We start from the raw sequence: 114,804 nt of genomic DNA on the forward strand, positions 1-114,804 counted from the left end.
GTCGACTTCGCCATCGTCGCCGAGCGCGAGGAGGGGCTCACCCCCGAGGCCGCGATCCGGAAGGCCGCGCTGCTGCGCTTCCGGCCGATCCTGATGACCACGATGGCGGCGCTCCTCGGCGGCATCCCGCTGATGCTCGCCACCGGCACCGGTTCGGAGATCCGGCAGCCCCTGGGCTACGCCATGGTGGGCGGCCTCGCGGTGAGCCAGGTGCTGACGCTGTTCACGACGCCGGTGATCTACATCTATCTCGACCGGCTGGCCCACCGCCTGTCCTTCCGCGACCGGCCGGAAACGACGCAGGTCGCCCGCGCCGACGCGGAGCCGGTGGAGGAGGTCCGCGGACCGCCCACGCTGCACGCAGCCGAGTAGGCTCGACCGCCGGCCTCGCCGGCACCGTGTGAAAGCCCGGCCGGAGGCCCACGACCGGGCAGCCCTGTCACCGCCGCCCGCTTGGCGGAGCCTCCGGCCGTTCCACTTGTTCCAGCTCCGGCCTCGCGGGGCGGCGCAAAGACGAAGGGTGCGGATGAGCCAGAACCTGCCGTTGCGAGGGCTCACCGTGCTCGCCCTGGAGCAGGCCGTCGCCGCCCCCTATTGCACCTCACGGCTCGCCGATGCCGGCGCCCGGGTCATCAAGATCGAGCGGCCGGAAGGCGATTTCGCCCGCGGCTATGACGCGGCGGTCGACGGCCTGGCGAGCTACTTCGTCTGGCTCAACCGCGGTAAGGAGAGCCTCGTCGCCGACATCAAGGACCCGGCCGATGCCCGGCTCCTGCACGCGATCCTCGCGCGGGCCGACGTGTTCGTGCAGAACCTCGCCCCCGGCGCCGCGGCGCGCGCGGGCTTCGGATCGGCGGAGCTGCGTGCACGCTATCCCCGGCTGATCACCGTCGACATCTCGGGCTACGGTGCCGGCAACCCCTACAGCGACATGAAGGCCTACGACCTGCTGGTCCAGGCGGAGAGCGGGCTCGCGGGCATCACCGGCCATCCGGCGGGACCCGGCCGGGTCGGCGTGTCCGTCTGCGACGTCGCCTGCGGCATGGATGCCCATGCGGCCGTGCTGGAGGCTCTGATCGCCCGGGGCATCTCTGGGCAGGGCTGCGCCCTGGAGGTCAGCCTGTTCAGCGCCGCCGCCGACTGGATGAACGTGCCGCTGCTCTATTTCGAGGGAACCGGGCAGGCGCCGCAGCGGGTCGGCCTCGCCCATCCCTCGATCTGTCCCTATGGCGCCTTCCCCACGGCCGACGGCAACCTCGTGCTGATCTCGATCCAGAACGAGCGCGAATGGGCGCGCTTCTGCGCTGGCGTGCTCGGCGAGCCGGATCTCGCCCGCGCCGAAGGCTTCGCGTCCAACAACGCCCGGGTCGCCAACCGCGCCGCCGTCGACCTGCGCATCGGCGCCGAGCTGGTGCGGTTGAGCCGCGACGCCGCCGCCGCCCGGCTGAAGGCCGCCGGCACCGCCTACGGTTTCGTCAACACGCTTGCGGACCTCGCCACCCACCCGGCACTGATCCGCACGGAGGTCGGGACACCCGCCGGATCCGCCCGCATCGTCGCGCCGCCGGTGCTGGTCGACGGGCAGATCCGCGCCCTCGGCCCCGTCCCGGCGATCGACGCGCACGGCGCGCGTATCCGGGCCGAGTTCGCTCCCGGCACCTGAGGACCTAGAGATCGACACCGAACGACACGCGGGGAGGACACGATGAGGCTCGACGGCAAGATCGCGCTTGTGACGGGCGCCGGCAGCGGCTTTGGAGCGGGGATCGCCCAGCGTTTCGTCGCCGAGGGCGCGAAGGTCGCCTGCATCGACATCGACGGCGCGGCCGCCGCGCGGGTCGCGGCGGATCTGGGCGACAACGCCATCGCCATCGCCGCAGATGTCGGCCTCGCCGCCGATGTCATCGCCAGCGTCGACGAGACACGGCAGCGCTTCGGTCTGCCGAACATCCTGGTCAACAACGCCGGCACCACACACCGCAACAAGCCGCTGATGGAGGTCACCGAAGAAGACTTCGACCGGGTCTTCCGGGTCAACGTGAAGTCGATCTTTCACTATGTCCGGGAGGTCGCCCCGCTCATGCGCGATGCGGGCGGCGGCGTTATCCTGAACGTCAGTTCGACGGCGGCTCTGCGGCCGCGGCCGGGGCTGACGTGGTACAACGCCTCCAAGGGCGCGGCGAGCCTCGCCTCGAAGTCCCTGGCGCTCGAACTGGCGCCCTGGAAGATCCGGGTGAACGCCCTCTGCCCGGTCATGGGCGCCACCGGGCTCCTCGAGCATTTCATGGGCGTGCCCGATACCCCCGAGAACCGCGACCGGTTCATCGCCACGATCCCGCTCGGCCGCCTGTCCCAGGCGAGCGACATCGCGTCGGCCGCCCTGTTCCTCGCCTCCGACGAGGCGGCCTTCATCACCGGCGTCGATCTGCCGGTCGACGGCGGCCGCACGGCCTGAGGAGATGTCGATGGAAGCCTACACCGAGATCCGCGAGGCGGTCGCCAAGCTCTGCGCCGGCTTCCCGGGCGCGTACTGGCGGGCCCTCGACCGGGAGATGACCTACCCGACCGCGTTCGTGAACGCGCTCACCGAGAGCGGCTACCTGTCGGTTCTGATCCCCGAGGCGTATGGCGGCTCCGGCCTGCCGCTCTCGGCCGCGGCCGCGATCCTGGAGGAGGTCCAGCGGGCCGGCTGCAACGGGGGCGCATGCCACGCGCAGATGTACACGATGGGCACGCTCCTCCGGCACGGCTCCGAGGCGCAGAAGGCCGAATATCTCCCGGCCCTCGCGGAAGGACGCCTGCGGCTCCAGGCCTTCGGCGTGACCGAGCCCACCTCCGGCACCGACACCGGCAGCCTCAAGACCACGGCGCGCCTGGAGGGCGACCACTACGTCGTCAACGGCCAGAAGATCTGGACCAGCCGTGCCGAACATTCGGACCTGATGCTGCTGCTGGCGCGCACGTCGCCCAGGACCGAGACCATGAAACGCACCGACGGCCTGTCGGTGCTCCTCGTCGACATGCGGGAGGCCAGGGGCAACGGCCTCACCATCCGGCCGATCCGCACGATGATGAACCATGCCACCACGGAGGTGTTCTTCGACAACCTCCGGGTGCCGGCCCAGAATCTCATCGGCGCGGAGGGCAAGGGATTCCGCTACATCCTGTCGGGCATGAACGCCGAGCGGATCCTGATCGCCGCCGAATGCATCGGCGACGCCAAGTGGTTCATCGAGAAGGCACGGATCTATGCCGGCGAGCGCTCGGTCTTCGGCCGTCCGATCGGTGCCAATCAGGGCGTGCAGTTCCCGATCGCCAAGGCCTACGCCAACATGCGCGCGGCCGAGCTGATGGTCCGGGAGGCGCTGGCCCTCTACGAGGGCGGCGCGAATCCGGGAGCCGAAGCCAATATGGCCAAGATGCTCGCGGCCGACGCCTCGTTCGAGGCCGCCAACGCCTGCATCCAAACCCATGGCGGCTTCGGCTTCGCCGAGGAATACGACATCGAGCGGAAGTTCCGCGAGACCCGCCTCTACCAGGTGGCGCCGATCTCCACGAACCTGATCCTCGCCTACCTGTCCGAGCATGTGCTCGGCCTGCCGCGTTCGTACTGACATGACCGATTTCGCCGCCTGGATCGGCCGGACACGCGAGGCCTCCGACCTCGTCACCCCACGCCTGATGGCCGAGTTCCGCGCGACCCTCGGGCCGCATCTCGCCCCGGTCGCCGACGGCATCGCGTGGCCGGCGCTGCACTGGTGTCTCGCCCCGGAGACGCCGGCCGCCGACGCCCTCGGTCCGGACGGCCACGTCGCGAAGGGCGGGTTCCTCCCGCCCGTGCCGCTGCCCCGGCGGATGTGGGCGGGCGGACAGATCGAGACCCTTTCGGATCTGCGCGCGGGAGACGCGGTCACCCGCACCGAGACGGTACGGGACGTCGTCTTCAAGGACGGGCGAAGCGGAAGCCTGTGCTTCGTCACCGTCGAGCACGCCGTCGCCACGGGACGGGGCGTCGCGATCCGTGAACGGCAGGACATCGTCTATCGCGAGGCGGCCGGGGCGCAGACCGGAACCGATGCCGCGCCCGAACGCGACGATCCCGATGACTACGCGGCAATCTGGGCAGTGCCCGCGACGCCGACGCTGCTGTTCCGCTATTCGGCGATGACCTTCAACGGCCACCGCTTCCACTACGACCAGCCCTACGCGACGCAGGTGGAGGGTTATGCCGATCTCGTCGTCCACGGCCCAATGCAGGCCACGCTGCTGATGAACCTCGCCGCGACGCTCCTGGGACACGTGCCGCGGATTTTCACCTATCGCGGCGTCTCGCCGATGACGGCCAACCAGACCTTTCGCGTCTGCGGCCGAACCCGCGGGTCCGGGTTCGAGGGTGTGACCCTCGATGCAGCCGGGAAGGTCTGCATGCGGGCCCGCGCCGACGTGTGAGATCCGGCGCGCGAGGTCAGTCGGAGGGCGGCCTCGTCCGGCACGGATTGCGGGCCGGCGCCATCATCGTACGCGTCGCGGCGCCACGACGGCACGGCATCGACCCGCGGATCGAGCCCGCGGGTGGTGCGACGGCGGGCCTCGCGGACGCGAAACCCGCCGGACACCGTCTTAGGCCAGCTTCAGACCGACATTGACGTTGCCGCGGGTCGCGTTGGAGTACGGGCAGACCTGGTGAGCGGCGTCCACAAGCTTCTGCGCGTCCGCGCGGTCGAGGCCCGGCAGGCTGATCGTGAGATCGGCGGTGATGCCGAAACCGCCCTCGGAGCGCGGACCGATGCCGACGTCAGCCGTGACGCTGGTATCGGCCGGGACCTTGAGCTGCAGCGACGGGGCCACGGCCTTCATGGCGCCGAGGAAGCAGGCCGAGTAGCCGGAGGCGAAGAGCTGCTCCGGGTTCGCGCCCGGGCCACCCGCGCCACCGAGCTCCTTCGGCGTCGACAGCTTGACCTCGAAGCTGCCGTCGGCCGTGCGGGCGGCGCCGTCGCGGCCACCGGTGGCGGTGGCGGTGGTGCGGTACTTCACATCTACGGACATAGCGATCTCCGGTTGGAGGAAGAAAGTCGGCATGTAGGCGCCGGCGGGCCTTCGCACAGCCCCATTTAAATTGCGCACAATCGAAATCAAGGGTCGATCAGGGCGAAACGGTCGACATCCACAAGGCCCCGGTCGGTGATCTTCAGATGGGGGATGACCGGGAGCGGCAGGAACGCCACCTGCAGGAAGGGCTCCGGCAGCACGACTCCGAGGCCTCTGGCGGCCGACCGCAGAGTCACGAGCGACCGGCGGATGTCGTCGAACGGCATCAGGCTCATCAGGCCGGCGACGGGCAGCGCGATCTCGGCGCGCACCTCGCCACCCTCGACCACGACGAAGCCGCCCTCGATCTCGCCCAGACGGTTCACAGCCACGGCCATGTCGGAATCATCCGCCCCGACGACCGTGATGTTGTGACTGTCATGCCCGACCGACGAGGCGATGGCCCCCCGCTTCAGGCCGAAGCCTTTCACGAACGCGACCCCGATGCCGCGCACCCCCGGCGCGGAGCGGCCGTGCCGTTCGACCACCGCGACCTTGATGACGTCCTGGTCCAGGTCGATCCGGCGCTCCCCGCCGGAATAGGGCAGGGCGAGGTCGTGACGCAGGGTGATGATCTGGCCCGGGATCACCCCGATCACCGGCGTCGAAGGCCCGGAGCCCGGCGCGGCGAAATCCGCGGCGCTGACCCGCCGCGCCCGCACGCTGCCGCGGCCGATCGGCTCCACGGCGGATCGCGTGGCGAACAGCGCCTCGTTCACCGGGCGTCCGGCACTGAGAACCTGGGACACGGCGCAGGTGTCGAGATCGTCAAGCACCACGAGATCGGCGCGCTGGCCGGGGGCGACGAGCCCCCGGTCGTGAAGCCCGAACGCCCGGGCCGCCGACCATGAGGCCGCACGGTAGGCGGCGAGGGGTGGGACGCCGAGGGCGATGGCGGTCCGGATGACGAAGTCGAGATGCCCCTCCTCGGCGATGTCGAGGGGGTTCCGGTCATCGGTGCAGAAGGCCAGGAACGGCGCCGTCCGCTCGGTCAGGATCGGCGCCAGCGCGTGCAGATCCTTGCAGACCGAGCCCTCTCGGATCAGCACCGTCATCCCCTTGGACAGTTTCTCCAGGGCTTCTTCCGGCGTGGTGGCCTCGTGTTCGGTGCGGATGCCGGCCGCGATGTAGGCGTTCAGTCCGAGGCCGCGCAGGAGCGGGGCGTGACCGTCGATATGCCGGCCCTGGAACGCGGCGAGCTTGTCGAGCACGCCGGGATCGGCCGCCAGCACGCCGGGGAAGTTCATGAATTCGGCGAGCCCGATGACCTTCGGGTGGCCGACGAAGGACAGCAGGTCCTGCGCGTCGATCCGCGCCCCCGAAGTCTCCAGATGGTCGGTGGCCGGGACGCAGGACGAGAGCTGCACGCGCAGGTCCATCGCCAGCGTTTCGGACGAAGCAAGGAACCATCGGAAGGCGTCCGTTCCGAGAACGTTGGCCATCTCGTGCGGGTCGCAGATCCCCGTGGTGACGCCGTGGGGGAGAACGCAGCGCTCGAATTCCTGCGGGGGCATCAGCGAGGATTCCACGTGGAAATGCGTGTCGATGAAGCCCGGAACAACGACCTTGCCGGAGATGTCGATCTCCCGCGTGCCGCGATAGTGGCCGAAGGTGCCGACGATGCGGTCGCGGCAGATCGCGATATCGGAGGCGACAAGCGCCCCGGTGACGAGGTCGAGGAAACGGCCGCCCTTCAGGACGAGGTCAGCTTCCGTGCGACCCTGGCCCTGCGCGATGGCCCGCCGGAGCGATTCCACCTGTGTCATCACGATATGATCCCTCCGTCCTGCCATCTGCCAGGAGCATGCCACGGGGACGGCCCCTTCCGCGACGCTTGCAGAGGCGCGAGCACCGGCGCAGAAGCCTTTCACCTTTGAACCAGTCGAAGCTCTCGATGCCCGCCTATCGTTCCCGCACCACCACCCACGGCCGCAACATGGCCGGCGCCCGCGGCCTCTGGCGCGCCACCGGCATGAAGGATGCCGATTTCGGCAAGCCGATCATCGCCGTGGTGAACTCGTTCACCCAGTTCGTGCCCGGCCATGTCCACCTCAAGGATCTCGGCCAGCTGGTCGCCCGCGAGATCGAGGCCGCCGGCGGCGTCGCCAAGGAGTTCAACACCATCGCGGTGGATGACGGCATCGCCATGGGCCATGACGGGATGCTGTACTCGCTGCCGTCCCGGGAGCTGATCGCCGATTCCGTCGAGTACATGGTCAACGCGCATTGCGCCGACGCGATGGTGTGCATCTCGAACTGCGACAAGATCACACCCGGCATGCTGATGGCCAGCTTACGCCTCAACATCCCGACGGTGTTCGTCTCGGGCGGCCCGATGGAGGCCGGCAAGGTCCAGCTGCCGGGCATCGCCAGGAAGGTCGATCTCGTCGACGCGATGATCGCCGCAGCCGACGACCGCATCTCCGACGAGGATGTCGCGGTGATCGAGCGCTCGGCCTGCCCGACCTGCGGATCGTGTTCGGGCATGTTCACGGCGAATTCCATGAACTGTCTCACCGAGGCGCTGGGCCTGGCGCTGCCGGGCAACGGCTCGGTGCTCGCCACCCATGCCGACCGCAAGCGCCTGTTCGTGGAGGCCGGTCACCTCATCGTGGATCTCGCCCGCCGCCACTACGAGCAGGACGACGCGGGCGTGCTGCCGCGCGCCGTGGCGAGCTTCAAGGCGTTCGAGAACGCCATGACCCTCGACATCGCCATGGGCGGCTCGACCAACACGGTCCTCCACCTGCTGGCGGCGGCGCACGAGGGCGAGGTGCCCTTCACCATGGCCGATATCGACCGGCTGTCCCGGCGGGTGCCGGTGCTGTGCAAGGTCGCCCCGGCGGTGGCCAACGTCCATATGGAGGACGTGCACCGGGCCGGCGGCATCATGGGGATTCTCGGTGAGCTCGACCGGGCCGGTCTGATCGACACCGAGGTCGGCAACGTCTCGGCCGGCACGCTGGGCAACGCCCTTGCCCGCTGGGACGTGCGCGCCGCGCCGAGCGCGTCGGTCCAGACCTTCTACCGGGCGGCCCCGGGCGGCGTGCCGACCCAGGTGGCCTTCAGCCAGGAATCCCGCTTCGACGAGCTCGACCTCGACCGGGAAGGCGGCGTCATCCGCGATGCCGCACACGCCTATTCGCAGGATGGCGGGCTCGCGGTCCTCTACGGCAACCTCGCCGAGCAGGGCTGCATCGTGAAGACCGCAGGCGTCGATGCCTCGATCCTGACCTTCACCGGGACGGCGCGGGTGTTCGAGAGCCAAGACGCGGCCGTCGACGGCATCCTCAACGGCAAGGTCACGGCTGGCGAGGTGGTGCTGATCCGCTACGAGGGGCCCCGCGGCGGCCCCGGCATGCAGGAGATGCTTTATCCGACGAGCTACCTGAAATCGAAGGGGCTCGGAAAGGCCTGCGCCCTCGTCACCGACGGGCGGTTCTCCGGCGGCTCCTCGGGCCTGTCCATCGGCCACGTCTCGCCGGAGGCCGCCGAGGGTGGCCTGATCGGCCTCGTGCGCGACGGCGATCGGATCGCCATCGATATCCCGAACCGGCGCATTCATCTGGACGTGGATCAGGCGGAGCTGGATCGGCGGCGGATCGCGCAGGACGCGGCGGGCTGGCAGCCTGCGACCCCGCGCAAGCGCAAGGTGAGTACGGCATTGCGTGCCTATGCCATGCTGACGACCAGCGCGGCCCACGGGGCGGTGCGCCGGCTCTGATCAGCGGGCGCCGAGAACCAGAACGGCGGCAGCACCGAGGAGCGCTGCCGCCGCCACCGCAAGACCGATCCACCGTCGGCGGACCTTGGCTGCGCCCCGCCCCACCCCTCCGGGCGTCGGCGGCGGGATGCGCCCGAGGGCGGCGAGCATCAGCGGCTCGATGGCGGCGTAGCCGGCCGGGCTCAGATGAAGCCCGTCGGTGCCGTATTCGGGCCGGAGTCCGCCTGTCTCGGTCGCCAGCACCGCATGGTAGTCGATGAATGTCGCGCCGTGCTCATGCGCATGGTCTCGCAACCATGCATTGACCGCCGCGATCATTGCCGGCGCGTCGCGCACCTCCGGATTCCAGGGGATGCTGGCGGCGGGCATGATCGAGCCGATCCAGGCCTGCACGCCCATGGCACGGGCCTCGTCGAGCATGCCGGCGAGCGTTCGGGCGATCTCGTCGGCCGGGACGAAGAAGCCCTCGTTGCGGCCGATATCGTTCACACCGCACAGAAGATGCACGCCCCGGGCTCGCGTTTCCTCGAGGTCGCGCCGAAACCGCATGGTGATCCAGCGGGCCGTCTGACCGGACCCGCCGCGGGGGATCAGGTTGTAGGCCTCGAAGGTGCCGGCCCGGTGGAAGCCCCACAATTCGGTGATCGAATCCCCGATGAAGACGATCGGTTCGCGCACGGTTCAGGCCGGCGTCGCGGTCTCGAGGGTCTCGGCCACCTCCGCCTGGAGGCGGTCCGCCATCATCTGGCGGCCCTCTGAGGTCACGTGAACGATGTCCGTGAAAAGGTTTCGGGCGTCGCCTTCGAACAGGCGGCTGAGGTCCCGGGCCGCAAAGGCTGAATCCTGCGTATCCAGCCGGCCGAGAACACCCTCGAAACGTGCATACTGGCGATCGAGATAGGCCAGGAACGCGTCGGAGGCCGTGCCCGCCTCCGTGCCGACGGGCGCGCCCTTGCGGACGATCGTGGGCTGCAGGAGGAACCGAACCGGGGCACCGATGCCGGGAGCGAGCCGCGCGAGCCGCCTGAGCGCCAGCTCGAACTGCCGCACGACCTCCCATTCCCAGATCTCGGACTGCCAGTTCGTCAGCGCCCGCAGATTCTCGAGACGGTTGAAGATCATCGCCTGCAGGCCGTCATAGGACAGTGCTACCGTGTCCTCTGCGCTCTTCCTCGGGTCGAAGAAGTAATCGTAGAGACTTTCATTGGCGAAGTGATTGTATGGAACGCCGGCCCGCGGATCGAAGCTCCAGGGCTGAAAGATGTCGGTCGCTCCGCCGACGATCAGGATGACGTCGGGCTGAAGATCCATCAGCCGCGTCGTGACCAGGGCGATCATCTGATTCAGGCAGGCCGAGACGGCACCGAAATTGTAGACGCGCGCCCCCGCCCCATGGGCCTGCTTCAGCCCGGTCTCCAGCCGCCCCGGCACGGTATCGGCGAAGACCTGTCCGTCGATCAGGGTGCTGTCGCCGACGACGAAGACCCGCAGCGTCTCAGATGAGGGCCGCGTATCCGCATGCACGTCGTTGCGATACCCGAGGGCGTCGTAGCGCCAGTCCTGGCCGCCCGCGACCGTCAGCGGCTTGCCGGCGAACTGGACGTACGGTGCGGGAAACCGGCTGTTCGCGTCGAAGTTCTGGAAGCTCTGCAGGAACTTCCGGCGTCGCGCATCGGCGCTGTCATCGGGTGGCCGATGGGCCATGAACCGTCTCCTCCCCGAGCGGCTGGTCGGTGGCGATGGAGTGAAAGGATGAGGCGGCCGCGCCGGCGCGGCCGTTCAGCTCCGAAGCGAGGCGTGGTTCTCGAGGAACCATCCATAGGTCTGGCGCAGCCCGTCCTCCAGGCCGATCTCCGGCCGCCAGCCCATGGCCCTGAGGCGCGACACGTCCATCAGCTTGCGCGGCGTCCCGTCGGGCTTGGTGGCGTCGAAGTCGAGCCGGCCTGCGTAGCCGATTACCTGGGCCAGCGCCTCGGCCAACTCCCGGATGGTGCAATCCTCGCCGGTGCCGACATTGATGTGCGACAGGTCCGGCCGCGTGTTGGCCGCATAGACCCCGTCGTCCATCTCCATCACGAAGACGCTGGCGCGGGCCATGTCGTCCACGTGCAGGAACTCGCGCATCGCCCGGCCGGTGCCCCAGACCGTGACCGACGGGCGGCCTTCGACCTTCGCCTCGTGCAGGCGGCGCATCAGCGCCGGCAGGACGTGGGCGTTCTCGGAGTGGAAGTTGTCGTTCGGCCCGTACAGGTTCGTCGGCATGACGCTGCGGTAGCGCCGCCCGTATTGGCGGTTGTAGCTCTCGCACATCTTGATCCCGGCGATCTTGGCGATGGCGTAGGGCTCGTTGGTCGGCTCCAGAAGCCCGGTCAGGAGCGCGTCCTCGCGCATCGGCTGCGGGGCCAGCTTCGGGTAGATGCACGACGAGCCGAGGAACAGCAGCCGGTCGACATCGTGCGTGTGCGCGGCGTCGATCAGGTTCGACTGGATCAGCAGGTTCTCGTGGATGAATTCGGCGGGATAGGTGTTGTTGGCGTGGATGCCGCCGACCTTGGCGGCCGCAAGGTAGACCTGATCGATGCGGTTGTCGGCGAAGAAGCGACGGACCGCCGCCTGATCGAGAAGGTCGAGACTCTGGCGGTCGGCCGTGAGGATGCGCTCGTGGCCCAGCTCACGCAGCCGACGCACGATCGCCGAGCCCACCATGCCCCGATGGCCCGCCACGAAAATGGTCTGACCTCGACCGTTCATCACGCGTCCGTTCCCTGCCGAAAGCTCGGATTTCCAAGCCCCTATAGCCCCTTTCCGTCGGGATATCGCCGCGCAAACACGCGTTTTCTGAGGCGGCTGCCGGTGCCCCCTCGGCCGCCGGGAGAACACCTATCTGTGCGGGCACTTCCGATATCAATACAACCGAAAGTTAGCGTTAATCATTCCACTAGAAGATGCATTCTGTTCCCGCTCGCTGATCGCTGAGTTGCATGGCCGGTTCGGGACCCCGTCCCGCTGCGCAGCAATGGAGTTCCAGATGCGTCCCTCGACCCTCGTGCCGGCTCGCGCCCGGGCTGCCTGGCTCGCCGTCCCCCGCTGGTGGATCACGCCGACCATCCCGTTCACCGCCGGCCTCCTGATCTGCACGGCGCAGACGACACCGGTCCAGGCGCAGCTTCTTCGCGGTACCCTGGACACAACCACGGGTAGCATTCTGGGCACCGGCGTGACGCTCGGCACCACCGCTCCCGGGACCGGCATACTCGGGACCGGCCTCAACGTCGGGACCACGAGCGGAGGCGTCCTCGGAACCGGTCTGGTCGTCGGCACGACTGGCCCAGGCGACGGACTGCTCGGCACCGGACTCAACCTCGGGACGGCGAGCGGAACCGGAACTGGCGGAACTGGAACCACCGGCGGAACCGGCGGAAGTGTGACCGGCGGCGGGACCGGCGGAACAGCGGGAAGCGGAGCAGCCGCCAGCGCCAATCAGGGTCTCTACATCGTCACAGGGACCACCACGCAGTCCCAGGGCCAGACCGTAATCACCGACCTGAGGCTCTCACAGCTGTCCAGCATCACCGGCGTCGCCGCCAACAACACCAGCGGCTTGGCAGCCCCGATCGCTGTCGGCGCCGACGCCCTCGCGGTGGGCGCCGGTTCAAGTGCGGCCGGTTCTGCATCGACCGCCGTGGGCACCGGCGCGAGCGCGGCGAATACCGGCAGCGTCGCCCTCGGCTTTGCGGCGAACGCTCAGGGCCTCGGCGGAACGGCCATCGGTACGGCGTCTGCGGCGTCGGGGGCCGGGAGCACCGCGCTCGGGTTCGTCGCCGGGGCGACCGGGACAGGTTCCACCGCCATCGGCGCGGCCGCTTCGGCCGCCGGAAACAACAGCGTCGCGCTCGGCAACGGGGCTGCCGCCAACCAAGCCAACACGATCGCCATCGGCGCCAACGTGAAGACCACGCAGGCCAACCAAGTGGCGATCGGCAATTCCGCCAACACCTACCGGCTGGCCGGCGTCGCATCTCAGGCGAGCGCTGCCGCTCAGAGCGGAGCGACGGCCTTCGTGACCACCGATGCCAGCGGCAACCTTGCGGCCTCGGCCTACGGGCCGTCGACGATCGCAGGTCTCGGGAACCGAATCGATTCGGTCCAGGGACAGGTCAACGCTTTGGAGGCCAAGACCGATTCCGTGCAGCGCTACGCCATCCAGACCCGCAAGGAGGCCCGGCAGGGCGTGGCGATGGCCATCGCGATGGCGACCGCGCCGATGCCGTCCGCGCCGGGCAAGACCACCTGGGCAACGAATGGCGCGACCTATCGGGGCGAGTGGGCGGGCGGCCTTGCGGTGGCGCACCGCTTGCCGACCTGCTGCGTCCCGATCGCGGTCACGGCCGGCATGGCCTATGGCGGCGACAACGCCGTCGGCGTCCGCGCCGGACTGGCCGGCGAGTTCTGAACGACTGGGACCCGGCACGGCGGACGGCACTTCGACCTTGCGCGTCGGTGAAAGGCCGCAGTAGTGTCAACCAATGCTGACACTCGCGGTCGACCACAGGATTGCGCATTCGATCGATGGGCGTCCGCACGCCGTCGTCGTCGGCTCAGGCTTCGGGGGTCTCGCCGCCGCGATCCGTTTGGGTGCGCGGGGCTACCGCGTCACCGTCCTCGAACGCCTGGCCCAGGCCGGGGGCCGTGCCCGGGTCCACCGGCAGGACGGCTTCACCTTCGATGCCGGTCCGACGATCGTCACGGCCCCGCAGCTTTTCGAGGAACTCTGGCAGCTCGCCGGCCGCCAGCTCGCGGACGATGTGACGCTGGTGCCGATGGATCCGTTCTACCGGATCCGCTTCGCCGACGGGACATCCTTCGCCTACAGCGGCGACGTGGATCGCATGCGCGCCGAGGTCGCGCGCTTCGCACCGGACGACGTCGCGGGCTACGAGCGCTTCATGGCTCACAGCCGGGCCGTTTGCCGAATCGGCTTCGAGCAGCTCGGTCATGTGCCTTTCGGCAGTGTCGGATCGATGCTCAAGATCGCACCCGACCTGTTGCGCCTGTCCGGACACCGTTCCGTTTACGAGGTGGTGGCGCGGTTCATCCGCGACGAGCGGCTGCGCACGGTGTTCAGCTTTCACCCGCTGCTGATCGGCGGCAACCCGTTCCGAGCCAGCGCCATCTACTGCCTGATCGCCGATCTTGAGCGGCGTTGGGGCGTCCACTTCGCCATGGGCGGGACCGGGCAGCTGGTCGACGGCTTGGTGCGTCTGATCCGGACACAGGGCGGCCGCCTCCGCCTCGGCGTCGACGTCGCGCGCATCCAGGTGGAGGAGGGCGCTGCCACGGGTGTCGTACTGACCAGCGGCGAGGTGATCGGCGCCGACCTCGTGGTCTCCAACGCCGACTCGGCCGTGACGCATGCGAGTCTGCTGCCGGAAGCGCAGCGCTGGAGCCGCACCCGGTTTCGGCGGGCCCGCTCGTCCATGGGGCTCTTCGTCTGGTATTTCGGCACCAATCGGCAGTATCCGGGGGTAGATCATCATACGATCCTGCTCGGACCGCGGTACCGCGGCCTGCTGGCCGACATCTTTGACCGGAAGGTCTTGGCCGAGGACGCGAGCCTCTACCTGCACCGGCCGACCGCCACCGACCCGAGCCTCGCCCCCCCGGGATGCGACGCCTTCTACGTCCTGGCCCCGGTGCCGAATCTCGCGGGTGGCCAGGATTGGCAGGCCCTTGCCGAACCGTATCGGCGCCGGATCGCCGCCATGCTGGAGGCGAGTGTGATGCCCGGCCTGTCGGAGTCCATCGTCACGTCCAAGGTGACGACCCCTCTGGATTTTCAGGACGATTTCCTGAGCTACCGGGGCTCGGGCTTCGGTCTGGAGCCGGTGCTGACCCAATCGGCGTGGTTCAGGCCGCACAATCGGTCGAACACCGTCCGCAACCTTTACTTGGTCGGCGCCGGCACACACCCGGGTGCGGGCCTGCCCGGCGTGCTCTCCTCTGCCCGTATTCTCGACAGCGTGGTCCCCGATGCCCGCGTTACCGCCTGAATTCGCCGCCGCGGCCGACCGCACCGCCTGCCGGGTCGCGATCCGGGCCGGTTCGAAGAGCTTCTTCGCCGCCGGCCAATTGCTGCCGGCCGAAGTCCGCGAGGCGGCCTACGGCCTCTACGCCTTCTGCCGACTCTCGGACGACCTCGTCGACGACGCGGCCGATCCGGCCGGACGACGCGACGCCGTGGCCCGCCTCGAGGCACGCATCGGCCGTGCCTATGCCGGGCGACCCGCCGACGCTCCCGCCGACCGGGCCTTCTCGGAGATCGTCGCCACGTACGCGATCCCGGAGGCCCTGCCGCGTGCCCTGATCGAAGGCTTTGCCTGGGACGCCGAAGGCCGGCGCTACGCCGATCTAGGGGCGCTCCATGCCTACGCCGCCCGTGTCGCCGGCTCCGTCGGTGCCATGATGGCGCTGATCATGGGCACCCGCGAACCGGACGCCCTGGCCCGCGCCTGCGACCTCGGCGCCGCGATGCAATTCACCAACATCGCCCGCGACGTCGGCGAGGATGCCCGGATGGGCCGTCTCTATTTGCCGCTGGACTGGATGGATGCGGCCGGGCTCGATCCGGAGGCATTCCTCGCAGATCCGCGGCCGAGCCCGGCGCTGGCCAAGGTGGTGGCCCGCCTCCTCGCCGAAGCGGACGTCCTCTATACCCGCGCGGAGGCCGGAATCGCAGCGCTGCCGCGCGGCTGCCGGTCGTCGATCCGGGCGGCCGGATTGATCTATTCCGAGATCGGCCGCGTGGTGGCGGCGCACGACTACGATTCGGTCCAGCACCGCGCCCGGGTCGGAACGGCACGGAAGCTGGTTCTGATCGCCCGCGCAGCCCGCACGCCCGCAGTCGCGGCCGGCCTCGGCGGCCCTTCCCTGCCGGAAGCCGCCTTCCTGATCGAGGCCGTCGCGCGCGAACCGCTCGTGCCGACGCGTCGGCGCCCGGCGCTGCGGCCGTGGTGGGATGTCGGCGGCCGGGTCGTGCACGTCCTCGATCTGATCGAGCGGATGCGTGAGCGCGAGACGTTCGGCCGCTCGGCGCCGTCCTGACCTGCGGCCTGGAGGACATCGGTGAGCGACGGGCTGTTCGCGGCTTTCGATATCGGCCTCGTCTTCGCCCTGGCTTTCGGAGTGGGGATTTGGCAGCTCATCGTGGTCCGCCGCAGCATCCGGCGTGATCGCGATCGCAAGCCGGACTGAGGCGATCCGCCCCGGACAGGTCCCGGCCGACTGACCAGGCGCTGAGAGCGCCCGTCGGCGGATCCAGGCTCTGTCAGCGGCGCGCGACGTCAGGCCCCAAATTCGCCCTCCAGCACGTCACGCTCCCCGCCACAGGGCGGCGGCCGGTCGCCAGCCGCACCGGCCTGCGTGAAGGCGATCGAGAGCGTGGGTCCTGCGGCCCGTCTTCTACTGCAGGTGACGGGTATAGGTGTCGCCGGCAGCCGCCTTGAGGGCGGCTCCCGCCTCCTGGCCGATCCGCTCCGCATCCGTCACGGGCCCCTGTCGGGACACGGACCAGTGGCGGCTGCCGTCGGGCAGGAACAGCAAGCCGTCGATCCGCAGGACATCCCCGTCGATCTGCGCCAGGGCGGCGATCGGCGTCCGGCAGGATCCATCGAGTTCCGCGAGCAGCGATCGCTCGGCCGACACCGCGATGGTGGTCCGGGCGCAGGCGATGGGCGCCAGGAGGTCGCGGATGACCGCGTCGTCCGTACGGCACTCGATGCCCAGTGCCCCCTGTGCCACGGCCGGCAGCATCTCCTCGACCGACAGGACGCTGCGGGCCATGTCTTCCAGCCCGAGGCGCTGGAGGCCCGCCAGGGCGAGCAGCGTCGCGTCGCATTCCCCGGCCTCAAGCTTGCGCATCCGGGTGTTGGCGTTGCCCCGCAGCGGCACGACCCGGAGATCGGGCCGCCGCATCAGAACCTGCGCGCCGCGGCGCAGCGACGAGGTCCCGATCCGCGCGCCCGCCGGCAGCCCGGCCAGACCGTCCGCGTGCGGCGACAGGAATGCGTCCCGCGGATCGTCACGTTCGAGGATGCAGGCGATGGTGAGCCCGTCGGGAAGCCAGGTCTCCACGTCCTTCATCGAGTGCACGGCGACGTCGACCTCGCCGGAGAACAGCGCCTGCTCGAGTTCCTTGGTGAACAACCCTTTGCCGCCGATCTCGGAGAGCGGCCGGTCCAGGATCTTGTCTGCCACGGTGGTCACGACCACCAACTCGGTCTCCAGGCCCGGATTGGCGGCGACGATTTGGTCCCGCACCATGCCGGTCTGCGCGAGCGCCATCGGAGAGCCGCGGGTGCCGATGCGCAGGGGGCGGTTCAACATCTGGTTCCGGATCACTTCGCTGGACGAGACACTGCCTTATAAACCGAGCGGGGCGGCAGGCCATGGTCCGTCTCGCGGTTTCGAAGCGGCAAAGCGCGATCGTGAAATCCAGTCTTGCCCCGCTTTCGCCGGACTGCGCTCCTAGCGGGACACCGGCGTAGTTCGGAGCCAACGGGTGTTGTCGCGATGCTGATCATGCCGAGCCGACGGCAAGTCCTGACGGGGCTCGCTGCAGGCGCGGGCATCACCGCCGCCACCGGCGTCTATGCCCTCGACATCGAGCCGCTGCATCGGCTGGTGGTGACATCCTATGCGCCGACCCTGCCGCGGTGGGATCCGTCGCTGCAACTACGGGTGGCGGTCCTGGCGGATTTCCACATCTGCGAGCCGTTCATGCCGTTCGACCGGGTGGCGCAGATCGTCGAAGCGACCAACGCGCTCGAACCGGATCTGGTGCTTCTGCTCGGCGATTATCCGGCCGGGCGGATCGCGTGGCGCAAGCTGCCGCTCGATCAGTTCGCCCGGATGATGACCGAACTCAAGGCGCCCCTCGGCACGCACGCGATCCTCGGCAATCACGATTGGTGGGACGACCATACGGTCCAGAGGAACGGTCGCGGCGTGCCCGCGGTCAGGCGCCTGCTGGAGGCACAGGGTATCCCGGTTCTCGAGAATCGTGCGGTGCGCCTGGTGAAGGACGGCCGGCCGTTCTGGCTCGCCGGTCTCGGCGACCAACAGCCCTTCTTCGACGCGTGGAACACGTTCAGCTTGGCCGACCTGCCGCGAACGCTCGATCCGATCACCGATTCGGCACCCGTGATCCTGATGGCGCACGAGCCCGACATCTTCGTCGCCGTGCCCGACCGCGTCTCCCTGACCCTCGCCGGGCACACCCATGGCGGCCAGATTCGCCTGTTCGGCCACGCCCCCGCGATCCGCAAGGTGCAGGGACACGACTATTCCTACGGCCATGTCATCCAGGACGGCCGCCACATGATCGTCTCGGGCGGGTTCGGGATGAGCCGCATCCCGGTGCGGATGGGCGTCCCTCCCGAGATCGTCCTCCTCGAACTCGGCAAGACGGACGCGGTAACTGCCGCCAGCTGAACGCGGGGCATTCGCGGGACCGCCGCTCGACTGTCAGACGATCGATGGATCGTCGAAGCACAATCCAGCCGCGCGCAAGTCATGCGATCGGAATTCTTTAGATCAGATGATGAATTCCGGTGCCCGGAGGCTTTCGGCGGCAATTTGACACATCGAGATGTGCATGGGACCGTCCCGCATCGATTCGATCTGGGGACGTTCATGCCGATCCTGCTCGGCCTCATCGGTCTCATCGTTGCGGGACTGTTCTGGATCTTGCGGACGCACGGGACCGTCAAGGGTCTGCAGGAGGTCAACCGGGACACGAAGGGGCTCCAGCGCCGCGCCGTGTCCACCTTCGAGAACCTCGTCGGAACGCCGCTGCAGCGTGTGCGCGATCCCCGCTTGGCCGCGATCATCCTGATGATTCAGCTGGTCCGTACGGGCAGCCCCCTCACCGCCAGCGAGAAGACGCGGATCCTCGAATACATGGAGACGCCCCTGGAGGTGGAGCGGATCTCGGCGACCTTCGAGCGGGCCTGGGGCTACACGCAGGCGCGGCTTCCCTTCTCGCACGTCGCCGACGCGCTGGCTCCGCTGCTGCGCGACGCGCTGACACCGGCCGAGCGGGAGCAGTTGATCGCGATGCTGACCCAGGTGGCTGGCGCGCATTCTCCGCCGAGTGAGTTGCAGCGCGAGGGCATCGCCCGCCTGAAGCGACGGCTTCTCGCCGGCGCGGGGGCCGCTCTCGACACGCGGCGGGGCGAATCCGCCTGATCCGGACCATGGCGGGTCGGAGGCGCCGAAGCGCCGGTTGGCTCGCCTTTGCGCGCCGTCGCGCTACCTCGCGGGTATGCGCGCACTCTTCCCCCTGATCGTCTTCACACTTCTCGCGGCCGGCTCGGGAACGGCCCGGGCGCAATCCTGCGACACCTTGATCGACAAGGTGACCGGCGAGACTGCGGCCAAGACTACGGATCGCCGGAGCGACTATGCCAGCTTCACGGCCGGTGAGGACATGACCCTGACCCTCGCCTGCGGCGGACCGGACCACTCGTCGGTCGGCGCCCAATATCGGGGCGCCACTCCGCCGGATCGCTATTTCGACGTGTTCGGCAAGGCCGGCCACGCGGTGACGGGCATCGATGCCTCCGTCATCACGGAGGCCGCGCACCGGGCCCAGGCCACCGCGACCAAGCTGCGCCACAGCAATGTCGATCTCGGCGGCGCTCGGGTGACCTGTTCGGCCATGGTGTCGCCCGACAAGGGTCCGCTGACCCTGTGCGCGGTGATCGAGAACAGCGACCGCAGTTGAGAGGCCGGCGGAGCGTGCCGCCGGCCACCGCGCCCGTGTCAGAGCGGGATGTTGTCGTGCTTCTTCCAGGGCTGCTCCATCTTCTTGGTGCGGAGCATGCCGAGGGCCTTGGCGATCCGGCGGCGGGTCGAGTGCGGCATGATCACCTCGTCGATGTAGCCGCGCTCGGCCGCCACGAACGGTGACAGGAAGCGGTCCTCGTACTCGCCGGTGCGGGCCGCGATCTTCTCTGGGTCGCCGATCTCGCTGCGGAAGATGATCTCCACCGCGCCCTTCGCGCCCATTACGGCGATCTGGGCGGTCGGCCAAGCGTAGTTGACGTCCGCACCGACGTGCTTGGAGGCCATGACGTCGTAGGCGCCGCCGAAGGCCTTCCGGGTAATGATCGTCACCAGCGGCACGGTCGCCTGCGAATAGGCGAAGAGCAGCTTCGCGCCGTGCTTGATCAGGCCGCCGTATTCCTGGGCCGTGCCGGGCAGGAAGCCCGGCACGTCCACGAAGGTCACGATCGGGATATCGAAGGCGTCGCAGTAGCGCACGAACCGCGCGGCCTTCCGCGAGGCGTCCGAATCGAGGACGCCCGCAAGCACGAGCGGCTGGTTCGCCACGAAGCCGACGGTGCGCCCCTCGATCCGGCCAAAGCCGGTGATGATGTTTCGGGCGTAGGCGGACTGGATCTCGAAGAAGTCGCCCTCATCCACGACGCGGCGGATCAACTCGCCCATATCGTAGGGCTTGTTCGGATTGTCGGGGATCAGCGTATCGAGGGATGCATCGATGCGGCTGACGTCGTCGAAGCTCGTGATCTCCGGCACGCCGTCGGTGTTGTTGGCCGGCAGGAAGTCGAGGAGGCGGCGGATCTGCAGGATCGCCTCGACGTCGTTCTCGAACGAGCCGTCGGCGATGGACGACTTGGTGGTGTGGACCTTGGCGCCGCCGAGCTCCTCGGCCGTGACGACCTCATTGGTGACGGTCTTCACCACGTCGGGGCCGGTCACGAACATGTAGCTCGTGTCGCGGACCATGAAGATGAAGTCGGTCATGGCCGGCGAATAGACGTCGCCGCCCGCACAGGGGCCCATGATCACCGAGATCTGCGGGATCACGCCCGAAGCCATGACGTTGCGGCGGAACACCTCCCCGTAGCCGCCGAGCGCCGCGACGCCCTCCTGGATGCGGGCGCCGCCGGCGTCGAAGATGCCGATGATCGGGGCGCGCATCTTCAGCGCCATGTCCTGGACCTTCACGATCTTCTGGGCGTGCGCCTCCGACAGGGAGCCGCCGAACACCGTGAAGTCCTTGGAGAACAGGAAGACCGTGCGGCCGTTGATCGTGCCCCATCCGGTGACGACACCGTCGCCCGGGATTTTCTGCTTCTCCATGCCGAAATCGGTGGAGCGGTGCTGCACGAACATGTCGAATTCCTCGAACGACCCGTGGTCGAGGAGGAGTTCGATCCGCTCGCGCGCCGTGAGCTTGCCGCGCTTGTGCTGCGCCTCGACGCGCTTCTCACCGCCGCCGAGCCGGGCCTGCGCCCGCCGCTCTTCGAGCTTGTCGAGGATATCCTTCATGGCTGTTTCCGCCCTTCCCCTGCCCGTAACCTGCGACCCGGATCGGGCCGGGTCCAAGCTTATGCGTTCACCGATCGAGCGCCCTTAGCACGCGCATTTCGGGTGGCAAACCGACACGGTGGTCCGCGGGATCAGACCGTCTGGGGATGGGAGCGGGATGGTGGACGGTGCAGGGATCGAACCTGCGACCTTTCCCGTGTGAAGGGAACGCACTACCGCTGTGCTAACCGTCCGTACCGGCGTGCCGTTTCAACGCACGCGATCGAGCCGCTCGCCCCCGAGGGCGCCGCAACCCGGTGGCCGGCGTTCTAGAGCGCGGCGGCCCGGGACGTCAAGCGCGGCCGACGATCTTTGCCGCACGGAGACGGGCCGGCGAAGCGCCTCCGCATCCCGGATTGCCGAGTCCGGGTTCGGCCGTCGCCGGCGGCAGGCGCGCCGCTACGGGCTTCGGCGAGGTTGACAAGGCCCGCGGCCCGGTGCGCTGTGGGGTCATGCACGATGGGCCAGCGGGCGCGAGACAGGGCAGCGACGTGACGGCGGCCTGCGCGACGGGGCCTGATCGGCCGCGCGTGGCGATCACCTACTGCACCCAGTGCAACTGGCTGCTGCGCGCAGCCTGGATGGCGCAGGAGCTCCTCTCAACCTTTCGCGACGATCTCGGCGAGGTCGCCCTCGTCCCAGCCTCGGGGGGCCTGTTCCGCATCACGCTGGGCGATGCGCTCCTCTGGGAACGGGTGCGGGACGGCGGCTTCCCGGACGTGAAGACCCTGAAGCAACGCGTGCGCGACCACCTCGACCCGGCGCGCGATCTCGGCCATATCGACCGATCATGAGGCGAGGGAACGGCAAGGCGCCTGCGGGGCACTGCGGGCCGGGGACGGACCCCGCTTGAGTCCGGATCACCAAGCCGAGGGGGCGGGCGTCCCGGCGATCATCCCCGCGCGCCGGTCGTGGCTGTCGCGGCGGCTGCATCGCTTCGGGCGGAACGGCTTCTCGACGCAGGTCTACCTGATCGCGCTGGTGATCGCGCTGATCGGCCCGGGCCTGCTGTTCACCAGCATCCTGCTGATGCGCTACGCCTCTGCCGAGCGGGCGCGCTTCGAGCAGGACGCCCGCGAGAACGTGCGCGGCATCGGCCTATCCCTCGACCGCGACACCGCCGGTCTGGTCTCGGTGCTCCAGACGCTGGCCACCTCGCCGCGGATCCGGCAGGGCGATTTCGAGGCGTTCGACGCCCAAGCGCGTCTCGTGCGCGAATCGATCGATCTGGACGTCCTACTGCGCCGGCCCAACGGTCAGGAGGTGGTGAACACCGGCGTTCCTCGTGGGGCGCCGATGCCGATCGTCGCGTTCCCCTTCGATCAGGACCTCGCCCGGGGCACGCAACGGGCGATGGTAAGCGGCTACGTGCCGGGTCCGATGCCGGGCGAGGCGACCTACGCGGTGGGCGTGCCGGTGATGATCGACGGCGAGGTCGGCTACATCCTGAGCTTCACGGTGCCCCTGTCGCGCCTCCAAGGCATCCTGTCCCGTGAGGTCGTCCCGGGCTGGACCACCGGCATCAGCGACCGGGCCGGCATCGTTCTCGCCCGGCTGCCGGATCCCGAGGCGGTGGTCGGCAAGCCGCGCCTTGCCAGCCTTCGACAGGTGCAGTCGGCGACGCCCGGCGTCTGGGACGGCCAGGACCGCCAGCACAAGCCGGTGGTGGTGATCGAAGCGCGCTCGCGGCTCACGGGCTGGATGGTCGCCACCAGCATCCCGCAGACTGTCGTCGATGCGCGGGTGCGGCGCTGGATCTGGGCGTTCGCCGGTTTCGGCCTGCTGGTCCTCGCCACGTCGTCGCTCCTGGCGGTGAATCTCTGGTCGCGGGTCTCGCGCCCCCTCCGGTTGCTGGCCGCCTCCGGGCCAGCCCTCGCCCGGGGCGAGGCGATCCCGCGGGTGTCCTCACCGGTGCACGAGATCCAGCGACTCGCCGTCGTGCTGTCCGAGGCCTCGCTCCGGCTGCGGACCCGGGAAGAGGAGCGCGACCGGGCGCTGGCGGAGACCAAGCGCGGCCTGAGCGCCCTGAGCGAGAGCGAGGCGCGCTTCCGGCACATGGCCGATTCGGCGCCGGCCCTGATCTGGATGACCGACGAGACCGGGGCGGTCAGCTTCGCCAATCTTCATTTCGAGCACCTGTTCGGGCTGCCGGCCAACCAGTTCAACGACGATGGCTGGCACCAGATCGTCCATCCCGATGATCTGGACGGCTTCCGGACCGCCTTCGCGGAGGCCTTCGAGGCCCGGATCCCGTTCCGCACGGAGGCCCGGGTGATCGACCGGACGGGGGCGGTGCGCTGGCTCCAGTGCGAGGGTGTCCCGCGGCTGGACGACGGACAGAATTTCCTGGGCTACACCGGCTGCAACATCGACATCACCGACACGAAGAATGCCGAGGAGCACCTGCTGCTCCTGATCCACGAGTTGAACCACCGGGTGAAGAACACCCTGGCGACGGTCCAGTCGATCGCCGCCCAGTCGCTGCGCGGGCTGGAGGGCGCGGAGGCCGATGCGGCACGCGCCGCCTTTGAGGCGCGCCTCCTGGCCCTGGCGCGGGTCCACGATGTCCTCACGCGGGAGAGCTGGGAGGGCGCGGAACTCTCCGCGGTCGTGGCGGACGCGATCCGGCCTCTGGAGGCCGGCGCCGGCCGGGACTCGCGGTTCCAGGTCGTGGGACCGGCCCTGCGTCTGCCGCCACGGCTCGCGCTGTCCATCGCCATGGCCCTGCACGAACTCGGTACGAACGCCGTGAAGTACGGCGCGCTCTCCGCGGAGGGCGGCGTGGTCGAGATCTCGTGGACCGTCCGGCGCGCGGAGGACATGCAGCTGTCGCTGCGGTGGTCCGAGCGCGGCGGCCCGCCGGTGAAGAAGCCGACGCGGACCGGCTTCGGCTCGCGTCTGATCGAGCGCAGCCTCGCCCGGGAACTCGCCGGCGAGGTCGTCCTCAGCTACGAGCCGACCGGCGTGGTCTGCACCATCGACGCCCCGGTGCCGCCGCCGGGCCTGCTCGAGCGCAAGGGCGTCGCTGCACCGACACGGATCGCACCGTTGCCGCTCGCGGGTTAGGGGTTTCGAGACGCCCGCCCGTGGGCGCGGGGACGGCCGCCTCCGTCAGTGATACGGATCGGCCGCGTCGCGCAGGCCGTCGCCCATGAAATTGAAGGCCAACACCGTCACCAGCACGGGCAGGACCGGCAGGAGCAGCCAAGGGTAGAGCTGCACCGCCGCAAGATTCTGCGCCTCGTTGAGCAGCACGCCCCAGCTGGTCACCGGCGGTCTCAGGCCCAGGCCGAGGAACGACAGGGCGGTCTCGCCGAGGATCATGGTCGGGATCGACAGGGTCGCCGAGGCGATCAGGTGGCTCATGAAGTTCGGGATCAGGTGCCGGCCGATCACCCGGGCAGGCGAGGCGCCCATGAGTTCGGCGGCCTGGACGAAATCCTCCTCGCGCAGCGCCAGCAGCTTGCCGCGCACCGCCCGGGCGAGCCCGGGCCAGTCGAGCAGCCCGAGAATCACCGTGATCCCGAAGAAGATCAGCAGCGGGCTCCAGTTCGGCGGCAGGGCCGCCGACAGGGCGAGCCAGAGCGGCAGCTCGGGCAGGGACCGGACCACCTCGATCAGCCGCTGCACCCCGGCATCGACCACGCCGCCGAAATAGCCCGCGATACCGCCGAAGAAGAGCCCGAGGGTGAAGGAGATCGCCACGCCGACAAGGCCGATGGTGAGGGAGATCCGGGCCCCGTAGACCATGCGGGAGAACAGGTCGCGCCCGAGCTTGTCGGTTCCGAGGAGGAACAGCGTCCCGTTCTCCGGCGGGCAGACGAGGTGCCAGTCGGTGTGGACGAGCCCGAGCCAGTCGTAGCCGTCGCCCCGGCAGAAGAACCGCAACGGCTGCGGCGCGGACGCGTCGACCTTGTAGTCGCGGCGGAACGTGTCGAGGTCGAGATGGGCCCGGTAGGGATAGACGAAAGGGCCGACGAAGCGGTCCGCATGGAACAGGTGAACGCCCTGGGGCGGCGCATAGAGGTAGTCGCCGTTGCGGCGGGCCTGGCCGTAGGGTGCCAGCTGCTCGACGAAGGGCACGATCGCGTAGAGGGCGAGCAGGATCAGGGCCGAGGCCACGGCCAGACGATGGCGCAGGAACTTACGCAGGATCAGCCGCCAGGCGGACGCCGTCGCGACCGGGCTCTCGGCCCTGGCCTCAGGCTCGAAGGGGGCCGGATCGACGAAATGTCCCGATGCGGGGAGCGCGTCGTTCATGGCGGGCCGGTTCATCGCAGGCCCATGCGGATGCGCGGATCGAGCCAGACCAGGATCAGGTCCGAGATCAGCATGCCGACGAGGGTCAAGGCCGCGACGAACATCAGGATGAAGCCGGCCATGAACTGATCCTGACTGCGCAAGGCTTCGAGGAGCAGCGGCCCGACGGTCGGCAGGCTGAGCACCAGAGAGACCAGAACCGAACCCGAGACGAGGTGCGGCAGCAGGTTGCCGATATCCGCCACGAACGGGTTCAGCGACATCCGGAACGGATACTTCAGCAACGCCTGCAGGGGCGGCAGGCCCTTGGCACGGGCCGTGACCGTGTAGGGCTTGGCCAGTTCGTCCAGCAGGTTGGCACGCATCCGCCGGATCATGGCCGCCGTACCGCCGAGTCCGATCACCAGGGTCGGCACGATGAGATGCGCCAGGAGCGAGCGGACCTTCTCCCAGGTCCAGGGCTGGTTGGTGAGGGCCGAATCGTAGAGGCCGCCGATCGACAGCCCGAACCAGCGGTTGGCGTAGAAGAGCAGGATCAGCGCCAGCAGGAAGCCCGGGACCGCGAGGCCGACATAGCCCAGCAGGGTCACGACGGCGTCGCCGACCGTGTTCCGGTGTGTCGCCGAATAGATCGCCGCCGGGATCGCGACGAGGTGGACGAACACCACGGCCGTCAGATTGATCAGCAGGGTCAACCACAGGGCGTCGCCGACGACATCCGCCACCGGCTTGTCGTACTCGAACGACCAGCCCCAATCGCCCTGGAGCAGGCCCGAGAACCCAACCGAGCCGGGCATCACCCCGATCCACATCAGGTATTGCTGCCAGACCGGGCGGTCGAGCCCGTATTGCTGGATCAGCAACTCCGCCTTCGCCACGGAGCTGGCATCGCCGGTGGCGCGCAGCTCCATGATCCGGTTGGACAGGTAGTCGCCGGGCGGCAGCTTGATGATGATGAAGACGAGCGCCGAAATGACCAGCAGCGTCACCGCCATGGTGACGATCCGGCGAAGGATCTGACGGATCACCGGACCTCCGCGCGGGTGTCGGCGCCGGTCTCCCAGAACAGCTCGTCGAGGCGCTGCACGCCGATCATCGCAGTGGGTTCCCAGGAATAGAGGGCGCGCTTCGGAAGGTTGATCAGGCGATCCGCGCCGACAACGGGCTGGAGCGCCCCCGCCACCGTGCCGATCACCCAGGTGTTGCGCGCGTGATTCGTCAGCATCTCGCGCCAGATCGCGGCCTGCTTGGCGGCGTCGTCGGTGTCGCGCCACTGGCGGTCGAGGTCGAGCAGCCGCTGGACCTCCGGAACGTCGCAGGGCTCGCCGCTCTTGCCGCGGCTCTCGACGTTCATGCTCCAAAGGGGCCAGGAATAGTGCTCCGGCTGGGCAGGGCTCAGCTCGGTCGGCGGCATGATCGCGGTCGGCACCGCGAGGTCGAGCCCCTGGGCGGCTACCATGATGGTCATGCCGCCGATGGAGCGCCGATGCAGGTTGGTGCGCTCCTGCGGCTTTGTGATCAGCCGGATGCCGACCTCGCGCCAGAACTCCGTGATGAGGAGCAGCGCGTCCAGCACCATCTCGGCCTCGCCGTCGCTCTCCACCACGATCTCCAGCGGCCGCCCACCGGGCAGCAGCCGCGTGCCCGCGCCGTCGCGTCCGGTCAGACCGAGTTCATCGAGGAGCTTCGCCGCCTGCGCCGGATCGTAGGCGGCGTTCAGCGTCCGCATCTCCGGCTCGAAGAGGGCGCTGTCCGAGAGGATCGTATCGTTCCCCTCGGTGCCCAGTCCGAACAGCAGCGTGTTGTTCAGGGTCCGGCGATCGATGGCGAGCGACAGGGCGTGCCGGTAGCGCACGTCGCGGTTGAGCTGCCGCCAAGCCGGATCCGTCGTGGTGAGATTCGGGTAGAGGGCGATCTCCGATCCCCGGGCCACGGGCCACAGGTTGGTGCGGTACCGATGGGCCGCCTCACCCTCCTTGAGGCTCGGGATATCGGGCATCGTCAGGCCGCGAAACATCAGGTCGGCCTCGCCGGCGTTGGTCTTGGCGACCAGGAGGCCCTGCGAAGCCACGTCCATCACGATGGTGTCGACATAGGGCAGTTGCGTGCCGGCCGTGTCGACCCGGTGGTAGCTGCGGTTGCGCTCGAAGCGGAACCGGGTGGCCGGCGAGCGGGTCCGCGGCACCCAGCCCTGCAGGGTCGGACACTCCGGATTGTTGAGCTCGTAATTGTCGTCGAGGCGGTTGTGCAGCGCCGCCCAGCTGCGGAGCTTGAGCGCCTTGGCCTTCGCGTCGGCCGCCTCCTTGCCGATATAGCGGGCATGATACGGTTTCAGGTAGTGCGCCGGCCGGTAGATCAGCGGGTCCCGCGGCGCCGCCAGGGCGGGCAGGAACATCGGGTTCGGCCGGTCCCAGCTGTAGCGGACCGTGACCGGGTCGAGGAATTCCACCTGCGGCAGCTTGCCGTCGACCCGGAAGAAGGCCGGCGGCCCATCGGGATTCAGCGCCTTCTCGTTGGCGACGTCCTCCCAGTAATAGCGGAAATCCTCCGTGGTGAACGGATGGCCGTCCGACCAGCGGTGGCCCTGGCGGAGCGTGAAGGTGAAGCGCCCGCCCTCGACATCGACACGCTCCAGCACGTCGGGCCGCAGGTTCAGCGCGGCATCGTAGCCGACCAAGCGGGTATAGCCGTAGACCGACAGGTAGCGGACATCCCGGGCCTTCGCGATGAGGGTCCGGATCGTGCCGCCTGCCGTCCCGAGACGGCGGCCATGGGCAGCGAGGTCGGCGACGGCGGGCTTGGTCGGCGGCCCGGGCGCATCCGTCGGCGGCGTCTCTGCGAAGGCCCATGACGGCGCGCGCGACCAGCTCAATGTGGCGCCCAAGCCGACGAGGAGGGCGCGGCGGGAGACCGTGCCGTCCCGCCTGCCGCGGCGAGGGAGGGAGGCGGAAGAATCGTCCCGGAAGTCCCCGGCGCTCATGGGCTGCCCCGAAGCGTCACCGAGGTCAGCCGCGCCGGCGAGTAGCCCGTGGCCCGGTGCAGGTCATCGAAGGCATGCGACCGCACGATCAGGTCTGCAGCCTGCCGGAGAAGAGAATCGTCGGCCGGCTGCTCGAAGTGGCGGCCGTTCCGGGTCCAGCGGATCGGCTCCGGGCTGCGTTCGGGGCCGGTGATCATCGCGATGGTCGGATGCGCAGGTCCGCCATGGGCGTGGATCCGGTGTCCGGCCGCATCGTCGTCGAAGAGCAGACGGGTCAGGCCCCGGGCCTGCGCCTCGACGACCCGCCGCCCCTGGGCGACGTGGTCGTCGAAGAACGCCACCGTCCGCGCCGGGTCCAGCATGGACCAGTCGGCTTTCGACCAGTCGGCGGTGCTGTAGCGCGCCTGCCGGTCGCGGTACTGGAGGCCCGACAGGTCGGGATCGTGGCAGAAGATCTGTGCCTGCGGGCGGGCCTGCCGGATGACCCAGGTGGTGAGGCCGCGGAACACGCCGGATTCGACCACGAAATCCGGCTTCAGCGCCCGCATCGCGATGTAGAGCTGCAGCGCGCCGTTGAAGCCGCTGCCGCCCCGGCGCTGGCGGACGGGCGCGGTGGGGATCAGCGCCCAGAACGCCTGGACCTGTTCGAGGACGTCGCCATCCGGAACCAGGCCGGCGGCGGCGAGATCCCGTTCCAGGATGGCGGCGGCCGATTCGAGCAGCGTCGCCACCTCGCGCGGTGACGTCGGCCGGTGGCTCCAGTCGGGGGCCGCCGGGACGAGGTCGTAGCCCAGGCGGTCGAAGAGCGGCGACAGCACCTTGCGGCGCAGGCGCTCCAGCATCACGGGTGGCCGGGCCTGCATCACGCGGCCTCGACCGCGTGGGCGGCGCCGAAGCGCACCCGGTGGCCGATCTCGACCGCGCGCATCGCCCCGGCCTCGTCGGGGGCCAGGCGAAAAGGCTCCTCCCAGCGCATCGGATCGTTCTGGTCGCCCGCGACCGCCGCGAAATCGAGCGGATGGTCGAGGCTCGGATCCGGCACGGCCGCGAGCAGCGCCTGCGTATAGGGATGGACCGGCCGGCGGAACAGGGCGGCGCGGGGCGCCTCTTCGACGATGCGCCCCCGGCACATCACGCTGATGGTATCAGCCATGTAGTCGATCACTGCCAGATTGTGGGAGACGATGAGGTAGGAGAGACCCAGCGCCGCCTGGAGATCCTTGAGCAGGTTCAGGATCTGGGCCTGGACCGAGACGTCGAGGGCCGAGACCGGCTCGTCGAGCACCAGCAGCCGCGGCTTCGGGGCGAGGGCCCGGGCGATGCCGATGCGCTGCCGCTGGCCGCCCGAGAAGGCGTGCGGGTAGCGGCCGAGACCGCTCGACTCCAGACCGACCATCGCCATCAGGGCACGACAGCGCTCCCGTCGCTCTCCTGCCGGGACGCCGTGGATCTCCATCGGCTCGGACAGGATCTGGCGCACGGTCATGCGCGGATCCAGGGACGCGTAGGGGTCCTGGAACACGAACTGGACCGTGCGGCGATAGGCGAACAACGCATCGCCGCTCAAGGCGTGGACGTCCCGGGGGCCGCTACCGTCGTCGAACAGGATCCGCCCGGCATCCGGCCGCAGCGCCCGCATGATCATCTTCGAGACGGTGGTTTTGCCCGATCCGGACTCGCCGACGAGCCCGAGCGTCTGGCCGCCCGCGAGGCTGAGCGAGACGTCCGAGACCGCATGGACGGTCCGCGGCTTCTGCCACATCCGTCCCGCGCGCAGGGTGAAGCTCTTGCTGACGCCCTCGACCTGGAGGAGCGGCCCCGGCAGCGGCGCGGGCTTCTGCCCGGGCGGTATCTCGGCCCGCGCGGGGCGGATCGGCGTCAGGCGCTCGCCGGGTTGCATGTCGAAGCGGGGCACCGCGTGAAGGAGCGCGCGGAGATAGGCATGGCCCGGCGTCCGCATCACCGTGTCGCGCGGGCCCGCCTCCACGAGGCGGCCGCGATACAGGACCGCCACGTCGTGGGCGATGTTGGCCACCACGCCGAGATCGTGCGTGATCAGCAGGATCGCCATCCCGGTCTCCTCCTGGAGCCGGGCGAGCAGGGCGAGGATCTGAGCCTGCGTTGTGACGTCGAGCGCGGTGGTCGGCTCGTCGGCCACCAGCAGGGCGGGCTTCAGGATGAGCGCCATGGCGATCATGGCCCGCTGGCGTAGGCCCCCGGACAGCTCGAACGGATAGGTCCGCAGGGCGCGGTGCGGATCGGGGAAGCCGACCCGGGCCAGCGCCTCCTCGGTTCGGGCATCCGCCTCCTTGCGGTCGGCACCGGTATGGATCCGCAGGGCCTCGCCAATCTGATCGCCCACCGTGTGGAGCGGAGACAGGCAGGTCATCGGCTCCTGGAAGATCATCGCGATCCGCTGGCCGCGGATCGCCCGCATCGCCTCGCTGTCGGCGGGGAGGCGCGCGATGTCGGTCTCCGTTTCGCCATCCCGAAACAGGATCCGGCCGCGGGTGATGGCGGCGGCCGGGGGCAGAATCCGGAGGATCGCCTGGGCGGTCACCGATTTGCCCGAGCCGGACTCCCCGACGAGAGCAAGGGTCCGGCCGCGGTGAACGTCGAGGGACAGGCCGTGCAGCGCCTCGAACGGGCCGCTCTCCGTGCGGAACGCGACCGCGAGGTCGCGGATGGACAATAGCGGGCTCAACCCGTCCTCGCGATCTGTGAGACCCGAGACTTAGACGCCTTGAGGCCCATGTCCATCGCGGCGACGCCGAAGTGCTCGCGAAGATCCAGCAGCTGTATCGCCGGGTGCCGGACGAGGTGCGCGATCAGCGCCGCGACGAAGCTCCAGAGGGCGTCGTCATGGACGCGATGGTGGGTCAGCAGACCGACCGGCTGCTCCGGCGCACGGACGATGGCGTCGGCGACGCCGGTCAGCAGCGCCTCCGGATCGCGCAGGGACCGGGTGCCCCGCCAGTCGATCGGGTCAAGCGTGGCGTCGAGCCGGCGCAGACCCGGAACCGGTGGGCCGGGTACGGCCGAGAGGCCGCAATAGCCGAGATCAGGCAGGGCGGCGGCGAGATCCGGCGCGAGGCGGTTCCAGGGTGGGACGAAGACCGGCAGCACCGTGGCCTCCGCCAGCCGCGCGCGGGCGATCCTCAAGCCGGCCGCGGCCTCCGCGATCCGGATATCGAGGGGCCGGTGCGCACCGAACTCCGCCGGCTTCTCGCCGGGGGGCGCGTGGTTGCTGTGGGCGAGGCCATGAATGGCGACCCTCACGCCCGGAGCCGTTTCGAGGCGCCGTTTGAGCGACGGCTCGATCCCGGACGGAATCGCCGCGAGGAGCAGCGGGATGCCGTGCGCCTCCGCAAGCCCCACGAGCCGATCGAGCTCCGGGCTCGCCGCGATCGCATCGTCGTCGCGCCAGAACAGCGGAACACGCCCGCCGCGGGCGGCCACGGAATCCAGGGCGCGATCGATGACCGCGAAGGCCGGATCCGTCGGGGGAACGGATCCGCGCCGCGCCGGACCGACGCCGTGCAGGCTCTCGACCAGTTCCACCGTGCGCCGGGCGCCGGCGATGTCGATGCCGTGCGGACCGGGGACGGGTGCAGCCGCCTGGGCCTCGACGGCCTGGACCAGGGTTTGGGCCGTCAACTCCGATTCCGGCAGCACACGGGCGAGACCGCGGGCGGCGAGGCACGCGGCGCGCAGGCGTTGCTCGGTCTCGACGCCGGCCTCGAACGGCACCAGCACGGCGGGCGTGCCCGTGGCGAGGAGATCGATGGCCGTGTTGTAGCCGCACTGGCTCACAGAGACGGCGGCCCCGGCCAGGAGGGCGCGGTAGTCGGGCCGGGCACGGCCGAGGACGCCTGGAGGAAGATCGCGGCCGATCCCGGCCAGCGCCGCCACGGGCACGCCATGACCGGCGAGGATCCGCCAGCCGAGATCCGGCCGTTGCCGGGCCGCCTCGGCGGCAGCGCCGAGCAGAACCAGCCCGGCCGGCCCGGATCCGGCGGCGACCAGCACGCCGGCGCGACGGATTGCCGGCGGAGCGACCGTGCCCTCGTCCACGTAGCCGGTGTACCGGACTTTCGCGGCGGTGGCCGCATCGACGGGCCAGGAGGTATCGAGGGGCACGAGAGCCGGATCGCCGTGTACCAGAACGGCGTCGTAGAGGTCCGCCACGCGTGCGTGCGCCTCGGCGATGCGCGCGGGCTTCGTCGAGGCGACGAGAATGTCGCGAACGGATGCGAGGACGAGCGGGCGCGGCCGACCTGCACGAGCGGCATCCACCAGAGCCAGGAACTCGTGTGCCAGGGCGCGCCGGCCGAAGGGGAACAGCTCGGTGATGACGGCATCCGGTCCGAAGGCCGTCACGGTCTCGATCATCAGGGCGCTTCGGCGTGCCAGCAGCGCCGGCTCGGCCGGACGGCCGTCGGGCTCCAGCAGCGTCGAGAACTCCGTGCCGGCGATCCGGAGCGGCGGCAGCTGAACGAGGCGCAGGCCGTCGCGGCGGACCATAGGCGCCGGAACGCCCCCTGAGACCAGCAGCGTCTCGTGACCGGCCGCCGCGAAGGCGCGGGCGAGGGCGGCGGCGCGGGTGAGATGCCCCGCGCCCAAGAGATGCGTCACCGCGATCAGGACGCGCACGCGGGCAGCTCCGATTCGTGTGCGGCCACGTCCGACGACAGACCCGCGGAGGCACGCAGCCGGCCGGCGATCAGCGCGATCGCGGCCTCCTCGGAGAAGTCTCGCACAAGCCGCGCCCGGGCGGCCTCGCCCAGCCTCCGGCGGAGGCCCGGATCGTCGGCGAGACGGATCAGCGCCGCCGCCAGCACCGCCGGGTCGCCCGGCGGGACCAGGACCCCGTGCGTGCCATCGGTGATGAATTCCGGCGTGCCGGCGAATGCGGTCGCCAGAATCGGCAACGCTTGGCTTGCCGCCTCCATCAGCACGTTCGGCAATCCGTCGCGGTCGCCGCCCGGGGCCGGCTTCGTCGGCAGGACGAACAGATCGGCCGCGCGCATGGCCTCGATCACCGCAGGCTGCGCCAGGGCGCCCCGGAAGCGGATCCGCTCAGCGAGGCCACAGGTGCCAACCCGCGCCTCCAGGGCAGCGCGCAACTCTCCGCCGCCGATCAGGTCGAGCTGCCAATGCAGGCCTGGGGGCAGGGTGGCCAGGGCGTCGATGAGATCGTCGTGTCCCTTCTTGGCGACGAGCCGGCCGACGCAGAGGAGCCGGAGCGGCTGGGCTGGATCCGTGCCGTCGCGCGTTTCATGCGGCGGCGGGATCGGAAAGCGGCTGAGGTCGAGCCCGTGGTAGGCGAGCAGCGTCCGGCCGGGCGCGAGCGCGTCCAGACGTGCAAGCCCGTCGCGGGTACAGGTCACACCCCAAGCGGCGTCGCGCAGCTTCTCGGTCAGCTCCCAGTCCGGCGTCGTCCAGATATCCTTGGCATGCGCCGAGAAGCTCCACCGGCGCGCGGTGAGCAGCGCGGCGTAGCGGGCGACGCTGGCCGGCGTATGCAGAAAATGCACATGGATATGGGCGACGTCGGCCGGCAGTTCCCGGGCCAGGACCAGGGCCTGCCCGAGGCGGCGCAGCCGCGACGCCGTCGGGTCGCGCCGGAAGTCGCGGGCGAACAGCGCGAGAAGCGCCGGGAGATTCCGCCGCCGGAGCGCCGCACCGAGTCCGCGGAGCACACGCAGCGGCGCATCGCGCAGATATTCGGGCAGGTAGGCGGCCTCGGCTCGGATCTGCCCGTGCATCGGATGGCGCGCCCGGTCGGTCGGGCGGCGCAGGGACCAGATCTCCAGGGACAGACCGCGCCGCTCCAAGGCGAGCAGCTCCTGCGCGATGAAGGTCTCGGAGAGCCGCGGATAGCCCTTCAGCACCACGGCGACCCGTTTGGCGCTCACGAATAGGCCTGCAGGCACGGGCGGGTCTCTTCGTCCGCGCTGCCGCGCGCCGTCAGCGCCCGCACGCGGCGGGCCACCGCGTCGAGGCCGTCGAGCAGACCCGGCACCAGCACCCGCGACGGCGGATCCTGCTCCGGCAGGTCGCGGAGCGCGGCCGCCATGCGCCCGGGCGTCCGGCCCTCGGCCTCCATCAGGACCCGCGCGAGGCCAAGCCGCTCGGCCGCGAGCGCCCGGATCGCCTGCTCCCGCCGCGGCTCGGTCCGGGGCACGAGGATTGCGCGACGGTCGAAGGACAGAATCTCGCAGAAGGTGTTGTAGCCCCCCATGGCGACGATGCCGGCGGCCTTGCGCAACAGGAACTCGATCTCGCTGTCGAAGGTGATCGCGGCGATCTTTCCGCCGAGCGCGCGGATGCGCGCCGCGAAACCGTCGCGGGTGGCGGTATCGAGGAAGGGACCGAAGGCAATCAGGGCGGGCAAAGGGATCGCCGGATCGGCCTCGTAGGCGGCGATCACCCAGTCGATCAGGGCGGCACCATCGCCGCCGCCGCCCGGCGTGACCAGAATGAACGGGCCGTCGGCGATGGCCGGCTCCTCGCGGCCGGCGCGGCGCTCCGGGAGGTCCCGGCGCAGATAGCCGGTATAGATCAGGCGCGCGTCGATGCGCGCGGCGATCTCGGGATCCATCGGCAGCGCCGCGAGGGGCTGATGGATGCGGCTCAGCCCATAGACCCAGATCTCGTCGTAGAACTGCACCATCGTCTCGATCGCCCCCTTGCGCTCCCATTCGGGCACGAGACGATCGGCGTCGTCGAGGACGTCGCGCAGTCCGAGGACCAGGCGGATGTCGCGGTCGGCGGCGCCTTCCAGCACCGGCAGCAACTCGCCGTGGAAGCCAGCCGGTTCCTTGTCGACGATGATCAGGTCGGGGCGGAAGGTTCCGCAGGCCTGGGCGATGATCGCCGACCGCTGCTCGACCGTGCGGGCGAGGGGGGTCGCCGCGTCGAGGCTGGCATAATTGCCATCCGCGAACTTGGTCACCGGCGGCAGCCGGACGGTCCGGACGCCCGGCGCAAAGGCGAAGCGATCAACCACCGGCGAGCCCGAGACGATCATCGCTTGAGCGCCGCGGTTGCACGCCACGATCGCGTTGGCGATCGCCCGCGAGCGGCGCAGATGCCCCAGCCCGAAGGTGTCGTGGCTGTAAATCAGGACGCGCGGGGCCGAAGACGCCTCGTCCAGTCGCATCAAGGTGACCGCCCCGGTTGACGGCGCAAGGATCGCAGCCGCCGCCCTCTCGCACAAGCCGGGCCGGGCCGCAAACAGCGCTGTTAACGGGCTTCAAACCGCGGGAACCTAAGCTTCCGCCAAGTCCGGATACCGAAATCGCCCGATGCCTGCGCCTCCCCAGTCCCGCGCGCCGGGCCCCGCGACCGCACGTTTGCCTGCCTTATGGGCCGACCTCGCGGATCTCGTGAGCAGCGACGCCCGACTGTCCGCCTTTGCCATGCGCGCGGCCCGTGTGCTGGTCCCGTTCGGCCTCGCCCTGGTCCTGCTGGTCTACGGGACCGGCCCGGAGCCGCGGCGGAACTGGTACGGCGATCCGCTCGGAAACGATTTCGCTCAGGTCTGGACGGCGGGCCGTTCCGCTCTGGAGGGCCGGGGCGGCGAGCCCTACGATCTGCCGGTGCATCTGGCGAACATGAAGGCCGCCTTCGGGCAGGATTGCCGCTTCGCCTGGCACTACCCGCCGGTGTTCCTCCTGCCGGCGGCCGCCATGGCGCTCATGGAACCGCAGCCGGCCTATCTGCTCTGGATTGCACTCTCGGTCGCCCTGTTCGCGCTGACGATGCGCGTGGCAGCCGGCCGGATGGATGTGGCTTTCGTCGCGCTCGCGCATCCCTTGGTCCTGAGCAACCTCGCCTACGGCCAGAACGCTCTGTTCACGGCGTCGCTTCTGACCCTCGGCGCGGTGCTCGTGGACCGGCGCCCCTGGCTGGCCGGGCTCTGCTTCGGCCTGCTGGCCTACAAGCCGCATTTCGCGGCGCTGGCGCCCGTGCTCCTGCTGGCGACCGGGCGGCGGGATTGTCTGGCGGCCTGCCTCGCCACGGTGCTGGTCCTCTGCCTCGCATCGCTGGCCCTCTTCGGCACGGCGCCCTGGAGCGGCTTCTTCGGCACGCTCGGAGACACGAATCGGATCATCCTGCAGAACGCCGCCGCGGGCCTCGACCTCAATGCCAGCGCGTTCGGGGCCGTGCGCTTGGTCGGCGGCGCGATGGCCACAGCCTGGATCGCGCAGGTGCTCGTCGCCGCACTGGCCCTCGGGGTGGCCTGCCGCGCCTGGTGCCGCCCCACCGACGCGGCGCTGCGCGCGGCGGCGCTCGTCGCCGCAGCGCCGATGCTGTCGCCGTATCTGCCGGTCTACGATCTGGCGCCCGTCGTCCCGGCCACGCTCCTGCTGGCCCTCGCCGCGCACCGGGCGGGCGGATTGCGACCGCACGAACGCGTCCTGATCTGCTGTGCGCCGCTCTTCGCGGTCACGCGGGAGGTGGCGGGGCTGACCGGCTTTCCCCTCGGATTCGTGCTGAGCGTCGCAACGCTCGCCTGCATTGCCCACCGCATCCGGCCCTGGACGGTCTTCGAAGGTCGGCACCGAACCGGGAGGGGCGGCGTCGACATCCAGGCCCTCACGGGGCCAGCGGCCGGGGAATCCGGAAGGGCAGCATGAGCCGCACCAGCGGGTTGCGGAACCGGTCGAGCGACAGGCTCTCGTGCATGGCCCGCACCGGCTCGCCGCCCAGCGTCGAGGCGAGGAGCGAGCGGGCGTAGAACGGCGTGTCCTCGTAGGTCGCGAGCACCCGCGACCGCCCGTCATCGCTGCGGGTCTCGCGCGGCATCCGCCAGAACCCGGTCGCCGGTAGCGACGCCGCGGGCGGCGGCCGTATCTCGCGCCGGCTGCCGTCGGCTGAGAACCGGAGCGACAGATTCTGTCCGCCGCCGTCTCGGTGGTGGACGTCGTACAGAATCGCGGCGCCGTCCGGCAGGTCCGCCCGGCACCACGTCCATCGGGAGAAGGCAGCCTCCAGCGGTTCGTCGCCGTCATTCGTGTCGAAATAGCCTCCGCCGCTCCAGCGCAGATCCGGCTGGTCGAAATCCACCTCGACCCGGGAGGACGGCGCCATCGGCCACCAGCGGTGGCGGCCCGCCCTGTCGAGATGGAACGGGCCCGCCGTGAAACCGCGCGGCTCGAGACGGACGGTGCCGCGGAGTCGATGGGGCAGCGGCGCCCCGCGCTCGTCGATGCGAACGGTCAGCGCCGTGCCATCCCAGTGCATCGCGCTCGGGCCGATGGCGATGTGGTCGGGGCCGCGCGACAGGCTGGCGGCGCGCCGCTCGGTCATCGCGAAGCGGCCGCGATCGCCATAGAGGACCACATTCATGGCGCAATGGGCGAAGGGGTCCTTCTCGGCGCTCCACGCGTAGTAGGGCGAGAACACGCTTCCGATGAACGCGATGATCGTGAGGCCGTGACGGCCATCGTCGCTCACCGCATCGACGTACCACCACGCGTAGCCGCCCCGCGCGACCGGGCCATCGAATCGCGGTCCTCCAGGATCGCCGCCGCTGCCAGCCGACCCGATTGCGCGGCCATCGGCACGCCCGGGCCGGGATGGACCGAGCCCCCCGCCAGATAGAGGCCCGGCAGCGCCGTCCGGGCGCCCGCGCGCTTGAAGGTCGTCGCCCATCCCTGCGCCGCCCGCCCGTAGAGCGCTCCGCCCGTCCCGGGAAAGAGGGCGTCGAAATCCCGTGGCGTCGTGGTCACCGCCGACGACGCGAAGGTCAGGGTGAGCCCGCAGGCCTCCAACCGGCGGATCAGGGTCGTCTCGCATCTCTGGGTCTCCGACGGCGTGAGCGGTCGCTCCCGGCCATCCGCCGGTGCGTTGACGAGCATGAGCAGGCGCTCGGGCCCCTGCGGCGCGGTCCCCGCCGCGTCCCGGTCCTGGGCACAGACGTAGACCGTGGGATCGTCGGGCAGGCGACGGTCGCGCAGGATCGTGTCGAACTCGGCCCGATAATCGCGGGAGAAGAAGACCGTGTGGTGCGCCAGCGGGAAGCCGGCAGGCACCGCCTCCGCGCAGAATGTGACGGCGGACAGCGAGCGCTCGCCGGGCGCGAGCCGCTCGCCGGCGACGACGGCGTCCGGTCCGAACAGGCCCGCGCCGAGGGCGGCGCAATCGGCATTGCAGACGACGCGGTCGGCCGGAACCGTCGTGCCGTCGGCCAGGCGCACGCCGACGACCCGGCCGCCCGCGGTGAGGATCCGCTCGGCCTCCGCAGCGTAGCGGAAGGCCGCGCCGCGCTCCGCGGCGAGATCGGCCACGGCCCGCGCGAGGCCGCTGAGGCCGCCCGAAACGGTCCAGATTCCGGCCTGCTCGACATGGGCGACGAGCATCAGCGTCGCCGGCGCGGTGTAGGGCGAGGCGCCGCAATAGGTGGCGTAGCGTCCGAACAGCTGGAGCAGCCGGGGATCGCGGAAGTAGCTGCCCAGCGCAGACTGGAGCGTGGTGAAGGGCTGGATCCGCCAGAGATCGCCGAGGCCCGACAGGCCGACCCTTTGCGCGAGGCCGGCGGGGCCGGTCCGGCCCTCGCGGATGAACGGCCCTTCGAGAGTGCGGTAGACCTCCGCCGAGCGAGCGCAGAAGCGCCGATAGCCGTCCGCCTCACGCCGTCCCGCGAAGGCCGCGACGGCGTCGGCGGACGCCTCGATGTCGGCGAACAGGTCGAGGCGCTCGTCCCGGCTCCAGGCATGCCGGGCGAGGAGCCGAGCCGGCGCCAGGGAGACCCGATCCCCGAGCTCTGCACCGCATTCCGCGAACAGCTCCTCGAAGACCCAGCGCATCGTGAAGACGGTCGGGCCGGCCTCGATGGCGCGGTCTCCGACGGGGATGGCGCGCATCTTTCCGCCGGGCTGCTGCGCCCGTTCGAGGACCGTGGTGTGGAATCCGGCATGAGCGAGCCGCACGGCCGCGGCGAGACCACCGATCCCCGCTCCGATCACGACGACGCGCTCCTGCGCCACGGTCGCTCCACCTTCTCCCCCGGAAACGGGATTGATCTGATGGCGCCAAAGTGTCAATAAGAAATGACACTTGTTGCTGACAACCGCACACAACACGGGAGGCAACGCGATGGAGTCCGGTCGGCGGATCGAGATGGCGCTGGATCGCGCCGTTGCTCACGCGGAGGCGCCGGGCGCGCCGCCCCTTCTGGCGGAGGCGCTCCGTTACGCGGTGTTCCCGGGCGGGCATCGGATCCGGCCGCGGCTATGCCTGTCGGTCGCCCGCGCCTGCGGTGATGACGACCCGGCCGGCTCAGAAGCGGCGGCCGCAGCCATCGAGCTTCTGCACTGCGCCTCCCTGGTCCATGACGACCTGCCGTGCTTCGACGATGCGCCGATGCGGCGGCAGAAGCCCTCCGTCCATGTCGCTTTCGGCGAGCCCATCGCCGTCCTGACCGGCGACGCCCTGATCGTCCTTGCCTTCGAGACACTGGCCCGGTCCGCCGGCTCCCATCCCGCCCGCCTGGGACGGCTCGTGGGCCTCCTCGGTCGCGCCGCCGGGTCGCCGTCGGGCATCGCCGCAGGGCAAGCCTGGGAATCGGAGGCCCATATCAGCCTCAGCGACTACCAGCAGGCGAAGACCGGGGCCCTGTTCGCCGCCGCCACCGTCGCCGGCGCCGCCGCGGCGGGAGCGGATTCGGAGCCCTGGCGCCGCCTCGGCGAGTGCCTCGGCGAGGCCTATCAGGTCGCCGACGACCTGCGTGACGTCGCCTGCCGCCAGGAGGAGATCGGCAAGCCTGCCGGGCGCGACGCAACTCTGGGGCGGCCCAACGCTGCGGCGCTTCTGGGCACCGGCGGCGCGCTGGATCGGCTGTCGAGACTGACGCGCGAGGCCGTGGCGGCGATTCCGGCCTGCCCGGGCATGGCCGCGCTGACCGCCGAGATCGAGGCGCAGGCGCGGCTGTTCCTGCCCGCGAGCCTGCGGGCGGTGACGGCCTGACCGGCCGATCGCTCTCCGGCATCGGTGCGGCGGCGTCCGTCCCGTCCGCCTGGACGGATCGATGGAACGCCTGGCGCAGCCGCCTGGTCGCGAGCCCCCGCTTCCAGCGCTGGGCGGCGGGCTTCCCCCTCACGCGGGGCATCGCCCGCCGGAACACGCGCGCCCTCTTCGATCTCTGCGCGGGCTTCGTCTACGCGCAGGTTCTGACTGCCTGCGTCCGCCTCGACCTGTTCGCGATCCTGGCCGAAGGCCCCCTGACGATCGAAGCCCTCGCTCGCCGGCTCGACCTGCCGCCGGACAACACCCAGCGCCTTCTTCGGGCCGCGGAATCCCTCGGGCTTGTCCGCGCCCTGTCGGGTGAGCGGTTCGGGCTGGCCGATCTCGGCGCCGCTCTCGTCGGCAATCCTGGGATCGCCGCGATGATCGAGCATCACGCGCTGCTCTACGCAGACCTTGCAGATCCGGTGGCCCTGCTTCGCGGCCAGGCCCCGCCGACCGGACTCGCGCGCTACTGGCCCTATGCCTCCGGCCTCTCGGGCGATGCGCAGACGGTGGCCCCCTACAGCGGCCTGATGGGCGCCTCGCAGGCGCTGATCGCGGAGGACGTGCTCGATGCCTGCGACCTGTCAGGGGTCCGGCACCTGATGGATGTCGGAGGCGGGGAGGGCGCCTTCCTGCAAGCGGTGGCAGGACGGCACGCGACGCCGCGCCTGACCCTGTTCGATCTCCCCGCCGTGGCCGAGCGCGCCGCCAGCCGCTTGGCCCAGGCCGGCCTCGAAGGCCGGATCGCCTGCCGCGGCGGCGATTTCCACGGGGGCCTGCCGACCGGCGCCGACACGATCTCCCTCGTTCGGATCGTCCACGACCACGACGACGAGCCCGCCCTGGCGTTGCTCCGAGCGGCCCACGCGGCTCTGCCGCCGGGCGGAACGCTTCTGCTCGCGGAACCCATGGCCGGAACGCCGGGCGCGGAACCGGTCGGGGACGCCTATTTCGGCTTCTATCTCCTGGCGATGGGATCCGGGCGCCCGCGCCGTGCGGAGGAGCTCCGCGCGATGCTCCGGACGGCAGGATTCGCCGTGACGCATGAACATCCGACCCGACGCCCGCTGCTCACCCGAGTTCTGAAAGCCCAAAAAACAGGCCGTCTCAAGTAAGTGTCACTTGACGCTGGCCTGTGTCTATCTAGGATGACACTTAGCGGCTTCGCATCAGAGAGAGTCGCAAGGCAAAGGGTGGACGATTCCAGCCATGGACGCTCTGGCCGTCATTCTGGAAAACCCGGAGCACCTTTCGGTTCAGCGCTTGGCTCTGACGCCGCCCGGCGATGCCGATGCCGTGGTGGCCATTTCCTGGAGCGGGATCAGCACCGGCACCGAGCGCCTGCTCTGGTCGGGCCGCATGCCGCCCTTTCCCGGGATGGGATATCCGCTCGTACCCGGCTACGAATCCGTCGGGACCGTCATTGAGGCCGGCGCCGATACCTCGGTTCGGGTCGGCCAGACCGTCTACGTTCCGGGGGCACGCTGCTTCGGTTCCGTCCGCGGCCTGTTCGGCGGCGCGGCCTCTCATTTGGTGGCGCCGGCCGCCCGGCTCGTGCCGGTGGACGCGTCGCTGGGCGACCGGGCCTGCCTCCTGGCCCTGGCGGCGACGGCCTATCGCGCCCTCGGCGGGATCCGGCCCGGGGCGACCCCGCTCATCGTCGGGCACGGCGTCCTCGGACGGCTGCTCGCCCGCCTGACCCTGGCGGCCGGCGCGGAGCCGACGGTCTGGGAGACGGATCCGGCCCGGGCCACGGGAGACCATGGCTACGCGGTCATGGCGCCCGGCGCCGACCCGCGCCGCGACTACGCGACGATCACCGACGTCAGCGGCAACGCCGCCGGCCTCGACGACCTGATTGCCCGGCTGGCGCCCGGCGGCGAGATCGTCCTGGCCGGGTTCTACGAGGCTCCCCTGAGCTTCGCCTTCCCGCCCGCCTTCATGCGCGAGGCGCGCATCCGGATCTCCGCCGAGTTCCGTCCGGAGGACACGGCGGCGGTGACGACGCTGATCGAACGCGGACGCCTGTCCCTCGACGGACTGATCACCCACCGTCTTCCCGCGGGTCGAGCCCAGGACGCCTACCGCACCGCATTCGCGGATCCGGCCTGCCTGAAGATGATCCTCGATTGGAGGGACGCCGCGTGAACGTTCAGCTCAACAAGGCCGCCCTGTCCCAAGCCGCGCAGCTCCGCGCCGAGGCCGCGGTCGAACCGGATCCCGTCGCGACGAGCCCGGCCAAGAAAGAGACCCAGATCATCGCGATCTACGGCAAGGGCGGCATCGGCAAGTCGTTCACCCTCGCCAATCTCAGTTACATGATGGCCCAGCAGGGCAAGAAGGTCCTGCTCATCGGTTGCGATCCGAAGAGCGATACCACCTCGCTGCTGTTCGGCGGCAAGGCCTGCCCGACCATCATCGAGACCTCGACCAAGAAGAAGCTGGCCGGCGAGGCGGTCGCCATCGGCGACGTCTGCTTCAAGCGCGACGGCGTCTACGCCATGGAACTCGGCGGCCCGGAGGTCGGGCGCGGCTGCGGCGGCCGCGGCATCATCCACGGCTTCGAGCTCCTCGAGAAGCTCGGCTTCCACGAATGGGGCTTCGACTTCGTCCTGCTCGACTTCCTGGGCGACGTGGTCTGCGGCGGCTTCGGCCTGCCGATCGCCCGGGACATGTGCCAGAAGGTCATCGTCGTCGGCTCGAACGACCTGCAATCGCTCTACGTCGCCAACAACGTCTGCTCGGCGGTGGAGTATTTCCGCAAGCTCGGCGGCAATGTCGGCGTCGGCGGCCTCGTGATCAACAAGGATGACGGCACCGGCGAGGCGCAGGCCTTCGCGGATGCCGCCGGCATCCCGGTCCTCGCCTCGATCCCGGCCGACGACGATATCCGCCGCAAGAGCGCGAATTACGAGATCATCGGCCGGCCGGAGAGCCGCTGGGGCAGCCTGTTCTCGGATCTGGCCGCCAATGTCGCCGACGCCGCGCCGCACCGGCCGACCCCGCTGACGCAGGATGGGCTGCTCGGCCTGTTCTCCAGCGACGTCACCGGCCGCGACGTGGTGCTGGTGCCTGCGACCCACGAGGACATGTGCGGCGTCGCCCACGTGTCCAAGCCGTCCCTCGAAGTCGTCTACGACGAGGTCTGAGCGATGGCCGTCTCCCTCGACATCGCCGATCTGCGGGCCCGCCAGGCGGCGCCCACCATCGATCGCGCCGCCACCGAGGGCGACGGGCTCGGCTGCCACGCCGGCAAGGACGCGATGCGGGCGGCCGCCGAGGCCGCCGGCCTGTCGGACACCCTGGCACAACTCCGCAGCGACTATCCGCAGGGTCCGCACGACCAGCCCCAGAGCATGTGCCCCGCCTTCGGCTCGCTCCGGGTCGGGCTGCGCATGCGCCGGACCGCCACGATCCTCTCCGGGTCGGCCTGCTGCGTCTACGGCCTGACCTTCACCTCGCACTTCTACGGGGCCCGGCGCAGCGTCGGCTACGTGCCGTTCAATTCCGAGACCCTGGTCACCGGCAAGCTGTTCGAGGATATCCGCGAGGCGGTCTACGCCACGGCGAAGCCCGAGGATTACGACGCCGTCGTCGTCATCAATCTCTGCGTGCCCACGGCCTCCGGCGTCCCGCTACGCCTTCTGCCGAAGGAGATCGACGGCGTCCGGGTGATCGGCATCGACGTGCCGGGCTTCGGCGTCCCGACCCATGCCGAGGCGAAGGACGTGCTCGCCGGCGCCATGCTGAAGGTCGCCCGCGCGGAAGCCGAGCAGGGACCGGTGGCGGCGCCCCGGGGCGGCCGTTCGGAGCGCCCGAGCGTGGCGCTCCTCGGCGAGGTCTTCCCGGCCGATCCGGTGGTGATCGCGTCGCTCCTGGAGCCGCTCGGACTCGCGGCCGGCCCGGTGGTGCCGACCCGCGAGTGGCGCGAGCTCTACGCCGCCCTCGACTGCGCCGCCGTGGCGGCGATCCACCCGTTCTACACCGCCTCCATCCGCGAATTCGAGGCGGCGGGCCGCCCGATCGTCGGTTCGGCCCCGGTGGGCGTCGACGGAACCGCCGACTGGCTCGACCGGATCGGCGAGGCCTGCGCGGTGCCCCGCGCCACCGTCGAGGCGGCCAAGAACCGGATCCTGCCCGGCATCCGCGGGGCGCTCGCCGCCATGCCGATCAAGGGCCGGATCACCCTCTCGGGCTACGAGGGCTCGGAGCTGCTGGTGGCCCGGCTGCTGGTCGAGAGCGGCGCCGAGGTCCCCTATGTCGGCACCGCCTGCCCGCGCACGCCCTGGTCCGAGTCCGACCGCGCATGGCTGGAAGCGCGGGGCACGCAGGTTCAGTACCGCGCCTCCCTGGAGGACGATCTCTACGCCCTGGATTCGCTCAAGCCCGACCTCGCCATCGGCACGACGCCGGTGGTGCAGCGGGCCAAGGAGCGCGGCACGCCCGCCCTCTACTTCACCAACCTGATCTCGGCCCGCCCGCTGATGGGCGCGGCCGGCGCCGGGTCGCTCGCCACGGTGATCAACGCCGCGCTCGGCAACAAGGCGCGGTTCGATGCCATGCGCGACTTCTTCGAGGGCGTCGGCACCGGCTACGCCGCGGGGGTCTGGCAGGAGGTGCCGCAGCGGCGGCAGGGCCCGAAGATCGAGGGCCCGAAGAAGCCGATCGGGGAGATGGCATAATGCTGATCCTCGATCACGACAGGGCCGGCGGATACTGGGGCGCGGTCTACGTCTTCACGGCGATCAAGGGCCTGCAGGTCGTCATCGACGGCCCCGTGGGCTGCGAGAACCTGCCGGTGACGTCGGTGCTGCACTACACCGATGCGCTGCCACCCCATGAATTGCCGATCGTGGTCACGGGCCTCGCCGAGGAAGAGCTCGGACGGCACGGCACCGAGGGCGCCATGAAGCGCGCCCACGCGACCCTCGATCCCGGCCAGCCCAGCGTGGTCGTCACCGGCTCCATCGCCGAGATGATCGGCGGCGGCGTCACCCCCGAGGGCACCGGCCTCCAGCGCTTCCTGCCCCGGACCATCGACGAGGACCAGTGGCAGGCCGCCGACCGGGCGATGCGCTGGCTGTGGCAGGAATACGGGGCGAAGAAGTTCGCCAAGAAGGGCATCCCGGCCCGGCCGGAGCGCAAGCCCGGCGAGCGGCCGCGGGTCAACCTCATCGGTCCGGCCTACGGCACCTTCAACATGCCCTCCGACCTCGCCGAGATCCGGCGGCTGGTGGAGGGGATCGGCGCCGAGGTGAACCTGACCTTCCCGCTGGGCTCGCACCTCGCGGACGTGCCCAAGCTGGTCAACGCCGACGCCAACATCTGTCTGTACCGGGAATTCGGCCGCCTGCTCTGCGAAGACTTGGAGCGGCCCTACCTGCAGGCGCCGATCGGCATCCTCTCGACGACGAAGTTCCTGCGCTCGCTGGGTGCCATTCTGGGCCTCGACCCGGAGCCGTTCATCGAGCGGGAGCGGCATACGACCATCAAGCCGGTCTGGGATCTCTGGCGGTCGGTGACCCAGGATTTCTTCGGTACCGCGAGCTTCGGCATCGTCGCCACCGAGACCTACGCCCGGGGCGTGCGCCATTTCCTCGAGGACGAGATGGGCCTGCCCTGCCATTTCGCCTTCGGCCGCTCCGCCGGGCTGAAGCCCGACAACGACGCCGTGCGGGCCGCCATCGCGGCCAAGCCGCCCCTGGTTCTCTTCGGGTCGTTCAACGAGCGGATGTACCTCGCGGAGTGCGGCGCCCGGGCGACCTATGTTCCGGCCTCGTTCCCCGGCGCCATCATCCGGCGGCATACCGGGACGCCGTTCATGGGCTACGCGGGCGCCACCTACCTGGTCCAGGAAGTCTGCAACGCCCTGTTCGACACCCTCTTCCACATCCTGCCGCTCGCCCGCGACATGGACAAGGTCGAGGCCACACCGGCCCGCCTCCACCGCGAGCTGCCCTGGGACGAGGCCGCCCGTCAGGCCCTCGACAGCCTCGTAGAGGCCCAGCCGGTCCTGGCGCGGATCTCCGCCGCCAAGCGCCTGCGCGACGCCGCCGAGCGCGCCGCACGCGACACAGAATCCGCCGCCGTGGCGCCCGCCCATGTGGCGCGGGCCCGGGCCGATCTCGCCGGGGGGATCCCCGCGTGAGCCGCCTTTCCGTTTCACCCAGAGGAGACCTGACGATGAGAACGATGGTCCCGACCGGCCGCCAGCATCAGGAAGCCATTCAGTTCCGGCTGATCCTGACGGCGACCTACCCGTTCTTCCTCGCCGCGGCCGCGCTGAACCGGTTCCGGCCGGCGCGCGAGGCGGCCCGTCCTGGCCTGGCACCGGCGCGGCGCTCGGTCTTCGGCGAGGCCCGCGCCATGGCGGTTCAGGCGATCCCCTTCGCCTTCATGGGCTGACACGCCCTTGAGCGAGACACTTCCGTCCGGTCACGCGGGGGAAGTCGAGCCGCGACCGCTGCAAGGCATCGTGGCTGAACCCGTCGCGCCTCGTCAGAGGCGCGGCCAACACACGGAGGTCTGAACGATGGCGAGTGGACCCGTCACAACAGAAAGACCGAGCAGCCTGTCCGGGCTGACGGAACCGGAAGCCAAGGAGTTCCATGCGATCTTCCTGACGAGCTTCCTCATCTTCACGGCGATTGCCGTGGTCGCTCACATCCTCGTCTGGTTGTGGCGCCCCTGGCTTCCCGGACCGCAGGGCTACGCCTCTCTCGACGGCGTCCGCGATGCGGCCCACGCCCTCGTCACGATGATCGGCTGAGGAGGATCGAATGCACAAGGTTTGGTTGCTCTTCGATCCGCGGCGCACGCTGGTGGCTCTGTTCACCTTCCTCTTCATCCTGGCGCTGCTGATCCACTTCATCCTGCTCTCGACCGACCGGTTCAACTGGCTTGACGGTCCGAGAAACAACAAGGCGGCCGAGAACACCATCACGCTCGCGCTGCCGCAGATGCCGGCCTGACCGCCGGTCCGGACCGCGGCGCGCGAGGGCCGCGGTCACCCCAAACCTTCCCTTTCTCCGGCCTGACTGAGGAGCAGCCGCCATGGCGATGCTGAGCTTCGAGCGCAAATACAGGGTCCGCGGCGGCACCTTGCTCGGCGGCGACCTGTTCGACTTCTGGGTCGGGCCGTTCTTCGTCGGCTTCTTCGGGGTCGTCGGTTTGTTCTTCACGGTGCTGGGCACCGCCCTCGTCATCTACGGCGCGGCGATCGGGCCGACCTGGAACGTCTGGCAGATCAACATCGCGCCGCCGGATATCAGCTACGGCCTGCGGCTCGCCCCGCTGAAGGAGGGCGGTCTCTGGCAGATCATCACGTTCTGCGCGCTCGGGTCCTTCGTGTCCTGGGCGCTGCGCGAGGTCGAGATCTGCCGCAAGCTCGGTATCGGCTACCACGTGCCCGCGGCCTTCGGGATGGCGATCTTCGCGTATTTCACGCTGGTGGTGGTCCGGCCGTTCCTGATGGGCGCCTGGGGATACGGCTTTCCCTACGGTATCCTCAGTCACCTCGATTGGGTTTCCAACACCGGCTATCAGTATCTGCACTTCCACTACAATCCAGCGCACATGCTGGCCGTGACGTTCTTCTTCACCACGACGCTCGCCCTGGCGATGCACGGCGGCCTGATCCTGTCGGCGACCAACCCGAAGAAGGGCGAGGTCGTGAAGACGCCGGAGCACGAGGACACCTTCTTCCGCGACACGATCGGCTACTCGATCGGCACGCTCGGCGTTCACCGCCTCGGCCTGTTCCTGGCCCTGTCGGCGGGGTTCTGGAGTGCGGTCTGCATCGTGATCAGCGGGCCGTTCTGGACGCAGGGTTGGCCGCAATGGTGGGGCTGGTGGCTCAATCTGCCGGTGTGGCGATGACAAGCCGGACGCGATCGGAACGAAGGACATAACGCGGGTCGCCGCCGTCGAGCGCGCGGCACTCCGGGGGAGGGCAGGCCATGGCCTATTACCAGAACATCTTCACGCAGGTTCAGGTGCGCCCGCTGGTACCGGAGCACGGCGTTCCGGTGGCGGTCGATGACCGGATCGGCAAGCCGTTCAACAGCTACCTGTTCGGGCTCATCGGCAACAGCCAAGTCGGTCCGATCTATATCGGCTATATCGCGGCGCTCTCGATCGTCTGCGGCTTGATCGCCTTCGAGATCATCGGGCTCAACATGTGGGCCTCGGTGAATTGGGATCCGGTCCAGTTCGTCCGGCAATTGCCGTGGCTCGCCCTGGAACCGCCGCTCCCGAAGTACGGGCTGAAGGTCCTTCCACCCCTCAACGAGGGTGGCTGGTGGCTGATCGCCGGCTTCTTCCTGACGGCCTCGATCCTCCTCTGGTGGGTCCACCTCTATCGGCGGGCGCGGGCGCTCGGGCTCGGCACCCACGTGCCGTGGGCCTTCGCGTCGGCGATCTGGCTCTACCTCGTCCTCGGCTTCATCCGGCCGGTGCTGATGGGATCGTGGTCGGAAGCCGTGCCCTTCGGCATCTTCCCCCACCTCGATTGGACCGCGGCCTTCTCGCTCCGCTACGGGAACCTGTTCTACAACCCGTTCCACATGCTCTCGATCACGTTCCTCTACGGATCGACGCTGCTGTTCGCGATGCATGGCGGCACGATCCTGGCCTGCTCGCGCTACGGCGCCGAACGTGAGATCGATCAGATCGTCGACCGCGGCACGGCCACCGAACGCGCAGCCCTGTTCTGGCGCTGGACCATGGGCTTCAACGCCACGATGGAGTCGATCCACCGCTGGGCCTGGTGGTTCGCGGTCCTGACAACGCTCACGGGCGGCATCGGCATCCTGCTCACCGGGACCGTGGTGGACAACTGGTACCTCTGGGCGGTCAAGCACGGCGTCGCGCCCTCCTATCCGCAGGTCTACGGCCCGATCGTGGATCCCGCTCATCTCGCACCCGGCATGAAGCCGTGAGGAGGCCGTCATGAAGACGATTCTGGCGGTCATCGGCGGGGCTCTGGCCCTGTTCCTCACCATCGCGATGTTCGGCGGCGCGGGCTGGACCCATCCGCCGATGGCGAACAAGCAGACCGGCTTTCGCGGAACGGGCATGGACCTGATCCGCACCCGGGCCGGGAACGCGGCGCTGTCGGCGACCAACGTCGCGCCGGCCCCGGCCGACCCGGCTGAGGCAGGGGGCGACAAGGCTTCGGCGGTCTACCAGAATGTGCAAGTTCTGGGAGATCTCTCGGCTGAGCAGTTCAACCGCTTGATGGTGTCGATCACCGAGTGGGTCGCACCCCAGCAGGGCTGCACGTACTGCCACAGCACCGAGAACATGGCTTCGGACGAGCTCTACCAGAAGCGCGTCGCCCGGCGCATGCTTCAGATGACCCAGTACATCAATTCCACCTGGAAGGAGAAGCACGTCCACGAGGCGGGTGTGACCTGCTACACGTGTCACCGCGGCAATCCGGTGCCGGCGAATATCTGGTTCGACCACCCGGTTCAGGGGGCGGGGCGTTTCATCCCGCGCAACAACAGCCAGAATCTCGCGTCCGCGGAGGTCGGCAACACGTCGCTGCCCTACGACGTCTATCAGGCCTTCTACCAGCACAAGGACACGCCCGAGGATGCGGTGCGGGTCAACGCCACCACGGCGCTGCCTGAGACGAAGGGCAAGCCGATCCAGGACGCGGAGAAGACCTTCGCAATCATGATCAGCATGTCGCAGTCACTGGGCGTGAACTGCACCTTCTGCCACAACACCCGCTCGGTGGCGCAGTGGGATACGAGCACGCCGAACCGCGTCCATGCCTGGTACGGCATCCGCATGGTCCGCGATCTGAACCAGGACTACATGACGCCGCTGACCTCGGTCTTCCCGCGGAATCGCCTCGGCGTTCTGGGCGACGTGCCGAAGATCAACTGCGCCACCTGTCACAACGGCGCCAACAAGCCGCTCAACGGCGCCAACGTGATCGAGCCCTATCCGGAACTGTCGCACCCGACGATTTCGGCGAACCTGCCCACGGGCGAGGCGAAGGACCCGATCCCCGGCACCGAGACGCCGAAGCCGTGATCGGACCGGAGCGGCCGGACCGTCCGGCCGCTCCGCTCAAGCTCCGGGGAACCTCTGTTGGGTAAAGGCGTCGATACCGGCGGCCAAGCTCGGCCTCAGGAGGCGCCCGTGACCATCACCATCTCGAACCTCCAACCGCTCATCGCGATCCTTGCCGGGATCCTGATCCTGGTGATGCCGCGGCTGCTCAACTACATCGTCGCGATCTACCTGATCATCGTCGGCGTGATCGGGCTCGGAATCCTCCATTGAGGGGCAGCGCCCGCACCGCGACGCGGGGGGCCTGACAGACCGTCGAACCCGTCATCCACGCACGCACAGGGCCATCGCGCGTTCATCTTGCGTTGCGCTGCGGGATGGTCCAACCCCGCCCATCAGCTCGGCCAGCGCCGGGCACCAGATACGGACGGGATCGACATGGCGACCGGAAGCGCGAAGTGGGTCTACGCCTTCGGCGACGGCAAGGCGGAGGGCAAGTCGCAGATGCGCGACCTGCTCGGTGGCAAGGGCGCCAACCTCGCCGAGATGTGCAATCTCGGCCTGCCGGTTCCGCCCGGCTTCACCATCACCACCGAAGTCTGCACCTACTACTACGATCACGGGAAGTCCTACCCGCCGGAGTTGAAGGATCAGATCGCCGCTGCGCTCGCCCAGATCGGCACGCTCACCGGCCGCAAGTTCGGCGATGCCACGAATCCCCTCCTCGTCTCGGTCCGCTCGGGCGCCCGGGCGTCGATGCCCGGCATGATGGACACGGTCCTGAACCTCGGGCTCAACGATGAGACCGTGCTGGCGCTGGCCAAGGAGGCCGAAGACGAGCGCTTCGCCTTCGATTCCTACCGTCGCTTCATCACCATGTATTCGAACGTGGTGCTGGGCGTTGAGCACCACGCCTTCGAGGAGGCGCTGGAGCAGTACAAGGAAGCCAAGGGCTTCGAGCTGGACACCGAGCTCAGCGCCGCGGACTGGAAGACGCTCATCCAGACCTACAAGAAGATCGTGCGCGACGAGCACGGATCCGACTTCCCGCAGGTCGCGGACGACCAGCTCTGGGGCGCGATCAGCGCCGTATTCAATTCCTGGATGATTCCCCGGGCCAAGAAGTACCGGGAGCTGAACAACATTCCGGAGAGCTGGGGCACGGCCGTCAATGTGCAGGCCATGGTGTTCGGCAACATGGGCGACACGTCGGCCACCGGCGTCGCATTCACCCGCAATCCGTCCACCGGCGAGAAGGCGCTCTACGGCGAGTTCCTGATCAACGCGCAGGGCGAGGACGTGGTCGCGGGTATCCGCACGCCGCAGAACATCACCGAGAAAGCCCGGATCGAGGCCGAGAGCGACAAGCCTTCCATGGAGAAGGCCATGCCCGAGAGCTTCGCGGAACTGACCCGGATCTACGGGATCCTGGAGTCGCACTACCGCGACATGCAGGACATGGAATTCACCATCGAGAAGGGGAAGCTCTGGATGCTCCAGACCCGCAACGGCAAGCGCACGGCCAAGGCCGCCCTGCGCATTGCCGTGGATCTGGCGGGCGAGGGGCTGATCTCCCGTGAAGAGGCGATCGGCCGGGTCGAGCCCGGGGCGCTCGACCAGCTCCTGCATCCGACCATCGACCCGAAGGCGGACCGCAAGGTCATCGCCTCGGGCCTGCCGGCCTCGCCCGGCGCGGCGACCGGCGAGATCGTGTTCAGCTCCGAGGACGCGGAGGCGCACCGCAAGGCCGAGCGCAAGTGCATCCTGGTGCGGATCGAAACCTCGCCCGAGGACATCCACGGCATGCACGCCGCCGAGGGCATCCTGACCACCCGGGGCGGCATGACGAGCCACGCGGCCGTGGTCGCCCGCGGCATGGGCAAGCCCTGCGTCTCCGGCGTCGGCTCCATCCGGATCGACTACAAGGCGCAGACCCTGACGGTCGGCGGCAACACGCTCAAGGCCGGCGACAAGATCACCATCGACGGGTCCACCGGACAGGTGATCCAGGGCGAGGTGAAGATGCTGGAGCCCGAGCTGTCGGGTGACTTCGCCACCCTGATGGAATGGGCCGACGCCTTCCGCGGCATGAAGGTGCGGGCGAACGCCGATACGCCGACGGATGCCCGCACGGCGCGCAACTTCGGCGCGGAGGGCATCGGCCTCTGCCGTACGGAGCACATGTTCTTCGAGGGCGACCGCATCATCGCGGTGCGCGAAATGATCCTGGCAGACGACGCCGAGGGCCGCCGTGCGGCACTCGCGAAGATCCTGCCCTATCAGCGCCAGGACTTCCTCGAGCTGTTCACGATCATGTCCGGGCTGCCGGTCACGATCCGTCTGCTCGACCCGCCGCTCCACGAGTTCCTGCCGCATACCGATGCCGAGGTCGCCGAGGTCGTGAAGGCGACCGGGGTCGCCGAGGAGAAGATCCGGCACCGGATGCGGGAGCTGTCCGAGCACAACCCGATGCTCGGCTTCCGCGGCTGCCGGCTCGCCATCGCCTTCCCGGAGATCGCCGAGATGCAGGCCCGGGCGATCTTCGAGGCGGCCGTCCAGGCCGCCGCCGATACCGGTAGCCCGGTCACGCCCGAGGTGATGGTGCCGCTGGTGTTCACGCGCGCCGAGTTCGACATCGTGAAGGCGCGCATCGACGCGATGGCGAAGGCTGTCGCCGAGGAGAAGGGCGCGACCCTCGACTATCAGGTCGGCACGATGATCGAGCTGCCGCGCGCAGCGCTCAAGGCCGGCGAGATCGCCGAGACGGCCGAGTTCTTCTCCTTCGGGACGAACGACCTGACGCAGACGGCCTTGGGCATCTCCCGCGACGACGCGGCAACCTTCCTGGGCCCGTACACCCAGAAGGGCATCCTGCCGGCCGATCCGTTCATCACCATCGACCAGGAAGGCGTGGGCGAACTGGTGCGCATCGGCGTCGAGCGCGGCCGCAAGACCCGGCCGAACATCAAGCTCGGCATCTGCGGCGAGCACGGCGGCGATCCGGCCTCGATCGGCTTCTGCCAGGAGGTCGGCCTCGATTACGTGTCCTGCTCGCCCTATCGGGTGCCGATCGCCCGGCTCGCGGCCGCCCAGGCGGCGCTGGGCAAGGTCTCGGGCAAGGAAGGCTGAACGCGCGCCGGAGGCCGCTGCGCGGCGGCCTCCGGACGGCGATCAACCATCCGAATGAAGACCAGTGGAAAAACCTCGCCTTTCGGTTGAACTCGACTCTTTGTGAGGCGTTCTTTCGTTGAACGAGGCGGTCTGGCGTGCGCCTATTCGGCCTGCGTCGGGTCAACGTCGCCCGTCAGAATCGGCCGTCAAGATGTCTCACAGCCCATCGCCGCTGTGCCTCACCGGGACCGATGCGGCCGCGTCAGTGCCGCGCGCGGCCGTCCGTGCGTATCTCGCCCTGGTCGGCGGTCTGGGCGGCTTGGTGACCGCCGTGATGCTGATGATGTCGGTCGCGGCCAACAGCGGTGGCGAAGCCGAACGCATCGCCGGGACGCAGGACGACAGCTACGCGGCAACGCTGGTCGGCGCCTTGGCGGTCAACCTGTCCAAGCCTCTGCGCTGAATCGAACGGGTGCGCTGGCCGCCCTGCACGAGCCGTCCGACGCGGACGGGCAGGCGAAGCGCACCTCCCCGTCAGACCGACGCCTCGATCAGCGTGCTCCGGGCAAGGCGCGCGCGGCGGAGCCGGTAAACCGGGTTGTCAGGTCATCGCCCGGACTGCGCGTGCTGAACCGCGTCGTGACGCGGTCCGGAACCGCAGCGACGACCGAGTCGGGCGCTGCACTGCGGAGACGCGTGGCAGCCACATGCACGGGGACAGCGCGGCTCGCCGGCGTCGCAACGGGACCGGCCGACACGGAATCGAACAGGGCGCGCAGCTGGGCCTTGGCGTCCGCGTCCGGAGCCACGAGCGAACGCGGACGAACCGGGTCCGGCGCCGTGGGCTTGCCGAGGGCGCGAATCTCGCTCGCGGACGGAAGATTGGCCATCCCCCGTTCGAGCGCGGCGAATTGCACCGGGCGCGGTGGCGGAAGCGGCATGTTCAGGCTCGCGACCGCGGCTGCGAGGTCCGAGGGACGCCGCGGCGGCAGCGGCGTCGTGACCGCCGGCATGGCGTCGTCGGCGGGCGCGGTTTGATCGGCCGTCAGAAGCGACTTGGCATCGGACGGCTTGATCTCCGCGCTCTTCGCCTGAGCCCGCGCCGCCAGCGAACCGCGCAGCGCGTCGTCGGTGGCGGGGGCCGCATAGGCGAGGGCCGTCCGTGCGCCCACCGGATCCTGCGGATCGGCGCTCGCCACGGCGACGACGGGGGCGCGCCGTCCCTTCTTCTCGACCGCCACCGGCGGCGGTGCCGGAGCGGGCTCGGGGCTGGATCGACCGCCGCCGAACAGACTCGCCAGGAAGCCGAACAGGCCGGGACCGTCTTCTTCCTCGCCGCCGGCCATCTGGGTCGTGATCCCCGCGACGGTACCGCCGCGGGCCAGGATCTCGGCCTTGGCCTCCTCATAGCGCGGGAAGGGTCGATTGTCGCTCGGGAGCAGCACGGTCTTGCCGTCGGGGAAGAGCCGGGCGAGCTGATCGTGGGTCATCCGCGGCCACATCCGCACGGAACCGACATCGAGATGCACGAAGGGCGTTCCGGCATGCGGATACCAGCCGACGCCACCCCGTTGCATCTGGAGCCCGACCTCGCGGATCCGGTCGATCGAGACGTCCGGCACGAAGAAGTCCATCGCCTTGCCGAGCATGTGCTGGCTGTACTCGGCCACCATCTTGGAGCGGCGGCGAAGCATCGCGTTGGTGCCGGGAGACCGATAGGCCGAGACGATGTGGATCGGTTGCGACGAGCCGACCTGGCGATAGGCCTCCCAGACCGTATCGAACAGCCGCGGATCCATCTTGGTGGGCTCGTTGATCCGCCAGTCGCGGAGCAGCCAGTTCAGCTGATCGAGGGCCGCGCGGTCGTAGCGGCCATCGCGCTTGAACGTGATGGTCGCGCTTTCCTGCGTGTGCGTGTGGTAGATGGTCAGCGAGCGGGTGTCGCCGTTGGCCACCGCGTCCTCGGTTTCGGCCGTCCCGACCAGCACTCCGAGCACGAGGCCGGACAAGCCGAGGGCGAGATGACGGAGGGGACGCGGGAGACTGGGCACGACGGTCCTGATCCTCTCCCGAACCCTCGCCCGACGCATCTCAGCCCGGGCTGTCGGTCGAAACGGCTAAGGCTCGACCGTGGCGAAATCGTGCCCGGCTGTGCGTCTGCGCACGCGAAAGTTGCGGGTTCCGCGGGTGGCCTACCACCACCCGCGCGGCGCCGATTGCTGCGGCGCAGGCGTCCAGAGCCCGGGCTCGCCGTATTCCGGCGCGCTGTCGGCCCGGGCGGCGCGGCGCAGGGACCGGCGCCGCGTGTCCGCGTCCTCGTAGCGCCCTTCGGGCCACGCCTCGGCATTGGCCACCGGGCGCTCGGGCGCGCGGCGATGGACCGTCCGCGCCACGGTAGGCTTCGGGGCGGGCTCGGCCTTGCGCCGCGGCGGCTCGTCCGGCAGCCGGGCGATCGCCGGTCCGCCGCCGCCGGGCAGCCCGAGGGCCGCGCGCATCGGCGCGTCGTAGCCGTAAAGGTCCGGCAAGGTACGGTAGGTGCCGCCATCGTCCACGAAGGCGGTGAAGTAGGCGAGATGGACCGGCAGCTTCTCCGGCAGCCGGATCGTCCGCTCGCCCTTGCCGATCAGCTTCTTCAACCTGTCCTGAGACCAGTCCGGCAGCACCGCGTCGGCAAGGCGGAACGGGTCGTCGACGCGCACGCAGCCGTGGCTGAAATCCCGCTTCGAGGCTGAGAACAGCGAGCGGTTGGGCGTATCGTGCAGGTAGACCGCGTGCTGGTTCGGGAACATGAACTTGATGAAGCCGAGCGCATTGCGCTCGCCGGGGGGCTGGCGGAGCGAGATGTGCCCCCCGCGGCGGACGACCTCGTAGCCCCCCCAGGTCTTGCCACCGTAGCCGGCGAGCTTCGGCGCCATCGTCTTCAGGATCGAGGGCGGCACGTACCAGGACGGGTTGACGACCGCGTATTCCATCAGCCCCGAGAACAGGGGCGTCCGCGATTCCGGCTTGCCGACGATGACCCGCGCCTCATCGCGCAGGACGCCGCCCCGGTAGGCGCGCAGGCGGTATTCCGGGACGTTGACCAGGATGTAGTCGGATCCCAGATCGCCGGGAAGCCACCGCCACCGCTCCATGTTGACGATGAGTTCGGCCTCGCCCCCCGTCGGGCGTGCGGCGCGACCGGCATCGGCCAGGGCCAGGACCGTCTGGACGTTCAGGACCCCGTTGCCCGGCAGCCCGCGGCCGCGCTGGAACTTCGCGACCGCGTCGGCGACGACGGTATCGTACTCGTCCGGCTCGCCGGGGGGCTTGTCGAACGTTCCGGCCGGGCGGCTCTCGAGATTGAAATGCGTCCGGAGCAGCGGCACGCGGGCATCGCGCATGCCGACGCGCAAGGCCGGCCCGGCCGGAAGACGCAGCGGCTTCACGGCGGTCGCCACGGGACCGCGCAGGGCGGCGAGACGCGCCTTGAGGGCGAGATAGCCGGGCGTCGCCGGATTGTAGCCCTGGAGCGCCTCGCCCGCCTTCGCGCCGGCTTCATCGAGCTTCGCCAGCACCGCGTCCCCAGCGGGAAGATCGAGATGCGGCGTGATCAGCCGCGAGATCGAGGCCAGGTTGACGCGGCCGCCACGGGCGTCCCGGGCATAAAGCACGGCCGCCGCGGACAGGCGGAGATCGGCATCGGCGAGCGCCTTCTCGTCCGGCTTATCGGGCAGCGACGGGACTGTGTAGGCACGCGAGTCGAGACCGTCCTCGGCGGCAGCCGCCAGCCGGGCCGACACCGCCTTTGCGGCCTCGGTCCACGCCCCGCCGGAGATCCAGAGGGGCTTGTAGGTGCGGGCTTCATAGAAGCTCCGGATCGCATCGCGATCCTTGCCGGTCAGACGGAGCAGAAGGGGGGCGGGATCCGCGAAGCGGGCGAAGACCGCAGCACCGAGCGGATCCGTCGGGGCGACCGGCGCCGTGGCGGCGGGGGCCGGTGCCGGCTCGGCCGCCGGTGCCTCAGGCTTGTAGTCGGGTAGAGCCGTCGTGGCCGGAGCCGAGGGAGCCGCCTGCGCAGGCGGCGCGGTGGCTGGCGATGCCGGGACATCGGCGGTGGGCTGGTCCAGCGAGACGGTCTCCGCACGAAGCGAGGCGGCCGGGGCCAGCGTACCGCAGAGAAGGGCGGCCAGCGCCATGAGGCTGGAGCGCGGGACGCGCATCGTGATCTCCCGGGGTGCGGCGGCAGGACCGCACGCTCAGAGTGTGATTATCCGCGCAAGCGTGGCTTTCAGCAACCGCAGTCGTCGCGAATAGAACCTCTGTCGCGCAGATGAATGTGTCATTTCTAATGCTGCTCAGCTTATGATCTACCTAATCGTCGGTCGATTGCGTGCAGCATCAGGTGAATTTCCCGCACCACCGCGCCGACCGAATGCGGTCGGTGCGTTAGCGCACGCGGCGCTCGATCAGGCCGCGTCCTCGGTCTTCGCGTCGTCCTCCAAGCCCAGATCCTTGAGCTTGCGGTAGAGGGTGGAGCGACCGATGCCGAGGCGGCGCGACACCTCCGACATCCGCTGCCGATAGAACTGGAGCGCGAAGCGGATGATCTCCGCCTCCAGGACGTCCATCGGCTTCATCTCGCCGGTCTCCTCGGTCACGAGGGACATGGCGTGAGGGTCGCGCACCTCCACACGGACGATCTCGCGCACGGGCTCGGGGGCGTAGGCCGGCATCTGCGTCTGAACCGGCAGGGCCGGGATGCGGACGTCGAAGCCTTCCACCTGCGCGGCGATCTGGGGGAATTCGGCCACGGTCAGCTCGTCGCCGTCCGCGAGCACGACAGCGCGGAACAGGGCATTCTCCAGTTGCCGGACATTCCCCGGCCAGGGATAGCGCGTCAGCAGTGCCATCGCCTCCGGCGTGATGGCCCGCACGCGCTTGCCTTCCTCGGCCGAGAACCGCGCGCAGAACGAGCGAACGAGGTCGGGTATGTCCTCGCGGCGCGCCCGCAACGGCGGCAGCGTCATCGGGAAGACGTTCAGGCGATAATAGAGATCCTCGCGAAACTTGCCCTGCTTGACGAGGTCGAGCAGCGATCGGTTGGTGGCGGAGACGAGGCGGATGTCCACCCGCACGGAGCGTTTGCCGCCGACGGGATCCACCTCGCCCTCCTGCAGGGCCCGGAGCAGCTTGACCTGCGCGTCGAGGGGAAGCTCGCCGATCTCGTCGAGGAAGAGCGTACCGCCCGAGGCCTCGACGAACTTGCCGGCATGCTTTTCGGTCGCACCGGTGAACGCGCCCTTCTCGTGACCGAACAGCGTGGATTCCACGAGATTCTCGGGGATCGCCCCGCAATTGACCGTCACGAACGGCTTGCCGCGCCTGTCGCCGGATCCCTGGATCGCCCGGGCCAGCACCTCCTTGCCGACGCCGGACTCGCCCTCGATCAGGACCGGGATATTCGATTTCGCCGCCCGCTCGGCGAGGCGGATCAGCCGCTCCATGTCGGGGCTTTTGGACGTGAGATCCTTGAAGGTCAGCGCCCCGGAGGCCCGGCGGCGCATGCGACGCACCTCCTCCTCCAGCGTATCGACCCGCAGGGCGTTCTTGATCGAGACCTGCAGCCGCTCGGCACCCGCCGGCTTGACCACGAAGTCCACGGCGCCGGCCCGCATGGCGCCGACCACCGTGTCGATGGAGCCGTTGGAGGTCTGGACGATCACCGGGGTGGCAAGGCCGCTCTTGCGCATCTCGGCCAGCACGCCAAGCCCATCGAGACCGGGCATGACGAGGTCGAGGAGCACGACGTCCGCGCCTTCGGACCGGAGCAGGGCCAGTGCGTCCGCGCCCGTTTCGGCGACCCGGGGCTCGAAGCCGAAGCGGCGCACCGCCGCCTCGGCGAGACGCCGCTGGACCGGATCGTCGTCCACAATGAGCACGGTGGCGGACATGGCGGCTCCCTGAACGGCGCGCGAAGGCCGGACTCGCGACATGGGCTCAACCCCGTCACGGGCTCCGATTCGGCGACTGTTTCGTTTCGAGCCGTAGGGTGACCCACAGACGTAAAGTGGCGCTTAACGACGTTTGCATCGTGTCGTCGACGATCGCGCGGGGCTTCGAACCGACACGCCGCGTTGAACGCGTGGCGGCACGCTCGATATCAGGGTACGGGGCCGCTGCCCTTAGAGAGGATTGCACGACATGATGCCGAGCCACGCCGCATCGCCGGTGACTGTCCGCCTGCCGGAGGGCGTGAGCGCCGCGCGCGCCGCCGCGAAGGCTGCCGACCTCGGCCATCTTCCGGAATGGGATTTGTCGGACCTCTATTCCGGCCTCGATGACCCCAAATTCTCCGGCGACATGACCCGGGCCGAGGAGGAGTGCCGCCGGTTCTCCGAACTCTATGCCGGCCGCATAGCCGAGCTCGCCGCGGGACCGGAGGCGTCCGCCCGACTGGCGGAGGCCGTGCGCACCTACGAGGGGATCGAGGACCTGCTGGGCAAGCTGATGTCCTTCGCGGGTCTCGTCTATTCCGGCGATACCACCGACGAGGCACGGGCCAAGTTCTACGGCGACACGCGCGAGCGCCTGACCAGCGCCTCAGCGGATCTCCTGTTCTTCGCCCTGGAGCTGAACCGCGTCGACGACGCGGCGATGAATGCCGCGATGGCGGAGGGGCCGCTCGCCCACTACGCGCCGTGGATCGAGGACCTGCGCAAGGAGAAGCCGCACCAGCTCGACGACCGGACCGAGAAGCTCTTCCTCGAGAAGTCGGTCACGTCGAACGCCGCCTGGGACCGTCTGTTCAACGAGACGATCGCCTCGCTGCGCTTCACCGTGCAGGGCGAGGAGATGCCGCTGGAGCCGACGCTCAACAAGCTCCAGGATCCGGACGGAGCCGTCCGCAAGGAGGCGGCCGGTGCGATCAGTGAGGTTCTGCGCGGGCAGTTGCGCGTCTTCACGCTGATCACCAACACGCTGGCGAAGGACAAGGAGATCTCCGACCGCTGGCGCGGCTTCAAGGACGTGGCGGACGCGCGCCACCTGTCGAACCGGGTCGAGCCCGAGGTGGTGGAAGCCCTCGTCGACGCCGTACGGGCGGCCTATCCGCGGCTCTCACACCGCTACTACAAGCTGAAGGCGAAGTGGTTCGGGCAGGAGACGCTGCCCTATTGGGACCGGAACGCGCCTCTCCCGCGGGTCGAGCAGCGGACGATCCCCTGGACGGAGGCCCGCGACACGGTTCTCTCCGCCTACGATGCCTTCTCGCCGGAGATGGCGGGGATCGCGAAGCGCTTCTTCGATGAGCGTTGGATCGACGCGCCGACCCGTCCCGGCAAGGCGCCGGGCGCCTTCGCGCATCCGACCGTGCCGTCGGTTCACCCCTATGTCCTGGTAAACTACCAGGGCAAGCCGCGGGACGTGATGACGCTGGCGCACGAGCTCGGCCACGGCGTCCACCAGGTTCTCGCCGGCCCGAACGGCGCCCTGATGGCGCCGACCCCCCTGACGCTCGCGGAGACCGCCAGCGTGTTCGGGGAGATGCTGACCTTCCGCAGGCTCCTCGCCGCCACCACCGACACGACCCAGCGCCGGGCCATGCTCGCCGCCAAGGTCGAGGACATGATCAACACGGTGGTGCGCCAGATCGCCTTCTACTCTTTCGAGCGGAAGGTGCATCTCGCCCGCGCGAAGGGCGAGCTGACCACCGATCAGATCAATGCCCTGTGGCTGTCCGTGCAGGCCGAGTCGCTCGGTCCGGCCATCACGCTGGATTCCGGCTACGAGCCGTTCTGGGCGTATATCCCCCACTTCATCCATTCGCCGTTCTACGTCTACGCCTACGCGTTCGGCGATTGCCTGGTGAACTCGCTCTATGGCGTCTACGCCCAGGCGGAGGAGGGCTTCGTGGAGCGCTACTTCGCGCTGCTCTCGGCTGGCGGCTCCAAGCCCTACGGCACGTTGCTTGCGCCGTTCGGGCTCGACGCGAAGGATCCGGGCTTCTGGCAGATCGGGCTCGGCATGATCGAAGGGATGATCGCCGAACTGGAAGGCATGGAAGGACAGCCCTGACCGCGACGCCGCGGGGTGCCACCCCCGCGGCGCAGGGCCCCACGCCCCTGGTTCACGCGGGGGCGCGGCTTATCTCCGGACCATCACACGACAAGCAGATCGAGAGATGGCCGAGACCGACCGCGAAGCCAACCGCTTCTCCGCCCGTGCCGGGCGCTACGCCAGCGTGGGCGCCAATGTCGGCGGCGTGGCCGCTCGCATGGCCATGGCACGGCTGTTCGGGAAGGAGGGCACGACCAATGCGGCCGCCCTCGCGCAGGCGCTGGGCGGGCTGAAAGGTCCGATCATGAAGGTGGCGCAGTTGCTGGCCACCGTCCCCGACCTCCTGCCCCCGGAATACGCCACCGAGTTGCAGAAGCTCCAGGCTGACGCGCCGCCGATGGGCGCGGCCTTCGTCCGGCGCCGGATGCAATCGGAACTCGGAGCCGGGTGGCAGAGCCGCTTCGGCAGCTTCGACCTCAAACCCGCAGCCGCCGCCTCGTTGGGCCAAGTGCACCGTGCGACCGCTCAGGATGGTGAACGGCTCGCCTGCAAGCTTCAGTATCCGGACATGCAATCGGCCGTGGAGGCCGACCTGAAGCAGCTGGAAGTCGCCTTCGCGCTGCATCGCCGGATGAACACGTGGCTCGACACCCGCGAGATCGCCAAGGAGATTGGCGCCCGGGTCCGCGAGGAACTCGACTACGAACGTGAAGCCAAGCACGCGGCACTCTACGGGGCCGTTCTGAAGGACATCGCGGCGGTGCGCGTGCCCCGGGTCTTTCCGGATCTGTCCACCAAGCGCCTCCTGACGCTCGGCTGGCTCGACGGAGACAAGATCCTGGGCTTCGCCGACGAGCCGGTGGAGGTGCGCAACCGGATCGCCCAGGCGATGTTCAAGGCGTGGTGGCACCCGTTCAGCCGCGCGGCCGTGATCCACGGCGATCCGCATCTCGGCAATTACACCGTCTTTTCAGAAGGCGGCGAGGCCGCGGGCATCAACCTGCTCGATTACGGCTGCGTCCGCATCTTCCATCCGCGATTCGTGGGCGGTGTCGTGGATCTGTATCGCGGCCTCTTGGAGAACGACGAGGCCCGCATCGTCCACGCCTACGAGGTGTGGGGCTTCAAGGACCTCGACAAGGAGAAGATCGAGATCCTGAACATCTGGGCCCGGTTCATCTACGGCCCCCTGCTGGAGGATCGTACCCGCACGGTCGCGGACGGGGTGAAGCCCGGAGAATATGGCCGGCGGCAGGCCTTCCAGGTCCACCAGGCGCTGAAGGAGCGCGGACCCGTGACCGTTCCGCAGGAATTCGTCTTCATGGACCGCGCCGCCGTCGGCCTCGGCGCGGTGTTTCTCCACCTCAGGTCGGAACTCAACTACCACCGGTTGTTCGAGGCCGAGATCGAGCATTTCTCGCTGGACGAATTGTCGGATCGCCAGGGCCGGGCCCTCGCCGAGGCGGGATTGCCGGAACCGGTCTGATCGGGATCGAAGATCCACCGAGAGAGCGATCAACTTGCGTGCGTCCGATTGCGGCAGATAAACGCTTGAGCTACATCCGACCCTGACCGCAAGAAGTCGCGTCTTAGGGAAACGAGCGCACGATGGCCGAGAGTGACACGGTGGCCGGGCACACCTACAGCCCGGCGATGGACGCGAGGACTCACGAACAGACCTATCGCGGGTTCGTCCGGTTCGTTGAAATTGCCACCGGCGTCGTGATCTGCTGGGTCTTGGCCCTTGCGATCGGCGGAATCCGCGAGGCGTGGCTGCTGGCCATCGTCGGCGTGATCGTGGCCGGAGCGGCAGGAGCCGTCGGTGCCCTGGCGCCGGCCGTGGGCTGGCGTGCGCCGCTGGTCGTGGGCATCCTCCTCGTCCTCTACCTGTTTTTCGCCTGAGGCGAGGCCCGAGCGGCCGGTTCGCTGGTTGCCTCGGACGAGGTGCTCGCTCGCATTCGCCGAGCGGGCCGCTGACGCATTGTTGGCAATTAAATTGAGCACAAGTTACATTCCGGCCGCTTCCAACGCGGTATCGTAGATCCGCCTCTCGAAAAGCGTCGCCGGTTCGCGCATTCGAAGGCCGAGCTTTTCCAGGGGAACCCTCGCATGCGCATTGCTGTGCTGTCCGAGACGGACTCCGCGGAGCCGCGCGTCGCCGCTGTTCCTGAGACCGTCAAGAAGTTCATTTCGCTCGGTGCCGACGTCGTGGTGCAGTCCGGTGCGGGCAAGAGAGCCGGCATCCTCGACAGCGAGTACGAAGCGGCCGGCGCCAGCATCGCTGGCAGCGCGGCCGACGCCGCCGGTGACGCCGATCTCGTGCTCAAGGTCCGCCGACCGAGCGCCGAGGAGCTGCCGCAGCTGAAGCGCGGCGCGACCGTGATCGCGATCATGGACCCCTACGGCAACGAGGCGGCCCTGAAGGCGATGGCCGAGGCCGGCGTCGACGGTTTCGCCATGGAGCTGATGCCCCGCATCACCCGGGCCCAGGTGATGGACGTGCTGTCCTCGCAGGCGAACCTCGCCGGCTACCGCGCGGTCGTCGATGGTGCCGCCGAGTACGGGCGAGCGATGCCCATGATGATGACCGCCGCCGGCACGGTGCCGGCCGCCCGCGTCTTCGTGATGGGCGTCGGCGTGGCCGGTCTTCAGGCCATCGCGACCGCCCGCCGCCTCGGCGCGGTGGTCACGGCCACCGACGTCCGGCCCGCCACCAAGGAACAGGTCGAATCACTCGGCGCCAAGTTCGTGGCCGTCGAGGACGACGAGTTCAAGCAGGCCGAGACCGCGGGCGGCTACGCCAAGGAGATGTCGGCCGAATACCAGAAGAAGCAGGCGGAGCTGGTCAAGGGCCACATCGCCAAGCAGGACATCGTCATCACCACGGCGCTGATCCCCGGACGCCCGGCTCCCAAGCTGGTGTCCGAGGAGATGGTGGCCTCGATGAAGCCGGGTTCGGTCCTGGTGGATCTCGCGGTGGAGCGTGGCGGCAACGTCGCCGGCGCCAAGGCCGGTGAGGTCGTCACCAACGACCGCGGTGTGAAGATCGTCGGCCACGTCAACGTTCCGGGGCGCCTCGCCGCGACAGCCTCGAGCCTCTATGCGCGCAATCTCTACGCCTTCGTCGAGACCCTGATCGACAAGGACTCGAAAGCGCTCGCCATCAACTGGGACGACGAGCTGGTGAAGGCCACGAACCTCACCCGCGGCGGTTCGGTCGTCCACGCATCCTTCCAGCCCAAGACCGAGGGAGCGACCTCGGAAGCCGCGTCCGTGGGGCTCGCCAAGCCGGAGACCGGCACGGCCGCTCCGGCCGGCGCACAGTGAAGCCCGGCCGAGAGGAGTAGCAGAATGGCAACCGTCATCGTCCCTCCCGATCAGGCGGCCGATCAGGCCCGCGTGCTGGCCGACGCCGCGCGCGCGGCGGCCGCGGTGGCCCGCAACGCCGCCGACCAGGCACAGGTCATCGCCGACGGCATGGGCCACGGGCTCAGTGCCGCGACCGGCGGCGCCGTGGATCCCACGGTGTTCCGGCTCGCGATCTTCGTGCTGGCGATCTTCGTCGGCTACTACGTGGTCTGGTCGGTGACGCCGGCGCTCCACACGCCGCTCATGTCGGTCACCAACGCGATCTCGTCGGTGATCATCGTCGGCGCGATCCTGGCGGTCGGCGTTCCCCTGATCGAAAAGGGCACCGGACTGGCCCGGTTCTTCGGCTTCATCGGCATCGTGCTCGCCAGCGTGAACATCTTCGGGGGCTTCCTCGTCACGCAGCGCATGCTCGGCATGTACAAGAAGAAGGGCTGAGCCGGTGTCTGAGAACGTCTCCTCCCTTCTCTATATCGTCGCCGGCGTCCTGTTCATCATGGCGCTGCGGGGGCTCTCGCACCCCACCACCTCCCGGCAGGGCAACCTGTACGGCATGGTCGGCATGGGTCTCGCGATCCTCACCACGCTGGTCGGCCACCCGCCGGCCGGGTTCGGCGCCTGGATCCTCGTGCTCCTCGGCCTCGGCATCGGCGGCGGCGCCGGCGCGGTGATCGCCAAGCGCGTGCCGATGACCGCGATGCCGCAGCTCGTGGCCGCCTTCCACTCGCTGGTCGGTCTCGCCGCGGTCTTCGTGGCGGCCGGCGCGCTCTACGCGCCGCAGGCCTTCGGCATCATCGAGAACGGCCACTTCCACAAGCAGTCGCTGTTCGAGATGGGCCTGGGCGTCGCCATCGGTGCCATCACGTTCACCGGCTCGGTGATCGCCTTCGCCAAGCTCGACGGACGCATGTCCGGCAAGCCGATCATGCTGCCCCAGCGTCACCTCATCAACGCGCTGCTGGCCGCCGGCCTCGTCCTGCTCATCGCCCTGTTCATCGGCACCGAGTCCAAGGCGATCTTCTGGCTGATCGTCATCGCCGCGCTGGTGCTCGGCGGCCTGATCATCATCCCGATCGGCGGCGCCGACATGCCGGTGGTCGTGTCGATGCTGAACTCCTACTCGGGCTGGGCGGCAGCCGGCATCGGCTTCACCCTGGGCAACCTCGCGCTGATCATCACCGGCTCGCTGGTGGGCTCCTCGGGTGCGATCCTGTCCTACATCATGTGCCATGCGATGAACCGGTCGTTCATCTCGGTCATCCTGGGCGGCTTCGGCGGCGATACCGCGGCGGCCGGCACGGGCCAGGTCGAGACGCGCCCCGTGAAGCAGGGCTCCGCCGACGACGCCGCCTACATCATGAAGAATGCTGAGCGGGTCATCATCGTCCCGGGCTACGGCATGGCGGTCGCCCAGGCGCAGCACTCGCTCCGCGAGATGGCCGACATGCTCAAGAAGGAGGGCGTCGACGTGAAGTACGCCATCCACCCGGTGGCGGGGCGCATGCCGGGCCACATGAACGTGCTGCTCGCCGAGGCGAACGTGCCCTACGACGAGGTCTTCGAGCTGGAGGACATCAACGGCGAGTTCCCGCAGGCGGACGTCGCCTTCGTGATCGGCGCCAACGACGTCACCAATCCGGCGGCCAAGACCGACAAGGCTTCGCCGATCTACGGAATGCCGATCCTCGATGTGGAGAAGGCCAAGACCGTGCTGTTCATCAAGCGCGGCATGGGTTCCGGCTATGCGGGCGTCGAGAACGAGGTGTTCTTCCGGGACAACACCATGATGCTGTTCGGCGATGCCAAGAAGGTCGTCGACAGCATCCTGAAGTCGCTCTGAGGCCCGGGTCTCGGGCGGATTTCCGGGGCGGGCAGCGATGCCCGCCCTTTTTCGTTGCGACGGCGCGCGTTCGCCGACGCTGTTGCGGCGGTGCGCAAGATTCCACGGCCCACCCGGTGTAGGGTGGCATCCGTGTCATCCGCCCCGCTCTCCGTCGATCCGCCGCCCTTCCTGGGGGTCGCCGCCTCCATCACCGGCCGGCGCTGGCAGGAGCGCTGTGGCGGCGCGGCAGTCCAGAATCACATCGCCAAGATGGTTCAGGCCCACGGCCTGCCGGAATTGCTCGCCCGTGTGCTGGCAGGGCGCGGGATCGGTCCGGAGGCCGCGCCGCGCCACCTTGCGCCGCGTCTGCGCGACCTGATGCCGGACCCGAATACGCTGCTCGATATGGACGCCGCCGTCCGCCGGCTCGTCCGGGCCGTGCGCCGCGGCGAGACCGTGGCGGTCTTCGGCGACTACGACGTAGACGGCGCCGCGAGCGCGGCCCTGCTCGCCGGCTACCTGCGCGGTGTGGGCCTGAGGGCTCCGATCCACATCCCCGATCGGATCACCGAGGGCTACGGCCCCAACATCGCTGCGATCACCGCATTGGCGGCGGACGGCGCGACGCTTCTGGTCTGCGTCGATTGCGGCACGAGCGGCCACGCGCCTTTGGAAGAAGCCGAGAAATCGGGCCTCGACGTGATCGTCCTCGACCATCATGCGGCCTCCGAGGTGCTGCCGCCGGCCCGCGCCGTGGTCAATCCCAACCGCCTCGACGACCTGTCGGGCCTCGGCCATCTCTGTGCCGCCGGGATCGTGTTCCTCACCCTGGTGGCACTGAACCGTGCCCTGCGGCTGGAGGGCTTCTTCGGGCCGGACCGCCCCGAACCGCAGCTCACCGATGCCCTCGACCTCGTAGCGCTGGCGACCGTGGCCGACGTCGTGCCCCTCACCGGTCTCAACCGGGCCTTCGTGACGCAGGGCCTGACGGTGATGCGCCATCGCGGCCGCATCGGCCTGGCGGCCCTGCTGGACGCGGCCTCGCTGAGCGAACCGCCGGAATCGTGGCATCTCGGCTTCGTCCTCGGGCCGCGCATCAATGCCGGTGGCCGCATCGGCGATTCGGCCCTCGGTGCCCGGCTTCTGACGACGGCGGACCCGAACGAAGCGGCCCGGATCGCCGCCGACCTCGATCGCCTCAATCGCGAGCGTCAGGCGATCGAGGCGCAGGCCGTCTCCGAGGCCGAGGCCGAGATGGACCGTGCCCTGACGCTCGACCCAACCCGCACCGTGCTGGTCACGGCCAGTCCTGAGTGGCATCCCGGCATCGTCGGACTCATCGCGTCGCGCCTGAAGGAACGGTTCAACCGCCCGGCCTTCGCCTTCGCGATCCGACCCGACGGCAGCGCCACCGGCTCGGGTCGCTCGATCCCGGGGTCGGATCTCGGGCTTGCGGTGCGCGCCTGCGTCGAGGCCGGGATCGCCCTCAAGGGGGGCGGACACGCCATGGCGGCCGGCGTCACCGTACGGACCGACGACATCCCCCGCTTCGAGGCGCATCTCGTCATGCTGCTGGGGGCGAGCGTGACCGTGGCGCGGGCGGCCGACGCCCTGCTGATCGACGGCGGACTCAGCGCCGGGGGCGCTACCGCGGAAACGGTCCGGCTGCTCCAGCAGGCCGGACCGTTCGGACAGGGCGCGCCGGAGCCGATCTTCGCCCTCGGGCGCCATCGCCTGGTCGATGCCGGCGTGGTCGGGTCGAGCCATGTCAGGGCTCGCCTGCGCAGCCGCGACGGACAGGCGGTGGGCGCCATCTGCTTCCGTGCCGCCGAGCGCCCCCTCGGCCTCGCGCTGCTGAACGGGATCGGTCGGGAACTGCACGTAGCCGGAACGCTGTCCTGCGACCGCTGGCGCGGGGCCGAGCGGGCCCAGCTCCGGATCGTCGATCTGGCGCCGGCGGACCCCTGAGAGCCGATGCGTCAGGTTCCTGCCATGACAAGGGCCCAGAACCGCTTGTAGCGCGTGGTCGGCGCATCCACGCGGGCGATCCCGATCCTGCGGATCTGCGGCAGCAGCATATTCTTGTTGTGCTCGGGGCTCGCCTTCCAGCGGGCGAGCACCTGCTCAAGTGTCTCGGAGCCGGCACTGAGATTCTCCGCCGCCCAGGCTTTCGCCAGACCGACGGAGGCCATGCGCGACGTGAAGCTGCCGCCGATCTCGTGGCTGAGCTGGCCGTGGCGCGCGTTGTTGCCGGCCTGGAAGGCCGCCGCCTTCACGAGAACCGGATCGACCACGACGGGGCTCAGGCCGTTCTGAACCCGGTAGGCCGAAATCGCGGCCGCGGCCGCGACCTCGTCGAGCACGGCTGTGTGCGTCGCATTCTCAACGGACGCATCCGGCATGACGGAGACGCCGCCGCATGCGGTGAGGCTCATCAGAAGGGCGGCGGCGAGGGCGAACTTGAATTTCGGCACGGTCCGGACGGCGATCGGTGACAGACACCCGCCTCCCTCCAGGGCGGTTGCGGCGAAAGCGCGGCACGCGGCGCGCCCGCACGATGCCGCACTCGCGCGTGGCACGCGCGCCACGTACCCGGCGTGATCACGCCGCCAGGGACATGCCGGCCAGCATCGAGGGTGCGAAGGCGCGGAGGAGATCCAGATCCAGATGACCGGTGCCGCCGACCATCGTCGCCAGGGCGTCGGCGGGGGTCGCCGATTGCCGATACGTGCGCCGCTCGGTCAGGGCCGAGAACACGTCGCAGATCGTCACGATGCGCACGAGGTCCGAAATGGCCGAGCCGGCCAGGCCGTCGGGGTAACCTTTGCCGTCCAGGCGCTCGTGGTGATGACGGACCACATCGATGATTGCCGCCTCGAACTCACCCTGAGCGACCAGCAGGTCGGCGCCGATATCGGGATGGCGCTGCATGAGCCGCATCTCCTCAGGATTGAGCGGCCCCGGCTTGTTGAGGATCTCGACCGGAATGCGCGACTTGCCGATGTCGTGCAGCAGCGCAGATCGAACCAGTCGCGCGAGGTCGGTCCGATTGAGGCCGATCTGCGCGCCGAAGGTCGCAGCGTGTCCGGCTACGCCGAGCGTGTGCTGATAGACGCCGATCTCGTGGCGCCAGACTTCGGCGAGCCACGCCCCGATGCCGACCTCGGAAACGGCAGCGAGGACCAGCTCGGTTCCCCGCTCCACGTCGGCACGGCGGAGTCGGGCGCCGAGGGCGGCGCTGTCGAACAGGTCCGCGACGATTGCGGTGGCATCCGTGACGCGCTCCGCGAGCTGTCGCCGACGCGCCTCGGCCGACCGCGTCGCCTCTTCGATCATGGCGAAGACATTCGCCAGGACGATCTGGCGCGGTGCCGCGGCGGGGAGCTGGCGGAGGTTGGACGCACCCGCCATGGGCTCGCCGCGTACGAGAACCAGGAGCGGGAGTGACGGCCTGTACCGGTCGAGAGTGGTCCGCAACGTTGCGGCTTGGACCGGTGGAAGATCCAGAATTACGAGGTGGGGCCGCTCGGCCGGGATCGGCGCGCCCGGCGAGAGCGCCCGGCAATCCATCACCAGCGCGATCGCGCGCTCAAGGGCTCTCTGCTCGGATGGGCGATCCGAAATCAGAAGGACGTAGGGGCCGTCCGAGAATCGCGATGCGGCGCCGAGGGCCAACGCGGTCGCTCCTCGCCCGCAGGGTCAACGATCCATTTACCCTACGCGCAAGTTTTGAGGAAAGCGTTAACCGTGCTCGGCGCCCTCACCGAAACATCGACGGATCGCGTCAGGCCAGCTTGGCGGAGGCGACGTCGCCGGTCGGTGCGACGGTCGAACGACCGGACGTGCGCTCGGAGCTCAGAAAGTCGGCGAACTTCACGGTCAGCAGCGCCTGGCAAACGGCGAAAGCGACAAAGATGGCGAGGAAGCTGGCGATCATCGGACTCTCCAGGGCGGCCGGGCACCGCAATATGTTGCGGTGCGAGAGATGTCATGCCGCCCCGCAAACTGGTATGCCAGATAACGAATACCGTTCATGCGGCCTATGCATGGAGGACGGAGATGCGCCCTCATTCCACACAGAAGCCACACCTCGCATGCGCCACGCTCGCAGTTGAGAGGGGCGCAGAGGGACTGCGCGCCTTTCAAAATTTTTGCAGTGCGGCAATGTTTGTGCGCGATTTAATTTGTGACCAGCGCTCGGTCGGAGTTCTGAGCACCGGGTCGGTCGGTGCTGTCGCAGCCGACGCGCACGACCGTGCGGCCCTCGCCGACAATTCCCGATGCGGTCGGCGAGGCTTTGTAGGTGGAAAAGGACCCTGTGGGACGGCCTCGACGCCGATCAGTCCAGGTAGTCGCCGTAGGTGTCGACGTGCTGAGCCAGCCCGAGGCCATGCTCGCGCACGAGACGCTCTGCCAGGTCGGCATCTCGGGCTTCCAGCGCCGAGATGATGGCGACGTGCTCCCGGATCGAACGCTCGGCCCGGTCGCCCTGCCGGAGCGCCGTGCTGCGGATGCCCCGCACATGCATCAGGAGATTGCTGGTCAGATCGGCAATCGCATCACAGTGTCCCAGAGCGATGATGCGTTGATGGAAGCGGATGTTCGCGTCCGAGTACTCATCGATGTGCTCTGAGGGCTGTCCTTCGAAGAATTCCGGGAAGGACTCCCGCAGGGCGCGAAGCTGGGCATCGGTGGCGCGGGTGCAGGCGAGGCGAGCCGCCATGCTTTCCAGCGCCGTCCAGGCGTGGATCATGCTGACGATCTCGCGCTTGTTCTTCTTGATCACGAAGACACCGCGCCGCGCCTCGGACCGGACGAAGCCTTCCTGCTCCAGAACCGTCAGCGCCTCGCGCACGGGCGTCCGGCTGACGCCGAGATCCTGCGACAGCTTCCGCTCGTCGAGGCGGACCTCGTCCGGACGTCCGTAGATGTCCATGTTGGTGATGGCTGTCTTGAGCGCCTCGTAGGCCAAGGTCCGGAGACTGGAGCTGGCGACGATGGGCTTCACGCTCAGCGGTTCGGAATTCGACATCCCTCGTCCAGTCAGCTCACACGTATGATGTCTCGCACGCATTCTCTGTCGTGCGCTCCCAAGCGGACTAACCCAAACCTTGGCCAGATCCTAGTCAATTGCGGGGCGGCCCCACAGACCTGTGACCTTTGCCGACTTTTCGCCTCGCGGAAGTTGTGCAGGCGCGGCTCCCCATCCCCAGTTTTGACCGCACGTTCGGCCGATCGGTTTTAATCCCAGCACCGAAACGTGTATTTTTATGCCGGTTCGATTGACAGCCCGGAGGGATACCAGCACCATCCTGCTGGCATACCGTCGACCATCAGTCCCGCGCTGCTGAGTCCAATGCGGATGCTCGAGTACTTGAGACTTTATTTGCCTGCGGGCCAAGAATTTTTCGAAGAATCCTGGTCATCTTGTTCTGCCAAGCTGGGCCGCGGCAGGGCATACAGCCGGTCTGAGCACAGACCCCAACAATAATACTGCCAAGGAGGGATGGGTATGTCCGAGATCGTCAAACCGGCGGGGCGTGGCCGATGGCTGCAACTCGCCTTCGGCGTCGTCTGCATGTGCATGATCGCCAACATGCAGTACGGTTGGACCTTCTTCGTGAACCCGATGCAGGAGCGGCACGGCTGGGATCGCGCGGCGATCCAGGTGGCGTTCACGCTGTTCGTCGTCACCGAGACGTGGCTGGTCCCGATCGAGGGCTGGTTCGTCGACAAGTACGGCCCGCGGATCGTCACGCTGTTCGGCGGCCTGCTCTGCGGCATCGCCTGGGTGATCAACTCCTACGCCGACTCGCTCACCGTGCTGTACATCGCGGCCGCGATCGGCGGCACCGGCGCCGGTGCGGTCTACGGAACCTGCGTCGGCAATTCGCTGAAGTGGTTTCCCGATCGCCGCGGCCTCGCCGCGGGCATCACCGCCATGGGCTTCGGCGCGGGCTCGGCCCTGACCGTCGTGCCGATCCAGGCCATGATCAAGTCGCAGGGCTACGAGGCGGCGTTCTTCTACTTCGGTATCGGGCAGGGCGTCATCGTGATGCTCATCGCCCTGTTCCTGCGGTCGCCCGCGAAGGGGCAGGTTCCGGAGATCGCCCGGGTCAGCCAGTCGAAGCGCGACTACAAGCCCTCCGAGATGGTCCGCACGCCGATCTTCTGGGTCATGTACGCGATGTTCGTCATGATGGCGGCCGGCGGCCTGATGGCCACCGCGCAGCTCGGCCCGATCGCCAAGGACTTCAAGATCGCCGACGTTCCGGTCTCGCTGCTCGGGATCACGCTGCCGGCGCTGACCTTCGCGGCCACGCTCGACCGGGTGCTCAACGGCGTGACGCGTCCGTTCTTCGGCTGGGTCTCCGACCATATCGGCCGCGAGAACACGATGTTCCTGTCCTTCGCGATCGAAGGCCTGGGCATCTACGCGCTCAGCCAGTTCGGCCAGAACCCGATCGCCTTTGTGCTTCTGACCGGTCTCGTGTTCTTTGCCTGGGGTGAGATCTACTCCCTGTTCCCGGCGACCTGCGGAGACACGTTCGGCTCGAAATACGCCGCCACCAATGCCGGTCTACTCTATACGGCCAAGGGCACGGCGGCGCTGATCGTCCCCTATACCAGCGTGCTCACGACCATGACCGGGAGCTGGCATGCCGTCTTCCTGGCGGCAGCGGCCCTCAACATCGTCGCGGCTCTGCTGGCGCTCTTCGTCCTGAAGCCGATGCGGGCCGCCTATACCAAGAAGCCCGAGGCGAGCCTCGCGCCGGCCCTGGCCCAGTAGCGCGGTCCAGGCGACACGAACCGACGAGAATGAGCCCGGCGCCGTCTTTACGGCGCCGGGCTTCCTGCATACCGGGGACCGGGCTTTCCGGAGATCGGGTATGGACAGGGACGAGCGGATCGCGCGGGAGAGCGTCGTGGCGGCGGCACGGGCGCTCGACGCCCAGGGGCTGAACCGCGGGACGTCGGGGAACGTCTCGGTGCGGTTCCGCGATGGGCTCCTGATCACACCCTCCGGCATGCCCACCGACAGGACGGGACCGGACGATGTGGTCCCGATGGCATTCGACGGAACCCACCCGCCGGATCAGAAGCCCTCTTCGGAATGGCGCTTCCATCGGGACATCCTGGTGTCCCGTCCGGAATTCGGTGCGGTGGTCCACGCACATCCGGTCTACTGCACCGCTTTCGCCATCTGCGGTCAGGCGATACCGGCGATCCATTACATGATCGCCGCCTTCGGAGGCCCGAGCGTGCGCTGCGCGCCGTATGCGCCCTATGGCACCGCTGAACTCTCGGACTTGGCCCTGACGGCGCTGGCCGATCGCAACGTCTGCCTCCTCGCCAACCACGGCATGATCGCGGCCGGCGCCGATCTGGAGAAGGCCCTGTGGCTCGCCGTCGAGCTGGAGACCCTCTGCCAGCAATATGCCGTCGCCCGGCAGATCGGGACGCCGATCATCTTAGCCGATGAAGAGATCGGCATCACCGTCGAGCGCTTTCGCGGCTATGGGCTGAATGCGGCGGGGAGCACAGGCTCAACGACCGCGTAGCCGTGACGTCCCGCGGAATTGGTCGGGCGTCGCGCCGTCTAAGGTCGGATGCGCTCCACCGCCGGCGCGGGCATCCTATCGCCCGAGCACCTGCCCGACCGCCAGCCCGACCTCCTGGGCAAATGCGGCGGCCGTGATCTTCTTGCCGCCCTCCGCCTTGACCTTGCGGATCTCGATCCTGCCACCCTGCGCGCAGACGCTGAACCCCGCGTCGTCGATGGCGATCACCTCGCCGGGCTTGCCCACGACATCGGCGAGCTTACGGACCCGATGCAGGGTCGAATCGAAGATCTGGAGCTTCTTGCCGTCGAGCGTCGTCCAGGCGCCCGGCGCCGGATTGGCCGCGCGGATCAGGTTGTAGATCTGCTCGGCATGCGCGGACCAGTGGATCTCCGCCTCCGCCCCCCGGAACCAGCCCTCGTAGCTGGCGGCATCCTCATCCTGGTCGATCTCGACATGCTCTCCCGCAACGACGAGATCGGCCGCCTCGAGCATCGCCTCGACGCCCATCGGGAACAGGTTGTCGAAGTAGACGTCGCCCAGCGTCGCATCGGCGCCGATCGGGCAAGTCTTCTGCAGGATCACCGGCCCTTCATCGAGCCCGTCGGTGGGCCGGAAGATCGTGAGGCCGGTCTGCAGCTCGCCGCGGGCGATCGGCCAGTTGATCGAGGACGGGCCACGATACCGCGGCAGCAGGCTCGGATGATACTGGATTGTGCCCTGCTTCGGGATGTTGACGAAGCTCTGGGGCGCGAATTGCAGCACGTAGGCCATGATGCCGATGTCGGCATCGAGCCCGCGCATCGCGGCCTCGGCCTCGGGACTCTTCAGGCTGGGGAACTGGAAGACGGTCAACCCCTTCTCGACCGCCGCGGTCTTGAGGACGTCCGGCTTGGCGCCGGGCTTCTCGGGCGCGCAGAACACCGCGGCGACCTCATCGCCTCGCTTGAGGAACGCCTCCAGGACCGCCTTGCCGAAATCCTGTTGGCCGATGAAGGCGATGCGCATGCAATCTCCTGGGCTTCGACCGGGCCCATGGCGGCCCGGGAAAGGGACGGTCGGAGCGCGGGGCGCGGCGGCGAACGGTCGTGCCCCGTTGGTCGGACGGCGTCATCCGAAGTCCGGGACGGTGCGGCCCCGGACACGACGGCGGCGAACCCAGGCCGAAGCCCGGGATCACCGCACGCCGCTCACTCTGCGGCGATCTTCTGAACGACGCCGATCGCGCCGGACTCGGAGATTTCACCGACCTCGGCCTCGGAATAGCCAAGCACGCTGCGCAGGATCTCCTCGGTATGCTCACCGAGCAGCGGGGAGCGCTTCACGTCGCTCGGGCTCGCCGACAGCTTGATGGGATTGCCCACCGTCAGGTACTTGCCGCGCGTCGGATGGTCGACCTCGACGATCGTGCCGGTCTTCCGCAGCGACTCGTCCTCGGCGATCTCCTTCATGGACAGGATCGGGCCGCAGGGGATGTCGTACTTGTTCAGCGTGTCCATCACCTCGAACTTGGACACCTTCATCGTCCACGCCTCGATCCGCGTGAAGATCTCGTTGAGATGCGGCAGTCGGGCCTTCGGCGTGGCGTAGTTCGGGTCGGTCTTCCAGCTCGGCTCGCCGATGATGTCGCAGATCGGCTCCCACACGGCGGCCTGGGTGATCACGTAGATGTAGGCGTTCGGATCCTGCTCCCAGCCCTTGCAGCGCAGGATGCGGCCCGGCTGACCGCCGCCGGAATCGTTGCCGGCGCGCGGGGTCGCCTCGCCGAACGGGATGCCTTCACCGAACTGGCTGTATTCCTTCAGCGGCCCGTGCTCGAGCCTCTGCTGATCGCGCAGCTTCACCCGGCACAGGTTGAGCACGCCGTCCTGCATCGCGCAGTCGACCTTCTGGCCGAGGCCGCTCTGGGTCCGGTGATACAGCGCCGTGACGATGCCGAGCGCGAGGTGCAGACCCGTTCCGGAATCACCGATCTGCGCCCCCGTCACCATCGGGATACCGTCCCGGAAGCCCGTGGTCGAGGCCGAGCCGCCGGCGCATTGCGCGACGTTCTCGTAGACTTTGCAGTCCTCGTAGCGGCCGGGACCGAAGCCCTTCACGGAGGCCAGGATCATGCGCGGGTTGGCCTCGTGGATCTTCTCCCAGGTGAGGCCCATGCGGGCGAGCGCGCCGGGTGCGAAGTTCTCGACCAGGACGTCGCATTCCTTGATGAGGCGCCAGAGGACCTCCTTGCCCTTCGGATTCTTCGAATCCAGCGTGATCGAGCGCTTGTTGTGGTTCAGCATCGTGAAATAGAGGCTGTCCACGTCAGGAATGTCCTGAAGCTGCTGACGCGTGGCGTCGCCGACGCCCGGCCGTTCCACCTTGATGACGTCTGCACCGAACCAAGCCAGGAGCTGCGTGCAGGTCGGGCCGGATTGAACGTGGGTGAAGTCCAGGATGCGGACGCCTTCGAGGGCCTTGGTCATGATCGGTCTCGGAGCTGGAGTCGGATGCGGGAATGTCGGAGGGCGGCTCAGGCCGCGCGGAATGCCGGCATGCTGCCTGCACGGGTCGGTGACGGGCAACGTGCGACGCCGGGGCAGGGACCTCTCATCCTCGAACGGATCATGTCTGCTATCCCTCCCAATGCGCGGTCTCGTCGTGTCGCGACACCGTCACTCGGACCCTGGGTGACGAGTCCTTGAATTTGTATACCACATGCCATTCGCCGGATGCGAGTGCCGATTGTGGATCGGGCCTGTGCGGCCCGTGACGAAGCGTAAGCCGGCCAGCCGCGGCGCTCAACAGACAGCTTGCAGCCTCGGACCAAGTGGGAGCGCCCCTTGGCATTCGCGGCCGGGCGGTCCATGATTTCGCCAAAATTGGCCCGCCGCCGCGGGATTAAAGTCGCAACGCTGCACGAGGAACGCCCATGCTCGCCAGCACCAGCCTGATCAAATCCTCCTGGATCGCCGTCGACGTCGCCCGAGACCGCGCCGAGCGCGTCCTCGTCGTGGAGACCTACATCGCGGTCAGTCCGCTCGAGCCGAACTACGATGCCGCGCAGTACGAGCGTGTCCTGGCCTGCGTCCAGAACGTGCTCAAGTCGCACCCGGAGATCGACCGCGCGTCGATCCTGAGCATGCACCGCGGTTCCGGCTGCACGGCGCTGTTCCGAGACCAGTCCGCCAAGCAGTCCGCCGCCGCCTGAGGGTCTCAACCCTCTCCGTCTTCGGCTGGCCGGGAGAGATCCGGCGGGTCCAGGGCGACGCGCGCCGCGTGAAACCACCAGAGCGGTATGTCGCGATTGGCTTGGGCCAGTTCCGAGGCCCAGCCTTCCTTCGGCATCACGTCGGCGCGGTCGGCGAACAGGCGCAACGCCGCCTCCGCGCGCTCCCTGCGGCACCGTTCCGCGATGGCCCGGCGCTCGGCCTCGGCGCGCGCATCCGTCTGCTCGATGAGGCGGCGGGTCGCGAGATCGTCGGCATCGAAAGCGAATTGCTGCCAGAACGCCTCCGCCTCCCGGGCGACGTCGCGCTCGCGGCGGAGCGTGGCGAACGCTCCCTCGGCCGCCTCCCGGGCCGCTTCGGCCGTTTCAGCGCGCGCGAGAAGACGGTTGTTGGCCTCCAGAAGCTCGCGCTCCCGCTCCGGCGACATCCGCTGCCGACGCAGCACCCGCAACTCCTCCTCGTCGGCGAGGCGGCTCAGAAGCCATTCGGCGAGCGGGCCGTCGGCAAGGGCGTCGGCGGAGCGGCGATAGCGCTCGCGCAGACCCGGGTGACGGATCTCGAAATCCGCGGCCTCCCAGCCCGCGCACGCCTCGCCCGCCGGCCGGTCGTGATCGTAAAGGGTCCGCGCCAGGGCGTCGCGCAGGTCGTCCGGAAGTCGTGCCGCAGCGTGTCCGTTCATGAACCTGCATTCGCGATGAGCGATCGACGGAACTCTAGAACGCGCGCGCGCGACCGATGAGGCCATCGCGGTCTGGCGAACGCGGATTTTTCTACGCAGTCTATGGGCGCGCCGGCGGCGGCGCCCAGGGTCGGTCGGGGCCCGGCCGTCGGCTTGCCCGGATGGGGCCCGCATCTTGGCTCCCCCCTCCACCGCGAACCCGCGTCAGGGCGGCGGATCTTCGGCTCGGGCGGGGGCCACGATGGATCGTCGCTCCTCCTGCTTGCCGCAACCTGTCGGGACAGGCCGAAGGCCGCCGCGCGGGACAATGCGCGATCGCCGCGGCGACGGGAAGGCCCGGGCTTCCGCCACGCCGCGCCAGCCGCAGCCGACCGGCAGGTCGGCCCCGCGCTCACGATCCTGGCTGCGGGAGACCACGGTGCCTTCGATTCCCGATGGCGCGCTTCCAGGGCTCAGGATACATCCCGATCTGCGCGCTCCACACGTCGATCCCAGTCGATGGTCCATACAGGCTACAATCCGGCGCTCGTCGCCCTGTCGATCGGCCTCTCCGTCTTTGCGTCCTACACAGCGCTGGATCTGGGCAGTCGCATCCGAGGGCCCGTCGCGGCGGGCCCCCGCTGGCCGTGGATCACCGGCGCTGCGCTCGCGATGGGCGGCGGCATCTGGTCGATGCATTTCGTCGGCATGTTGGCCTTCGAAACCGGCATGCCCACCACCTACGACATCGGCCTGACCCTCCTGTCCCTCGCGATCGCCGTCGCGGCCACCGGCGCCGGCTTTCTGTGGGTGGAGCGGACCGGGGAGGGGCTCGGCAGCATCCTCGTGGCGGGCGTGCTGATGGGTCTGGGGGTCGCCGGCATGCACTACACCGGCATGGCGGCGCTTCGGATCCCCGGCGACCTTTCCTACAATCGGCCCATGGTCGCGCTCTCGGTGGCGATCGCCGTGACCGCGGCCACCGCGGCCTTGTGGCTCTCGTTTCACCAGCACGGCGTCTGGCAGAAGCTTGTCGCGGCCTGCGTCATGGGGGTTGCCGTGGCCGGCATGCACTACACCGGCATGGCCGCCGCGACGATCACCGTCGATGAAGGCGGCCCCCACGCCGCCCATGCGATGACGAGCGTGCAGGGCCAGCAGAATCTCGCGCTTTACGTCGCCGGCGCGACCTTCCTCATCCTGTTCCTGGCGATCCTCGCCTCGTCCCTGGACCAGCAGCGTGTGCAACGCGAATTGCTGGCGAGCGAGGCACGGTTTCGAGCCGCGGTGCAGGCCGTGCGTGGCGTCCTGTGGACCAACGATGCCGAAGGCCGGATGCTCGGCGACCAGCCCGGCTGGAGCGCGATCACCGGCCAGACGCGGGCGGAGTACCAGGGCTACGGCTGGGCCGACGCGGTGCATCCGGACGACGTGCAGGCCTCCATCGAGAGCTGGAACGCAACCGTCCGGGCGCGACAAACCTACGTCCACGAACACCGGGTCCGGTCCCGCGACGGATCATGGCGACATTTCGCGATCCGCGCCATTCCGGTGCTCGATGCACGCGGCGCGATCCGGGAATGGGTCGGCGTCCATACGGACATCACCGAACAGAGACAGGCCGAAGCCGATCTGCGCGAGTCCAACGAGGAGATCCAGCGCTACGCCTATATCGTGAGCCATGACCTGCGCGCGCCGCTCGTCAACGTCATGGGTTTCACCAGCGAGCTGGAGGCGACCCGGACCGAGATCCAGGCGGCCCTTCGCGGGCACCCGGAGGCGGAGCGGCTCGACGGCGATCTCGCCGAGGCGCTCGGCTTCATCAAGGCGGCGGTGAACCGGATGGAAGGGCTGATCGCCGCCATCCTGAAGCTCTCCCGAGAAGGGCGGCGGCAATTTTCCCCCGAGCGCCTCGACATGACGAATCTGCTGCGCGACGTGGCGGACGCCCAGAGGCACCAGACGGAGGCCACGGGCGCCACCGTGACGATCGCCCCCGACCTGCCGACGATCGTTGCCGATCGCGTGGCCGTCGAGCAGGTCTTCGGGAACCTGCTGGACAACGCCGTGAAGTATCTCGACCCCAGCCGGCCGGGACGCGTGACCGTGACCGCCACGGCCGTCGGAGACCGTCGGGTTTGTTTCTCCGTCGCCGATAACGGCCGGGGGATCGCCGCACGGGATCATGCCCGCGTCTTCGAACTCTTTCGACGCTCCGGCCTGCAGGATCGCCCGGGCGATGGAATAGGCTTGGCCCACGTCAAAGCCCTGGTGCGCTCGTTCGGCGGCCGGATCGAGGTCCGTTCGGAACTCGGCGTCGGCACGACGTTCGACGTGACCTTGCCCCGCGCTCCGGCTACAGCGGTCCAGATAGACCCCGAACCGGCGCCCATCGCCGCCGAATGAGCGTGGAGCCCGCCCGTGCATCCTGTCAGCATCGTGATGATCGAGGATGACGAGGGACATGCGCGCCTCATCGAGCGCAACATCCGTCGCGCCGGCGTCAACAACGAGATCGTCCCGTTCCGGAACGGCACCTCGGCGCTGGACTACCTGTTCGGCGCGGACGGCACCGGCGAGGCGAGTGCCCGGCGGCATCTGCTGATCCTGCTCGATCTCAACCTGCCCGACATGACCGGCCTCGACATCCTGGAGAAGGTCAAGGCGAACCCGCATACGCGGCGCTCCCCGGTGGTTGTGCTGACCACCACGGATGACAGCCGCGAGATCCAGCGCTGCTACGATCTCGGGGCCAACGTCTACATCACCAAGCCGGTCAGCTATGACGGCTTCGCGAACGCGATCCGTCAGCTCGGATTGTTCTTCTCGGTCATGCAGGTTCCCCAGAACCCATGAGCACCGGGCGTGTCAGCGGGGACGGGACCGCCGCGGCGGCACGCATCCTCTACATCGACGACGATCCAGGCCTCGGTCGCTTGGTCCGGCGCGCCCTGGAGGCCCGGGGCTACGCGGTCGAGATCTGTCCCGACGGCGCCGCGGGGCTGGCACGGCTGGCGCAGGGCGGTATCGATGCCGTCGCCCTGGACCATCACATGCCCGGCCAGACCGGCCTCGATCTGCTGCCGGAAATCCGTGCCCTGCCTGAGGCGCCCCCGGTCATCTACGTGACGGGCTCCGAGGACAGCCGCGTCGCCGTCGCGGCCTTGAAGGCCGGCGCGGTCGACTACGTCTGGAAGGACGTTCAGGGGCAGTTCCGGGAGCTGCTGGGCGAGGCCGTCGCCACGGCGCTGCGGCAGGAGAGCCTGCGGCGCGACAAGGAACGCGCCGAAGCGGAGGTGCGTGAGGCGCGCGACCGCGCCGAACTGCTTCTGCGCGAGGTCAACCATCGCGTCGCCAATTCCCTGGCCCTCGTCGCGGCCCTGGCGCATATGCAGCGCAACGCCGTCACGGATTCGGCTGCCAAGGCTGCACTCGACGAGATGCAGGCCCGGATCTCGGCGATCGCCGGGATTCATCGGCGGCTCTACACCTCGGACGACGTCGAGTCCGTGGAGCTCGACGCCTACCTGCAGAGCCTCGTCGAGGAATTGCAGGCGGCCATGCGGGCGAGCGGGCGGGATCATGCCATCCGGCTCCGGGCGGCGCCCGTGCGCCTCTCGACCGACAAGGCCGTCTCGGTGGGCGTGGTCGTAACCGAACTCGTCACCAACGCGTACAAGTACGCCTATCCGGCCGGCACGTCGGGCGAGATCCGCGTGGCGATCGAGTGCGATGCCGCCGACACCGTGCGGCTCGCCGTCGAGGATGATGGAATCGGCTGGACCGGAGAGGGTGAGATCCGCGGGACCGGACTCGGCTCACGGATCGTGCGTGCGATGGCATCGAACCTGCGCTCGGCATTGTCGTATGCCCCCGGATCTCCGGGCACGCGGGCGGTTCTCGCCTTTCAGGTCTGAGCGCGCAATCTCAGCCGTCGGTCCGGCTCGCGATTCGATCGAGGGCGTCGAGCATCGGCACGAGCGAGTCCTCGCCGAGCTGGTGGAAGCCCAGGGCCCGACTCATGAACAGGCCGAGGATCGCGAAGAACAGGACGGAACCCTCGCCCGGACGGGCGCCGTCGATCTGACCGAGCTGATCCAGCTGATCCACCACGAAGGCCTGGAACCCCTTCTGCGCCTCCGGCGACTCCATCGAGGCCAGCAGGAGGGCGCGCGCGGATTCGTTGTCCTCGCAATAATGCCCGCGCACATGCGCCACCATCGCCTTCGGGAGCTGAGACGGGCCGGCGGGGATCGCCGCAGCGCATGCCGCGATCTCCTCGCGCACATCCGCAAGCTTTCGGGCGACCAGAGCCACCACCAACGCATCCTTCGACGCAAAATGGTGCAGAACCCCGCCTTTGCTCAGCCCGGCCTCGGCGGCAACCGCGTCGATCGTCAACCCCCGCACGCCCGCCTTGAGCAGCACCGCGGCGGCGGCCTCAAGGATGATCTCGGGCCGGGCCGCCAGCCGTTGTCGCTTCACCTGCATCGCTGACCTGCACTAAAAACCGTCTGGACGGTATGTAACGGATGGCGTAGGAACGCGCCACGCATTTCGCACGAGCCGCGCCGACACGGTCGATCGCATGAGCCGCATCGTCTTCCGTCCACCCCCATCCGTTGTACTGGTGTTAACCGCGCTCGCGTCGATCGGGTGCGCACGGGCCGAACCGGACGCCGCGCTCGATCCCGCGATGGCGCGCGTGCGGGTGGTGCAGGCACGCCGTACGCCTCAGGCGCTCGAAGTCGTGGTGACCGGCGACATCCAGGCCCAGGCGCAGGTCAACGTTTCGTTCCGGACCAACGGCAAGGTGGCCGAGCGGCGGGTCGAGGTCGGGGATCACGTCACCGCCAATCAGGTCCTCGCCGTTCTCGAGCCCCTGACCCAGCAGGCGAATCTCGACAACGCGAAAGCCGCCCTCGCTTCGGCCGAGGCACTCCTGACCCAGGCCAAGATGTCCTTCGAGCGTCAGAAGCAACTTCTTGCCGGCGGCTTCACCACGCGCTCGACCTACGACAATGCCGAGCAGGAGCTGCGCACGACACAGGCGGCCGTCGATTCGGCGAAGGCCGCTTTGGGAACCGCGCAGGAGCAGTTCTCCTATACGGAACTGCGCGCCGGCGTGGCCGGTGTCGTGACCAGCCGGAGCTTCGAGGTCGGCCAGGTGGTCCAATCGGGGCAGACCGTTCTCGTGATTGCGCAGGACGGCCCCCGGGATGCGGTCTTCAATGTCTACGAATCGCTGCTGGCCCAGCCGCCGGCGGGCGACACCATTGCGGTCGCGCTCCAGTCGGATCCGGCGATCACCGCGGTCGGGACCGTGCGCGAGATCTCGCCGACGGTGGATGCGGCGAGCGGCACGGTCCGGGTCAAGATCGGACTCAAATCGACTCCGGCCGCGATGGGGCTGGGTGCCGTCGTGGTCGGCCGCGGACGCTTCGCGCCCCATGAAGCGGTGATCCTGCCCTGGTCGGCGCTGTACCGCTACGACGGGCAACCGTCCGTCTGGATCTACGACCCCGACCGGCGGACAGTCTCGGTCCGCGCCGTCGAGATCGACCGCTTCGGGCCCGACATCATCGCGCTGAAGCGCGGCGTCGAGCCGGGCGAGCGCGTGGTCGTCGCCGGCATCCAGTTCCTGCGCCCCGGTCAGACCGTCGCGGCCGCCGAGATCGGAGCTCGCCCGTGAAGGCGCACACGTATCTCGCCCTGAGCCTCGTCGCGGCAGCGCTGGCGGCCTGCAACGGGCACGGCGAGGAGGGCGGCGAAGCCGCGGCAGCGGCCCCGATACGTCCGGTGCTCACGCAGGTGGTCGTGCCGAGCGACACCGTCATGTTCGGGCCCTTCGCCGGCACGATCGAGCCGCGCTATCAGGCGCAGCTCGGCTTCCAGATTCCCGGCCGCATGGTGGCGCGGGACGTGACGATCGGCGACCTCGTCACCCGGGGCCAGCGCCTCGCGGCCCTGGACACCATCGTGACACGCTTCGACCTGACCCGTGCCGAGGCGGACCTCGCCGATGCGAAGGCGCAGGCCGAGAACGCCGAGGCCGCCGAGGCGCGGACCCGGCGCCTGATGTCGGGCAACAGCGTCGCCCAGGCCACGCTCGACCAAGCGGTTGCCAAGCGCGAGACGGCCCGGGCGCGGGTGGACCAGGCCTTGTCCAGCCTGCAGAAGGCCCGCGACCAGATGGGCTACACCGAGCTGAAGGCCGAGTTCGACGGTGTCGTGACCCAGCGCCTCGCCGAAGTCGGCCAGGTGCTCACCGCCGGCCAGGGTGTCGTGACCGTGGCGCGGCCGGACGTCCGCGAGGCCGTGGTCGACATTCCCGAGGTCTATGTCGGAGCGCTGCCGGCGGACGGCGTCTTCACCGTCGCGCTCCAGAGCGCCCCGGAGCTCACGGCGCGTGGGCGCGTCCGCGAGATCGCGCCGCTCGCCGAATCGGGGACGCGCTCCAAGCGTATCCGGATCAGCCTCGACCAGCCCGGCCCGGCCTTCCGGCTCGGCGCGACCATCAACGTGTCGCTGACGCGGAATGTCTCGCCCACCGTGCTGCTGCCGGCATCGGCACTGCTCGAGGACGGCGGCCGCCGCTCGGTCTGGGTCGTGTCCGCCGACGGGAAGTCCGTGTCGCGTCGCGACGTGACCGTAGCGGCGGCGCGGGACAACGCGGAGGACGGTCGCATCGCGGTCGTCGATGGGCTGAAGGCCGGCGAACGCGTCGTGGTCGCGGGCGTCCATGTCCTCAAGGAAGGCCAGGCCGTGCGCCTGGCCAACGGCGCCGTCTGATCCGGCCGCACGGGGTTTTCGCGTGAAGGATTTCAACCTTTCCGACTGGGCGCTCGAGCACCGCTCGTTCGTCTGGTTCCTGATGCTGGTCTCGCTCGTGGCGGGCGTCATGGCCTATAGCCGCCTCGGCCGCGAGGAGGATCCTCCGTTCACCATCAAGACGATGGTCGTGCAGACGACTTGGCCGGGCGCGACCATCAAGGATACCCTCGATCAGGTCACCGACCGGGTCGAGAAGGAACTCCAGCAGCTCAACGGCCTCGACTACGTCCGCAGCTACACGACCCCGGGATCCTCCACAGTCTTCGTGAATTTCCGCGATACCCTGAAGAAGGGCGAGGTCCAGCCCGCCTTCTACCAGGTCCGCAAACGTCTCGGCGATATCAAGAGCCAGTTCCCGGACGGTGTGCAGGGACCGTTCTTCAACGACGAGTTCGGCGACGTCTACGGCAACGTCTACGCCTTCACGGCCGACGGCCTGACTCACCGGCAGTTGCGCGACTACGTGGAGAGCATCCGCACCGACGTGCTGCGCGTGCCCGATATCGGCAAGACGCAGCTGCTCGGCACTCAGGACGAGACCATCTATCTCGACTTCTCGACCCGGAAGCTCGCCGGTTACGGCATCGATCTCCAGGCCCTGATCAAGGCGCTTCAAGCGCAGAACGCTGTCTCGGCATCCGGGGTCGTTCAGGCCGGACCGGAGCGCATTTCGCTGCGGGTCAGCGGCTCCTTCGCCTCCGAAGCCTCGCTTCAGGACTTCAATCTGCGGGTGAACGATCGCTTCTTCCGTCTTGCCGACATCGCCGAAATCAGCCGCGGCTACGAGGATCCGCCCGCGCCCCTGTTCCGGGTGGACGGCAAGCCCGCGATCGGGCTGGCCATCGCGATGCGTCCGGGCGCCAACCTGCTGCATTTCGGTGAAGCGCTGAAGGAGCGCATGCGGCGGATCGAGGCGACGCTGCCGGTGGGCGTCGGCGTCCACCTCGTTTCGGATCAGCCCAAGCAGGTCGAGCATGCGGTCGGCGGCTTCACCGAGGCGCTGGTCGAGGCCGTGGTCATCGTGCTGGCCGTGAGCTTCGTGAGCCTGGGCATCCGGGCCGGCCTCGTCGTCTCGGTGTCGATCCCCCTCGTGCTGGCGATCGTCTTCGTGGTCATGCAGATCATGGACGTGACCCTGCAGCGCATCTCGCTCGGCGCGCTGATCATCGCGCTGGGCCTGCTGGTCGACGACGCCATGATCACCGTCGAGATGATGGTCGCGCGGCTGGAGCGGGGCGACACGCTGCGCAAGGCCGCCACCTTCGCGTACACGTCGACGGCGTTCCCCATGCTGACCGGAACGCTGGTGACCGTGGCGGGCTTCCTGCCGATCGGCTTCAACGGCTCCGGCGCGGGCGAGTACACCTACTCGCTGTTCGTGGTGATCGCCGCATCGCTGCTGGTATCGTGGGTCGTGGCGGTTCTGTTCGCCCCGCTCGTCGGCGTCACGCTGCTGCCGAAGACCATGAAGCACCACACGGAGAAGCGCGGCATCTTCACGCGCCTGTTCATGGCGGCCCTGCGCGTCGCCATGCGCTGGCACTGGACGACGGTGGTGGTCTGCCTCGCGCTGATGGCGGCCGCCATCGTCGGGATTGGGCATGTGCAGCAGCAGTTCTTCCCGTCCTCGGACCGCTCCGAGGTGCTGGTCGACCTCACCCTCCCGCAGAACGCCACCATCGCCGAGACCAGGGCGCAGATGGACCGGTTCGAGACGAACCTGAAGGGCGATCCGGACGTGTCGAGCTGGTCGTCCTATGTCGGTCAGGGCGCGGTCCGATTCTACCTGCCCCTCGATCAGCAGCTCGCCAACGCCTTCTTCGGTCAGATCGTCATCGTCACGAAGTCGCTCGAGGTGCGCGACCGCGTGATGGCGCGTCTCCAGACCATCGCCCTGCGCGACTTCGTCGGCACCGACGTGCTGGTGCAGCCCCTGAGCCTCGGACCGCCCGTAGGCCGACCGGTGCAGTACCGCCTCAGCGGCCCGAACATGGAGACGGTGCGCCGCCTCTCGCTCGACCTCGCCAACGTGGTGGCCGGCGACAAGCGGCTCGACGTGCCGACCTTCGACTGGAACGAGCCCGGCAAGGTGCTGCGGGTCGAGATCCTTCAGGACAAGGCGCGTCAGCTGGGCGTCACCAGCCAGGACGTCGCCGGGATCCTCAACGGGATCGAGGGCGGCCAGGCGATCACGCAGGTCCGGGACTCGATCTATCTGGTCAACGTCGTCGGCCGCGCCCGCGCGGTGGAGCGGTCTTCGCTGGACACCCTGCAATCGCTGCAGGTCGGTCTCGCGAACGGCACCGTGGTCCCCGTGCTCGCCTTCGCCCGGATCGGCTACGATCTCGAGCAGCCGATCGTCTGGCGCCGCGACCGTCTGCCGACCGTGACGGTGCGCGCCACGATCCACGACGCGACCCAGCCGGCCACCATCGTCGCCGCTCTGCAGCCCGGCATCGACGCCTTCATCAAGGCGCTGCCGGAGGGCTACACCGTCCAGACCGGCGGCGCCGTTGAGGAATCCGCCAAGGGCCAGGGCCCGATCGCGGCCGTCGTCCCGGTCATGCTGCTCGCCATGGCGTTCTTGCTGATGATGCAGCTCCAGAGCTTCGGCCGGATGATCCTCGTCTTCACCGTGGCGCCGCTCGGCCTGATCGGCGTCGTGCCGGCGCTGCTCCTGTTCGACAAGCCGATGGGCTTCGTCGCCATCCTGGGCATCCTGGCGCTGATCGGGATCATCATCCGCAACGCGGTCATCCTGGTGAGCCAGATCGAGGAGTTCCGGGCCGAGGGGATGGCCCCCTGGGAAGCGGTCTTCGAGGCGACCCACCACCGCATGCGGCCGATCCTGCTGACGGCAGCCGCCGCGAGTCTGGGCCTGATTCCGATCGCCCGGGAGGTCTTCTGGGGCCCGATGGCTTTCGCCATGATCGGCGGGATCCTGGCGGCGACTTTCCTCACGCTCCTGTTCCTGCCGGCCCTCTACATCGGCTGCTACCGCATCCGCCCGGATGCGGGCGCCCGACCGGCGGCCCACGCCGGCTGATCGCCCGGCTCACGCGATCGCAGCGCCCGCGGGTGCTGCGAGAAACGGTCGGCCCGCCCCTCCGCCCCCTCAGGGCGGGCCGACCGTGACGAAAGCTTGATCGCGGGCCGCAGCCCGTCATCGGAAACCTTGCGGTGGCTTGGCGCGTAGGGTGCGGCGAGAACGAGGACCGCCCCATCCATGAACGCCTTCATCGCCGTCGTATTGGTCTGCGCCAACGGCCTGGCACAGGACGCCTGCACGGACGCCCAGGCCCTTGAGGTCCGGAAGGTCCGAGTTGCCAACGAGCTCGGATGCGCCACCGGCTGGCAGGAGATCATCGCCCGCACCGAGCGCCGCGACGAGATCGGCAAGACCGCCTACCTCAAGACCGAGTGCCGCCGCGTGAAGGACCCGCAGTGACGCCCGCGCCGCGCGGCTACTTGTCGTACTTGATGTAGGCGAAGCGCGGATCCGCGGGCGTCCCTTCGAGGCCCTGTCCCTCCAGGGCCGGCTGCCAGGACACGACCTCCTCGATTTTCCGGGCGAGGGCGAAGTCCTTCTCGGTGATGCCTTTGGCGGCGTGGTTCATCAGCCGGACCTCGACCCAGGCATAGGACGCCGTGATGTCGGGATGATGCCAGGCTGCTTCGGCGAGGTGACCCACGGTGTTGATCACCATCAGCGTGCCCTTCCAGCCGGCCGTCTTGTAGGTGCGGCGGATCCAGCCATCCTCCAGGCGCCAGGCGGGCAGTTCGGCCTTCAGCCGCGCCTCCACGGTCGCCTCGTCCAGAACTCCCTCGCGTCGCTCGGTCATGATCGCATGTCTCCCCTGATGGCGTCTCGGTCGAGGGTGCCGCCGCAGCCGGTTGCGCGCAAGCGTGTTCCGCACGGTGGACGGAAACCGGTGTGAGCCCTATGACCTTTTTCCAGTGGCGTCCCGTTCATGCGGCACGTCAGTCTACCGCCGTCGAAGACTGCGAAATACGATGGGAGAAGGCGTGATGCTGTCACGGCGCGCGATGCTCGCCGGCGGCCTGCTGGGCGGCCTCGGCCTGCGGGCGGCGCGCGCGGACGTGCCGACCATCCGTCTCGGGAGTCTGCCCTTCGGGACGTCGACCTGGGAGGCTGCGGTGATCAAGGCCCGCGGCCTCGACACCGACAACGGCTTTCAGCTCGATGCCGTAAAGCTCGCCGGCAACGACGCGGCCCGCATCAGCTTCATCGGAGGACAGGTCGATACGATCATCGGCGACCTGCTCTGGGCCGCCCGCCTCGGCAATGACGGGCAGGCGGTGCGCTTCATCCCGTACTCGACCTCCGAGGGCGGCGTGATGGTACCGGCCGGGAGCGCGGTGAAGAGCCTCAAGGATCTCGCCGGCAAGCGCCTCGGGGTGGCCGGCGGTCCCCTGGACAAGAACTGGCTGCTGCTCCGGGCGCAGGCGAAGGACGCGGCCGGAATCGACCTGGAGCGCGAAGCCGAGATCGCCTACGGCGCGCCCCCGCTGATCACGCTGAAGCTGGAGCAGGGCGCCCTCGACGCAGCGCTCACCTACTGGACCTACTGCGCCCGCCTTCAGGCGAAGGGGTTTCGCCAACTGGTCGGTGCCGAGGACATCATGCACGCCCTCGGCGTCCCCGGTGACGTGGCGCTGATCGGCTACCTGTTCCAGGACACCACCGTGAAGGAGAAGCCCGCTTCCGTGGCGGCCTTCGCGCGGGCGTCGCGGGCGGCCAAGGACATCCTGGCCTCGGATCCGACCGCGTGGCAGATCGTGCGCCCGCTGATGGCGGCCGAGGACGATGCGACCTTCGAGGCGCTCAAGCGCAACTTCCTCGCCGGCATCCCGCGGCGCCCCGTGGCGGAGGAGCGCGCCGATGCCGAGAAACTCTACACCGTGATGGCGCGGCTCGGCGGAGCGCGCCTCGTCGGAAAGGGCGACGCACTGCCTCCCGACCTGTACTACACCGGTCGCAATGGGTGATGCGCCGGCCCAGCGGGCCACCGTTGCAGCGGTCCAGACAATCGGGATCGCCTGGGCGTGCTGACCCGCATCGCGTCTTTGGTCGTGCTCCTTGCAGCCTGGCAGTTGGCTGCACTCGAGGCGGGATCGCGCCTGCTGCCGGCGCCGCTGGCGGTGCTGCGCTTCATCGTTCAGGAGGCGGAGCGCGGCGACCTCGCACACAATGTCGGCATGACGCTGCTCCGCGTAGCGATCTCATTCACGGTGGCGATGCTTCTCGGCGTCGTCCTCGGCGTCGCGCTCGGACGCTCGAAGGTCACCGATCTCACGCTCGACACGCCGCTTCTCGTCCTCCTCAACACGCCGGCCCTGGTGATCACCGTACTGGCCTATGTCTGGGTCGGGCTCACCGAGACCGCGGCGATCCTGGCGGTGGTCCTCAACAAGCTCCCGAATGTGGCGGTGATTGTCCGGGAAGGGGCCCGTAATCTCGATCCCGGCCTCGACGAGATGGCCCGCGCCTATCGGCTCGACCGGCTTACCTGGGCCCGCGACCTCCTGATCCCGCAGCTCCAGCCCTACATCGTCACGGCGGCGCGGTCCGGCCTCTCCCTCGCCTGGAAGATCGTGCTGGTGGTGGAACTGCTCGGTCGTCCCGACGGAGTCGGCTTCGCGATCAACTATTACTTCGTCCAGAGCACCGACGTGGCGGCCATCATCGGCTACAGCCTCGTCTTCATGGCCGTGATGATCGGCATCGACGTCCTCCTGCTGCAGCGGCTCGAAGCCTATGTCCGTCGCTGGCGCTGAGCCCGTTCTTCAGGTCGCGATCGCGTCGAAATGGTATCGGCCGCGCGATGCCGAACCGGTCGAGGCGGTTCGCAACCTCGAATTCGAGGTGGCAGCCGGGGAAATCGTCTGCCTGATCGGGCCGTCGGGCGCCGGAAAGACCACGACGCTGCGGATCCTGCTCGGCCTCGATACCGCGTTCGAGGGACGCGTCTCCGGGGCGGAGCGGGCCGGTATCGTATTCCAGGAGCCGCGGCTGCTCCCCTGGCGCAGCGTCGAGCACAATGTCCGCCTCGGGCTCCCTCGGGCGCGGCGCGGGCTCGACCTTGACGGCTTGTTCGCGCAGCTCGGCCTGACGGCATGGCGGGCCAGCTATCCGAAGGCGCTCTCCCTGGGGATGCAACGCCGCGTGGCACTGGCGCGGGCCCTGGCCGACGGGCCGCGGGTGCTGGTCCTCGACGAGCCCTTCGTGTCCCTCGACGATGCCGCCGCCGCCGAGCTGCGCGGCCTCGTGGTGGATACGGTGGATCGGTCCGGCATGAGCGTCCTGATGGTGACCCACAACGTCGCCGAGGCGATCGGGATCGCCGACCGTCTGCTGCTGGTCTCCCGGCGCCCGGCGGGTCTCATCGCCGCCGTGTCCCTCGATCGACCGCGCCGGGAACGCGACCGCGCCTGGGCCGAGGCGACCCGGGCGAACCTCGCAGCGCAGCATCCGGAGATCATCGCGCTGTAACCTCCGCAACGGGCCCGCGTGATCGCTTGAGCAGCGACGTTCGACGCAGGCCGTTCCGCGGTCGACGACGAACGCTCCGACAGCCGGCGCGACAGCTTTCAGCCTTGGGCTGTCTCGGCTCGGTCCAGTTCGAGAGCCAAGCCCGATCGGCGAGACGGGAATCTACCCGACCGGCCGCAGGCCAGATCGCGCGGCGGCAACGTCTGCGACGTTGCCATACTCGACCGGCATGCAGGTCAGCGCCTGGGCGGCGGCGAGCGCAGCCTTCGCGAGACGGAACGCGCGCATGGGGCTTCCTCAAGGCCGGTCGTCCGGCTGCGACAGCCCGGAGACCGGTCACGGTCGCCTCAGTTCGCCTTCGCCTCGACGTCCAGCCGGTCGAGCACGGCCGCCGGCGAGCGCGCCGCGCCGAGATCGATGAAACCGATCCCGGCGGGCTCTTTGGACTTCGCGTGGACCACGAGCTTGCCGGGCTTCATCACGAACTGGCCCATGGCGGCGCCGATGCCCTTGGCGGCCGCGCTGTTGCCCAGGATGATCGGCACGCCGAGCAGGCTGGCGGTGACGTACTCCTTGCGCAGCTCGTCCGGCTTGAGGCTGAGATCCTTCGACTGCGCGGCCAGGAAACGCTCGAACAGGCCCGCGTTCTCCACCGTCAGGTCGAGGGCCTTGGCGCTTCCCGAAAACATCACCATGGTCGCGGCCGGCAAGGTGCCGGAGAACAGCTCGGGCCCGATACCGCCCAGCGTGCCGGATAGCCGGACGGTGCCGATGTCGCGACCCGACACCGTCACCTCGCGCAGGGCAAGGTCGCGGGCCTTCTCATCCAAAGTGGCGTCGGCCACGAGGTCGAGGTCGAGATCCCGGTACCCGTAAACCGGCAGCATGCCGATGATCGGCGCGCCCGCCACGAGATCCGCCGGCAGGCTGAGGCCGGAGAGACTGAGGCGGGTCGCGCTGGGCACGCCGTCATTCGGCGCACCCAGAGCGAGTGTGGCCTCGCGCAGGGCGATCCGGCGGACAGGCCGGGGCGATACCGACAGGGCGAGGGGGTCGGCGGCGGTGTCGCCCGTCCTCGGATCTGCCGGCCTGCCAGGCCCCGCCCGGCCAGAGTCGGAGAGGCCGCCGCGGGCCGGAGCCCGACCATCACGCGGCGGCGCCCGCTCGGGTTCGCCCTCCGGCGGCAGCTCGATCGACAGGTCGCTCAGGGTCAGGTTGCCGAGCTTGGGCGTCAGGCGGCGCATCTCGATATCGGAGAAGCCGGGCCCGGCCGTCGGCTCGGCGGCGATCCCCTGGAGGGCCGCGACGGTCGGCACCAGCGAGGTCCCGAGGACGGCGAGGCGACCGACATGGACACGCAGGCTGCCGCGCGACAGCGCCAGGTTGTCCAGGACGGTGCTGCCCTCCGACCCGGCGGAGGTGTAGGCGGCCCGGCCGATCTCGAACAGAACCGGCCCCTTCGGATCGGAGTCGCTGACGCTGAGGCCCTGCATCTCCAGGCTGCCGACGGCGGTGGCGGCGATGAGATCGGCCGCCGCGGCGGCCAGGGGACGCCGGTCGCTGGAGCCATCGAAACCGCCGGCCACGATCGCGAAGGCGCCGCTCCAGCCGTCGGGGATCTGCCGGCCGCCGAGATCACGCCCGTCGAGGCGTGCGATCTTCACGGTCGTGCCGCGCGCGTCGGAATAGGTCACGTCGGAGACCTGGATGGTGCCGTAGACCCGCTGGACCGGTCCCTTGCCGTCGCCCGGAACCGTGTACAGCCGGCTGAGGGCCGCCAGATCCAGATCTGTGGCGCGCACCTGCCCGTAGGTTCCGGAACCGCGGTTCGGCCCGGCGACGGAGCTGACCGTGGCGCCGGCTGCCGTCAGTTCCCCGACACGGCCGGCGCGGATGTCGCGGGCGACCACATCGCGGTAGGTGACGGTCTGCCGGTTGTCGCCGGGACCCGCATTCTCGGAGGTCAGGACCGGGACGGTGAGGCTGCCCGCATCGAGCCGGGCGAGCCGCTGCTCCCAGGGCACGTTGGAATCGGGCCGCAGGATCGCCGCCAGATCCTCCTTGGAGAGGCGCGTGCCGCTCGCCGTGAGCTTCGGGGCCTTCAGCAGCGTGCCGCCGAGCGGGATGACCACGTCGGTGACCGTCACGTCCTGGACGGCGGCGGCGCCCTCCTGCGCGGCGAGTGGCGCGGGGGCGAGGCCGAGGAGGACGAGGATACCGGTTGTCGCCCAGGCCGACCGGAGGCGGAGGCGGGCCTTCGGGTGGTTCATGGCTGCATCCGGACCAGGGCTCGCGCGGGAATTCCCTAGCCGTGCCGCGTTTTTTGAGGCGAGGCAATCAGGCATGCCGGCCCGGGCGACCGTGCCGGCACCGGTGTCGTATGGACGCAACGGCGCGGATGCGCCGGGCGGGTCGCTACAACGAGAAGGAGGTGCCGCAGCCGCAGGAGGCGGTGGCAAGCGGGTTCTCGATCTTGAAGGACTGGCCGATCAGATCGTTCACGAAGTCGATCGTGGAGCCGTTCATGTACTCCATCGAGATGGGGTCGACGATGACGGTGGCGCCGTCGCGCTCGATCGCGACGTCCTGCGCCTCACGGGTGCGGGCGATGTCGAAGGCATACGAGAAGCCCGAGCAGCCGCCGCCATTGACGCTGATCCGCAGCGACGAGCCGGCCGGCTCCGCCCCCATGATCTCGTTGATGCGCTTGGCCGCGCGGGCGGTCAGGGTGATATCAGCCATCAGTCTCTGGCCACGCAATCGTTCGGTGGACGGCGCACCCCGCCTGTTGCCGAGGGCGTCCCGGCCCACAAGATATGAGGCGCAAGCCCGCGCCGCAACGCGCCGGGCGAGGAGCCGTCATGAGCAGGGTGCGTGAGTTTGCGAGCGGATGCCGTGCGATCCAACGGTGAGCGCTGGCGCGCGGCCTACGCCACCGATCCGGCCCGCACCCGGGGACGCCTGATCCCCGAGGCCGGTTCGCCGACCCGCAGCGACTTCCAGCGGGACCGGGACCGGATCATCCACTCGACGGCGTTCCGGCGGCTGAAGCACAAGACGCAGGTCTTCGTGCATCACGAGGGCGACCATTACCGCACCCGCCTCACCCACACCCTCGAGGTCAGCCAGATCGGCCGGGCGCTCGCCCGCGCCCTCGGGCTCGACGAGGATCTTGCGGAGGCGCTGGCCCTCAGCCACGACCTCGGCCACACCTGTTTCGGCCATACCGGCGAGGACGCCCTCGACGCCTGCATGGCACGCTACGGCGGGTTCGACCACAACGCCCAGGCCCTGCGGATCGTCACGCGGCTGGAGCGGCGCTACGCCGGCTTCGACGGGCTGAACCTCGCCTGGGAGACCCTGGAGGGCCTCGTCAAGCACAACGGCCCGCTGCTGACGGCCGACGGCCAGCCGACGCCCCGCTACGCCGCGCGCGGCATCCCGGCGGCGATCCTGGAATACGATGCGCTGAACCCCCTCGACCTGTGGAGCCAGGCCGGCCCCGAGGCCCAGGCGGCCTCCCTCGCCGACGACATCGCCTATGCCGCCCACGACCTCGACGACGGGCTGCGCGCCGGCCTGTTCGAGATCCCGGAGCTGCGCGCGGTCCCGTTCCTGGCCGGGCTGCTCGACGAGATCGACCGGCTGCATCCGGGCCTGGAGCCCTCGCGCATGATCCACGAACTCGCCCGGCGGGTGATCACCCGCTTCGTCGAGGACGTGATCCGCGAGGGCGGACGCCGCATCGCCGAACTGGATCCGCGCCGCGTCGAGGACATCCGGAATGCGGATCAGGCGGTCATCGTCTTTTCGCCGGAGATTGCGGCGGCCGATGCCGATATCATGCGCTTCCTGTGGGACCGCATGTACCGGCATCCCGGCGTTGTGGCGGTGCGGAGGAAGGCCGACGCCATCGTCAACGACCTGTTCGCCGCGTTCACCGCGGCGCCGTCCCGGATGCCGGAGGAGTGGAGCGCCGGTCTCGAGGAGGCCACCGAGGCGCGGGTCGCCCGCCGGGTCGCCGACTACATCGCCGGCATGACGGACACCTATGCGGTCCTGGCGCATCGCAAGCTCTACGCGACGACGCCGGACCTGCACTGGGAATTGCCCAGCCGGGGCCTGCCCCTCGCCGAGCCCTGAGGGCCCGGCGCGGGATGGGTTGGGATCAGCAGCCGCAGCCGCAGGTGAAGCTGCCGTAACACCCGCCGTAGCCACCGCCGTAGCCGTAGCCGCCGTAGGCGGCCGGGTAGCCGTAGCCGTAGCCGCCATACCCGTAACCACCATAGCCGTAGCCGCCGTAGACGCTCCCGGCGGCGAGCCCGAGCCCGAGGCCGATCCCCGCGCCGGCCAGCCCGTAGCCGAGGGCCCGTCCGTAGCCGCGGCGATAGCCGTAGCCGTAGCCGCGCCCGTAGAAGCCGCGGGCCGCGTAGCCGCCCCGGTAGCCGTAGCCGCCCCGGAAACCACCGTGGACGCCGCCGTGGAAGCCGCCGCCGTGGAAGCCGCCCGCCTCCGCACCCGGCGCGGCCAGGATCAGGGCGCAGAGCGCCGTACCTGCAATCGTCAAGGTCTTCATCAGCAACTCCGCGATCGGCACACGCGCGACCGTCGGCGATGACACAGTGTCGTCCCGGCCAAGACAAGCCGAACACTGCGCGATCCGTATTCGTCGCGTGGGATAACGTGGGAGCGCCGCGCGCTTGGTTACCGGACCGATGCCGGGAATGTGGGCTCCTCCAGGCCGGCGAACCGCTCGGCGCCGTGACACCCTCCCGGCCCCTTGCTAGACCGCCCGGGCGGGGGCAGGCCGGACGGGCCGGGCGACGAGACCCCCGCACAAGCGAGATCGAGACCCATGAACATCTTCGCCCTGTTCGAGGCGCGCGTGCGCGAGGCCGTGGAGGCGCTGACCCGCGCCGGCCATCTGCCCGAGGGCCTCGACCTGGGCCGCGTGGTCGTCGAGCCGCCCCGGGACGCGGCGCACGGCGACCTCGCCACGAACGCGGCGCTGGTCCTGGCCAAGGAGGCGCGGGCCAACCCGAAGGCGCTGGGCGAAGCCCTGGCGGCGGAACTCCGCGCCGATCCGCGGATCGTGGAGGCGAGCGTCGCCGGGCCGGGCTTCATCAACCTGCGGCTCGACCCCGCGATCTTTCACGCGGTCGTGCGCGACGCGCTCTCCGCGCCGGAGGCGTTCGGCCGGGCGGAGTTGCCCGGCGGGCCGATCAATGTCGAATACGTGTCGGCCAATCCCACCGGGCCGATGCATGTCGGCCATGGCCGCGGCGCGGTGTTCGGTGACGCCCTCTCCAATCTGCTCGTCGCGGCCGGCAGGCAGGTGACGCGGGAATATTACATCAACGATGCCGGCGCTCAGGTCGATGTGCTGGCCCGCTCCGCCTTCCAGCGCTACCGCGAAGCTCTGGGCGAGCCCTTCGCCATCGCGGACGGCTTGTATCCGGGCGACTACCTCAAGCCCGTGGGCGCCAAGCTAGCGGAGACCCATGGCCGCGCGCTCCTCGACCAGCCCGAGGCCGCGTGGCTTCCCACGGTGCGCGAGACCGCGCTGGACATGATGATGACCATGATCCGGGCCGATCTGGAGGCGATCGGCATCCGCCACGACGTGTTCTTCTCCGAGCGCACGCTCCAGGAGAGCGGTGCCGTGAAGACGCTGCTCGCGGAGCTGCGCGCCAAGGGCCTCGTCTACGAGGGCCGCCTGCCGCCGCCCAAGGGCCAGCTGCCGGAGGATTGGGAGGACCGCGAGCAGACGCTGTTCCGCACCAAGGAATTCGGCGACGACAGCGACAGGCCGCTGCTGAAGTCGGACGGCTCGTACACGTATTTCGCCTCCGACATCGCCTACCACCGGGCGAAGTATCTCGCGGGCGCGACCGAGCTGATCGACGTCCTCGGAGCGGATCACGGCGGCTACGTGAAGCGCATGCAGGCTGCCGTGAAGGCGGTGAGCGACGGCGCGGCGACGCTCGACGTCAAGCTCTGCCAGCTCGTGCGGCTGTTGCGCGCAGGCGAACCGGTCAAGATGTCGAAGCGGGCCGGGGAATTCGTGACCCTGCGGGACGTGATCGACGAGGTCGGCCGCGACGCCATCCGGTTCATGATGCTCTACCGGAAGAACGACGCGACCCTGGATTTCGACCTCGCCAAGGTGGTGGAGCAGTCGAAGGACAATCCGGTCTTCTACGTTCAGTACGCCCATGCCCGCGTCCGCTCGGTGCAGCGGCAGGCGCGCGAGGCGTTTCCCGAGGCCGACCTCTCGGCCGCGGCGCTGGCACGCGAGGCGGACCTCGCGGTGCTGCGCGATCCGGGCGAGATCGAGATGATGCGCCTCATCGCCCAGTACCCGCGGGTTCTCGAATCCGCAGCCCTGGCGCACGAACCGCACAGAATCGCATTCCACCTCTATGAACTGGCCTCGGCGCTACATAGTTTCTGGAACAAGGGCAAAGACTTGCCGCAATTACGGTTTGTTAATGCAACCGACCGAAAGTCGACGTGGGCCCGGCTGGCGCTCATCGAAGCTCTGCGGAGCACGCTGGCGGCCGGCCTTGCGATTCTCGGTGTGACCGCGCCGGACGAGATGCGATAGGCCCGAGCGCATCGGGCCGGTCACCGGCGTTGATGTGAGGATGCTGCCATGACGAACGCTTCGCGCGCTCAGGTCGATCTGGACGCTTTCGCGCGCGATCTGCGTCAGGAGACGGGTCAGGCGCCGCAGGCGGCCAAGGCGGATCCGCTGGCGGAACTCGCCCGCATCGTCGGCCAGGACGATCCGTTCCGGGCTCTGCTCGCCGCGCGCGACGAGATGCGCGCCGTCGCGCCCGACACCCAGCCGCAGGCCGGCTGGAACGCCCGGGTGGAGCCGAGCTTCGCGCCAGAGCCCGCCAAGGCGACGCCGGCCGACGCATTCGATCAGTACCTCGCCTCCGTGGAGCAGGACACGCATCGCGAAGGCAGCGCCTACGCGCCAGATGGCGTCGCGGTATCGAGCGGCGACGACGCCTACGCGGACAGCCACGCCCTGCGTCGCGCGAATCCGCGCCGGCGCCTCGTCTCGGTCGGCGCCGGCGTCGCCGTGGTGGCGCTCGCGGTCACCGGTGCGCTCACCTACAAGGGCATGAGCAATTCGGGCCATGGCGGCGTGCCGGTGGTGCAGGCCGATTCCACCCCGCTCAAGGTCGCCCCGAAGGTGGCCGACGGTGTCGAGATCCCGGATCAGAACCGGCAGATCTACGATCCGAAGGGCAAGAAGGACGGCCAGATCAAGATCGTCAACCGCGAGGAGCAGCCCCTCGACGTGGCTGAGGCCGCGCGCGCGGCCCAGGGCCCGTCGCAGCCGACCGGCGCCCAGGGCGGCACGACGCCGGGCAACGGCCCGTTCGAAGCGTTCGGGGAGCCCCGCCGCGTCCGCACCGTCGCAGTCAAGCCCGAGGCGCCGCCCGCACCGCCGCCGCGGGAGCAGCAGGCCGTCGACGCCGGGCCGGCCCCGATCCCCACCATGGTTCTGCCCGGCGACGAGCCGCCGCCGGCAGCGCCCGCGAAGTCGAAGCCGATGCGCCAGGCCGCCGCCGCCATGCCGGCGACCACGGCCACGCCCGTCGACGCACAGCCGGACGCCGCGGTCGAGCCGCCGGCCCCGAAGCCGGTGGCCGTGAAGCCGCCGCCGAAGGCCGCCCAGCGGATCGCCGCCGTCGCCCCGGCCGGGGCGGCCGCGCCCGACACCACCGCCAGCACCACCACCGACGACGAGGCCGTGAAGTCGGGCCCGGTCAGCGGCTTCTCGGTGCAGCTCGGGGTGCGCAGCTCCGCCGCCGAGGCGAAGGCCGCGTTCCGGCAGATGCAGGCCAAGTACACACAGCTCGCCGGCAAGCCTGAGCTGATCCGGCAGGCCGAGGTGAACGGCAAGACGATCTATCGCGTCCGCGTCGGACCCCTGGAGAAGGCTCAGGCCGCGAGCCTGTGCAGCGCTCTGCAGGGCGAGGGCGGCCAGTGCTTCGTGGCCAAGAACTGAGGTTCTGACGGAAAGCCGCGGTCGGGGCAGCGCTCCCGCCCGCGGTGATCCGCTCGGGCGCCCCGCCGACCGAGGCTCGCCGACCGAGTCTTGCCGACCGAGTCTTGCCGACCGAGTCTTGCAGGCCACACCGGCGGCGGCATCGCTCCAGCCTCCGCCCGGAGCCGCGGTTTGGTCTTGCCGGCTCCCCGTTCCCGCCCGACTCTGTCGCCATCGAGCCGAACCGCCCGGCGATCCCGCCGCCGTCTTCGCGCCGCCACCGAGCAGTTTCCGAGCCGTTCCTGATGACCTCCCGCGCCCTGATCCTCGGTTGCACCGGCTCGTCGCTCTCGGCGGAGGAGCGGTCCTTCTTCCGGGACGTGAAGCCCTGGGGCTTCATCCTGTTCAAGCGCAACATCGGAACCCCGGACGAGGTCCGCGCCCTCACCGGCGCGCTGCGGGACTGCGTCGGATCCGATCGCGCGCCGATCCTGATCGATCAGGAGGGGGGCCGGGTCCAGCGCATGGGTCCGCCCCACTGGCCGGCCTACCCGGCCGGCGGCCGCTACGGACGCCTGAACGGCAGCGCCGCGGCCGTCGCCCGCCTCGGCGCGCGCCTGATGGCGCACGACCTCGCGGAAGTCGGCATCAACGTCGACTGCGCCCCCGTCCTCGACGTGCCGGCGCCGGGCTCGCACGACATCATCGGCGACCGGGCCTACGGGACCAGCCCGGACAGGGTGGCCGAGATCGGCCGCGCGGTCGCCGAGGGCCTGATGGCCGGGGGCGTCCTGCCGGTGATGAAGCACATCCCGGGGCATGGGCGCGCCACCTGTGACAGCCACCACGGCCTTCCGGTGGTGGATGCGACGCGCGCAAATCTGGCGGAGCAGGATTTCCGGACCTTCCGGGCGCTCGCTCACCTGCCGATGGCGATGAGCGCCCACGTGGTCTTCACCGCCATCGACCCCGACCGGCCGGCCACCCAGTCCGCCATCGTCATCCGCGACATCATCCGCGGCGCGATCGGCTTCGACGGGCTTCTGATGACCGACGATCTCTCCATGCACGCGCTGACCGGCTCGTTCCGCGACCGGACGGAGCGCGCCTTCGCGGCGGGGATCGATATCGGGCTCCACTGCAACGGCGCCATGGACGAAATGCGCGCCGTGGCCGAAGCGGCGCCCGCGCTCACCGGAGAGGCCGCGCGCCGCGCCGCTTCCGCGCTGGCGCAGCTCGACCCCGCCGGCGACGGACTCGACGTTCCGGAAGCCCGGGAGCGCTTCGCCGCGGCCCTCGCCGCCGCCTGACCTGAGCCCCTTGCGGCCTTCCACCGCGGCCTTCCACCGGCCGTGGCATCGCCTCTGCTTGTGTTCGGGCGGCGCGATCCCTAGGTTCGCCCCGAAATCCTCAACCGGACGTGGCGTCGCGCTCCCGCTTCTTCGGGGCGCCCGCAGGAGGTTGCCATGGGCAGCATGAGTATCTGGCACTGGGTCATCGTCGCGGTCATCGTGATGCTGCTCTTCGGACGCGGCAAGGTGTCCGATCTGATGGGCGACGTCGCGAAGGGCATCAAAGCCTTCAAGAAGGGCATGGCCGAGGATGAGACCCCTCCGGTCAGCCAGGCCGCGCCGCCGCCGGCCGAACCGGTCCGCACCATCCCGCACGCCACCGAGACGAGCCCCGGCACGGCGATCCCGGCGAGCCATCTTCCCGGCGGCGAGCGCAAGCCGGTCTGACGGCGGGCGCGACTGTAGGACTGGCAGAGCGCACGCGCTCGTGTAGAGCCTGACGGGGTCCGGCCACCGCGCCGGATCTCAGGGCAGCAGGACCGTCGACGACATGCTGGACATGAGCTGGGGCGAGGTGATGCTGATCGGCGGCGTCGCCCTCATCGTCATCGGGCCGAAGGATCTGCCGAAGGCGCTGCGCACCGTCGGGCAGATCACCTCGAAGCTGCGCCGCATGGCCGGCGAATTTCAGATGCAGTTCAACGAGGCGATCCGCGAGGCGGAGCTCGACGATGTCCGGCGCGAGGTCGACGGGATCCGCAACACGGTCCGGAATGCGAGTTCGACCTTCAATCCCGTGCAGACCATTCGCGACGAGTTGAAGGGCGCCGTCGAGGGCCGGGCCAAGGTCGGCCCGGAGAAGCTCGGCCCGGAGAAGCCGCCGGTCGAGACCCGATCCCTCGCCGATGCCACGGCGCAGCTCAAGGCCGAGCAGGACGCCGCAGCACCGGCCCCGGTCTCGGGGACGCCGCCCGCCGAATCGTCCCATGATCCTGCACCGCAGATGGCGGAGGCACCCCTGCCCGTGCCCGGGTCGGTGGACGATCCGTTCGGGCCTCCGCCCGCCCCGCATCACGCCACCGAAGAGTCCCAGAACGGCACGGCCGCCCGATGATCAGCGATGCGGACGAGGCCGAGATCGAGGCGTCGCGGGCGCCCCTGCTCGAACACCTGATCGAATTGCGGGCGCGGCTGATCAAGTCGCTGATCGCATTCGTGCTGATGTTCTTCGCCTGCTTTTTCTTCTCGCGCGATATCTACAACGTTCTGGTCTACCCCTATGTCTCGATCGTGGGTGCGCAGAACGCCGAGCTGATCGCCACGCACTTCCTCGAGCAGGTGTTCACCAACATCAAGCTCAGCGTCTTCGGGGCGGCCTTCCTGGCCTTCCCGGTGATCGCCACGCAGATCTACGCCTTCGTGGCCCCGGGCCTCTACCGCAACGAGCGGAAGGCGTTCCTGCCCTACCTCGTGGCCACGCCGATCTTCTTCGTGCTCGGCGCGCTGGTGGTGTTCTTCCTGGCGATGCCGCTGCTGATCAAATTCTCGGTGTCGCTCCAGCAGGTGGGCGTGGCCGGGGAGCCGACGATCAAGCTGCTGCCGAAGGTCGACGAGTACCTGTCGCTGATCATGACGCTGATCTTCGCGTTCGGGATCGCGTTCCAGCTGCCGGTGATCCTGACGCTGCTCGGTCAGATCGGGATCATCGACGCGGCCTTCCTGCGGGAGAAGCGGCGCTATGCCATCGTGCTGGTCTTCGTCGCCGCCGCGATCCTGACGCCGCCGGACGTGATCTCCCAGCTCTCCCTCGCGATCCCGATGCTGCTGCTCTACGAGGCCTCGGTGTTCTCGGTGGCGCGGGTCGAGAAGCTGCGGGCGGCGCGGCGCGCGGCGGAAGGCCTGGAGCCGTGAGGCAGCGCGCCGGGCTCAGTCCGGCGCACGCAGGCGGTAGCCCACGCCGGTCTCGGTGAGCAGGTAGCGCGGGCGCTCCGGATCGGGCTCCAGCTTCTGGCGCAGCTGGCGGATATAGACGCGCAGGTATTGCGGATCCGACGAGGCCGGCGCGTGGCGCATGAGCTGCGCGTGGGTCAGCACCTTGCCGGCATGCTGCACCAGCACGCGCAGGAACTCGTATTCCCGGGGCGACAGCTTCACCGCGCGCTCGCCGACCCGGACGACGCGGCGGACGAGATCGACCGAGAGGTCGTCGACCCGGAAGACCGGCCGCTCCCCCTGCATGGCCAGGCGATGGCGCAGGGCCGTGCGGATGCGCGCCAGCAGCTCGTTCATGCCGAAGGGTTTGGTGACGTAATCGTCGGCCCCGAGATCGAGGGCCTCGACCTTGCCGCGCTCGTCGTCGCGACTCGACAGGATCACGACCGGCAGGTCGGGCCAGCGCTCACGGATCGCCGCAAGGAGGGCATGGCCGGGCATGTCCGGCAGGCCGAGATCGAGGATCGCGAGATCCACGCCCCCGGCCTCCAGGGCGGCGAGCGCCGCGGCCCCGTCGGCGGCCTCGGCGACCGCGTAATCCTGCGTCCCGAGGCCGGTGCGGAGCAGCCGGCGGATCGGTGGCTCGTCGTCGATCACCAGGATCCGGGCAAGGCTCACGCGGGCTGTTTCCCGTCGCGGATCCAGGCGGCCGGGCGGCTCATTCCGGCCGGAGCAGCACGTGCCGCTTCTTGCCGAAGGACAGCTTGATCACGCCGTCCGGGGTCAGGTCGCCCTGCCCGAGCATCGCCTTCTCATCCGTGACCGGTACATCGTTGACCCGCAGGCCGCCGCCCTTGATCTGCCGGCGCGCCTCGCTGGTGGAGGGCACGAGCTTGGCGACGTCCGGGCCGAAGGCGGTGAGGACCCCGAGCCCGGCCTCCAGGGTGGCCGACGGCACGGTCACGCTCGGCAGGTCGGCGGCCAACGTTCCTTCCACGAAGGTCTTGCGCGCGGTCTCCGCGGCGGCCTCCGCGACCTCGCGGCCGTGCATCAGCGCGGTGGCCTCGGTGGCCAGCACCGTCTTGGCCGCGTTGATCTCGGAGCCGGCGAGCACGGCGAGACGCGCGATCTCCTCCATCGGCAGCAGGGTGAACAGCTTGAGGAAGCGGGCCACGTCCGCGTCCTCGGTGTTCCGCCAGAACTGCCAGTAATCGTACGGCTTCAGCATCTCCGGGTTGAGCCAGACGGCCCCGGCCGCGGTCTTGCCCATCTTGGCGCCCGAGGATGTCGTCAGCAGCGGGCAGGTCAGGGCGTAGAGCTGTGGCGTGCCCATGCGGCGGCCGAGATCGATGCCGTTGACGATGTTGCCCCATTGATCCGACCCGCCCATCTGCATGACGCAGCCGTAGCGACGGTTCAGCTCGACGAAGTCGTAGGACTGGAGGATCATGTAGTTGAACTCCAGGAACGACAGCTCCTGGTCGCGCTCCAGGCGCAGGCGCACGCTGTCCATCGACAGCATCCGGTTCACCGAGAAATGCCGGCCGATGTCGCGCAGCATCTCGATGTAGTTGAGTTTGGTCAGCCACTCGGCGTTGTCGACCATCACGGCGTCGCCGGCCCCTTCGCCGAAGCGGAGGAACCGGTCGAAGGTCTTGCGGATCTCGGCCTTGTTGGCGTCGATCTGCTCGACGGTGAGGATCTTGCGGGTCTCGTCGCGGCCCGACGGGTCGCCGACCCGGGTGGTGCCGCCGCCCATCAGGGCGATCGGCCGCCCCCCCGTGGCCTGCAGCCAGTGCAGCATCATGATCGACAGCAGGTGCCCGACATGCAGCGAGGGCGCCGTGCAATCGTAGCCGACATAGGTGGTCAGCCGCCCTTCCAGGGCCGCGGCGTCGATGCCGGCCAGGTCCGAGGTCTGGTGGATATAGCCGCGCTCGGTCAGGATCCGCAGGAAGTCGGATTTCGGCGCGAAGCTCTCGGCGGTCATGGCTGCCATCTCGGGTCGCGCGCTGGCGCGACAGGCCGAGGCCCCGCATGCTAGCTCGCGCTGGGTTCAGGATACGGCGCGCTCTTAGCAGGGCGTTGGCCGAAAGGCACGGGGCAGGGCGGCATGGCGATGATGCGCGCGATCGGACTGATGAGCGGCACCTCGCTGGACGGCGTCGACATCGCGCTGATCGAGACCGACGGCGAGCGGGTCCACGTGGTCAAGGGCCACAACAACTTCCTGGAGCCGCTGGGTCCCACCGGCTACCGCGGCTACGCCGACGACGAGAAGGCGCTCCTGCGCGCGGCCACCAAGGATGCCGAATCCGTGCTCCATCCCGGCGATCGGCCCGGGCGGCTGCCGGAGGCGGAAGCGTTCGTCACCCTGGCCCATGCCGAAGCCGTGGAGCGCTTCCTGGAGGAGCACGGCCTGTCAGCGTCCGAGATCGACGTGATCGGCTTCCACGGCCAGACTGTGATCCACCGGCCGGACCAGCGCATTTCGATCCAGATCGGCGACGGGCAGGCGCTGGCGACCCGGCTCGGCATCCCGGTGGTCTCGGACCTGCGCCGGGCCGATATCGAGGCGGGCGGGCAGGGGGCGCCCCTGGTGCCGGTCTTCCACAAGGCGCTCGCCGAGGCCTCGGGCTTCGACGGGCCGTTCGGCATCCTCAACATCGGCGGCGTCGCCAACGCGACGCTGATCGACTCGAAGGGCGGCGTCATCGCCTTCGACACCGGTCCCGGCAATGCGCTGATCGACGAATGGATGCAGGAGCGCGAGGGCAAGAACCTCGACGATGGCGGTCGCACCGCGGCCCGGGGCCGTCCCGACGAGCAGCTGCTGGCCTGGCTGCTGACGCACCCGTTCTTCTTCCGCAAGCCGCCGAAGTCGCTCGACCGGAACTGGTTCTCCCACAAGCTCGCCGGCCAGCTCTCCACCGAGGACGGCGCCGCCACCCTGACGGCCTTCACGGCGCGCGCGGTGGCCCGCGCCCTCGACCACGCCCCCGAGATCCCGACCCGCTGGATCGTGGCCGGCGGCGGCGCGCGCAACGGCGAGCTGGTGCGGCTCCTCAACTATCATCTGCGCGCGGAGATCACGACCGCGGACGCCATCGGCTGGTCCTCGGCCTACCTGGAGGCGCAGGCCTTCGCGTATCTGGCGGTGCGTTCGCTCAAGGGCCTGCCGATCACCTTGCCGTCGACCACCGGGGTGCGCGAGGCGATCACCGGTGGGGTCCTGACGCGGCCGTGAGTCTCGGCCACGCGCTCCGGCGGATCGTCGAGGAATACCCGCTCGCCCGGCTCGACCCGCCGGCCGGCCATCCGCTGGCCTCCGTCATCCGCAAGGGTGCGCCTGAGGAGCTGCGCGCCGCACTGGCGCCGATCGACGGGCCGTTCCTGGTCAAGGGCAGTCCCGGGCGCGGAAGCCATTGGGCCGCGATCCCCTGGCTCGCCGTGTTCGACCCCGCCATCACCACCAGCGCCACGCGGGGCTACTACCTCGTCTACCTGTTCCCGGCCCATCGCGAGGCGGTGCACCTGTCGCTGGCGCAGGGAACGGTGGCGGCGATCCGGAGCCACGGTCCAGCGGCGGCCGGCGCCCATCTCCGTGCCAGCGGCGCTGCGCTCAAGGCGCGGCTCTCGGACTTCACCGACGCGCTGCCGAACGCGACGATCGCCCTCGGCAGCGCGGGCGAATTGCCGGAGGGCTACGAGGCCGCCCACATCCTCGGCCTCACCTACGACCTTCCCGATCTCGGCGACGAGCGCCGCCTGCACCGGGATCTCGCCGTGGCGGTCGCGGCATATCGGGCGCTGAAGGCGCGGGGCGGGCTCGACCTGCCCCGTTCGGGCGGGACGGCATGAGATCGCAGGCCGCTGCGAGGGCCGTCCTGACGCAGCGACGCAATCCGGGGACGCCGCTGTTCCGCTGCCCGGGATCGCTGCGCTGCGCCCGCAGGGACGGGGATACCGAGCGAACGAACGCATCCGCCAAGCCCTCTACCCAGCCCTCCGCCCGGCCCCTTGCAGGCACCGCGTTTGTGCCCCCGGCGCTCCCGCGCTAAGGCAACGGCGCCATGTCGCACAACACCTTCGGCCACCTGTTCCGCGTCACGACCTTCGGCGAGAGCCACGGGATCGCACTCGGCTGCGTCGTCGACGGCTGCCCGCCGGGCCTGCCCCTGGAGTCCGAGGAGATCCAGGCCGAGCTGGATCGCCGGAAGCCCGGCCAGTCGCGGTTCACGACGCAGCGCCGCGAGCCCGATCAGGTGAAGATCCTGTCCGGCGTGTTCGCGGACGACCGCACCGGCGGCCGCCAGCTCACCACCGGCACGCCGATCGCGCTGATGATCGAGAACACGGACCAGCGCTCCAAGGACTATTCGGAGATCCGCGACAGCTACCGCCCCGGCCATGCCGACTACACCTACGACGTGAAGTACGGCATTCGCGACTATCGCGGCGGCGGCCGGTCCTCGGCGCGCGAGACCGCCGCGCGGGTCGCGGCCGGCGCCGTGGCGCGCAAGGTCATCCCGGGCGTGACCATCCGGGCAGCCCTGGTGCAGATGGGACCGCACGCCATCGACCGGTCCCGTTGGGACTGGGCCGCGGTCGGCGACAACCCGTTCTTCTGCCCCGATGCCGAGACGGCCGCTTTCTACGAGACCTACCTCGACGAGATCCGGAAGGACGGCTCGTCGGTCGGCGCCGTCATCGAGGTCGTGGCCGAGGGCGTGCCGCCTGGCCTCGGCGCGCCGGTCTACGGCAAGCTCGACGCCGATCTCGCCGCGGCGATGATGTCGATCAACGCCGTGAAGGGCGTCGAGATCGGCGACGGGTTCGCGTCGGCGGCCCTGCGGGGCGAAGACAATGCCGACGAGATGCGCGCCGGCAACGGCGATCGGCCGCGTTTCCTGGCGAACCATGCCGGCGGCATCCTCGGCGGCATCTCCAACGGCGAGCCGGTCGTGGTGCGCTTCGCCGTGAAGCCAACCTCCTCGATCCTGACGCCCCGCCGTTCGGTCAGCCGCGACGGCAGCGAGGTCGATCTCGTCACCAAGGGCCGGCACGATCCCTGTGTCGGCATCCGCGCCGTGCCGGTTGCGGAGGCCATGATGGCCTGCGTGCTGGCGGATCACTATCTGCGCCATCGCGGACAGGTCGGATCGCAGCCCTGATCCGGGTCCGTCCCAACGATTCGAGAATGCCCGTGCCCCACTGCTCCGTCACAGAGGCCATCGCGGCCTTCGCCCGCGGCGAGATCGTGGTCGTCACCGACGATGACGATCGCGAGAACGAGGGCGACCTCGTCGTCGCCGCCTCGCTCTGCACGCCGGAGAAGATGGCGTTCATCATCCGCAACACCTGCGGCATCGTCTGCGCGCCGATCACGCAGAGCGAGGCGCGGCGGCTGCACCTCGCTCCCATGGTGGCGTCGAACGACGCGCCGCTGGGTACGGCCTTCACCGTCACGGTCGACGTCAAGCACGGCCTGACCACGGGGATCTCGGCCGAGCAGCGCTGCAACACGGTGCGGGCGCTGGCCAACGGCAACATGGGCGCGGGCGACTTCGTGCGGCCCGGCCACGTCTTCCCGCTCATCGCCCGGGACGGCGGCGTGCTCATGCGCTCGGGCCATACCGAGGCCGCGGTCGACCTGTGCCGCCTCGCCGAGCTGCCGCCCGTCGGCGTGATCTGCGAGCTCGCCAACGACGACGGCACCGTGATGAAGGGGCCGCAGATCGAGGCCTTCGCCGAGACGCACGGCCTCAAGCAGGTCTCGGTGGCCGATCTCATCGCCTACCGGCAGGCGCGCGACCGGCTGGTGGAGCGCGTCGGCCACTTCACGGTCCGCTCGAACCACGGCGACGTGAACGCCTACGTGTTCTCGACGCCCTTCGAATCGATCCAGCAATTCGCCTTCGTGATGGGCGACATCGGCGACGGCCGGGACGTGCTGGTGCGCCTGCACCGCTCCAACGTCGCCGCCGACGTGATCGGCGGGGGAAAGCAGATCGACGCCGTGCTGAAGCGCTTCGCGGCCGCCGGGCGCGGCGTGCTGGTCTATCTCCGGGACGGGACTGCGGGCGTGCCGGTGAAGACCGTCACCGACGAGGGCACGGAGGCCCTGCGGGCGCGGCAATGGCGCGAGATCGGGCTCGGCGCCCAGATTTTGCGCGATCTCGGCGTGGTTTCGATCCGCAACCTCGCGACCTCGTCGCGCTCCTATGTCGGCCTTTCGGGATTCGGCATCGAGCTCTTGGGCGACGAGCCCCTGGAGGGCTGACGCTCTTCAGGCGCGGCGCAGGACGGTCCAGACCGCGGCGCCGGCCATGATGGCGGCGGCACCCCGGTTCAGCCGCACGCGGACGGCGGGCCGTCGCAGGGTCTCGCGCGCCCGGGCCGCCAGCGCCGCGTAGGGCGTCATCACGGCCAGCAGGATCGCGGCCGTGATCAGGATGAGTGCGACGACATCGGCCGCCGTCACGCGCCGCAGATCGACGAGCGTGGGCAGGATCGCGAGGTAGAAGACGATCGTCTTCGGATTGCCCAGGGTGATGGTCAGGCCGGCGACGAAGCTGGTCAGCGGCCGGTCGCGGGCTTCGCCCGCGATCCGGACAGCCGTTCCGGCGGCGCGCCAGAGCCGGAACGCCAAGTAAGCGAGATAGAGCGCCGCGCCGTAGCGGATGACGGCGAAGACTGCGCCGAATGCCTCCGCAATCAGTGACAGGCCGAAGATCGCGGCGGCGAGATAGGTCAGGTCGCCCAGGATCAGACCGGCCGAAAAGGCCATCGCGGCGCCGAAGCCCGAGCTGAGGGCCCGCGCGACAAGCGCGACGACGCCGGGTCCCGGCACAGCGGCGGCAACGCCCAGGGCCAGCGCATAGGTCAGGAAGCCCGTGAGCGTCATCGGCCGAAACCCGGAGGGGCTGCGCCGGTGCGGTCGACGCGCTGGCGCGCAAGCGACGGCATCCGGCTCAGCGGCAGCATAGCGGCGGTCTCCCCGAAGCGCAGATTACGGCGCGCGCGGGAGCGGGTGCAATCGGGATGCAGCGCCCCCGTCAGCGCCCCATCAACGCGTCGACATGGGCGGCCACCGATTTGCCGAGCCCCTCGAGACTGTAGCCGCCCTCCAGGATCGAGACGATCCGCCCGCCGGCGCAGCGGTCCGCGACATCCATGAGCCGGCGGGTCGCCCAGCCGAAATCCTCCGCTTCGAGGCGCAGATTGGCCAACGGATCGAGCCGATGGGCGTCGAAGCCGGCGGAGATCACGATCACGTCCGGCCGGAAGCTTTCCAGGCGCGGGAGGATGCCGGTTTCGAAGGCTTCGCGAAACACCTCGCCGTCGTCGTTGGGCCGCAGCGGCACGTTGACGATCGTGTCCTTCTCGCCGCGCTCGGACGATGCCCCGGTCCCCGGGTAGAGCGGCATCTGGTGGGTGGAGCAGTAGAGCACCGCGGCGTCGTCCCAGAAGATGTCCTGGCTGCCGTTGCCGTGATGGACGTCCCAATCCACCAGGGCCACCCGCTCGGCCCCGTGCTTCTGGCGGGCGTGGCGGGCCGCGATGGCGGCATGGTTGAACAGGCAGAAGCCCATCGACCGGGTCCGCTCGGCATGGTGGCCCGGCGGGCGCATGGCCACGAAGGCGTTGCGGCACCCGCCGCCGACGACGGCATCGACGGCGTGCATTCCGCCGCCCACCGCCCGCAGCGTCGCCTCCAGGCTCCCCGCCGACAGGATCGTGTCGGAATCGATGCCGACCATGCCGTGCTCGGGCACCGCCGCCACCAGCGCGTCCACGTAGGCGCGCGGATGGGCGAGGGTCACCGCCTCGATCTCAGCCTTGGGTGCAGAGGCCCGCACGAGGCCGGCGAAGCGCTCATCCTCCAGGGCCCGCTCCACGGCGCGCATCCGGGCCGGCCGTTCCGGATGTCCCTCCGGGACCTCGTGATCGAAGCTGGCGGGATGGCTCACGTAGAGGGTGGTCACGAGGGTCGCTCCCGGATGCTCTCCTGTCGCGCACCTGCAACAGGAGCCGGCAATGTGCCACGGGCCCAACGCGCGGACTACGGCGGGGTGCCGTTGCCCCCTTATGGTTGCGCGATTCTTCCGTGGGACGGACCCGGATCATCAATCCATCGAGGCTCCGTCCACCGCCGCGAGGATCGTCGGGGCAGGGCCATGCGCATCACATCGGTCATCGGCTGCGCGCTGTTGCTGGCGGGCTGCACCTTCAAGGGCGTGCCCGATCCGGCCCTTTCGGCCCGCGATGCCGAATTCATGGCCCTCGTCCCGGATGCCGAGTTCGATCCGCACTTCGCCCGCTATGAGGTCGCCGATCCGACCCGGGAATCGCCCGGCACGATCGTGGTCGAGACGAAGGAGCGGCAGCTCTACCTCGTGCTGCCGGGCGGCAAGGCGATCCGCTACGGCGTGTCGGTGGGCGACGAGGCCTATGGCTGGACCGGCACCGCCCGAATCGACCGCAAGGCGGAATGGCCGGCCTGGAATCCCCCGGCCGAGATGATCAAGCGCTGGCCGCATGTCCACGCCATGCAGGGCGGCCCGATGAATCCCCTCGGCGCCCGCGCCCTGTACCTGTCGGATCACGGCCGGGACACGCTCTACCGGATCCACGGCACCAACGAGCCCGAGAAGATCGGGCAGGCGGTCTCCTCCGGGTGCATCCGGATGCGCAACATCGACGTGGTCGACCTCTACAACCGGGTCCCCGTCGGAGCCTCGGTCATCGTCCGGTAACGCAACCGGTCAACGTCCCAATAAGCCTGCTTGCTCGGGGGGTGTTTACCTGAACTTCCGTTCAGATCTCGCCATTAACCTCTGGAAGGGAAGCGGTCCCGTAAGTTGAAGACACACAGGGACTAGCACCGGCCGCAGCAAAGGTCGGAGGAGCAGGCGATCATGACCACCATCTCCGTTCAACAGTTCTGCAACCATGCTGTTTCGACCGGCACGATCAGCGACGAGGACCTGCTGGTCCTGAAGCGCGAGGTTCTTCCGGAAGGCCTCATGAACCGCGAGGACGCCGACCTGCTGATCGCCCTCGAGCGGGCCGTGATCGGCTCCGACGCCTTCGCCGACTTCCTGGTGGCCTCGGTCGTCGACTTCGCCGTGTGGGGCTCGCGCCCGACGGGCTACATCGACCGCGACGTCGCCGCCTGGCTGGCCGCCTCGCTCAGCGGCCGCGACGGCCCGAGCGCGGTGGGCGCCCGGATCGCCATGGAAGTCGTCCGTGAGGCGCAGAGCAGCGCAGAATCGCTGGTGGCCTTCGCCCTCGAAGCCAACCGCCGCGCCCGGGACACGGTTTCGACCCCGCGGATGACCTTTGCCCTGGCGGCGTGAGCCTCGGAGCAACGCACAGCTTCCGTCCGCGGCGCAACTGATCTATCGGGACAGTCAAGCCGGTGCGCAATCCGGCGATCTCGAAAGCAGTGCGCCAGCGATGTTCGAAAAGATCCTGATTGCCAACCGGGGCGAGATCGCCTGTCGCGTGATCAAGACCGCCCGGAGGATGGGCATCAAGACCGTAGCGGTCTACTCGGATGCCGATCGCGACGCCGTGCACGTCGCCATGGCGGACGAGGCGGTCCATATCGGCCCCGCTGCCGCATCCGAATCCTATCTCGTGATCGAGAAGATCGTCGAGGCCTGCAAGAAGACCGGCGCCCAGGCGGTCCATCCCGGCTACGGCTTCCTGTCCGAGCGCGAGGCCTTCCCGAAGGCGCTCGAAGCCGCCGGCATCGTGTTCATCGGCCCCAACCCGGGGGCCATCGCCGCCATGGGCGACAAGATCGAGTCGAAGAAGGCGGCGGCCGCCGCCGAGGTCTCGACCGTTCCGGGCTTCCTCGGCGTGATCGAATCACCCGAGCACGCCAAGACGATCGCCGACGAGATCGGCTACCCGGTGATGATCAAGGCCTCCGCGGGCGGCGGCGGCAAGGGCATGCGCATCGCCTATTCGGGCGACGAGGTGGCGGAGGGCTTCGCCCGCGCCAAGTCGGAGGCGGCCTCCTCCTTCGGCGACGACCGCGTCTTCATCGAGAAGTTCATCACCGACCCGCGCCACATCGAGATCCAGCTGATCGGCGACAAGCACGGCAACGTCGTCTATCTCGGCGAGCGCGAGTGCTCGATCCAGCGCCGTAACCAGAAGGTGATCGAGGAGGCGCCGTCGCCGCTCCTCGACAAGAAGACCCGCCGCAAGATGGGCGAGCAGGCGGTCGCGCTGGCCAAGGCGGTGAACTACGATTCGGCCGGAACGGTCGAGTTCGTCGCCGGGCAGGACAAGTCCTTCTACTTCCTGGAGATGAACACCCGTCTGCAGGTCGAGCATCCGGTCACCGAGATGATCACCGGCCTCGACCTCGTCGAGCTGATGATCCGGGTCGCGGCCGGCGAGAAGCTGCCGATCACCCAGGACGACGTAAAGCTGAACGGCTGGGCGGTGGAGAGCCGCGTCTATGCCGAGGACCCGACCCGCAACTTCCTCCCCTCGATCGGCCGGCTGACCACCTACCGTCCGCCGGAGGAGGGCCGGCAGGGCACGGCGATCGTGCGCAACGATACCGGCGTGGAGGAGGGCGGCGAGATCGCCATCCACTACGATCCGATGATCGCGAAGCTGGTCACCTGGGCGCCGACGCGCGCCGAGGCGATCGCCGCGCAGGGTGAGGCCCTCGACGCCTTCGCCATCGACGGCATCCGCCACAACATCCCGTTCCTCTCGGCGCTGATGGCCCATCCGCGCTGGCAGGAGGGGCGGCTGTCCACAGGCTTCATCGCCGAGGAATTTCCCGAAGGCTTCACGGCGCCGGAGCCGGCCGGGCCGGTGGCCATCCGCATGATGGCCGCCGCGGCGGCGATCGACCACAAGCTCAACCAGCGCAAGCGCGGCATCTCCGGACAGATGCGCGCCCCGGGCCTCTTCGCCTTCGAGCGCGAGCGCGTGGTGATCCTGGCCGGCCAATCCTATCCCGTGACCGTCGAGCCGGAGGGCGAGGACATCCTCGTGACCCGGGACGACGGCACGGCGCTCACGGTGGCGAGCGCGTGGCGCCCGGGCGAGCCGGTCTGGATCGGCACGATCGGCTCCGAGCGCGTGGCGATCCAGGTGCGCAGCCTGCTCAACGGCGTGTTCCTGCAGCATGCAGGCGCGGCCGCCGAGGGCCGGGTCTATACCCGCCGCGAGGCGGAGCTCGCCGCTCTGATGCCGGTGAAGGAGCAGGCGGGCTCGGGCAAGCAGGTGCTCTGCCCGATGCCCGGACTCGTGAAGCAGATCCTGGTCACCGAGGGCCAGGAGGTAAAGAACGGTGAGCCGATCGCGGTCGTCGAGGCGATGAAGATGGAGAACATGCTCCGCGCCGAGCGCGACGCCACGGTGGCGAAGATCCACGCCAAGGAGGGCGACAGCCTCGCCGTCGACGCGGTGATCCTGGAATTCGCCTGATCGCGGCAGGCGCGTCGCATCCGCCGTCGCGACGGCGGTTCACGACGCGCAGACCAAGCTCCTGGCGACGGCGCTGAACAACGTCGCCGGTGCTTCGCGGTGATCGGCTGCGTCACGCCGATCACCGCCATGAGCTTCGGGATCGCCAATGCGCCCGTCCAGCGGCCGGCGATCGCTTTCTTCGCGGCGATCTGGCCTTGCGCGGCGATGGGCTTACATTGGATCGGGAGGCGCGTGCTGCGGCGCATCAGACCATGGGCTCGGGGGAGATCTTCGTGACATTCGTGATCCCCGCCTTCACGCTGGCACTCGCCTGTGCGGCCATGCGGGCGAACGAGTGGTCGGTCCAGCGCGACGAGCGCAAGCCCGGACGGTAATTCGGGCGCTCGGCCGACCAAGCGCGGCCACATGCCCCTCTATTTCGCCTACGGCGCCAACATGGATGCCGCCGCGATGGCGCTCCGCTGCCCGGTTTCGCGGCTGATCGGTGGCGGGCAC

103 protein-coding genes and 1 tRNA gene (2 of these 104 only partly in view) are annotated in these 114,804 nt (G+C 69.3%); 66 read left to right on the forward strand and 38 right to left on the reverse strand.

Annotated elements, in window-relative coordinates; all coding sequences use genetic code 11:
* The 5 genes from ABIC70_RS10315 to ABIC70_RS10335 all read left to right on the forward strand — a co-directional run.
* Positions 1–372 carry the end of an efflux RND transporter permease subunit gene (locus ABIC70_RS10315; RefSeq protein WP_354439666.1) on the forward strand. The gene continues 2,793 nt to the left of window position 1, outside the view, so the window shows 372 of its 3,165 coding nt (coding positions 2,794–3,165); its start codon lies off the left edge, out of view; the stop codon is at positions 370–372.
* 154 nt (positions 373–526) lie between these two features.
* Positions 527–1,663, forward strand: coding sequence for a CaiB/BaiF CoA transferase family protein (locus ABIC70_RS10320; RefSeq protein WP_354439668.1), 1,137 nt, complete (start codon positions 527–529; stop codon positions 1,661–1,663).
* A gap of 42 nt (positions 1,664–1,705) precedes the next feature.
* Positions 1,706–2,455, forward strand: a complete 750-nt coding sequence (locus tag ABIC70_RS10325) for a glucose 1-dehydrogenase (protein ID WP_043356292.1) — start codon at positions 1,706–1,708, stop codon at positions 2,453–2,455.
* A gap of 10 nt (positions 2,456–2,465) precedes the next feature.
* Complete coding sequence (locus tag ABIC70_RS10330) at positions 2,466–3,614, forward strand: acyl-CoA dehydrogenase family protein (RefSeq protein ID WP_354439669.1); 1,149 nt, start codon at positions 2,466–2,468, stop codon at positions 3,612–3,614.
* A 1-nt stretch (position 3,615) separates the two neighbouring features.
* Positions 3,616–4,449, forward strand: a complete 834-nt coding sequence (locus tag ABIC70_RS10335; RefSeq protein WP_279898188.1) for an HTD2 family dehydratase — start codon at positions 3,616–3,618, stop codon at positions 4,447–4,449.
* A gap of 171 nt (positions 4,450–4,620) precedes the next feature.
* Here ABIC70_RS10335 and ABIC70_RS10340 read toward each other — a convergent pair whose 3' ends face one another.
* Together ABIC70_RS10340 and ade are read right to left on the reverse strand one after the other, a co-directional pair.
* Positions 4,621–5,046: an organic hydroperoxide resistance protein gene (locus ABIC70_RS10340; RefSeq protein WP_043357630.1), complete on the reverse strand. Its 426-nt coding sequence runs from the start codon at positions 5,044–5,046 to the stop codon at positions 4,621–4,623.
* 86 nt (positions 5,047–5,132) lie between these two features.
* Entirely contained in the window at positions 5,133–6,854 is a 1,722-nt protein-coding gene (gene ade, locus ABIC70_RS10345) for an adenine deaminase (RefSeq protein ID WP_354439670.1), read from the reverse strand.
* Positions 6,855–6,982: 128 nt separating this feature from the next.
* On the opposite strand from ade, the gene ilvD reads away from it, so the two are divergent.
* Positions 6,983–8,812 carry a dihydroxy-acid dehydratase gene (ilvD, locus tag ABIC70_RS10350; protein ID WP_043357638.1) on the forward strand — a complete coding sequence of 610 codons (1,830 nt, stop codon included), beginning with the start codon at positions 6,983–6,985 and terminating at the stop codon, positions 8,810–8,812.
* Here ilvD and ABIC70_RS10355 read toward each other — a convergent pair whose 3' ends face one another.
* From ABIC70_RS10355 to fcl, 3 genes are all read right to left on the reverse strand, one after another.
* On the reverse strand, positions 8,813–9,490 hold the full coding sequence (locus ABIC70_RS10355; RefSeq protein WP_043357626.1) for a GDSL-type esterase/lipase family protein: 678 nt from the start codon (positions 9,488–9,490) through the stop codon (positions 8,813–8,815).
* A gap of 3 nt (positions 9,491–9,493) precedes the next feature.
* Positions 9,494–10,516, reverse strand: a complete 1,023-nt coding sequence (locus ABIC70_RS10360) for an SGNH/GDSL hydrolase family protein (RefSeq protein WP_053610725.1) — start codon at positions 10,514–10,516, stop codon at positions 9,494–9,496.
* Positions 10,517–10,591: 75 nt separating this feature from the next.
* Positions 10,592–11,563, reverse strand: a complete 972-nt coding sequence (gene fcl, locus ABIC70_RS10365) for a GDP-L-fucose synthase (protein ID WP_354439672.1) — start codon at positions 11,561–11,563, stop codon at positions 10,592–10,594.
* 277 nt (positions 11,564–11,840) lie between these two features.
* Here fcl and ABIC70_RS10370 point away from each other — a divergent pair, with 277 nt between their 5' ends.
* The 4 genes from ABIC70_RS10370 to ABIC70_RS10385 all read left to right on the forward strand — a co-directional run bounded on the left by ABIC70_RS10370 (position 11,841) and on the right by ABIC70_RS10385 (position 16,063).
* On the forward strand, positions 11,841–13,265 hold the full coding sequence (locus ABIC70_RS10370; protein ID WP_354439673.1) for a hypothetical protein: 1,425 nt from the start codon (positions 11,841–11,843) through the stop codon (positions 13,263–13,265).
* A 73-nt stretch (positions 13,266–13,338) separates the two neighbouring features.
* On the forward strand, positions 13,339–14,862 hold the full coding sequence (locus ABIC70_RS10375; protein ID WP_354439674.1) for a phytoene desaturase: 1,524 nt from the start codon (positions 13,339–13,341) through the stop codon (positions 14,860–14,862).
* Positions 14,843–15,913, forward strand: a complete 1,071-nt coding sequence (locus tag ABIC70_RS10380; protein WP_182591606.1) for a phytoene/squalene synthase family protein — start codon at positions 14,843–14,845, stop codon at positions 15,911–15,913. Before ABIC70_RS10375 ends, ABIC70_RS10380 begins: the two co-directional genes overlap by 20 nt.
* A gap of 21 nt (positions 15,914–15,934) precedes the next feature.
* Entirely contained in the window at positions 15,935–16,063 is a 129-nt protein-coding gene (locus ABIC70_RS10385) for a hypothetical protein (protein WP_257787419.1), read from the forward strand.
* 207 nt (positions 16,064–16,270) lie between these two features.
* Here the strand turns inward: ABIC70_RS10385 and hemC are convergent, their stop codons facing one another.
* Complete coding sequence (hemC, locus tag ABIC70_RS10390; RefSeq protein WP_354439675.1) at positions 16,271–17,194, reverse strand: hydroxymethylbilane synthase; 924 nt, start codon at positions 17,192–17,194, stop codon at positions 16,271–16,273.
* A gap of 186 nt (positions 17,195–17,380) precedes the next feature.
* On the opposite strand from hemC, the gene ABIC70_RS10395 reads away from it, so the two are divergent.
* The 3 genes from ABIC70_RS10395 (at position 17,381) to ABIC70_RS10405 (ending at position 19,595) form a co-directional block, all read left to right on the forward strand.
* Positions 17,381–18,301 (forward strand): metallophosphoesterase, encoded by a 921-nt coding sequence (locus ABIC70_RS10395; protein ID WP_043379947.1) that lies wholly within the window; start codon positions 17,381–17,383, stop codon positions 18,299–18,301.
* A gap of 201 nt (positions 18,302–18,502) precedes the next feature.
* Complete coding sequence (locus ABIC70_RS10400; RefSeq protein ID WP_043761211.1) at positions 18,503–19,057, forward strand: tellurite resistance TerB family protein; 555 nt, start codon at positions 18,503–18,505, stop codon at positions 19,055–19,057.
* Positions 19,058–19,133: 76 nt separating this feature from the next.
* On the forward strand, positions 19,134–19,595 hold the full coding sequence (locus ABIC70_RS10405; protein ID WP_043761209.1) for a hypothetical protein: 462 nt from the start codon (positions 19,134–19,136) through the stop codon (positions 19,593–19,595).
* A 38-nt stretch (positions 19,596–19,633) separates the two neighbouring features.
* Here ABIC70_RS10405 and ABIC70_RS10410 read toward each other — a convergent pair whose 3' ends face one another.
* Positions 19,634–21,166, reverse strand: coding sequence for an acyl-CoA carboxylase subunit beta (locus tag ABIC70_RS10410; RefSeq protein WP_043379941.1), 1,533 nt, complete (start codon positions 21,164–21,166; stop codon positions 19,634–19,636).
* A gap of 158 nt (positions 21,167–21,324) precedes the next feature.
* A tRNA-Val gene (locus tag ABIC70_RS10415) sits at positions 21,325–21,399 on the reverse strand.
* A 258-nt stretch (positions 21,400–21,657) separates the two neighbouring features.
* Here ABIC70_RS10415 and ABIC70_RS10420 point away from each other — a divergent pair.
* Both ABIC70_RS10420 and ABIC70_RS10425 read left to right on the forward strand, forming a co-directional pair.
* On the forward strand, positions 21,658–21,999 hold the full coding sequence (locus ABIC70_RS10420; RefSeq protein ID WP_083683805.1) for an Rdx family protein: 342 nt from the start codon (positions 21,658–21,660) through the stop codon (positions 21,997–21,999).
* 55 nt (positions 22,000–22,054) lie between these two features.
* Positions 22,055–24,271, forward strand: a complete 2,217-nt coding sequence (locus ABIC70_RS10425; protein ID WP_081948575.1) for a sensor histidine kinase — start codon at positions 22,055–22,057, stop codon at positions 24,269–24,271.
* Between the two features lie 45 nt (positions 24,272–24,316).
* Here ABIC70_RS10425 and ABIC70_RS10430 read toward each other — a convergent pair whose 3' ends face one another.
* Genes ABIC70_RS10430 through ABIC70_RS10465 form a run of 8 tightly spaced genes read right to left on the reverse strand, consistent with a single transcriptional unit; the run spans position 24,317 to position 35,610 of the window.
* Positions 24,317–25,465, reverse strand: coding sequence for an ABC transporter permease (locus ABIC70_RS10430; protein WP_075381927.1), 1,149 nt, complete (start codon positions 25,463–25,465; stop codon positions 24,317–24,319).
* Between the two features lie 11 nt (positions 25,466–25,476).
* A complete protein-coding gene (locus ABIC70_RS10435; RefSeq protein ID WP_354439676.1) occupies positions 25,477–26,493 on the reverse strand; it encodes an ABC transporter permease in 1,017 nt (338 codons plus the stop codon).
* Entirely contained in the window at positions 26,490–28,445 is a 1,956-nt protein-coding gene (locus tag ABIC70_RS10440; RefSeq protein ID WP_043355097.1) for an ABC transporter substrate-binding protein, read from the reverse strand. Before ABIC70_RS10440 ends, ABIC70_RS10435 begins: the two co-directional genes overlap by 4 nt.
* Positions 28,442–29,308 (reverse strand): hypothetical protein, encoded by an 867-nt coding sequence (locus tag ABIC70_RS10445; RefSeq protein WP_043355095.1) that lies wholly within the window; start codon positions 29,306–29,308, stop codon positions 28,442–28,444. Before ABIC70_RS10445 ends, ABIC70_RS10440 begins: the two co-directional genes overlap by 4 nt.
* Positions 29,308–31,149 carry an ABC transporter ATP-binding protein gene (locus tag ABIC70_RS10450; RefSeq protein ID WP_354439677.1) on the reverse strand — a complete coding sequence of 614 codons (1,842 nt, stop codon included), beginning with the start codon at positions 31,147–31,149 and terminating at the stop codon, positions 29,308–29,310. Before ABIC70_RS10450 ends, ABIC70_RS10445 begins: the two co-directional genes overlap by 1 nt.
* Entirely contained in the window at positions 31,146–33,098 is a 1,953-nt protein-coding gene (locus ABIC70_RS10455) for a glycosyltransferase (protein ID WP_354439678.1), read from the reverse strand. Before ABIC70_RS10455 ends, ABIC70_RS10450 begins: the two co-directional genes overlap by 4 nt.
* The gene (locus tag ABIC70_RS10460; RefSeq protein ID WP_354439747.1) at positions 33,086–34,363 is read right to left on the reverse strand and encodes a glycosyltransferase family 4 protein; all 1,278 of its coding nucleotides are present in this window, start codon (positions 34,361–34,363) and stop codon (positions 33,086–33,088) included. Before ABIC70_RS10460 ends, ABIC70_RS10455 begins: the two co-directional genes overlap by 13 nt.
* Positions 34,360–35,610, reverse strand: a complete 1,251-nt coding sequence (locus tag ABIC70_RS10465) for a glycosyltransferase family protein (protein WP_354439679.1) — start codon at positions 35,608–35,610, stop codon at positions 34,360–34,362. Before ABIC70_RS10465 ends, ABIC70_RS10460 begins: the two co-directional genes overlap by 4 nt.
* Positions 35,611–35,836: 226 nt before the next feature.
* Between ABIC70_RS10465 and ABIC70_RS10470 the strand changes: the two genes are divergently transcribed.
* Positions 35,837–37,090, forward strand: a complete 1,254-nt coding sequence (locus ABIC70_RS10470) for a glycosyltransferase family 87 protein (RefSeq protein WP_244447648.1) — start codon at positions 35,837–35,839, stop codon at positions 37,088–37,090.
* Here the strand turns inward: ABIC70_RS10470 and ABIC70_RS10475 are convergent.
* Entirely contained in the window at positions 37,050–37,910 is an 861-nt protein-coding gene (locus ABIC70_RS10475) for a carotenoid 1,2-hydratase (RefSeq protein WP_043757989.1), read from the reverse strand. The two genes, ABIC70_RS10470 and ABIC70_RS10475, sit on opposite strands and share 41 nt — an antisense overlap.
* The gene (gene crtD / locus ABIC70_RS10480) at positions 37,907–39,442 is read right to left on the reverse strand and encodes a 1-hydroxycarotenoid 3,4-desaturase CrtD (protein ID WP_354439681.1); all 1,536 of its coding nucleotides are present in this window, start codon (positions 39,440–39,442) and stop codon (positions 37,907–37,909) included. The genes ABIC70_RS10475 and crtD overlap by 4 nt, the downstream gene beginning before the upstream one ends.
* A gap of 109 nt (positions 39,443–39,551) precedes the next feature.
* On the opposite strand from crtD, the gene ABIC70_RS10485 reads away from it, so the two are divergent.
* From ABIC70_RS10485 to ABIC70_RS10555, 15 genes are all read left to right on the forward strand, one after another.
* Positions 39,552–40,421 carry a polyprenyl synthetase family protein gene (locus ABIC70_RS10485; protein ID WP_043352586.1) on the forward strand — a complete coding sequence of 290 codons (870 nt, stop codon included), beginning with the start codon at positions 39,552–39,554 and terminating at the stop codon, positions 40,419–40,421.
* Between the two features lie 20 nt (positions 40,422–40,441).
* The gene (locus ABIC70_RS10490) at positions 40,442–41,578 is read left to right on the forward strand and encodes a methyltransferase (protein ID WP_182591813.1); all 1,137 of its coding nucleotides are present in this window, start codon (positions 40,442–40,444) and stop codon (positions 41,576–41,578) included.
* A 94-nt stretch (positions 41,579–41,672) separates the two neighbouring features.
* The gene (gene bchC / locus ABIC70_RS10495; RefSeq protein ID WP_354439682.1) at positions 41,673–42,611 is read left to right on the forward strand and encodes a chlorophyll synthesis pathway protein BchC; all 939 of its coding nucleotides are present in this window, start codon (positions 41,673–41,675) and stop codon (positions 42,609–42,611) included.
* On the forward strand, positions 42,608–43,612 hold the full coding sequence (locus ABIC70_RS10500; protein WP_043761204.1) for a chlorophyllide a reductase iron protein subunit X: 1,005 nt from the start codon (positions 42,608–42,610) through the stop codon (positions 43,610–43,612). The genes bchC and ABIC70_RS10500 overlap by 4 nt, the downstream gene beginning before the upstream one ends.
* A gap of 3 nt (positions 43,613–43,615) precedes the next feature.
* Positions 43,616–45,145: a chlorophyllide a reductase subunit Y gene (gene bchY / locus ABIC70_RS10505; protein ID WP_043757979.1), complete on the forward strand. Its 1,530-nt coding sequence runs from the start codon at positions 43,616–43,618 to the stop codon at positions 45,143–45,145.
* Entirely contained in the window at positions 45,145–46,611 is a 1,467-nt protein-coding gene (gene bchZ, locus ABIC70_RS10510) for a chlorophyllide a reductase subunit Z (RefSeq protein ID WP_043757976.1), read from the forward strand. Before bchY ends, bchZ begins: the two co-directional genes overlap by 1 nt.
* 35 nt (positions 46,612–46,646) lie before the next feature.
* Positions 46,647–46,868 (forward strand): hypothetical protein, encoded by a 222-nt coding sequence (locus tag ABIC70_RS10515; protein ID WP_170861823.1) that lies wholly within the window; start codon positions 46,647–46,649, stop codon positions 46,866–46,868.
* A 127-nt stretch (positions 46,869–46,995) separates the two neighbouring features.
* Positions 46,996–47,232 (forward strand): light-harvesting antenna LH1, beta subunit, encoded by a 237-nt coding sequence (pufB, locus tag ABIC70_RS10520; protein ID WP_043349888.1) that lies wholly within the window; start codon positions 46,996–46,998, stop codon positions 47,230–47,232.
* Positions 47,233–47,242: 10 nt separating this feature from the next.
* Positions 47,243–47,434: a light-harvesting antenna LH1, alpha subunit gene (gene pufA, locus ABIC70_RS10525; protein ID WP_012319766.1), complete on the forward strand. Its 192-nt coding sequence runs from the start codon at positions 47,243–47,245 to the stop codon at positions 47,432–47,434.
* 82 nt (positions 47,435–47,516) lie between these two features.
* Complete coding sequence (gene pufL / locus ABIC70_RS10530) at positions 47,517–48,341, forward strand: photosynthetic reaction center subunit L (RefSeq protein ID WP_043379897.1); 825 nt, start codon at positions 47,517–47,519, stop codon at positions 48,339–48,341.
* Between the two features lie 80 nt (positions 48,342–48,421).
* Positions 48,422–49,402: a photosynthetic reaction center subunit M gene (pufM, locus tag ABIC70_RS10535; protein WP_043379895.1), complete on the forward strand. Its 981-nt coding sequence runs from the start codon at positions 48,422–48,424 to the stop codon at positions 49,400–49,402.
* 10 nt (positions 49,403–49,412) lie between these two features.
* Entirely contained in the window at positions 49,413–50,510 is a 1,098-nt protein-coding gene (pufC, locus tag ABIC70_RS10540; protein WP_354439687.1) for a photosynthetic reaction center cytochrome PufC, read from the forward strand.
* A gap of 108 nt (positions 50,511–50,618) precedes the next feature.
* On the forward strand, positions 50,619–50,762 hold the full coding sequence (locus ABIC70_RS10545) for a DUF3096 domain-containing protein (RefSeq protein ID WP_075380395.1): 144 nt from the start codon (positions 50,619–50,621) through the stop codon (positions 50,760–50,762).
* Between the two features lie 165 nt (positions 50,763–50,927).
* Positions 50,928–53,618, forward strand: coding sequence for a pyruvate, phosphate dikinase (gene ppdK / locus ABIC70_RS10550; RefSeq protein WP_111473873.1), 2,691 nt, complete (start codon positions 50,928–50,930; stop codon positions 53,616–53,618).
* Between the two features lie 193 nt (positions 53,619–53,811).
* Positions 53,812–54,063, forward strand: a complete 252-nt coding sequence (locus ABIC70_RS10555; protein ID WP_043379889.1) for a hypothetical protein — start codon at positions 53,812–53,814, stop codon at positions 54,061–54,063.
* 88 nt (positions 54,064–54,151) lie between these two features.
* On the opposite strand, the gene ABIC70_RS10560 is transcribed toward ABIC70_RS10555, so the two are convergent.
* The 3 genes from ABIC70_RS10560 to ABIC70_RS10570 all read right to left on the reverse strand — a co-directional run bounded on the left by ABIC70_RS10560 (position 54,152) and on the right by ABIC70_RS10570 (position 59,533).
* Entirely contained in the window at positions 54,152–55,651 is a 1,500-nt protein-coding gene (locus ABIC70_RS10560; RefSeq protein ID WP_354439690.1) for a peptidoglycan L,D-endopeptidase MepK, read from the reverse strand.
* Positions 55,652–55,792: 141 nt separating this feature from the next.
* Complete coding sequence (locus ABIC70_RS10565; RefSeq protein WP_354439692.1) at positions 55,793–57,802, reverse strand: L,D-transpeptidase family protein; 2,010 nt, start codon at positions 57,800–57,802, stop codon at positions 55,793–55,795.
* A gap of 246 nt (positions 57,803–58,048) precedes the next feature.
* Entirely contained in the window at positions 58,049–59,533 is a 1,485-nt protein-coding gene (locus tag ABIC70_RS10570) for a sigma-54-dependent transcriptional regulator (RefSeq protein WP_043357728.1), read from the reverse strand.
* Between the two features lie 250 nt (positions 59,534–59,783).
* Here ABIC70_RS10570 and ABIC70_RS10575 point away from each other — a divergent pair, with 250 nt between their 5' ends.
* The 7 genes from ABIC70_RS10575 (at position 59,784) to recJ (ending at position 68,796) form a co-directional block, all read left to right on the forward strand.
* Positions 59,784–61,655 (forward strand): M3 family oligoendopeptidase, encoded by a 1,872-nt coding sequence (locus ABIC70_RS10575; protein ID WP_345819835.1) that lies wholly within the window; start codon positions 59,784–59,786, stop codon positions 61,653–61,655.
* A gap of 106 nt (positions 61,656–61,761) precedes the next feature.
* The gene (locus tag ABIC70_RS10580; protein ID WP_043757960.1) at positions 61,762–63,123 is read left to right on the forward strand and encodes an ABC1 kinase family protein; all 1,362 of its coding nucleotides are present in this window, start codon (positions 61,762–61,764) and stop codon (positions 63,121–63,123) included.
* 122 nt (positions 63,124–63,245) lie between these two features.
* Positions 63,246–63,539 carry an aa3-type cytochrome c oxidase subunit IV gene (locus tag ABIC70_RS10585; protein ID WP_043357734.1) on the forward strand — a complete coding sequence of 98 codons (294 nt, stop codon included), beginning with the start codon at positions 63,246–63,248 and terminating at the stop codon, positions 63,537–63,539.
* 207 nt (positions 63,540–63,746) lie between these two features.
* Positions 63,747–64,964: a Re/Si-specific NAD(P)(+) transhydrogenase subunit alpha gene (locus ABIC70_RS10590; RefSeq protein ID WP_043357735.1), complete on the forward strand. Its 1,218-nt coding sequence runs from the start codon at positions 63,747–63,749 to the stop codon at positions 64,962–64,964.
* A gap of 24 nt (positions 64,965–64,988) precedes the next feature.
* Positions 64,989–65,444, forward strand: a complete 456-nt coding sequence (locus tag ABIC70_RS10595) for a proton-translocating transhydrogenase family protein (protein WP_192707681.1) — start codon at positions 64,989–64,991, stop codon at positions 65,442–65,444.
* A 4-nt stretch (positions 65,445–65,448) separates the two neighbouring features.
* Complete coding sequence (locus tag ABIC70_RS10600) at positions 65,449–66,846, forward strand: NAD(P)(+) transhydrogenase (Re/Si-specific) subunit beta (RefSeq protein WP_043357739.1); 1,398 nt, start codon at positions 65,449–65,451, stop codon at positions 66,844–66,846.
* A gap of 132 nt (positions 66,847–66,978) precedes the next feature.
* Entirely contained in the window at positions 66,979–68,796 is a 1,818-nt protein-coding gene (gene recJ, locus ABIC70_RS10605; RefSeq protein ID WP_081948574.1) for a single-stranded-DNA-specific exonuclease RecJ, read from the forward strand.
* 11 nt (positions 68,797–68,807) lie between these two features.
* On the opposite strand, the gene ABIC70_RS10610 is transcribed toward recJ, so the two are convergent.
* The 4 genes from ABIC70_RS10610 to ABIC70_RS10625 all read right to left on the reverse strand — a co-directional run bounded on the left by ABIC70_RS10610 (position 68,808) and on the right by ABIC70_RS10625 (position 71,860).
* On the reverse strand, positions 68,808–69,263 hold the full coding sequence (locus ABIC70_RS10610) for a CAP domain-containing protein (protein ID WP_210274774.1): 456 nt from the start codon (positions 69,261–69,263) through the stop codon (positions 68,808–68,810).
* Positions 69,264–69,429: 166 nt separating this feature from the next.
* The gene (locus ABIC70_RS10615) at positions 69,430–70,239 is read right to left on the reverse strand and encodes an HD-GYP domain-containing protein (protein WP_354439697.1); all 810 of its coding nucleotides are present in this window, start codon (positions 70,237–70,239) and stop codon (positions 69,430–69,432) included.
* A gap of 373 nt (positions 70,240–70,612) precedes the next feature.
* Positions 70,613–70,765 (reverse strand): hypothetical protein, encoded by a 153-nt coding sequence (locus ABIC70_RS10620; RefSeq protein WP_167380416.1) that lies wholly within the window; start codon positions 70,763–70,765, stop codon positions 70,613–70,615.
* Between the two features lie 402 nt (positions 70,766–71,167).
* A complete protein-coding gene (locus ABIC70_RS10625) occupies positions 71,168–71,860 on the reverse strand; it encodes a GntR family transcriptional regulator (RefSeq protein ID WP_043357745.1) in 693 nt (230 codons plus the stop codon).
* A gap of 480 nt (positions 71,861–72,340) precedes the next feature.
* Here ABIC70_RS10625 and oxlT point away from each other — a divergent pair, with 480 nt between their 5' ends.
* On the forward strand, positions 72,341–73,618 hold the full coding sequence (gene oxlT / locus ABIC70_RS10630) for an oxalate/formate MFS antiporter (protein WP_053610704.1): 1,278 nt from the start codon (positions 72,341–72,343) through the stop codon (positions 73,616–73,618).
* Positions 73,619–73,718: 100 nt separating this feature from the next.
* Complete coding sequence (locus tag ABIC70_RS10635; RefSeq protein ID WP_354439700.1) at positions 73,719–74,390, forward strand: class II aldolase/adducin family protein; 672 nt, start codon at positions 73,719–73,721, stop codon at positions 74,388–74,390.
* 75 nt (positions 74,391–74,465) lie between these two features.
* On the opposite strand, the gene ABIC70_RS10640 is transcribed toward ABIC70_RS10635, so the two are convergent.
* Positions 74,466–75,398, reverse strand: coding sequence for a methionyl-tRNA formyltransferase (locus ABIC70_RS10640; protein ID WP_279898256.1), 933 nt, complete (start codon positions 75,396–75,398; stop codon positions 74,466–74,468).
* A 182-nt stretch (positions 75,399–75,580) separates the two neighbouring features.
* Positions 75,581–76,858, reverse strand: coding sequence for a formyl-CoA transferase (frc, locus tag ABIC70_RS10645; RefSeq protein WP_043351422.1), 1,278 nt, complete (start codon positions 76,856–76,858; stop codon positions 75,581–75,583).
* 446 nt (positions 76,859–77,304) lie between these two features.
* Between frc and ABIC70_RS10650 the strand changes: the two genes are divergently transcribed.
* Complete coding sequence (locus ABIC70_RS10650; protein ID WP_043380811.1) at positions 77,305–77,583, forward strand: hypothetical protein; 279 nt, start codon at positions 77,305–77,307, stop codon at positions 77,581–77,583.
* Positions 77,584–77,588: 5 nt separating this feature from the next.
* Here ABIC70_RS10650 and ABIC70_RS10655 read toward each other — a convergent pair whose 3' ends face one another.
* Positions 77,589–78,455, reverse strand: a complete 867-nt coding sequence (locus ABIC70_RS10655; protein ID WP_354439703.1) for a hypothetical protein — start codon at positions 78,453–78,455, stop codon at positions 77,589–77,591.
* 324 nt (positions 78,456–78,779) lie between these two features.
* Between ABIC70_RS10655 and ABIC70_RS10660 the strand changes: the two genes are divergently transcribed.
* The 3 genes from ABIC70_RS10660 to ABIC70_RS10670 are packed head-to-tail and all read left to right on the forward strand — an operon-like array spanning position 78,780 to position 82,177.
* Positions 78,780–80,666: an MHYT domain-containing protein gene (locus ABIC70_RS10660; protein WP_053610701.1), complete on the forward strand. Its 1,887-nt coding sequence runs from the start codon at positions 78,780–78,782 to the stop codon at positions 80,664–80,666.
* Between the two features lie 36 nt (positions 80,667–80,702).
* Positions 80,703–81,116: a response regulator gene (locus tag ABIC70_RS10665; protein ID WP_043351430.1), complete on the forward strand. Its 414-nt coding sequence runs from the start codon at positions 80,703–80,705 to the stop codon at positions 81,114–81,116.
* The gene (locus tag ABIC70_RS10670) at positions 81,113–82,177 is read left to right on the forward strand and encodes a sensor histidine kinase (RefSeq protein ID WP_179696767.1); all 1,065 of its coding nucleotides are present in this window, start codon (positions 81,113–81,115) and stop codon (positions 82,175–82,177) included. Before ABIC70_RS10665 ends, ABIC70_RS10670 begins: the two co-directional genes overlap by 4 nt.
* Before the next feature lie 10 nt (positions 82,178–82,187).
* Here the strand turns inward: ABIC70_RS10670 and ABIC70_RS10675 are convergent, their stop codons facing one another.
* Positions 82,188–82,751: a TetR/AcrR family transcriptional regulator gene (locus ABIC70_RS10675; protein WP_354439706.1), complete on the reverse strand. Its 564-nt coding sequence runs from the start codon at positions 82,749–82,751 to the stop codon at positions 82,188–82,190.
* A gap of 97 nt (positions 82,752–82,848) precedes the next feature.
* On the opposite strand from ABIC70_RS10675, the gene ABIC70_RS10680 reads away from it, so the two are divergent.
* From ABIC70_RS10680 to ABIC70_RS10695, 4 genes are all read left to right on the forward strand, one after another.
* Positions 82,849–83,952 carry an efflux RND transporter periplasmic adaptor subunit gene (locus tag ABIC70_RS10680; RefSeq protein WP_043380805.1) on the forward strand — a complete coding sequence of 368 codons (1,104 nt, stop codon included), beginning with the start codon at positions 82,849–82,851 and terminating at the stop codon, positions 83,950–83,952.
* Entirely contained in the window at positions 83,949–85,052 is a 1,104-nt protein-coding gene (locus tag ABIC70_RS10685; protein WP_476188428.1) for an efflux RND transporter periplasmic adaptor subunit, read from the forward strand. Before ABIC70_RS10680 ends, ABIC70_RS10685 begins: the two co-directional genes overlap by 4 nt.
* Before the next feature lie 22 nt (positions 85,053–85,074).
* Positions 85,075–88,140 (forward strand): efflux RND transporter permease subunit, encoded by a 3,066-nt coding sequence (locus ABIC70_RS10690; RefSeq protein ID WP_354439708.1) that lies wholly within the window; start codon positions 85,075–85,077, stop codon positions 88,138–88,140.
* 180 nt (positions 88,141–88,320) lie between these two features.
* Complete coding sequence (locus tag ABIC70_RS10695; RefSeq protein ID WP_043380797.1) at positions 88,321–88,542, forward strand: hypothetical protein; 222 nt, start codon at positions 88,321–88,323, stop codon at positions 88,540–88,542.
* Positions 88,543–88,558: 16 nt separating this feature from the next.
* On the opposite strand, the gene ABIC70_RS10700 is transcribed toward ABIC70_RS10695, so the two are convergent.
* Positions 88,559–88,936: a 4a-hydroxytetrahydrobiopterin dehydratase gene (locus ABIC70_RS10700; RefSeq protein WP_182591586.1), complete on the reverse strand. Its 378-nt coding sequence runs from the start codon at positions 88,934–88,936 to the stop codon at positions 88,559–88,561.
* Between the two features lie 187 nt (positions 88,937–89,123).
* Between ABIC70_RS10700 and ABIC70_RS10705 the strand changes: the two genes are divergently transcribed.
* Genes ABIC70_RS10705 through ABIC70_RS10715 form a run of 3 tightly spaced genes read left to right on the forward strand, consistent with a single transcriptional unit; the run spans position 89,124 to position 91,608 of the window.
* Positions 89,124–90,104 (forward strand): ABC transporter substrate-binding protein, encoded by a 981-nt coding sequence (locus tag ABIC70_RS10705; RefSeq protein WP_274927144.1) that lies wholly within the window; start codon positions 89,124–89,126, stop codon positions 90,102–90,104.
* Between the two features lie 51 nt (positions 90,105–90,155).
* Entirely contained in the window at positions 90,156–90,893 is a 738-nt protein-coding gene (locus tag ABIC70_RS10710) for an ABC transporter permease (RefSeq protein WP_043349142.1), read from the forward strand.
* Positions 90,874–91,608 (forward strand): ABC transporter ATP-binding protein, encoded by a 735-nt coding sequence (locus ABIC70_RS10715; protein WP_053610698.1) that lies wholly within the window; start codon positions 90,874–90,876, stop codon positions 91,606–91,608. Before ABIC70_RS10710 ends, ABIC70_RS10715 begins: the two co-directional genes overlap by 20 nt.
* A gap of 162 nt (positions 91,609–91,770) precedes the next feature.
* Here ABIC70_RS10715 and ABIC70_RS10720 read toward each other — a convergent pair whose 3' ends face one another.
* From ABIC70_RS10720 to ABIC70_RS10730, 3 genes are all read right to left on the reverse strand, one after another.
* Complete coding sequence (locus tag ABIC70_RS10720) at positions 91,771–91,896, reverse strand: hypothetical protein (RefSeq protein WP_274927145.1); 126 nt, start codon at positions 91,894–91,896, stop codon at positions 91,771–91,773.
* 59 nt (positions 91,897–91,955) lie between these two features.
* On the reverse strand, positions 91,956–93,878 hold the full coding sequence (locus ABIC70_RS10725; RefSeq protein WP_345819845.1) for an aq_1923 C-terminal domain: 1,923 nt from the start codon (positions 93,876–93,878) through the stop codon (positions 91,956–91,958).
* Between the two features lie 145 nt (positions 93,879–94,023).
* A complete protein-coding gene (locus ABIC70_RS10730) occupies positions 94,024–94,350 on the reverse strand; it encodes a HesB/IscA family protein (protein WP_043349135.1) in 327 nt (108 codons plus the stop codon).
* A 153-nt stretch (positions 94,351–94,503) separates the two neighbouring features.
* Here ABIC70_RS10730 and ABIC70_RS10735 point away from each other — a divergent pair, with 153 nt between their 5' ends.
* The gene (locus ABIC70_RS10735; RefSeq protein WP_354439712.1) at positions 94,504–95,751 is read left to right on the forward strand and encodes a deoxyguanosinetriphosphate triphosphohydrolase; all 1,248 of its coding nucleotides are present in this window, start codon (positions 94,504–94,506) and stop codon (positions 95,749–95,751) included.
* A gap of 25 nt (positions 95,752–95,776) precedes the next feature.
* Here the strand turns inward: ABIC70_RS10735 and ABIC70_RS10740 are convergent, their stop codons facing one another.
* Positions 95,777–96,184, reverse strand: a complete 408-nt coding sequence (locus tag ABIC70_RS10740; RefSeq protein WP_354439713.1) for a hypothetical protein — start codon at positions 96,182–96,184, stop codon at positions 95,777–95,779.
* Between the two features lie 279 nt (positions 96,185–96,463).
* Between ABIC70_RS10740 and argS the strand changes: the two genes are divergently transcribed.
* From argS to tatC, 6 genes are all read left to right on the forward strand, one after another.
* Positions 96,464–98,215, forward strand: a complete 1,752-nt coding sequence (gene argS / locus ABIC70_RS10745; protein ID WP_287090933.1) for an arginine--tRNA ligase — start codon at positions 96,464–96,466, stop codon at positions 98,213–98,215.
* Between the two features lie 48 nt (positions 98,216–98,263).
* Positions 98,264–99,637 carry an SPOR domain-containing protein gene (locus ABIC70_RS10750; protein WP_354439715.1) on the forward strand — a complete coding sequence of 458 codons (1,374 nt, stop codon included), beginning with the start codon at positions 98,264–98,266 and terminating at the stop codon, positions 99,635–99,637.
* Positions 99,638–99,921: 284 nt separating this feature from the next.
* On the forward strand, positions 99,922–100,926 hold the full coding sequence (gene nagZ, locus ABIC70_RS10755; RefSeq protein WP_274927149.1) for a beta-N-acetylhexosaminidase: 1,005 nt from the start codon (positions 99,922–99,924) through the stop codon (positions 100,924–100,926).
* Positions 100,927–101,082: 156 nt separating this feature from the next.
* A complete protein-coding gene (locus ABIC70_RS10760; RefSeq protein ID WP_043355642.1) occupies positions 101,083–101,355 on the forward strand; it encodes a twin-arginine translocase TatA/TatE family subunit in 273 nt (90 codons plus the stop codon).
* A 103-nt stretch (positions 101,356–101,458) separates the two neighbouring features.
* Positions 101,459–102,022, forward strand: a complete 564-nt coding sequence (tatB, locus tag ABIC70_RS10765) for a Sec-independent protein translocase protein TatB (RefSeq protein ID WP_043355641.1) — start codon at positions 101,459–101,461, stop codon at positions 102,020–102,022.
* On the forward strand, positions 102,019–102,819 hold the full coding sequence (gene tatC / locus ABIC70_RS10770; RefSeq protein WP_043355639.1) for a twin-arginine translocase subunit TatC: 801 nt from the start codon (positions 102,019–102,021) through the stop codon (positions 102,817–102,819). The genes tatB and tatC overlap by 4 nt, the downstream gene beginning before the upstream one ends.
* 15 nt (positions 102,820–102,834) lie before the next feature.
* Here tatC and ABIC70_RS10775 read toward each other — a convergent pair whose 3' ends face one another.
* The gene (locus ABIC70_RS10775) at positions 102,835–103,518 is read right to left on the reverse strand and encodes a response regulator (protein ID WP_043355638.1); all 684 of its coding nucleotides are present in this window, start codon (positions 103,516–103,518) and stop codon (positions 102,835–102,837) included.
* Positions 103,519–103,558: 40 nt separating this feature from the next.
* A complete protein-coding gene (tyrS, locus tag ABIC70_RS10780; protein WP_354439748.1) occupies positions 103,559–104,830 on the reverse strand; it encodes a tyrosine--tRNA ligase in 1,272 nt (423 codons plus the stop codon).
* 123 nt (positions 104,831–104,953) lie between these two features.
* Between tyrS and ABIC70_RS10785 the strand changes: the two genes are divergently transcribed.
* From ABIC70_RS10785 to ribB, 4 genes are all read left to right on the forward strand, one after another.
* The gene (locus ABIC70_RS10785) at positions 104,954–106,087 is read left to right on the forward strand and encodes an anhydro-N-acetylmuramic acid kinase (RefSeq protein ID WP_100793966.1); all 1,134 of its coding nucleotides are present in this window, start codon (positions 104,954–104,956) and stop codon (positions 106,085–106,087) included.
* Complete coding sequence (locus ABIC70_RS10790; RefSeq protein WP_354439716.1) at positions 106,084–106,701, forward strand: DUF3578 domain-containing protein; 618 nt, start codon at positions 106,084–106,086, stop codon at positions 106,699–106,701. Before ABIC70_RS10785 ends, ABIC70_RS10790 begins: the two co-directional genes overlap by 4 nt.
* A 212-nt stretch (positions 106,702–106,913) precedes the next feature.
* Positions 106,914–108,014 carry a chorismate synthase gene (gene aroC, locus ABIC70_RS10795; protein WP_043355633.1) on the forward strand — a complete coding sequence of 367 codons (1,101 nt, stop codon included), beginning with the start codon at positions 106,914–106,916 and terminating at the stop codon, positions 108,012–108,014.
* Between the two features lie 32 nt (positions 108,015–108,046).
* The gene (ribB, locus tag ABIC70_RS10800; RefSeq protein ID WP_043380842.1) at positions 108,047–109,123 is read left to right on the forward strand and encodes a 3,4-dihydroxy-2-butanone-4-phosphate synthase; all 1,077 of its coding nucleotides are present in this window, start codon (positions 108,047–108,049) and stop codon (positions 109,121–109,123) included.
* Between the two features lie 6 nt (positions 109,124–109,129).
* Here ribB and ABIC70_RS10805 read toward each other — a convergent pair whose 3' ends face one another.
* Both ABIC70_RS10805 and ABIC70_RS10810 read right to left on the reverse strand, forming a co-directional pair.
* Complete coding sequence (locus tag ABIC70_RS10805; protein WP_043355632.1) at positions 109,130–109,747, reverse strand: LysE family translocator; 618 nt, start codon at positions 109,745–109,747, stop codon at positions 109,130–109,132.
* A gap of 151 nt (positions 109,748–109,898) precedes the next feature.
* On the reverse strand, positions 109,899–110,828 hold the full coding sequence (locus ABIC70_RS10810; protein WP_043380769.1) for a histone deacetylase family protein: 930 nt from the start codon (positions 110,826–110,828) through the stop codon (positions 109,899–109,901).
* Positions 110,829–111,020: 192 nt separating this feature from the next.
* Here ABIC70_RS10810 and ABIC70_RS10815 point away from each other — a divergent pair, with 192 nt between their 5' ends.
* The 4 genes from ABIC70_RS10815 to ABIC70_RS10830 form a co-directional block, all read left to right on the forward strand.
* Positions 111,021–111,599, forward strand: a complete 579-nt coding sequence (locus ABIC70_RS10815; protein ID WP_043380766.1) for a L,D-transpeptidase — start codon at positions 111,021–111,023, stop codon at positions 111,597–111,599.
* A gap of 162 nt (positions 111,600–111,761) precedes the next feature.
* On the forward strand, positions 111,762–112,202 hold the full coding sequence (locus ABIC70_RS10820) for a hypothetical protein (RefSeq protein WP_279898288.1): 441 nt from the start codon (positions 111,762–111,764) through the stop codon (positions 112,200–112,202).
* Positions 112,203–112,302: 100 nt separating this feature from the next.
* Positions 112,303–114,306 (forward strand): acetyl-CoA carboxylase biotin carboxylase subunit, encoded by a 2,004-nt coding sequence (locus tag ABIC70_RS10825; RefSeq protein WP_043380765.1) that lies wholly within the window; start codon positions 112,303–112,305, stop codon positions 114,304–114,306.
* Between the two features lie 408 nt (positions 114,307–114,714).
* A protein-coding gene (locus ABIC70_RS10830; protein WP_354439718.1) for a gamma-glutamylcyclotransferase family protein crosses the window boundary here: on the forward strand, positions 114,715–114,804 show its start. Its footprint extends 342 nt past the window's final position; only the first 90 of its 432 coding nucleotides appear in the window; the start codon lies at positions 114,715–114,717; its stop codon lies beyond the right edge, outside the window.

This window comes from Methylobacterium sp. 1973 (assembly GCF_040545035.1).
Lineage (GTDB): Bacteria > Pseudomonadota > Alphaproteobacteria > Rhizobiales > Beijerinckiaceae > Methylobacterium > Methylobacterium fujisawaense.

Bases quoted from the DNA above. Each gene is read 5' to 3' on its own strand.
- ABIC70_RS10750 (WP_354439715.1), top strand. From the start codon at position 98,264: ATGACGAACGCTTCGCGCGCTCAGGTCGATCTGGACGCTTTCGCGCGC.
- pufM (WP_043379895.1), top strand. From the start codon at position 48,422: ATGGCCTATTACCAGAACATCTTCACGCAGGTTCAGGTGCGCCCGCTG.
- ABIC70_RS10700 (WP_182591586.1), bottom strand. From the start codon at position 88,936: ATGACCGAGCGACGCGAGGGAGTTCTGGACGAGGCGACCGTGGAGGCG.
- ABIC70_RS10650 (WP_043380811.1), top strand. From the start codon at position 77,305: ATGCTCGCCAGCACCAGCCTGATCAAATCCTCCTGGATCGCCGTCGAC.
- ABIC70_RS10565 (WP_354439692.1), bottom strand. From the start codon at position 57,802: ATGCGCGTCCCGCGCTCCAGCCTCATGGCGCTGGCCGCCCTTCTCTGC.
- ABIC70_RS10485 (WP_043352586.1), top strand. From the start codon at position 39,552: ATGGAGTCCGGTCGGCGGATCGAGATGGCGCTGGATCGCGCCGTTGCT.
- ABIC70_RS10585 (WP_043357734.1), top strand. From the start codon at position 63,246: ATGGCCGAGAGTGACACGGTGGCCGGGCACACCTACAGCCCGGCGATG.
- ABIC70_RS10465 (WP_354439679.1), bottom strand. From the start codon at position 35,610: ATGCGACTGGACGAGGCGTCTTCGGCCCCGCGCGTCCTGATTTACAGC.
- ABIC70_RS10570 (WP_043357728.1), bottom strand. From the start codon at position 59,533: ATGTCCGCCACCGTGCTCATTGTGGACGACGATCCGGTCCAGCGGCGT.
- ABIC70_RS10320 (WP_354439668.1), top strand. From the start codon at position 527: ATGAGCCAGAACCTGCCGTTGCGAGGGCTCACCGTGCTCGCCCTGGAG.
- ABIC70_RS10575 (WP_345819835.1), top strand. From the start codon at position 59,784: ATGATGCCGAGCCACGCCGCATCGCCGGTGACTGTCCGCCTGCCGGAG.
- pufA (WP_012319766.1), top strand. From the start codon at position 47,243: ATGCACAAGGTTTGGTTGCTCTTCGATCCGCGGCGCACGCTGGTGGCT.
- ABIC70_RS10335 (WP_279898188.1), top strand. From the start codon at position 3,616: ATGACCGATTTCGCCGCCTGGATCGGCCGGACACGCGAGGCCTCCGAC.
- ade (WP_354439670.1), bottom strand. From the start codon at position 6,854: ATGACACAGGTGGAATCGCTCCGGCGGGCCATCGCGCAGGGCCAGGGT.
- ABIC70_RS10410 (WP_043379941.1), bottom strand. From the start codon at position 21,166: ATGAAGGATATCCTCGACAAGCTCGAAGAGCGGCGGGCGCAGGCCCGG.
- hemC (WP_354439675.1), bottom strand. From the start codon at position 17,194: ATGTTGAACCGCCCCCTGCGCATCGGCACCCGCGGCTCTCCGATGGCG.
- bchY (WP_043757979.1), top strand. From the start codon at position 43,616: ATGGCCGTCTCCCTCGACATCGCCGATCTGCGGGCCCGCCAGGCGGCG.
- ABIC70_RS10395 (WP_043379947.1), top strand. From the start codon at position 17,381: ATGCTGATCATGCCGAGCCGACGGCAAGTCCTGACGGGGCTCGCTGCA.
- tatB (WP_043355641.1), top strand. From the start codon at position 101,459: ATGCTGGACATGAGCTGGGGCGAGGTGATGCTGATCGGCGGCGTCGCC.
- tyrS (WP_354439748.1), bottom strand. From the start codon at position 104,830: ATGACCGCCGAGAGCTTCGCGCCGAAATCCGACTTCCTGCGGATCCTG.
- ABIC70_RS10440 (WP_043355097.1), bottom strand. From the start codon at position 28,445: ATGAGCGCCGGGGACTTCCGGGACGATTCTTCCGCCTCCCTCCCTCGC.
- nagZ (WP_274927149.1), top strand. From the start codon at position 99,922: ATGACCTCCCGCGCCCTGATCCTCGGTTGCACCGGCTCGTCGCTCTCG.
- ABIC70_RS10330 (WP_354439669.1), top strand. From the start codon at position 2,466: ATGGAAGCCTACACCGAGATCCGCGAGGCGGTCGCCAAGCTCTGCGCC.
- ABIC70_RS10655 (WP_354439703.1), bottom strand. From the start codon at position 78,455: ATGCGGGCCCCATCCGGGCAAGCCGACGGCCGGGCCCCGACCGACCCT.
- ABIC70_RS10515 (WP_170861823.1), top strand. From the start codon at position 46,647: ATGAGAACGATGGTCCCGACCGGCCGCCAGCATCAGGAAGCCATTCAG.
- ABIC70_RS10740 (WP_354439713.1), bottom strand. From the start codon at position 96,184: ATGAAGACCTTGACGATTGCAGGTACGGCGCTCTGCGCCCTGATCCTG.
- pufL (WP_043379897.1), top strand. From the start codon at position 47,517: ATGGCGATGCTGAGCTTCGAGCGCAAATACAGGGTCCGCGGCGGCACC.
- ABIC70_RS10670 (WP_179696767.1), top strand. From the start codon at position 81,113: ATGAGCACCGGGCGTGTCAGCGGGGACGGGACCGCCGCGGCGGCACGC.
- ABIC70_RS10360 (WP_053610725.1), bottom strand. From the start codon at position 10,516: ATGGCCCATCGGCCACCCGATGACAGCGCCGATGCGCGACGCCGGAAG.
- ABIC70_RS10785 (WP_100793966.1), top strand. From the start codon at position 104,954: ATGGCGATGATGCGCGCGATCGGACTGATGAGCGGCACCTCGCTGGAC.
- aroC (WP_043355633.1), top strand. From the start codon at position 106,914: ATGTCGCACAACACCTTCGGCCACCTGTTCCGCGTCACGACCTTCGGC.
- ABIC70_RS10665 (WP_043351430.1), top strand. From the start codon at position 80,703: ATGATCGAGGATGACGAGGGACATGCGCGCCTCATCGAGCGCAACATC.
- ABIC70_RS10430 (WP_075381927.1), bottom strand. From the start codon at position 25,465: ATGAACGACGCGCTCCCCGCATCGGGACATTTCGTCGATCCGGCCCCC.
- ABIC70_RS10695 (WP_043380797.1), top strand. From the start codon at position 88,321: ATGAACGCCTTCATCGCCGTCGTATTGGTCTGCGCCAACGGCCTGGCA.
- ABIC70_RS10715 (WP_053610698.1), top strand. From the start codon at position 90,874: ATGTCCGTCGCTGGCGCTGAGCCCGTTCTTCAGGTCGCGATCGCGTCG.
- pufC (WP_354439687.1), top strand. From the start codon at position 49,413: ATGAAGACGATTCTGGCGGTCATCGGCGGGGCTCTGGCCCTGTTCCTC.
- ABIC70_RS10445 (WP_043355095.1), bottom strand. From the start codon at position 29,308: ATGCAGGCCCGGCCACCCGTGATGCTGGAGCGCCTGCGCCGCAAGGTG.
- oxlT (WP_053610704.1), top strand. From the start codon at position 72,341: ATGTCCGAGATCGTCAAACCGGCGGGGCGTGGCCGATGGCTGCAACTC.
- bchZ (WP_043757976.1), top strand. From the start codon at position 45,145: ATGCTGATCCTCGATCACGACAGGGCCGGCGGATACTGGGGCGCGGTC.
- bchC (WP_354439682.1), top strand. From the start codon at position 41,673: ATGGACGCTCTGGCCGTCATTCTGGAAAACCCGGAGCACCTTTCGGTT.
- ABIC70_RS10595 (WP_192707681.1), top strand. From the start codon at position 64,989: ATGGCAACCGTCATCGTCCCTCCCGATCAGGCGGCCGATCAGGCCCGC.
- ABIC70_RS10635 (WP_354439700.1), top strand. From the start codon at position 73,719: ATGGACAGGGACGAGCGGATCGCGCGGGAGAGCGTCGTGGCGGCGGCA.
- ABIC70_RS10680 (WP_043380805.1), top strand. From the start codon at position 82,849: ATGAGCCGCATCGTCTTCCGTCCACCCCCATCCGTTGTACTGGTGTTA.
- ABIC70_RS10590 (WP_043357735.1), top strand. From the start codon at position 63,747: ATGCGCATTGCTGTGCTGTCCGAGACGGACTCCGCGGAGCCGCGCGTC.
- ABIC70_RS10615 (WP_354439697.1), bottom strand. From the start codon at position 70,239: ATGGCGGGTGCGTCCAACCTCCGCCAGCTCCCCGCCGCGGCACCGCGC.
- fcl (WP_354439672.1), bottom strand. From the start codon at position 11,563: ATGAACGGTCGAGGTCAGACCATTTTCGTGGCGGGCCATCGGGGCATG.
- ABIC70_RS10805 (WP_043355632.1), bottom strand. From the start codon at position 109,747: ATGACGCTCACGGGCTTCCTGACCTATGCGCTGGCCCTGGGCGTTGCC.
- ABIC70_RS10340 (WP_043357630.1), bottom strand. From the start codon at position 5,046: ATGTCCGTAGATGTGAAGTACCGCACCACCGCCACCGCCACCGGTGGC.
- ABIC70_RS10420 (WP_083683805.1), top strand. From the start codon at position 21,658: ATGCACGATGGGCCAGCGGGCGCGAGACAGGGCAGCGACGTGACGGCG.
- frc (WP_043351422.1), bottom strand. From the start codon at position 76,858: ATGACCAAGGCCCTCGAAGGCGTCCGCATCCTGGACTTCACCCACGTT.
- ABIC70_RS10380 (WP_182591606.1), top strand. From the start codon at position 14,843: ATGCCCGCGTTACCGCCTGAATTCGCCGCCGCGGCCGACCGCACCGCC.
- ABIC70_RS10705 (WP_274927144.1), top strand. From the start codon at position 89,124: ATGCTGTCACGGCGCGCGATGCTCGCCGGCGGCCTGCTGGGCGGCCTC.
- ABIC70_RS10625 (WP_043357745.1), bottom strand. From the start codon at position 71,860: ATGTCGAATTCCGAACCGCTGAGCGTGAAGCCCATCGTCGCCAGCTCC.
- ABIC70_RS10825 (WP_043380765.1), top strand. From the start codon at position 112,303: ATGTTCGAAAAGATCCTGATTGCCAACCGGGGCGAGATCGCCTGTCGC.
- ABIC70_RS10400 (WP_043761211.1), top strand. From the start codon at position 18,503: ATGCCGATCCTGCTCGGCCTCATCGGTCTCATCGTTGCGGGACTGTTC.
- ABIC70_RS10580 (WP_043757960.1), top strand. From the start codon at position 61,762: ATGGCCGAGACCGACCGCGAAGCCAACCGCTTCTCCGCCCGTGCCGGG.
- ABIC70_RS10675 (WP_354439706.1), bottom strand. From the start codon at position 82,751: ATGCAGGTGAAGCGACAACGGCTGGCGGCCCGGCCCGAGATCATCCTT.
- ilvD (WP_043357638.1), top strand. From the start codon at position 6,983: ATGCCCGCCTATCGTTCCCGCACCACCACCCACGGCCGCAACATGGCC.
- ABIC70_RS10640 (WP_279898256.1), bottom strand. From the start codon at position 75,398: ATGCGCATCGCCTTCATCGGCCAACAGGATTTCGGCAAGGCGGTCCTG.
- ABIC70_RS10555 (WP_043379889.1), top strand. From the start codon at position 53,812: ATGTCTCACAGCCCATCGCCGCTGTGCCTCACCGGGACCGATGCGGCC.
- ABIC70_RS10610 (WP_210274774.1), bottom strand. From the start codon at position 69,263: ATGAGCCTCACCGCATGCGGCGGCGTCTCCGTCATGCCGGATGCGTCC.
- ABIC70_RS10325 (WP_043356292.1), top strand. From the start codon at position 1,706: ATGAGGCTCGACGGCAAGATCGCGCTTGTGACGGGCGCCGGCAGCGGC.
- ABIC70_RS10730 (WP_043349135.1), bottom strand. From the start codon at position 94,350: ATGGCTGATATCACCCTGACCGCCCGCGCGGCCAAGCGCATCAACGAG.
- ABIC70_RS10820 (WP_279898288.1), top strand. From the start codon at position 111,762: ATGACCACCATCTCCGTTCAACAGTTCTGCAACCATGCTGTTTCGACC.
- ABIC70_RS10620 (WP_167380416.1), bottom strand. From the start codon at position 70,765: ATGATCGCCAGCTTCCTCGCCATCTTTGTCGCTTTCGCCGTTTGCCAG.
- argS (WP_287090933.1), top strand. From the start codon at position 96,464: ATGAACATCTTCGCCCTGTTCGAGGCGCGCGTGCGCGAGGCCGTGGAG.
- ppdK (WP_111473873.1), top strand. From the start codon at position 50,928: ATGGCGACCGGAAGCGCGAAGTGGGTCTACGCCTTCGGCGACGGCAAG.
- ABIC70_RS10760 (WP_043355642.1), top strand. From the start codon at position 101,083: ATGGGCAGCATGAGTATCTGGCACTGGGTCATCGTCGCGGTCATCGTG.
- pufB (WP_043349888.1), top strand. From the start codon at position 46,996: ATGGCGAGTGGACCCGTCACAACAGAAAGACCGAGCAGCCTGTCCGGG.
- ABIC70_RS10815 (WP_043380766.1), top strand. From the start codon at position 111,021: ATGCGCATCACATCGGTCATCGGCTGCGCGCTGTTGCTGGCGGGCTGC.
- ABIC70_RS10405 (WP_043761209.1), top strand. From the start codon at position 19,134: ATGCGCGCACTCTTCCCCCTGATCGTCTTCACACTTCTCGCGGCCGGC.
- ABIC70_RS10370 (WP_354439673.1), top strand. From the start codon at position 11,841: ATGCGTCCCTCGACCCTCGTGCCGGCTCGCGCCCGGGCTGCCTGGCTC.
- tatC (WP_043355639.1), top strand. From the start codon at position 102,019: ATGATCAGCGATGCGGACGAGGCCGAGATCGAGGCGTCGCGGGCGCCC.
- ABIC70_RS10725 (WP_345819845.1), bottom strand. From the start codon at position 93,878: ATGAACCACCCGAAGGCCCGCCTCCGCCTCCGGTCGGCCTGGGCGACA.
- ABIC70_RS10375 (WP_354439674.1), top strand. From the start codon at position 13,339: ATGCTGACACTCGCGGTCGACCACAGGATTGCGCATTCGATCGATGGG.
- ABIC70_RS10720 (WP_274927145.1), bottom strand. From the start codon at position 91,896: ATGCGCGCGTTCCGTCTCGCGAAGGCTGCGCTCGCCGCCGCCCAGGCG.
- ABIC70_RS10660 (WP_053610701.1), top strand. From the start codon at position 78,780: ATGGTCCATACAGGCTACAATCCGGCGCTCGTCGCCCTGTCGATCGGC.